This window comes from Tianweitania aestuarii (assembly GCF_018457165.1).
Taxonomy (GTDB): domain Bacteria; phylum Pseudomonadota; class Alphaproteobacteria; order Rhizobiales; family Rhizobiaceae; genus Tianweitania; species Tianweitania aestuarii.
The window spans coordinates 398,404-510,518 of sequence record NZ_JAFMNX010000002.1 but is presented as its reverse complement, the minus strand read 5'-3'; the positions used below and the strand labels follow the sequence as shown (position 1 = coordinate 510,518).

General features: G+C 61.7%; 107 protein-coding genes and 1 pseudogene (2 of these 108 only partly in view). 44 read left to right on the top strand and 64 right to left on the bottom strand.

Annotated elements, in window-relative coordinates; genetic code table 11:
* The 4 genes from JYU29_RS10510 to JYU29_RS10495 all read right to left on the bottom strand — a co-directional run.
* Nucleotides 1-491, bottom strand: partial view of a Gfo/Idh/MocA family protein gene (locus tag JYU29_RS10510; protein WP_213984746.1) — the beginning only. Its footprint begins 727 nt before the window's first position; only the first 491 of its 1,218 coding nucleotides appear in the window; its start codon is at nucleotides 489-491; its stop codon lies off the left edge, out of view.
* Nucleotides 492-545: 54 nt separating this feature from the next.
* On the bottom strand, nucleotides 546-1,739 hold the full coding sequence (gene choV / locus JYU29_RS10505; protein ID WP_213984745.1) for a choline ABC transporter ATP-binding protein: 1,194 nt from the start codon (nucleotides 1,737-1,739) through the stop codon (nucleotides 546-548).
* On the bottom strand, nucleotides 1,736-2,587 hold the full coding sequence (gene choW / locus JYU29_RS10500) for a choline ABC transporter permease subunit (RefSeq protein ID WP_213985036.1): 852 nt from the start codon (nucleotides 2,585-2,587) through the stop codon (nucleotides 1,736-1,738). Before choW ends, choV begins: the two co-directional genes overlap by 4 nt.
* A 91-nt stretch (nucleotides 2,588-2,678) precedes the next feature.
* Nucleotides 2,679-3,626, bottom strand: coding sequence for a choline ABC transporter substrate-binding protein (locus JYU29_RS10495; RefSeq protein ID WP_213984744.1), 948 nt, complete (start codon nucleotides 3,624-3,626; stop codon nucleotides 2,679-2,681).
* A 211-nt stretch (nucleotides 3,627-3,837) separates the two neighbouring features.
* On the opposite strand from JYU29_RS10495, the gene JYU29_RS10490 reads away from it, so the two are divergent.
* Both JYU29_RS10490 and JYU29_RS10485 read left to right on the top strand, forming a co-directional pair.
* The gene (locus JYU29_RS10490; protein ID WP_213984743.1) at nucleotides 3,838-4,449 is read left to right on the top strand and encodes a thymidine kinase; all 612 of its coding nucleotides are present in this window, start codon (nucleotides 3,838-3,840) and stop codon (nucleotides 4,447-4,449) included.
* Between the two features lie 93 nt (nucleotides 4,450-4,542).
* A pseudogene (locus tag JYU29_RS10485) lies at nucleotides 4,543-5,764 on the top strand (DUF2333 family protein).
* Here JYU29_RS10485 and JYU29_RS10480 read toward each other — a convergent pair.
* A complete protein-coding gene (locus tag JYU29_RS10480) occupies nucleotides 5,761-6,003 on the bottom strand; it encodes a BrnA antitoxin family protein (protein WP_213984741.1) in 243 nt (80 codons plus the stop codon). The pseudogene JYU29_RS10485 and the gene JYU29_RS10480 overlap by 4 nt on opposite strands.
* Nucleotides 6,004-6,364: 361 nt before the next feature.
* On the bottom strand, nucleotides 6,365-8,542 hold the full coding sequence (locus tag JYU29_RS10475; protein ID WP_213984740.1) for a putative bifunctional diguanylate cyclase/phosphodiesterase: 2,178 nt from the start codon (nucleotides 8,540-8,542) through the stop codon (nucleotides 6,365-6,367).
* Between the two features lie 162 nt (nucleotides 8,543-8,704).
* On the opposite strand from JYU29_RS10475, the gene JYU29_RS10470 reads away from it, so the two are divergent.
* The 11 genes from JYU29_RS10470 (at nucleotide 8,705) to JYU29_RS10420 (ending at nucleotide 21,720) form a co-directional block, all read left to right on the top strand.
* Nucleotides 8,705-9,211, top strand: coding sequence for a MarR family winged helix-turn-helix transcriptional regulator (locus JYU29_RS10470; protein WP_213984739.1), 507 nt, complete (start codon nucleotides 8,705-8,707; stop codon nucleotides 9,209-9,211).
* Complete coding sequence (locus JYU29_RS10465) at nucleotides 9,208-10,431, top strand: HlyD family secretion protein (protein WP_213984738.1); 1,224 nt, start codon at nucleotides 9,208-9,210, stop codon at nucleotides 10,429-10,431. Before JYU29_RS10470 ends, JYU29_RS10465 begins: the two co-directional genes overlap by 4 nt.
* Before the next feature lie 30 nt (nucleotides 10,432-10,461).
* On the top strand, nucleotides 10,462-10,665 hold the full coding sequence (locus tag JYU29_RS10460) for a hypothetical protein (RefSeq protein ID WP_213984737.1): 204 nt from the start codon (nucleotides 10,462-10,464) through the stop codon (nucleotides 10,663-10,665).
* Between the two features lie 9 nt (nucleotides 10,666-10,674).
* Complete coding sequence (locus JYU29_RS10455; RefSeq protein ID WP_213984736.1) at nucleotides 10,675-12,207, top strand: DHA2 family efflux MFS transporter permease subunit; 1,533 nt, start codon at nucleotides 10,675-10,677, stop codon at nucleotides 12,205-12,207.
* 142 nt (nucleotides 12,208-12,349) lie between these two features.
* A complete protein-coding gene (locus JYU29_RS10450; protein WP_213984735.1) occupies nucleotides 12,350-13,525 on the top strand; it encodes an MFS transporter in 1,176 nt (391 codons plus the stop codon).
* 221 nt (nucleotides 13,526-13,746) lie between these two features.
* Nucleotides 13,747-15,936: an anthranilate synthase gene (locus JYU29_RS10445; RefSeq protein WP_213984734.1), complete on the top strand. Its 2,190-nt coding sequence runs from the start codon at nucleotides 13,747-13,749 to the stop codon at nucleotides 15,934-15,936.
* A 115-nt stretch (nucleotides 15,937-16,051) separates the two neighbouring features.
* Nucleotides 16,052-16,939, top strand: a complete 888-nt coding sequence (locus JYU29_RS10440; protein WP_213985035.1) for a cation diffusion facilitator family transporter — start codon at nucleotides 16,052-16,054, stop codon at nucleotides 16,937-16,939.
* Between the two features lie 55 nt (nucleotides 16,940-16,994).
* A complete protein-coding gene (locus JYU29_RS10435; RefSeq protein WP_213984733.1) occupies nucleotides 16,995-18,089 on the top strand; it encodes an AbrB family transcriptional regulator in 1,095 nt (364 codons plus the stop codon).
* A 362-nt stretch (nucleotides 18,090-18,451) separates the two neighbouring features.
* A complete protein-coding gene (gene leuA / locus JYU29_RS10430; protein WP_213985034.1) occupies nucleotides 18,452-20,134 on the top strand; it encodes a 2-isopropylmalate synthase in 1,683 nt (560 codons plus the stop codon).
* A gap of 86 nt (nucleotides 20,135-20,220) precedes the next feature.
* Nucleotides 20,221-20,994, top strand: coding sequence for an alpha/beta fold hydrolase (locus JYU29_RS10425; protein WP_213984732.1), 774 nt, complete (start codon nucleotides 20,221-20,223; stop codon nucleotides 20,992-20,994).
* A gap of 114 nt (nucleotides 20,995-21,108) precedes the next feature.
* Nucleotides 21,109-21,720, top strand: a complete 612-nt coding sequence (locus JYU29_RS10420) for a hypothetical protein (RefSeq protein ID WP_213984731.1) — start codon at nucleotides 21,109-21,111, stop codon at nucleotides 21,718-21,720.
* Here the strand turns inward: JYU29_RS10420 and JYU29_RS10415 are convergent.
* A complete protein-coding gene (locus JYU29_RS10415) occupies nucleotides 21,717-22,682 on the bottom strand; it encodes a metallophosphoesterase family protein (RefSeq protein WP_213984730.1) in 966 nt (321 codons plus the stop codon). The genes JYU29_RS10420 and JYU29_RS10415 overlap by 4 nt on opposite strands.
* A 137-nt stretch (nucleotides 22,683-22,819) precedes the next feature.
* On the opposite strand from JYU29_RS10415, the gene JYU29_RS10410 reads away from it, so the two are divergent.
* On the top strand, nucleotides 22,820-23,263 hold the full coding sequence (locus tag JYU29_RS10410) for an NUDIX domain-containing protein (RefSeq protein ID WP_250157333.1): 444 nt from the start codon (nucleotides 22,820-22,822) through the stop codon (nucleotides 23,261-23,263).
* A 12-nt stretch (nucleotides 23,264-23,275) separates the two neighbouring features.
* Here JYU29_RS10410 and JYU29_RS10405 read toward each other — a convergent pair whose 3' ends face one another.
* A complete protein-coding gene (locus JYU29_RS10405) occupies nucleotides 23,276-24,256 on the bottom strand; it encodes a glutathione S-transferase family protein (protein ID WP_213984728.1) in 981 nt (326 codons plus the stop codon).
* A 249-nt stretch (nucleotides 24,257-24,505) separates the two neighbouring features.
* Between JYU29_RS10405 and JYU29_RS10400 the strand changes: the two genes are divergently transcribed.
* Nucleotides 24,506-25,084, top strand: coding sequence for a GNAT family N-acetyltransferase (locus JYU29_RS10400; RefSeq protein WP_213984727.1), 579 nt, complete (start codon nucleotides 24,506-24,508; stop codon nucleotides 25,082-25,084).
* 6 nt (nucleotides 25,085-25,090) lie between these two features.
* Here JYU29_RS10400 and JYU29_RS10395 read toward each other — a convergent pair whose 3' ends face one another.
* The 7 genes from JYU29_RS10395 to JYU29_RS10365 form a co-directional block, all read right to left on the bottom strand.
* Nucleotides 25,091-25,636, bottom strand: coding sequence for an adenine phosphoribosyltransferase (locus tag JYU29_RS10395; protein ID WP_213984726.1), 546 nt, complete (start codon nucleotides 25,634-25,636; stop codon nucleotides 25,091-25,093).
* A gap of 81 nt (nucleotides 25,637-25,717) precedes the next feature.
* Entirely contained in the window at nucleotides 25,718-26,533 is an 816-nt protein-coding gene (locus JYU29_RS10390; protein ID WP_250157391.1) for a cytochrome c1, read from the bottom strand.
* A 73-nt stretch (nucleotides 26,534-26,606) separates the two neighbouring features.
* Nucleotides 26,607-27,911, bottom strand: a complete 1,305-nt coding sequence (locus JYU29_RS10385; protein WP_213984725.1) for a cytochrome b — start codon at nucleotides 27,909-27,911, stop codon at nucleotides 26,607-26,609.
* Nucleotides 27,912-27,928: 17 nt separating this feature from the next.
* A complete protein-coding gene (gene petA / locus JYU29_RS10380) occupies nucleotides 27,929-28,492 on the bottom strand; it encodes a ubiquinol-cytochrome c reductase iron-sulfur subunit (protein ID WP_213984724.1) in 564 nt (187 codons plus the stop codon).
* Between the two features lie 243 nt (nucleotides 28,493-28,735).
* On the bottom strand, nucleotides 28,736-29,050 hold the full coding sequence (locus tag JYU29_RS10375) for a DUF6665 family protein (protein WP_213984723.1): 315 nt from the start codon (nucleotides 29,048-29,050) through the stop codon (nucleotides 28,736-28,738).
* 6 nt (nucleotides 29,051-29,056) lie between these two features.
* Nucleotides 29,057-30,910: an ABC transporter ATP-binding protein gene (locus tag JYU29_RS10370; RefSeq protein ID WP_213985032.1), complete on the bottom strand. Its 1,854-nt coding sequence runs from the start codon at nucleotides 30,908-30,910 to the stop codon at nucleotides 29,057-29,059.
* Between the two features lie 86 nt (nucleotides 30,911-30,996).
* Nucleotides 30,997-32,880 carry an ABC transporter ATP-binding protein gene (locus tag JYU29_RS10365; protein WP_213984722.1) on the bottom strand — a complete coding sequence of 628 codons (1,884 nt, stop codon included), beginning with the start codon at nucleotides 32,878-32,880 and terminating at the stop codon, nucleotides 30,997-30,999.
* 441 nt (nucleotides 32,881-33,321) lie between these two features.
* On the opposite strand from JYU29_RS10365, the gene JYU29_RS10360 reads away from it, so the two are divergent.
* Together JYU29_RS10360 and JYU29_RS10355 are read left to right on the top strand one after the other, a co-directional pair.
* The gene (locus JYU29_RS10360; RefSeq protein ID WP_213984721.1) at nucleotides 33,322-33,786 is read left to right on the top strand and encodes a tRNA (cytidine(34)-2'-O)-methyltransferase; all 465 of its coding nucleotides are present in this window, start codon (nucleotides 33,322-33,324) and stop codon (nucleotides 33,784-33,786) included.
* 14 nt (nucleotides 33,787-33,800) lie between these two features.
* Nucleotides 33,801-34,286 (top strand): GNAT family N-acetyltransferase, encoded by a 486-nt coding sequence (locus tag JYU29_RS10355; protein WP_213984720.1) that lies wholly within the window; start codon nucleotides 33,801-33,803, stop codon nucleotides 34,284-34,286.
* A 9-nt stretch (nucleotides 34,287-34,295) separates the two neighbouring features.
* On the opposite strand, the gene JYU29_RS10350 is transcribed toward JYU29_RS10355, so the two are convergent.
* From JYU29_RS10350 to JYU29_RS10335, 4 genes are read right to left on the bottom strand one after another with little or no spacing between them, the layout of a single operon-like run.
* Nucleotides 34,296-36,368: a hypothetical protein gene (locus JYU29_RS10350; RefSeq protein ID WP_213984719.1), complete on the bottom strand. Its 2,073-nt coding sequence runs from the start codon at nucleotides 36,366-36,368 to the stop codon at nucleotides 34,296-34,298.
* 13 nt (nucleotides 36,369-36,381) lie between these two features.
* Complete coding sequence (locus JYU29_RS10345) at nucleotides 36,382-39,198, bottom strand: DUF4159 domain-containing protein (RefSeq protein ID WP_213984718.1); 2,817 nt, start codon at nucleotides 39,196-39,198, stop codon at nucleotides 36,382-36,384.
* Nucleotides 39,195-40,106 (bottom strand): DUF58 domain-containing protein, encoded by a 912-nt coding sequence (locus tag JYU29_RS10340; RefSeq protein WP_213984717.1) that lies wholly within the window; start codon nucleotides 40,104-40,106, stop codon nucleotides 39,195-39,197. Before JYU29_RS10340 ends, JYU29_RS10345 begins: the two co-directional genes overlap by 4 nt.
* Nucleotides 40,106-41,125 carry an AAA family ATPase gene (locus JYU29_RS10335; RefSeq protein ID WP_213984716.1) on the bottom strand — a complete coding sequence of 340 codons (1,020 nt, stop codon included), beginning with the start codon at nucleotides 41,123-41,125 and terminating at the stop codon, nucleotides 40,106-40,108. The genes JYU29_RS10340 and JYU29_RS10335 overlap by 1 nt, the downstream gene beginning before the upstream one ends.
* Nucleotides 41,126-41,272: 147 nt before the next feature.
* Between JYU29_RS10335 and JYU29_RS10330 the strand changes: the two genes are divergently transcribed.
* From JYU29_RS10330 to JYU29_RS10320, 3 genes are read left to right on the top strand one after another with little or no spacing between them, the layout of a single operon-like run.
* Complete coding sequence (locus JYU29_RS10330) at nucleotides 41,273-41,908, top strand: DUF1285 domain-containing protein (RefSeq protein WP_213984715.1); 636 nt, start codon at nucleotides 41,273-41,275, stop codon at nucleotides 41,906-41,908.
* On the top strand, nucleotides 41,905-42,540 hold the full coding sequence (locus tag JYU29_RS10325; protein ID WP_213984714.1) for a CoA pyrophosphatase: 636 nt from the start codon (nucleotides 41,905-41,907) through the stop codon (nucleotides 42,538-42,540). The genes JYU29_RS10330 and JYU29_RS10325 overlap by 4 nt, the downstream gene beginning before the upstream one ends.
* Complete coding sequence (locus JYU29_RS10320) at nucleotides 42,537-43,781, top strand: CCA tRNA nucleotidyltransferase (RefSeq protein ID WP_250157332.1); 1,245 nt, start codon at nucleotides 42,537-42,539, stop codon at nucleotides 43,779-43,781. The genes JYU29_RS10325 and JYU29_RS10320 overlap by 4 nt, the downstream gene beginning before the upstream one ends.
* On the opposite strand, the gene JYU29_RS10315 is transcribed toward JYU29_RS10320, so the two are convergent.
* Nucleotides 43,778-43,963, bottom strand: coding sequence for a DUF1059 domain-containing protein (locus JYU29_RS10315; protein WP_213984713.1), 186 nt, complete (start codon nucleotides 43,961-43,963; stop codon nucleotides 43,778-43,780). The genes JYU29_RS10320 and JYU29_RS10315 overlap by 4 nt on opposite strands.
* A gap of 68 nt (nucleotides 43,964-44,031) precedes the next feature.
* Entirely contained in the window at nucleotides 44,032-44,946 is a 915-nt protein-coding gene (gene hemF / locus JYU29_RS10310; RefSeq protein ID WP_213984712.1) for an oxygen-dependent coproporphyrinogen oxidase, read from the bottom strand.
* 165 nt (nucleotides 44,947-45,111) lie between these two features.
* Here hemF and JYU29_RS10305 point away from each other — a divergent pair, with 165 nt between their 5' ends.
* From JYU29_RS10305 to JYU29_RS10295, 3 genes are all read left to right on the top strand, one after another.
* A complete protein-coding gene (locus JYU29_RS10305; RefSeq protein ID WP_213984711.1) occupies nucleotides 45,112-45,369 on the top strand; it encodes a hypothetical protein in 258 nt (85 codons plus the stop codon).
* Between the two features lie 74 nt (nucleotides 45,370-45,443).
* Nucleotides 45,444-45,713 (top strand): CopG family ribbon-helix-helix protein, encoded by a 270-nt coding sequence (locus tag JYU29_RS10300; protein WP_213984710.1) that lies wholly within the window; start codon nucleotides 45,444-45,446, stop codon nucleotides 45,711-45,713.
* Entirely contained in the window at nucleotides 45,710-46,015 is a 306-nt protein-coding gene (locus JYU29_RS10295) for a type II toxin-antitoxin system RelE/ParE family toxin (RefSeq protein WP_213984709.1), read from the top strand. The genes JYU29_RS10300 and JYU29_RS10295 overlap by 4 nt, the downstream gene beginning before the upstream one ends.
* Nucleotides 46,016-46,032: 17 nt before the next feature.
* On the opposite strand, the gene JYU29_RS10290 is transcribed toward JYU29_RS10295, so the two are convergent.
* The 13 genes from JYU29_RS10290 to lgt all read right to left on the bottom strand — a co-directional run bounded on the left by JYU29_RS10290 (nucleotide 46,033) and on the right by lgt (nucleotide 57,873).
* Nucleotides 46,033-46,494: a MaoC/PaaZ C-terminal domain-containing protein gene (locus JYU29_RS10290; RefSeq protein ID WP_213984708.1), complete on the bottom strand. Its 462-nt coding sequence runs from the start codon at nucleotides 46,492-46,494 to the stop codon at nucleotides 46,033-46,035.
* Nucleotides 46,491-46,958 (bottom strand): MaoC family dehydratase, encoded by a 468-nt coding sequence (locus JYU29_RS10285; protein ID WP_213984707.1) that lies wholly within the window; start codon nucleotides 46,956-46,958, stop codon nucleotides 46,491-46,493. Before JYU29_RS10285 ends, JYU29_RS10290 begins: the two co-directional genes overlap by 4 nt.
* 33 nt (nucleotides 46,959-46,991) lie before the next feature.
* Nucleotides 46,992-48,095 (bottom strand): redox-regulated ATPase YchF, encoded by a 1,104-nt coding sequence (ychF, locus tag JYU29_RS10280; RefSeq protein ID WP_213984706.1) that lies wholly within the window; start codon nucleotides 48,093-48,095, stop codon nucleotides 46,992-46,994.
* A 115-nt stretch (nucleotides 48,096-48,210) separates the two neighbouring features.
* Nucleotides 48,211-48,798 carry an exopolysaccharide biosynthesis protein gene (locus tag JYU29_RS10275; protein WP_213984705.1) on the bottom strand — a complete coding sequence of 196 codons (588 nt, stop codon included), beginning with the start codon at nucleotides 48,796-48,798 and terminating at the stop codon, nucleotides 48,211-48,213.
* Between the two features lie 59 nt (nucleotides 48,799-48,857).
* A complete protein-coding gene (gene pth, locus JYU29_RS10270; RefSeq protein WP_213984704.1) occupies nucleotides 48,858-49,595 on the bottom strand; it encodes an aminoacyl-tRNA hydrolase in 738 nt (245 codons plus the stop codon).
* Nucleotides 49,596-49,628: 33 nt separating this feature from the next.
* The gene (locus JYU29_RS10265) at nucleotides 49,629-50,321 is read right to left on the bottom strand and encodes a 50S ribosomal protein L25/general stress protein Ctc (protein WP_213984703.1); all 693 of its coding nucleotides are present in this window, start codon (nucleotides 50,319-50,321) and stop codon (nucleotides 49,629-49,631) included.
* Nucleotides 50,322-50,497: 176 nt separating this feature from the next.
* Nucleotides 50,498-51,712, bottom strand: coding sequence for an MFS transporter (locus tag JYU29_RS10260; protein WP_213984702.1), 1,215 nt, complete (start codon nucleotides 51,710-51,712; stop codon nucleotides 50,498-50,500).
* Nucleotides 51,713-51,823: 111 nt separating this feature from the next.
* Nucleotides 51,824-52,756, bottom strand: a complete 933-nt coding sequence (locus tag JYU29_RS10255) for a ribose-phosphate pyrophosphokinase (protein WP_213984701.1) — start codon at nucleotides 52,754-52,756, stop codon at nucleotides 51,824-51,826.
* A gap of 138 nt (nucleotides 52,757-52,894) precedes the next feature.
* Nucleotides 52,895-53,731: a hypothetical protein gene (locus JYU29_RS10250; protein ID WP_213984700.1), complete on the bottom strand. Its 837-nt coding sequence runs from the start codon at nucleotides 53,729-53,731 to the stop codon at nucleotides 52,895-52,897.
* 101 nt (nucleotides 53,732-53,832) lie between these two features.
* Nucleotides 53,833-54,987: a M24 family metallopeptidase gene (locus JYU29_RS10245; RefSeq protein WP_213984699.1), complete on the bottom strand. Its 1,155-nt coding sequence runs from the start codon at nucleotides 54,985-54,987 to the stop codon at nucleotides 53,833-53,835.
* Nucleotides 54,987-55,781 carry a peptidoglycan editing factor PgeF gene (pgeF, locus tag JYU29_RS10240; RefSeq protein WP_213985030.1) on the bottom strand — a complete coding sequence of 265 codons (795 nt, stop codon included), beginning with the start codon at nucleotides 55,779-55,781 and terminating at the stop codon, nucleotides 54,987-54,989. The genes JYU29_RS10245 and pgeF overlap by 1 nt, the downstream gene beginning before the upstream one ends.
* A gap of 140 nt (nucleotides 55,782-55,921) precedes the next feature.
* Nucleotides 55,922-57,022, bottom strand: coding sequence for a class I SAM-dependent methyltransferase (locus JYU29_RS10235; protein ID WP_213984698.1), 1,101 nt, complete (start codon nucleotides 57,020-57,022; stop codon nucleotides 55,922-55,924).
* The gene (gene lgt / locus JYU29_RS10230; protein ID WP_213984697.1) at nucleotides 57,019-57,873 is read right to left on the bottom strand and encodes a prolipoprotein diacylglyceryl transferase; all 855 of its coding nucleotides are present in this window, start codon (nucleotides 57,871-57,873) and stop codon (nucleotides 57,019-57,021) included. The genes JYU29_RS10235 and lgt overlap by 4 nt, the downstream gene beginning before the upstream one ends.
* Before the next feature lie 133 nt (nucleotides 57,874-58,006).
* Between lgt and JYU29_RS10225 the strand changes: the two genes are divergently transcribed.
* From JYU29_RS10225 to JYU29_RS10215, 3 genes are all read left to right on the top strand, one after another.
* Nucleotides 58,007-58,327, top strand: coding sequence for an accessory factor UbiK family protein (locus JYU29_RS10225; RefSeq protein ID WP_213984696.1), 321 nt, complete (start codon nucleotides 58,007-58,009; stop codon nucleotides 58,325-58,327).
* A gap of 383 nt (nucleotides 58,328-58,710) precedes the next feature.
* Nucleotides 58,711-59,211 (top strand): type III secretion system chaperone family protein, encoded by a 501-nt coding sequence (locus tag JYU29_RS10220; protein WP_213984695.1) that lies wholly within the window; start codon nucleotides 58,711-58,713, stop codon nucleotides 59,209-59,211.
* Entirely contained in the window at nucleotides 59,211-59,570 is a 360-nt protein-coding gene (locus JYU29_RS10215; protein WP_213984694.1) for a tRNA-binding protein, read from the top strand. The genes JYU29_RS10220 and JYU29_RS10215 overlap by 1 nt, the downstream gene beginning before the upstream one ends.
* A 10-nt stretch (nucleotides 59,571-59,580) precedes the next feature.
* On the opposite strand, the gene JYU29_RS10210 is transcribed toward JYU29_RS10215, so the two are convergent.
* The 4 genes from JYU29_RS10210 to JYU29_RS10195 all read right to left on the bottom strand — a co-directional run bounded on the left by JYU29_RS10210 (nucleotide 59,581) and on the right by JYU29_RS10195 (nucleotide 62,754).
* Nucleotides 59,581-59,955, bottom strand: coding sequence for a hypothetical protein (locus JYU29_RS10210; RefSeq protein ID WP_213984693.1), 375 nt, complete (start codon nucleotides 59,953-59,955; stop codon nucleotides 59,581-59,583).
* A 60-nt stretch (nucleotides 59,956-60,015) separates the two neighbouring features.
* Nucleotides 60,016-61,389 carry an ATP-binding protein gene (locus tag JYU29_RS10205; protein ID WP_213985029.1) on the bottom strand — a complete coding sequence of 458 codons (1,374 nt, stop codon included), beginning with the start codon at nucleotides 61,387-61,389 and terminating at the stop codon, nucleotides 60,016-60,018.
* A 124-nt stretch (nucleotides 61,390-61,513) separates the two neighbouring features.
* Nucleotides 61,514-62,218 (bottom strand): response regulator, encoded by a 705-nt coding sequence (locus JYU29_RS10200; RefSeq protein WP_213984692.1) that lies wholly within the window; start codon nucleotides 62,216-62,218, stop codon nucleotides 61,514-61,516.
* The gene (locus JYU29_RS10195; protein ID WP_213984691.1) at nucleotides 62,215-62,754 is read right to left on the bottom strand and encodes a MarR family winged helix-turn-helix transcriptional regulator; all 540 of its coding nucleotides are present in this window, start codon (nucleotides 62,752-62,754) and stop codon (nucleotides 62,215-62,217) included. Before JYU29_RS10195 ends, JYU29_RS10200 begins: the two co-directional genes overlap by 4 nt.
* A gap of 232 nt (nucleotides 62,755-62,986) precedes the next feature.
* On the opposite strand from JYU29_RS10195, the gene JYU29_RS10190 reads away from it, so the two are divergent.
* The gene (locus JYU29_RS10190) at nucleotides 62,987-63,877 is read left to right on the top strand and encodes a branched-chain amino acid aminotransferase (RefSeq protein ID WP_213984690.1); all 891 of its coding nucleotides are present in this window, start codon (nucleotides 62,987-62,989) and stop codon (nucleotides 63,875-63,877) included.
* Nucleotides 63,878-63,959: 82 nt separating this feature from the next.
* Here the strand turns inward: JYU29_RS10190 and JYU29_RS10185 are convergent, their stop codons facing one another.
* Nucleotides 63,960-64,655 carry a ZinT family metal-binding protein gene (locus JYU29_RS10185; protein WP_213984689.1) on the bottom strand — a complete coding sequence of 232 codons (696 nt, stop codon included), beginning with the start codon at nucleotides 64,653-64,655 and terminating at the stop codon, nucleotides 63,960-63,962.
* A gap of 173 nt (nucleotides 64,656-64,828) precedes the next feature.
* On the opposite strand from JYU29_RS10185, the gene JYU29_RS10180 reads away from it, so the two are divergent.
* Nucleotides 64,829-65,479 carry an MBL fold metallo-hydrolase gene (locus JYU29_RS10180; protein WP_213984688.1) on the top strand — a complete coding sequence of 217 codons (651 nt, stop codon included), beginning with the start codon at nucleotides 64,829-64,831 and terminating at the stop codon, nucleotides 65,477-65,479.
* A gap of 72 nt (nucleotides 65,480-65,551) precedes the next feature.
* Here the strand turns inward: JYU29_RS10180 and JYU29_RS10175 are convergent, their stop codons facing one another.
* The 3 genes from JYU29_RS10175 to JYU29_RS10165 all read right to left on the bottom strand — a co-directional run bounded on the left by JYU29_RS10175 (nucleotide 65,552) and on the right by JYU29_RS10165 (nucleotide 66,814).
* Nucleotides 65,552-66,007, bottom strand: a complete 456-nt coding sequence (locus JYU29_RS10175; protein ID WP_213984687.1) for a BA14K family protein — start codon at nucleotides 66,005-66,007, stop codon at nucleotides 65,552-65,554.
* Between the two features lie 128 nt (nucleotides 66,008-66,135).
* The gene (locus JYU29_RS10170) at nucleotides 66,136-66,348 is read right to left on the bottom strand and encodes a cold-shock protein (RefSeq protein WP_213985028.1); all 213 of its coding nucleotides are present in this window, start codon (nucleotides 66,346-66,348) and stop codon (nucleotides 66,136-66,138) included.
* A gap of 253 nt (nucleotides 66,349-66,601) precedes the next feature.
* Nucleotides 66,602-66,814: a cold-shock protein gene (locus JYU29_RS10165; protein WP_213984686.1), complete on the bottom strand. Its 213-nt coding sequence runs from the start codon at nucleotides 66,812-66,814 to the stop codon at nucleotides 66,602-66,604.
* Between the two features lie 544 nt (nucleotides 66,815-67,358).
* Here JYU29_RS10165 and clpS point away from each other — a divergent pair.
* Nucleotides 67,359-67,664, top strand: a complete 306-nt coding sequence (gene clpS, locus JYU29_RS10160) for an ATP-dependent Clp protease adapter ClpS (protein ID WP_213984685.1) — start codon at nucleotides 67,359-67,361, stop codon at nucleotides 67,662-67,664.
* A 7-nt stretch (nucleotides 67,665-67,671) separates the two neighbouring features.
* Here clpS and JYU29_RS10155 read toward each other — a convergent pair whose 3' ends face one another.
* Entirely contained in the window at nucleotides 67,672-68,271 is a 600-nt protein-coding gene (locus JYU29_RS10155) for a DUF922 domain-containing Zn-dependent protease (RefSeq protein ID WP_213984684.1), read from the bottom strand.
* A 2-nt stretch (nucleotides 68,272-68,273) separates the two neighbouring features.
* Nucleotides 68,274-71,243: an excinuclease ABC subunit UvrB gene (gene uvrB, locus JYU29_RS10150; RefSeq protein WP_213984683.1), complete on the bottom strand. Its 2,970-nt coding sequence runs from the start codon at nucleotides 71,241-71,243 to the stop codon at nucleotides 68,274-68,276.
* Between the two features lie 214 nt (nucleotides 71,244-71,457).
* Between uvrB and JYU29_RS10145 the strand changes: the two genes are divergently transcribed.
* From JYU29_RS10145 to JYU29_RS10125, 5 genes are read left to right on the top strand one after another with little or no spacing between them, the layout of a single operon-like run.
* A complete protein-coding gene (locus JYU29_RS10145) occupies nucleotides 71,458-72,678 on the top strand; it encodes an NAD-dependent epimerase/dehydratase family protein (protein WP_213984682.1) in 1,221 nt (406 codons plus the stop codon).
* A 9-nt stretch (nucleotides 72,679-72,687) separates the two neighbouring features.
* Nucleotides 72,688-72,948 carry a DUF4258 domain-containing protein gene (locus JYU29_RS18505; RefSeq protein WP_213984681.1) on the top strand — a complete coding sequence of 87 codons (261 nt, stop codon included), beginning with the start codon at nucleotides 72,688-72,690 and terminating at the stop codon, nucleotides 72,946-72,948.
* Nucleotides 72,945-73,139 carry a DUF2283 domain-containing protein gene (locus JYU29_RS10135; protein WP_347879878.1) on the top strand — a complete coding sequence of 65 codons (195 nt, stop codon included), beginning with the start codon at nucleotides 72,945-72,947 and terminating at the stop codon, nucleotides 73,137-73,139. The genes JYU29_RS18505 and JYU29_RS10135 overlap by 4 nt, the downstream gene beginning before the upstream one ends.
* Before the next feature lie 10 nt (nucleotides 73,140-73,149).
* Complete coding sequence (locus tag JYU29_RS10130; protein ID WP_213984680.1) at nucleotides 73,150-73,971, top strand: glycosyltransferase; 822 nt, start codon at nucleotides 73,150-73,152, stop codon at nucleotides 73,969-73,971.
* The gene (locus tag JYU29_RS10125) at nucleotides 73,968-74,900 is read left to right on the top strand and encodes an NAD-dependent epimerase/dehydratase family protein (RefSeq protein ID WP_213984679.1); all 933 of its coding nucleotides are present in this window, start codon (nucleotides 73,968-73,970) and stop codon (nucleotides 74,898-74,900) included. The genes JYU29_RS10130 and JYU29_RS10125 overlap by 4 nt, the downstream gene beginning before the upstream one ends.
* A gap of 60 nt (nucleotides 74,901-74,960) precedes the next feature.
* On the opposite strand, the gene JYU29_RS10120 is transcribed toward JYU29_RS10125, so the two are convergent.
* Together JYU29_RS10120 and JYU29_RS10115 are read right to left on the bottom strand one after the other, a co-directional pair.
* Nucleotides 74,961-76,178 (bottom strand): mandelate racemase/muconate lactonizing enzyme family protein, encoded by a 1,218-nt coding sequence (locus JYU29_RS10120; RefSeq protein WP_213984678.1) that lies wholly within the window; start codon nucleotides 76,176-76,178, stop codon nucleotides 74,961-74,963.
* 9 nt (nucleotides 76,179-76,187) lie between these two features.
* Nucleotides 76,188-77,804 (bottom strand): GMC family oxidoreductase, encoded by a 1,617-nt coding sequence (locus tag JYU29_RS10115; protein WP_213984677.1) that lies wholly within the window; start codon nucleotides 77,802-77,804, stop codon nucleotides 76,188-76,190.
* Between the two features lie 160 nt (nucleotides 77,805-77,964).
* Between JYU29_RS10115 and JYU29_RS10110 the strand changes: the two genes are divergently transcribed.
* Nucleotides 77,965-78,348, top strand: a complete 384-nt coding sequence (locus JYU29_RS10110; protein ID WP_213984676.1) for an acyl-CoA thioesterase — start codon at nucleotides 77,965-77,967, stop codon at nucleotides 78,346-78,348.
* A 42-nt stretch (nucleotides 78,349-78,390) separates the two neighbouring features.
* Here the strand turns inward: JYU29_RS10110 and JYU29_RS10105 are convergent, their stop codons facing one another.
* The 4 genes from JYU29_RS10105 to JYU29_RS10090 form a co-directional block, all read right to left on the bottom strand.
* Nucleotides 78,391-79,695: a hemolysin family protein gene (locus JYU29_RS10105; protein ID WP_213984675.1), complete on the bottom strand. Its 1,305-nt coding sequence runs from the start codon at nucleotides 79,693-79,695 to the stop codon at nucleotides 78,391-78,393.
* Nucleotides 79,696-79,789: 94 nt separating this feature from the next.
* Nucleotides 79,790-80,566, bottom strand: a complete 777-nt coding sequence (locus JYU29_RS10100; RefSeq protein WP_213984674.1) for an extensin-like domain-containing protein — start codon at nucleotides 80,564-80,566, stop codon at nucleotides 79,790-79,792.
* Between the two features lie 170 nt (nucleotides 80,567-80,736).
* Nucleotides 80,737-81,777 carry an extensin-like domain-containing protein gene (locus tag JYU29_RS10095; protein ID WP_213984673.1) on the bottom strand — a complete coding sequence of 347 codons (1,041 nt, stop codon included), beginning with the start codon at nucleotides 81,775-81,777 and terminating at the stop codon, nucleotides 80,737-80,739.
* Nucleotides 81,778-81,830: 53 nt separating this feature from the next.
* Complete coding sequence (locus JYU29_RS10090) at nucleotides 81,831-82,727, bottom strand: DMT family transporter (protein ID WP_213984672.1); 897 nt, start codon at nucleotides 82,725-82,727, stop codon at nucleotides 81,831-81,833.
* Nucleotides 82,728-82,978: 251 nt separating this feature from the next.
* On the opposite strand from JYU29_RS10090, the gene greA reads away from it, so the two are divergent.
* The 3 genes from greA to JYU29_RS10075 are packed head-to-tail and all read left to right on the top strand — an operon-like array spanning nucleotide 82,979 to nucleotide 85,480.
* Nucleotides 82,979-83,452, top strand: coding sequence for a transcription elongation factor GreA (gene greA / locus JYU29_RS10085; protein ID WP_213984671.1), 474 nt, complete (start codon nucleotides 82,979-82,981; stop codon nucleotides 83,450-83,452).
* A complete protein-coding gene (locus JYU29_RS10080; RefSeq protein WP_431192847.1) occupies nucleotides 83,445-84,539 on the top strand; it encodes a glycosyltransferase family 4 protein in 1,095 nt (364 codons plus the stop codon). Before greA ends, JYU29_RS10080 begins: the two co-directional genes overlap by 8 nt.
* A complete protein-coding gene (locus JYU29_RS10075) occupies nucleotides 84,536-85,480 on the top strand; it encodes a glycosyltransferase (protein WP_347879877.1) in 945 nt (314 codons plus the stop codon). The genes JYU29_RS10080 and JYU29_RS10075 overlap by 4 nt, the downstream gene beginning before the upstream one ends.
* On the opposite strand, the gene JYU29_RS10070 is transcribed toward JYU29_RS10075, so the two are convergent.
* Nucleotides 85,477-85,968, bottom strand: a complete 492-nt coding sequence (locus JYU29_RS10070; RefSeq protein ID WP_213984669.1) for an Lrp/AsnC family transcriptional regulator — start codon at nucleotides 85,966-85,968, stop codon at nucleotides 85,477-85,479. The two genes, JYU29_RS10075 and JYU29_RS10070, sit on opposite strands and share 4 nt — an antisense overlap.
* A gap of 218 nt (nucleotides 85,969-86,186) precedes the next feature.
* Between JYU29_RS10070 and trxB the strand changes: the two genes are divergently transcribed.
* The 3 genes from trxB (at nucleotide 86,187) to JYU29_RS10055 (ending at nucleotide 89,370) form a co-directional block, all read left to right on the top strand.
* The gene (gene trxB / locus JYU29_RS10065; RefSeq protein ID WP_213984668.1) at nucleotides 86,187-87,161 is read left to right on the top strand and encodes a thioredoxin-disulfide reductase; all 975 of its coding nucleotides are present in this window, start codon (nucleotides 86,187-86,189) and stop codon (nucleotides 87,159-87,161) included.
* 38 nt (nucleotides 87,162-87,199) lie between these two features.
* Nucleotides 87,200-88,096: a LysR family transcriptional regulator gene (locus tag JYU29_RS10060; RefSeq protein ID WP_213984667.1), complete on the top strand. Its 897-nt coding sequence runs from the start codon at nucleotides 87,200-87,202 to the stop codon at nucleotides 88,094-88,096.
* A gap of 809 nt (nucleotides 88,097-88,905) precedes the next feature.
* Nucleotides 88,906-89,370, top strand: a complete 465-nt coding sequence (locus tag JYU29_RS10055) for an Hsp20 family protein (protein WP_213984666.1) — start codon at nucleotides 88,906-88,908, stop codon at nucleotides 89,368-89,370.
* 56 nt (nucleotides 89,371-89,426) lie between these two features.
* Here JYU29_RS10055 and JYU29_RS10050 read toward each other — a convergent pair whose 3' ends face one another.
* Complete coding sequence (locus JYU29_RS10050) at nucleotides 89,427-90,482, bottom strand: threonine aldolase family protein (protein ID WP_213984665.1); 1,056 nt, start codon at nucleotides 90,480-90,482, stop codon at nucleotides 89,427-89,429.
* Between the two features lie 358 nt (nucleotides 90,483-90,840).
* Between JYU29_RS10050 and gltB the strand changes: the two genes are divergently transcribed.
* On the top strand, nucleotides 90,841-95,550 hold the full coding sequence (gene gltB / locus JYU29_RS10045) for a glutamate synthase large subunit (RefSeq protein WP_213984664.1): 4,710 nt from the start codon (nucleotides 90,841-90,843) through the stop codon (nucleotides 95,548-95,550).
* A gap of 105 nt (nucleotides 95,551-95,655) precedes the next feature.
* Complete coding sequence (locus JYU29_RS10040; RefSeq protein WP_213984663.1) at nucleotides 95,656-97,113, top strand: glutamate synthase subunit beta; 1,458 nt, start codon at nucleotides 95,656-95,658, stop codon at nucleotides 97,111-97,113.
* A gap of 14 nt (nucleotides 97,114-97,127) precedes the next feature.
* Here the strand turns inward: JYU29_RS10040 and JYU29_RS10035 are convergent, their stop codons facing one another.
* The 3 genes from JYU29_RS10035 to JYU29_RS10025 all read right to left on the bottom strand — a co-directional run bounded on the left by JYU29_RS10035 (nucleotide 97,128) and on the right by JYU29_RS10025 (nucleotide 101,447).
* Complete coding sequence (locus JYU29_RS10035; protein WP_213984662.1) at nucleotides 97,128-98,300, bottom strand: DUF459 domain-containing protein; 1,173 nt, start codon at nucleotides 98,298-98,300, stop codon at nucleotides 97,128-97,130.
* A gap of 83 nt (nucleotides 98,301-98,383) precedes the next feature.
* On the bottom strand, nucleotides 98,384-99,613 hold the full coding sequence (locus JYU29_RS10030) for a lytic murein transglycosylase (protein WP_213984661.1): 1,230 nt from the start codon (nucleotides 99,611-99,613) through the stop codon (nucleotides 98,384-98,386).
* 121 nt (nucleotides 99,614-99,734) lie between these two features.
* Nucleotides 99,735-101,447, bottom strand: a complete 1,713-nt coding sequence (locus tag JYU29_RS10025) for an outer membrane beta-barrel protein (protein ID WP_213984660.1) — start codon at nucleotides 101,445-101,447, stop codon at nucleotides 99,735-99,737.
* Between the two features lie 150 nt (nucleotides 101,448-101,597).
* Between JYU29_RS10025 and JYU29_RS10020 the strand changes: the two genes are divergently transcribed.
* Nucleotides 101,598-102,572, top strand: coding sequence for a KpsF/GutQ family sugar-phosphate isomerase (locus tag JYU29_RS10020; RefSeq protein ID WP_250157331.1), 975 nt, complete (start codon nucleotides 101,598-101,600; stop codon nucleotides 102,570-102,572).
* Here JYU29_RS10020 and JYU29_RS10015 read toward each other — a convergent pair.
* From JYU29_RS10015 to JYU29_RS09975, 9 genes are all read right to left on the bottom strand, one after another.
* Nucleotides 102,569-103,027, bottom strand: coding sequence for an NfeD family protein (locus JYU29_RS10015; RefSeq protein WP_213984658.1), 459 nt, complete (start codon nucleotides 103,025-103,027; stop codon nucleotides 102,569-102,571). The genes JYU29_RS10020 and JYU29_RS10015 overlap by 4 nt on opposite strands.
* 9 nt (nucleotides 103,028-103,036) lie before the next feature.
* A complete protein-coding gene (locus JYU29_RS10010) occupies nucleotides 103,037-103,996 on the bottom strand; it encodes an SPFH domain-containing protein (RefSeq protein WP_213984657.1) in 960 nt (319 codons plus the stop codon).
* A 58-nt stretch (nucleotides 103,997-104,054) separates the two neighbouring features.
* Complete coding sequence (gene hemH, locus JYU29_RS10005) at nucleotides 104,055-105,119, bottom strand: ferrochelatase (RefSeq protein WP_347879876.1); 1,065 nt, start codon at nucleotides 105,117-105,119, stop codon at nucleotides 104,055-104,057.
* A 156-nt stretch (nucleotides 105,120-105,275) separates the two neighbouring features.
* On the bottom strand, nucleotides 105,276-107,465 hold the full coding sequence (locus JYU29_RS10000; protein ID WP_213984655.1) for a 5'-nucleotidase C-terminal domain-containing protein: 2,190 nt from the start codon (nucleotides 107,463-107,465) through the stop codon (nucleotides 105,276-105,278).
* Nucleotides 107,466-107,629: 164 nt separating this feature from the next.
* On the bottom strand, nucleotides 107,630-108,019 hold the full coding sequence (locus JYU29_RS09995; RefSeq protein WP_213984654.1) for an Omp10 family outer membrane lipoprotein: 390 nt from the start codon (nucleotides 108,017-108,019) through the stop codon (nucleotides 107,630-107,632).
* 96 nt (nucleotides 108,020-108,115) lie between these two features.
* Nucleotides 108,116-109,564, bottom strand: a complete 1,449-nt coding sequence (locus JYU29_RS09990) for a homospermidine synthase (RefSeq protein ID WP_213984653.1) — start codon at nucleotides 109,562-109,564, stop codon at nucleotides 108,116-108,118.
* Between the two features lie 101 nt (nucleotides 109,565-109,665).
* The gene (locus tag JYU29_RS09985; RefSeq protein WP_213984652.1) at nucleotides 109,666-110,325 is read right to left on the bottom strand and encodes an aminotransferase class IV family protein; all 660 of its coding nucleotides are present in this window, start codon (nucleotides 110,323-110,325) and stop codon (nucleotides 109,666-109,668) included.
* Complete coding sequence (locus JYU29_RS09980) at nucleotides 110,274-111,416, bottom strand: aminodeoxychorismate synthase component I (protein ID WP_213984651.1); 1,143 nt, start codon at nucleotides 111,414-111,416, stop codon at nucleotides 110,274-110,276. Before JYU29_RS09980 ends, JYU29_RS09985 begins: the two co-directional genes overlap by 52 nt.
* Nucleotides 111,417-111,467: 51 nt before the next feature.
* Nucleotides 111,468-112,115, bottom strand: the 3' portion of a protein-coding gene (locus JYU29_RS09975) for a M3 family oligoendopeptidase (RefSeq protein ID WP_213984650.1). It continues 1,188 nt past the right edge of the window; only the last 648 of its 1,836 coding nucleotides appear in the window; its start codon lies off the right edge, out of view; its stop codon occupies nucleotides 111,468-111,470.

The window sequence follows — 112,115 nt, the reverse complement described above, 5'->3', positions numbered from 1 at the left end:
TCTTCCATTTCGGCATAGATCAGTCGTGGCTGGCCGATCGCATCGTCGCTCAAGGCTTTTGCGACCGCCTTGTAGCTGGCGCTGAGCGCATTGGCGGGTGCGGATGCAAGGCACAGGCCGCGGTCTTCGGCCAGCTGAACGAGCGCGGCGGCGTCGTCGTAGTGCATGGCCATTGGCTTTTCGCTGTAGACATGCTTGCCGGCTATCAAGGCTTGGCGCGAAACGGCTGCGTGGCTTTCCGGGCTCGTCAGGTTGACGACGATCGAGACGTCCGGGTCGGCCAGAAGCGCGTCCAGATTGGGATAGGTCGGGGTGTTGTAATAGCTGGCGAAGCGCTTCTGCTGGGCCGGATCACGGTCATGCACGCCCACCAGGGTCAGCGCGGGATGATTGCGCAGGGTGGTGATGTAATAATCGGCCACGAAGCCGGTGCCGACAAAGGCGATCCCTGTCACGATTATTCCCCAACCGGTACGAACCGGCTTCTTCATGCAGGAGAGACCCTTTCGCCGGAATGAACGGGGCCGGCGAAATCGCGCAGAGTGTCAGGCGCGGCGAACCATGGCGTGCAGCACATCCTGAATGCCGATCGCGCCGACGAAGCGGGATTGTTCGTCGAACAGCGCAACGGGTGCGGTGTGCGAGCGCTGCATGGCGCGCATGACCGTTTTCAGCGATGTACCGGGCTTGGCCCAGTAAACGCGCGGCGCATCGGGCGGCAGGGTCTCGTTGTCGTCGCAGGAGGTCCAGAGGGCTGGATGACCGTTGCGCTCGGCGGCGGCCACCAGCCCGTCGGGATCGACCTTGAAGCGGGTGGTTTCGCGGCGATCAAGCCACAGCCAGCCATCGCCGCCGGCGTCCGCCAGATCGCGCTTGTCGCGCATGACGTTCCAGGCGGTGAGCACGGAAAGCGGGTTCACGTTGGCGATGAATTCGCGCACGTAGTCATCGGCGGGATTGAGCACGATCTCTTCCGGCGCGCCGGTCTGCACGATCCGGCCGCCTTCCATGATGGTAATCTTGTTGCCGATCTTGAGCGCTTCCTCGAGATCGTGGCTGACGAAGACGATCGTCTTTTTCAGCTTGGCCTGAAGCATCAGGAGCTCGTCCTGAAGCTTGGTGCGGATCAGCGGATCGAGGGCGGAAAACGGCTCGTCCATGAGCAGGATGGGCGCCTGGGTGGCGAAGGCGCGGGCGAGGCCGACGCGCTGCTGCATGCCGCCGGACAGTTCATGGGCATACTTGCCGGCCCATTGATCGAGGCCGACGAGTGCGAGCTGTTCATCGACGCGCTTCTTGCGATCGGCCTGGGGAACGCCCGCGAGTTCGAGGCCGAAGCCGACATTTTCTTCCACCGTGCGCCAGGGCAGAAGCGCGAACTGCTGGAACACCATCGCAACGCGGTTTTGCCGGATCTGGCGCAAGGTGCGGTTGTCGCAGGTGACGACATCCACCATGCGGTCTTCATGCTTGACGAAGACCTTGCCGCGCGTCGGTACGTTCAAGCGATTGACGGCGCGCAGAAGCGTCGATTTGCCGGAGCCAGACAGGCCCATGAGAACAGAGATCTCGCCTTCTTCCACGGCCAGATTGGCGCCGGCGCAGCCGAGAACCGCACCGGTGGCAGCCAGGATGTCTTCGCGGCTTTCACCCTTGTCCACCATGCCGATGGCGCGCTGCTGCTGGGTTTGATCGCCGAAGATGATATCGACGTTCTGGAAATCGACTGCGGTGCTCAACGGGTGGCTCCCGTACGAATGCGCGACATGCGGTCGAGGATGATGGCAAGCACGACGATGGCGAGGCCGGCTTCGAGGCCAAGCGGGATGTTGACCGAGTTCAAGGCGCGCACCACCGGCTTGCCGAGCCCGTTGGCACCGATGAGGGCTGCGATCACCACCATCGACAGGCACAGCATGATGCATTGGGTCAGGCCGGCCATGATGGTGGGCAGAGCTGCCGGCAGTTCTACCTTCCAAAGGAGCTGGCGCTTGGTGGCGCCGAAGGCTTCGCCGGCTTCCAGCATCGGCACCGGGACGGACTTGATGCCGAGATAAGTCAGCCGGATGGGAGCGGGGGAGGCGAAGATCACGGTGACGATCACGCCCGGCGCGACGCCGAGGCCAAACAGGATCAGCACGGGAATGAGATAAACGAAGGTCGGCAGCGTTTGCATCAGATCGAGGATCGGCTGCAGCCAGGTATAAGCGCGTTCGTGATGCGCGGCCCAGATGCCGATCGGCACGCCGATCAGCATCGACATGGCGGCAGCGGACACCACCAGCACGAGGGTTTCGACCGTTTCGGACCAAAGGCCCTGATTGAGAATGAACAGGAGGCCGAGTGCTGTGCCCAGCGCGAGCTGCCAAGAGCGTTGCAGGACATAGGAAAGCGCGACGATCAGGGCGATCAGCACGAGGGGCGGAAGCCACATGAGGGCGTCGGTGGCGCTGGACAGGATCGAGCTGATGCTGCTTGCCAGCGAATCGAAGAACCAGGCGAAGTTCGAGGTCAGATAGTCGAAGAAGAGCTTGCCCCAGCGTCCCACGGGGATCTTGGTGGTCAGCATCTCGCCGGCGGCATCCATCCAGCCTTGGTCGGTTCCCATCGGACCTCGTCAGTTCAAGTGCAAAAGGCGGCGGCCGGTGAAAGGCCGCCGCGATCAGATGGTCAGGTTTTTAGCCGCCGAGCGCGGTGTTCACGGCTTGCGTTGCATCGCCGCCGTCGAAGGTGGTGACGCCTTCCAGCCATGGGGTCACGACATCCGGGTTCTTCTTCAGCCAGGCGGTCGCGGCTTCCTTGGGATCGGAGCCGTCATTGAGGATCGCGCCCATGATCTCGTTTTCCATGTCGAGCGAGAACACCATGTTCTTCAGGAGCGTGCCCATGTTGGGGCATTCCGTGGTGTAGCCTGCGCGTACATTGGTGTGCACGGTAGCGCCGCCGTAGTTCGGGCCGAAGACTTCATCGCCGCCTGCCAGATATTCGATGTCGAAGCTCGAATTCATGGGATGCGGCGCCCATCCCAAGAAGACGATGTCCTTCTCGGAATTGGTGGCGCGGCGGACTTCCGACAGCATGCCGGCTTCCGAGCTTTCCACGAGTTCGAAGCCCTTGAGGTCGAACTTGTTTTCCGAGATCATGTCCAGGATCAGACGGTTGCCGTCGTTGCCGGGCTCGATGCCATAGATCTTGCTGTCGAGCTTGTCCTTGTTCTTGGCGATGTCGGCAAAGCTCTTGATGCCGGCGTCGAAGGTGTATTTCGGCACGGCCAGCGTGTATTTCGCGCCTTCCAGATTGGTGGTGATCGTTTCCACCGACTTGTCTTCGCGGTAGGGCGCGATGTCTGCTTCCATTGTCGGCATCCAGTTGCCGAGGAAGACGTCGATGTCCTTGTTTTTCAGGGATGCGTAGGTCACCGGAACGGACAGGATCTGCGTGGTCGGCTCGTAGCCGAGCGCGTCCGCGATCACCGAGGCTGTGGCCGTTGTTGCGGTGATGTCGGTCCAGCCGACATCGGAGAAGCGCACCGTCTTGCAGCTATCGGGCTCGGCGGCCTGTGCGGTTCCGGCGGTAAAGGCCGTGACGAGAAGGGCCGAAGATACAAGCTTTACGGTCAGCGACATTCAAAAACTCCCATTGGATGGCAGGACGGCGGATGGTTCTCCTCGAAGGGCGAACGGAGCGGTGCCGCATTCTTGCCGAGGTTCGATTTGGCCGAAACGAACCATCAAAACGGCTGTTATGCAACCCGTCAGGGCGAATACCGGCGTAAATGCCGCCGGATCGCAGCGCGCACTTCCACCTGGGCGGTGCTTGCGCTTAAAAGGCGCTCCCATGGCCAAGCTGTATTTCCACTACGCGACGATGAATGCCGGCAAGAGCACCTTGCTGCTGCAAGCTTCCTATAACTACGGGGAGCGCGGCATGCACACGCTGCTGCTCGTTGCCGGTCATTACCGGCGCGGCGATCGTGGCTATATCTCCTCGCGCATCGGGCTTGAGGCCGAGGCGGAGCTGTTCGGCGCGGGCGACGATCTCCTGGCCTTGGTCGGCGGGCATCACGCGCATCGCCCTTTGCATTGCGTGTTCGTGGATGAAGCACAGTTCCTGAGCGAGGATCAGGTCTGGCAGCTGGCCCGGGTGGCCGATCGTTTGGGCATTCCGGTGATGGCCTATGGGTTGCGCACCGACTTTCAGGGCAAGCTCTTTACCGGCTCGCAGGCCTTGCTGGCCTTGGCGGACGAGCTGCGGGAAGTGCGCACGATCTGCCGCTGCGGACGCAAGGCGACGATGGTGGTGCGGCTTGGCGCGGACGGCAAGGTGGCGCATCAAGGCGAGCAGGTGGCGATCGGCAAGGAAGCCTATGTTTCGCTGTGCCGCCGCCATTGGGAAGAAGAGATGAAACGCGTGGCGCCGGAAGATTTCGTCGGCTTTGCGCGGGGATAGAGCTGAAGCACATTGTTCTGAGCCCCATGAATCCATATCTGAGGCGTCAATGATGATGATGCTGCGCAGGCGTGGCTTGTTTGGAGGTTCTCCATGCTTTCTTCGATCCGCGCGGCTCTTGCGCGCGCAGCCGAACTGATCGGTCACCTGATCGGCCGCTTGCTGGCTTTGGTCGCATGGCCGTTCGTGGCGCTGGGCCGCTGGCTCGGCGGGCGCAGCTGGATCATCAAGGCGCCGTTTGCCCTCGTGGTGGTGCTGCTCGTCGGGCTTTACGGCTATTTCCTGTGGAACACGCAGGTTTGGAGCAATTTCGATCCTGATTATGCGGCGCGCTATGCTTCCGCGCAAACATCCGACCCAACAAGCACGACGTCACCAACGGGCACGACGGTTCCTGCATCCGATGCGGGGCAGGCGCCTGCTACAGCCCCCGAGGCCACAGAACGCCGCTGTCGTCAGCCAGCCGGTGTCGGGTGCTGATGGTGTGGAAGGCGAGGTGCGCACCTGCGTTCGCTCCGGCATCGTGGATGCCACGGCCGACCTGATCGACTTCAACGTCAACCAGAATGCCTGGGTGTCGTCGAACATTCTCTACAAGGTCGGCTTGTTCGGACTGGACTGGGACCGCAAGCCGTTTCTCGACAACAAGGCCGCGTTTCAGCGTGGCGTGAACCAGGCGATCCGGCGCACCACGGTCGAACTCGTCGATGCACTCGGCCGTGTTCGCGGCACATCGCAGATAGACAACGATCTGCAGGATGCGCGCGGCAATATGCAGTTCGATGAATATACCTGGTATTTCGGCTTGAGCCCGTTCGGGCCAAAAACGCCGACACCGTCTTATTACCGTGCCGCGATGCGCGATCTGCGCTCCTTCAACGACCGGATGCAATCTTGCGCGGTGCAGTTCGATGCGCGCGGCGACAACCTGCTGCAGTTCGTGGAACGGATCGCCAGCGATCTCGGCTCAACCTCGGCCATCCTGCGCGAGCGCTCGGAGACCTACAATAGCGGCTGGTTCGACACGCGGGCCGATGACCGTTTCTGGTTCGCTTACGGCCAGCTCTACGGCTATTACGGCATCCTGACCGCTGCCCGCCACGATTTCGCGGCCGTGGTGCAAAACAGGGGGCTGACGAGCCTTTGGCAGGAGCTGGAACAGCAGATCCAGTCCGCTTTGCGCATTCAGCCCGCCATCATCTCCAATGGCAGCGAAGATGGATGGATCATGCCGACCCATCTCGCGACCATGGGTTTCTATGTGCTGCGGGTGCGTTCGAACCTGGTTGAGATCCGCGCCGTGCTCGACCGTTAATCGTCGAGCTTGGCAGCCTTCAATACGTCATTCATACGCCGCTGCCAGCCGGCTCCCGTGGCGCGGAACTTTTCCAGCACTTCCGGCTCCAGGCGAAGCGACACGGCTTGTTTAGGGTTCGGAACGGGTGGACGACCGGGCTTTCGCTTCACCGGTGTCGATGACTGATCTGAAGATAAACGGCCAAGGTCTCGTTTGCCTTGGGCGAAGTGCTTCATGGGAATTTGCAAGTTCGGCATTTTCAAAGTCCCCGTATTTGGACTCCGTACCGCCAGGCAGGCCGGAGTTTTTCTTCGTTGCCTTCAGGATCAGGCTCAGAGCCAGAAATGACCTTGAAGACGATCGGTAACGGAAATCAGCGAGTGACTGACTTGTTTAACTAATTTGAGCTTTTTCCTCTCCTCTACCGTAGAACTAGAAAAGTTCTGGCCGGACACCAACCGCTTCTTCTCCGTCGACTAACATATGTTAGGGTGACCCTACGTCAAGCGAAGTCATTCAGCATCGATTAAGCGAAGCTGGGTCGGAAATGACTGAACACGGCCAACGGTTTCGCCGGTTTTTCTGCAAACTGACTGTTCTTGCCAGAAGAGATGCGGGTCAGGCGAAGCTGGTTGTCGTCAGCTTGTGCGCGGGTTCATCGAACATGCGGCGCAGATCGGCGGCGGGTACGGCTTCGCTGAACAGGAAGCCCTGGAGTTCGAGGCATCCGAGATCCACGACGCGGCGAAACTGTGTGCCGGTTTCGACGCCTTCCGCGGTGACCTTCAGCTTCAAGGACCGGGCAAGATCGATCACGGCCTTGACGATGGCGTCGTCTTCGGGCGCCCGGCCCAGTTCGCGGATGAAGGTGCGGTCGATCTTCAGCTTGTCGATCGTGTGACGCCTGAGATAGCCGAGCGACGAATAGCCGGTGCCGAAATCGTCCAGCGCGATCGTCACGCCCGCTTCATGGAGGGTTTGCAGAACTTTCGTGACGGTGCGCTTGCCTTCCAGAAGAACGCCTTCGGTGATCTCGACCTGCAATCGCCCCGGTTCGACGCCATGCTCGGCCAGAAGTGCGAGAAGATGATCGGCGAAGCTCGGATCGCGCAGTTCGCTCGGCGATACATTGATGGCGACCCAGGGCAGGTTGCTTGTCGCCAGAAAGGCGATGGCTGAGCGGGCGACCCAGCTTCCAAGTTCGGCGATCAATCCGCGCTGCTCGGCGATGGCGACGAACTGGGCCGTCGAGATGGCGCCTTGAACGGGATGGTGCCAGCGCGTCAGGGCTTCCGCGCCGAGGATGGTTTGCCCATCGGCGGCCATGATCGGCTGGAACATCAGCGCCAGCCCTTCGCCGGTTCTCAAGGCGATCCGCAGCTCGCTTTCGATGCGCCCGCGGCGCGCAAGCAGTTCGTCCATGCCTTTGGTGAACATCTGGAAGCGGTTGCGGCCGTTGTTCTTGGCTTCATAAAGCGCGATGTCGGCCTTGCGGCGAAGGTCTTCTGCATCGGTGCCGGCATCGGGCGCGATCACGACGCCGACCGATGCGCCGATATGAACGATCTCGCCCTGAAGATCGAAAGGCCGCGCCAGGGCTGCGACCACGCGCTCGGCGGCCCGGTGGACGGTGCAAACATCTTGCACGGATTCCAGCACGATGCCGAATTCGTCGCCGCCCAGTCGGGCCACTGTGTCGCTGCGGCGAACCACGGTTTCGAGCCGGCGTGCGACCTGGCGCACGAGATTGTCTCCAGCGGGATGCCCGAGCGTGTCGTTGATGTGCTTGAAGTGATCGAGATCGAGATAAAGCAGGGCGGTCTTGGTGGTCTTGCCTTGCTGCTTTTGCAGCGCAAGGCGCAGCCTTTCCTCGAACAAGGAGCGGTTCGGCAGATCCGTCAGCGCATCGTGAAAGGCGAGATGCTGCGCGTGCGCTTCGCTTGTTTGAAGCTGCAAGGTGGCGCGGCGGAAGCGATAAAGCAGAAAGGCGAGAACCAGCGCGATGAGGACCGACACCGCCGTCAAAGCGGGCATCAGATCGCCGAGCAGCCGGCTGGCCGGTCGCACCGGATCCCAGGCGATATAACCGAGCAGGGTGTTGTCCGCCGACATCACGGGAATGCGGCTTTGGTCCTCCTGAGGCTCCGAGACCTGCTCGAAGTGGCTGTTGGACAGGCGAAACTGTTCGCCCATGCGGCCAATCAGTTCGGCATCGAGAAACTTGACGGAGACATGAAGAAAGCGCGCGGTGATGCTTGGGTGAAACGGTGTCGAGCTTGGAAGCAGGGACACGATGCTGATCATCGCCGGCATCTTGCCGATCAAGATCGTGTCGGCGGTGGTTTGGCGCGGGTCGACTGCCGGATCCAAGACGCTGCTTTGCGCACGGTCGATGCTGGATCGTATCGCGTCGGCCAAGTGGATCTGGTTCGGCTCGAGACGGATGCCGTTTTCCATGCCGTAGATGATCTCATCCGAGCCATCCACGATGTAAACGCGGTCGTGGCCGAAGTCGGTGCTCAGGCGTGTTCCGAGATTGCGGTCGAGCCAGGCCTGGTTGTTCGAGCGCGAAAAGATCCAGGCTTCGGGCGTTGCGGTTGCAACCTGCTGTTGTCGCTGGAAGTCGGCGCGTTCCGCGGCCAGGGCGTTGAAGGCGAGATAGTTCTGCCGATCGATCGCGTCCTGGTCGACCCGCGCGCCGGCATAGAAGCCGAATGCCGCCAGAGCCGCAACAGATGCCACAACCGCGACAATGATTGTCCGGATCTGTAACGCGACTCGTTTCCGAGCTGGCATCTAGATTCCAAGTCTCCCGCAGTTCGGCCCCTATCAAGGCCGAGCGTAGATTAAGTACGCGTGAACCCACAAACCGAATCTGCATGCAGGCCTGTTAAAAAGCAGGGCAAGCATGCAAAAGTGTGCTTGCTGATCATAAGCACGCTCATTATATCGTCGCTCATGAACACGGAAACCGTCAAGCCATTCGGCTTTCTTCTCCATGAGGTCGCGCGTCTCGTTCGCAGCAAGATCGAGGCGCGTGCGGGCATGCATGGGCTTTCGGAAGCGCAACTGCGCTTGTTGTTTCGCTTGTGGAAGGAAGAAGGTGCGACGCAGGCGCGGCTCGCCCAGGTTCTGGAAGTCGAGCCGATCAGCATTTCGCGCCTGCTCGACCGCATGGAGCAGGGCGGGTGGATCGAGCGGCGGCAGGATCCCAGTGATCGCCGCGTGCGCATGATCTTCACCACGGCAAAAACCAAGCAGATCCGTGGCGCGGTCAAGGACGTGGCCTCGCAGGTCTACGAGGAAGCGCTCACCGGCGTGCCGCAGGAAACGCGCGACGCCTTGTTCGAGGGGCTGCAGGCAATGGCCAGAAATCTTTCATCAGGCGCGGAGCAGTCCGTGTCTTGTTTCAACGATCAGGAGCCGGTTGAACAGGCTCGCGCTCCCAGGGTTGCAGTATCATGAGTGCCGTTCAAGAGATCGACGACAAGGTCGAAACAGTGGGCCGCGAAACGCCCAAGCCAGTTCCAACGCCAGTCGAGCAGCCGGCAACGACCGCTGCACCGCCAGCGGCGGCCAGCGAGCCGACGCCGGTTCAGCCAAAGAAGAAGAGCAGCAAGAAGCGCTATGCGATCATGGCGCTCGTTCCGCTGCTTCTCGTTGGCGGCGGGCTTTATTTCTGGGTCACGGGCGGCCGGTTCCAGGAAACCGAGAATGCCAATCTGCGCCAGGCCCGCGTGACGATCGCGTCCGAAATCGCGGGGCGCATCACCCAGGTGAACCTGCACGAAAACGAGGCCGTGAAGGCCGGCGACGTGTTGTTTGCGGTTGATCCCGAGCCTTATCGCATCGCGCTTGCGCAGGCCGACGCTGCACTTGCCGGTGCGCGTCTCAATGTCGAGCAGCTGCGGGCGTCGCTTGGCCAGGCCGAAGCGCAGCAGCGCTCGGCGCAGGGCGAGGTCGCTTATCTTCAGCAGGAGCTCGAGCGCCAGACCGCCCTGTCGGACAAGGGCGTGACAACGCAATCGTCGCTCGACACGGCACGTCGCAACCTGGACAAGGCGCGTGACGCCGAGTTGTCGGCAGCACAGGCCGTGATCGGCGCGAAGGCAGCGCTCGGCGGCAATCCCGACATCAAGACGGATGAACATCCGAGCGTGCTTTCAGCGCTGGCCGCACGTGATCGCGCGGCCTATCAGCTGGAGCAAACAACGGTGACGGCTCCGGCCGACGGCATAGTTTCGCAGGCATCGTCCTTCAAGGAAGGGCAGTTCGTTTCGCCGGGCTCGGCGCTGTTCACGCTTGTGGAAACCCATGATGCGTGGGTGGAGGCGAACTTCAAGGAAACGCAGCTCACCCATATGCGGCGCGGCCAAAAGGCCGAGATCGAGCTCGATACGTTCCCCGGCCAGCCGATCGAGGCCACGGTGGACAGCATCGGTGCCGGTACGGGTGCCGAATTCTCCCTCCTGCCGGCGCAGAACGCCACCGGCAACTGGGTGAAGGTCACGCAACGCATTCCCGTGCGCTTGAAGATCGACTCCGCCGATGCCGACCTTCTCCTGCGCACCGGCATGAGCGCCACGGTGAACGTGGATACGGGCGTGGCGCGCGGATGGGGCAGCCTGTTCGGCCATGCCTATGCCGGAACACCCGCCGCTCCTGAAACCCACGCGGCCAATTAATCCAATCTCTTCAGCCGAAAGGCGATTGCCATGACGATCGAACTCGAATTTCCTGCTTCTCCCGCAACGGGGGAGGCATGCCCCTTCACGATCTGGGTTCCGCGCGAGGAAGCCTCGACGCCAGAATATCAGCAGGCGATCGCCGCCGCCGAAAGCCGGATGACGGACCTGCCTCCGTTCGTCTGCGACAGCGACGTCTCGGCTGCCGACACGTTTCTCGGCCAGTGGCTGTAAGCTCATCCCATGAGCGCCGCCGTTGATCCTCATGAGGTGCCGCATCGTGGCCTGATCACCGTTTCGATCATGCTGGCCACGATCATGCAGGTGCTCGACACCACGATCGCCAATGTCGCTTTGCCGAACATGGTGGGCGATCTGGGTGCCTCACAGGACACGATCAACTGGGTTCTCACTTCCTATATCGTCGCCGCCGCCATCATGACGCCGGTGACGGGCTGGCTGTCCGACCGGTTCGGACGCCGCGAACTGTTTCTGACCTCCGTTGTCGGCTTCACCATTTCGTCCATGCTTTGCGGCATCGCCTGGAGCCTGGAAACGATGGTGTTGTTTCGCGTGGCGCAGGGCCTGTTCGGCGCGGCCATCGTGCCGCTGTCGCAGACCTTCCTGTTGGACATCAACCCGAAGGAACGGCATGGCCAGGCCATGGCGATGTGGGGCGCCGGTATCATGGTCGGACCGATCATCGGGCCGACGCTGGGCGGCTGGCTCACCGAAACGCTGAACTGGCGCTATGTGTTCTTCGTGAACCTGCCGGTCGGCATCATCGCCTTTCTGGGCTGTGCCGCTTATCTCCCCAAGATCGCCAAGCGCCTGCGCGGCTTCGACTTCTTCGGCTTCGCCATGCTGTCGCTCGGCGTGGGCGCGTTGCAGCTGATGCTCGACCGCGGCGCGGAAGTGGACTGGTTTTCCGCCGTCGAAATCTGGCTTGAGCTTGGTTTGTCGATCACCGGCTTCTGGGTGTTCATCGTACATCTGGCGACGAAAGACGACGCCTTTATCGATCCGGCGATCTTCAAGGATCGCAACTTCGTCACGGGCCTCGTGTTCATCTTCGTGATCGGCGTGATCCTGCTGGCGAGCCTGGCGCTTCTGCCGCCGATGTTGTCGCGTTTGTTCAACCATTCCACGATCACAACCGGTCTCGTGATGGCACCGCGCGGTGTCGGCACGATGATCTCGATGATCCTGGTGGGTCGCCTCGTTCGGATCGTGGATGCGCGCATTCTCGTGGTGACGGGGCTGTCGCTGACGGCCTGGTCCTTGCACGACATGACCGGGTTTTCGCCGCAAATGGACGACTGGCTGATCATCCAGTCGGGCGTCATCCAGGGCCTGGGCCTCGGTCTCGTCTTCGTGCCGCTGTCCACGATCGCGTTCGCTACGCTCGAACCGCGCTTCCGCACCGATGCGGCCAGCCTGTTCAGTCTGGTGCGTAACCTCGGTTCGTCGATCGGCATTTCGGTCGTGACTGTGGTTCTGACCCGCAACACGCAGATCAACCACAGCGAATTGTCCACGGCGATCAGTCCGTTCAACCCGAACCTGCAGGCTTTGTCGCCGGGTGCGGCGGCGGGCAATCCGACGCTGCTGTCGCAGATGGATCTGCTCGTGAACCAGCAGGCGCTGATGATCTCCTATGTAGACGACTTCAAGCTGATGATGATCGTCACGCTATGCGCCATTCCGCTGGCTTTGCTGTTGCGCAAGCCGAAGGCGGCTGCGGGCGGTGGCGCGCCGGCCGTGCATATGGACTGAGGCTGGAGGGCCGGCTGTTTTCTTCTGGGGGGTCGGTCCTGCTCATCCTCAACTGCATTGCTGCAGTGCAGAACATGCGGCTTGATGCGGTGGTGAAACTGGCGCATTGATCGCAAACAGCTCACAACGCGCGTTTCCGTTCATGCCCCTTCCGATCTATGCCCTGGCGGTCACGGCCTTCGTGATCGGCACCACCGAATTCGTCATCATGGGGCTTCTTCCGGAGGTCGCCGCCGATCTGCGTGTGACGATCCCCGCAGCCGGCCTGCTCGTGACCGGTTATGCTCTGGGCGTGGTGATCGGTGCGCCGATCCTCGCGATCCTGACGGCAAAACTGCCGCGCAAGGCGGTGCTGATCGGGCTTGCCACCATGTTCGTGATCGGCAACCTGTTCTGCGCCATTGCACCGAACTACTGGACCCTGATGCTGGCGCGCGTCATCACCGCCTTCGGCCATGGCGCTTATTTCGGCATCGGCTCGGTTGTGGCGGCGAGCCTCGTGCCGCGCAACCAGCGCGCCAGTGCGATGGCGCTGATGTTTGCCGGTTTGACGCTCGCCAACATTCTCGGCGTGCCGGCGGGCACCGCGCTCGGCGAGATCTATGGCTGGCGCTCGACCTTCTGGGCGGTGGTGTTTATCGGCCTGTTTGCGGTTGCAGCCATTGCCTGGTTCGTGCCCTCCGGTGTCGCCAAGCCGACGGGCGAGGGCATCACCAGCGAGTTGAAGGTGCTTGGCCGGTTGCAGGTCTGGCTTGCCATGATCATCTCGGCGCTGGCATCGGTCAGCCTGTTTTGCGTATTCACCTATATCAAGCCGCTGTTGACCGACGTGACGGGGATCAGCGTGTCGTCGGTGACCTGGATCCTGCTTCTGTTCGGGGCGGGCATGACGGTGGGCAACATTCTCGGCGGCAAGCTGGCGGACTGGAAGCTGATGCCGACGGCGATCGGGACGCTGGTGCTGATTGCGGTGACGCATCTGGCGCTGGCCGAGTTCAGCCGCAGCCCGACGATGATGATCTCGCTCGTTTTCATCTGGGGCGTGCTGACCTTCGTGATCGTGCCGCCGATGCAGATGCGCGTGGTGGAAGCAGCGGCCGAGGGTCCCAATCTGGCCGCGACCCTCAACCAGGGTGCGTTCAATGCCGGCAATGCGGCGGGTGCGTGGATCGGCGGTGCGGCGATTTCGATGGGCGTGGCCTATGACGGCTTGCCGTTCGTGTCGGCGGCAACGGCGATTATCGCTATGCTCATCGCCGTCTGGTCGCAGTCGCTCGATCGTCGCGGCGTCAATCCTGTGGCGGTGCCGGCGGAGTGACGGTGTTCGTCGATCCGCGCTTGCTGGATGCAGGCTTCCGCGATATGGAAAGCGTCATGACGAAGATCGTGTTTTCGAAGCTCTGGTGGTGGCCCGCATAAGCGGCCGACCCAGACGCGTGCGCGCGAAATTTGGATGGCCGCAGGAGAAGTCCGGGCGGCCATTTTGTTTTTCAGGACCTCCCGGGCGCTTTGCGGCAAAACCCTCAGCCGGAGTGTAGAATGACCATCGAACAGCTTGAAAACGGATCCGAACGCTACGCAACAGCGGGTGGCGTGTCCGTTGTGCGCCAGCGCCATGAGACGGCCTATGCCGGCGCGATCGAGGCCTATATCGATGGTCTCGACAGCCGACGCGGTGCAGTTTTCTCTTCGAACTACGAATATCCGGGCCGCTATACGCGCTGGGATACGGCGATCATCGATCCGCCGCTGGTGGTGAGTTCGCGCGGCCGCGCCATGAAAGTCGAAGCGCTGAACAAGCGCGGCGAAGCGCTGCTGGCGATCGTTGCGCCTCATCTGCAGGGTCTCGACGGCGTTGCGGTGACCGACAGCACGGATCGCCTCGTGCAGCTGATTATCGCCGAACCGGACCGGGTGGTGATTGAGGAAGAGCGCTCGCGCGTTCCATCGGTGTTCACCGTTTTGCGGACGATCACGACGCTGTTCAAGTCGCCCGACGACGCTCATCTCGGCCTTTACGGCGCGTTCGGCTATGATCTCGCGTTTCAGTTCGATCCCGTTGATCTCAAGCTCGAGCGTGCGACGAGCCAGCGCGATCTGGTGCTTTATCTGCCCGACGAAATCCTGGTGGTCGATCATTACACGGCGCAGGCCTGGCATGTTCGTTATGACTTTGCGCTTGATGGCGTGAGCACGGAAGGCGTTGCGCGCGAAACGCAGGACGAGCCGTTTCGCCCCGCCGACCGCATTCCGCCGCGCGGCGATCATGAGCCGGGCGAATATGCCAAGCTGGTGGAACGCGCCAAGGACAGTTTCCGGCGCGGCGATCTGTTCGAGGTCGTGCCCGGTCAGACCTTCTACGAGCGCTGCGAAACCAGGCCTTCGGCCATTTCGCGCAAGCTGAAGTCGATCAATCCGTCGCCCTATTCCTTCTTCATCAATCTGGGTGAAGGGGAATATCTGGTTGGCGCGTCGCCCGAAATGTTCGTGCGCGTGGCCGGTCGCCGGGTGGAAACCTGCCCGATCTCCGGCACGATCAAGCGCGGCGAGGATGCGATTGCCGATGCCGAGCAGATCATCCAGCTGCTCAATTCCAAGAAGGACGAATCCGAGCTGACCATGTGTTCGGATGTGGATCGCAACGACAAGAGCCGGGTGTGCGAGCCGGGTTCGGTGCGCGTGATCGGGCGGCGTCAGATTGAGATGTATTCGCGCCTGATCCATACGGTTGATCACATCGAAGGCCGGCTGCGCGAGGGGATGGACGCATTCGACGCCTTCCTGTCGCATGCCTGGGCCGTGACGGTGACCGGCGCGCCGAAGCTGTGGGCAATGCGCTTTCTTGAACAGAACGAGAAGAGCCCGCGCGCCTGGTATGGCGGGGCGATCGGCATGGTGCATTTCAACGGCGACCTGAATACGGGCCTGACCTTGCGCACCATTCGCATCAAGGACGGCATCGCGGAAGTGCGCGCTGGTGCGACGCTGCTTTACGATTCCGACCCGCAGGAAGAAGAAGCCGAAACGGAACTGAAGGCGTCGGCCATGCTGGCGGCCATTCGCGAAGCGCAGACCGGCAACGCCGCGGTGGCCGAGCGCGAAACGTCGAAGGTGGGCGAGGGCGTGTCGATCCTCCTTGTCGACCATGAAGACAGCTTCGTTCACACGCTTGCCAACTATTTCCGTCAAACGGGGGCCGATGTGACCACCGTGCGCTCGCCAGTGCCGGAAGCGGTGTTCGAGCGGGTGAAGCCGGATCTCGTTGTTCTGTCGCCCGGACCGGGCACGCCGAGCGATTTCGACTGCAAGGGAACGATCAAGACGGCGCGCTCGCGCGATCTGCCGATCTTCGGCGTTTGTCTTGGTTTGCAGGCGCTGGCGGAAGCCTATGGCGGAGAGCTCAGGCAGTTGCATGTGCCGATGCACGGCAAGCCCTCGCGCATCAGCGTGTCGAAGCAGGGCGTGATCTTTTCCGGTCTGCCGAAGGAGGTCACGGTCGGGCGCTATCATTCGATCTTTGCCGATCCGGTGCGGCTGCCCGAGGGCTTCGTCGTGACGGCGGAAACCGAAGATGGTGTGATCATGGCTTTCGAACATGCGAGCGAGCCGATTGCCGCCGTGCAATTCCATCCCGAATCGATCATGACGCTGGGCGGGAATGCCGGCATGCGGATGATCGAAAACATCGTCGCGCATCTGCCCGCCAAGGCCAAAGTGAAGGCGGCCTGATCAAACGGGATCTGGTTAGGGATCAGAGCGGCGCCGTCGGCTTCGATGGCGCCCTCGCAAGGGGTTTTGGAACGTGACTGCAACCGAGACGAACGAAACGACGAAGCGCGCGATCATGCAACTTGCTGCAGGGTCGATCGTGATCGGCTTCTTCGTCATGGCGCTGAAGTTCGTGGCCTGGTTCCTCACCGGCTCCGTTGCGCTGTATTCGGACGCGCTGGAATCGATCGTCAATGTGGTGGCGGCCTCGGCGGCCTTGTGGGCGATCTCGGTCAGCCACAAGCCGGCCGATCTCGATCACCAGCACGGGCACCACAAGGCCGAGTATTTCTCGGCCGTGCTCGAAGGCGTGCTGATCGTGATCGCCGCGCTGCTGATCCTGGTGGAAGTCTGGCGCAAATGGGAAGCGCCGGCGCCGATCGAACAACCCTGGATCGGTCTCGCCATCAATGCCGGTGCCGCGGCCATCAACGGCGTCTGGGCCTCCGTGCTGATCCGCCGCGGCACGAAAGCGCGTTCGCCGGCACTCGTTGCCGACGGCCACCATATCATGACGGATGTCGTGACCTCGATCGGCGTCATCGCCGGCCTGATCGCGGCCGTGCTGACCGGGCTCAAGTTCCTCGATCCGCTTTTGGCGGCGCTGGTTGCAATCAACATCCTTTATCAGGGCTGGAAGGTCATCACCGGCTCGCTGAGCGGCTTGATGGATGTCGCCGTGGATGTGCATGAAAACCTGCGCATTCGCGACATCATCTCGCATCATTCGGCCGGCGCGCTGGAAGTGCATGACCTCAAGACGCGTATCGCGGGTCGTGCCACCTTCATCGAGTTCCACATGGTGGTGGATGCCGACATGACCGTCGGTCAGGCGCATGTGATCTGCGACCGGATCGAGGATGCGCTGCGCGCCGAAATCCCCAGCGTGCGCGTGATCATCCATGTCGAGCCGGAAGAAGAAGCAAAGCTGCCGCGTGGCACAACAGCTATCCCATTTGCCTAGGGCGTAAGGCGTAACAAGCGCTTCAACACCGGCGTGAAAGGGTCTAGATCGGGGTATGGATGCCAGTACCCCACAGCCTGTGACGACGACCCCTTTGTGGCTTTCGGTGTTGCAGTGGGCGTGTTTGATCCTTGGCTCCGGGGTCCTTGCTGTCATCTTCGAGACGATCGGCATGCCGGCAACCTTTCTGCTGGCGCCGATGATGGCCGGTATCGTGGCAGGCGCCTTCGGTGCGACGATCGCGCTGCCGCGCCTTGCCTTTAATGCGGGGCAATCGATCCTCGGCATTCTGGTTGCTTCCTCGCTTTCGCCCGATCTGATCGGCTCGTTCCTCTCGCACTGGATGCTGTTTCTGTTCGTGGTGCTGTCGACGCTGTGCGCGAGCAGCCTGTCCGGTTATCTCATCAGCCGCTGGGGCATCATGCCGGGAACATCGGGCGTTTGGGGCTCGGCGCCGGGAGCCTCCACCGCCATGGTGCTGATGGCCGAGGCCTTTGGCGCCGATACGCGACTTGTCGCGTTCATGCAGTATTTTCGGGTGGTGATTGTTACCGTCATCGCGGCGCTCGTTGCGCGCTTCTTTGTCGATACGAGCGCTGTGGTGGCTGCACCGATCCCGTGGTTTCCGCAGCTCGATCCACAAGCCTTCGCGTCCACCATTCTTGTTGCCGCGATTGGGGCGACCGTTGGCAAGCTGCTGCGCCTGCCGTCGCCGTTTTTCCTCGGTGCGATGGTTCTCGGAGTGACCCTGGAGTTTTCCGGATTGACCACGTTCCAGCTGCCGCAATGGCTGCTGGCGGTGAGTTATCCGATGATCGGCTGGACGATCGGGCTGAAGTTCACGCGGCCGATCCTGCGGCATGTGTTTCGCATCCTGCCGCAGATCGCGGGCTTCATCCTCGTTCTGGTGCTGTTTTGCGGAGGACTGGCGGCGCTGCTGGTGGTTTTTACCGATATCGATCCGCTGACGGCTTATCTCGCGACCAGCCCCGGCGGCATGGACTCGGTTGCGATCATTGCCGCGGCCTCGAAGAACGTGAACCTGTCTTTCGTGATGAGCGTGCAGATGCTGCGCTTCCTGATCGTGCTTCTGTTCGGCCCGGCTTTGTCGCAGCTGGTGGCGAAACTGGTGGCGCGCTCGGCAGCTTGAGCGAAGGCTGTGCGCAGCTTTGATGCGTGGAAAACCTTCGTCTTGTTTCTTTCATGCGCCTGCGTTATCTAACCGCTCATGTCGACGCGCATTGCACCTTCTGCATCAAACGCAGCTGCTCCCGCAGCCGCCGTTTCGCGCGCGCTTTTCTCCTCGCTTCTCCTTCTTAGCTGCGATCGCCGGGCTTCCTGAGGAGCACCCGGCGGTCGTTGTGCCGCCAGGCAAGCAGCTCCTTCATCCGCACCCGATCTTAGCCCCCGATCCTAGTCTAGGACTACGCGCCCCGATGCGGCGCTGGAGACGACACCATGAACGCCAATCCGCCTTTCAACAGCACTGACGCTTCGCCCGCACGCCGTGGCATGCCGGACGCTTCCCGCAAATATCAGCCTTATCCGGCGATCGACCTGTCCGACCGCACATGGCCGACCAAGCGCATCGAAAAGGCGCCGATCTGGTGCTCGGTCGATCTGCGCGACGGCAACCAGGCGCTGGTTGATCCGATGGGGCATGAGCGCAAGGCGCGCATGTTCAAGCTGTTGCTCGACATGGGCTTCAAGGAAATCGAGATCGGCTTCCCGTCCGCTTCACAGACCGACTTCGACTTCTGCCGCTGGGCGATCGAAGAAGGCGGCGTGCCGCAGGATGTTTCGTTGCAGGTGCTGGTGCAGTGCCGCCCCGAACTGATCACGCGTACCTTCGAGGCCTTGCAGGGCGCGCATAGGCCGATCGTGCATTTCTACAATTCCACCAGTGAATTGCAGCGCCGCGTGGTGTTTGCAAAGGATGTCGCGGGTATTAAGCATATCGCAACCGATGCGGCGAAGATGATCATGGACATGGCCGCGAAGGCCGGTTCCAAGGATGCGTTCCGCTTTCAGTATTCGCCCGAAAGCTTCACCGGCACTGAGCTGGAAGTGGCGTTGGAGATCTGCAACGCCGTCAGCGAGATCATCGCTCCCACGCCGGAAAACAAGCTGATCCTGAATTTGCCGGCGACCGTCGAGATGTCGACGCCGAACATTCATGCCGATCAGATCGAGTGGATGAGCCGCAATCTCGAACGCCGCGATTCCGTGATCTTGTCTTTGCACCCACATAACGATCGCGGCACAGGCATTGCCGCGACCGAACTGGGCTTGATGGCGGGCGCGGACCGTGTCGAGGGGACCTTGTTCGGCAATGGCGAGCGCACCGGCAATGTCGATCTCGTGACCTTGGCCTTGAACATGTACACGCAAGGGGTCGATCCCGAACTGGACTGCTCCGACATCAACCGGATGAAGGACGTCTATGAATATTCCAACGAGATGAAGATCCCGGAACGCCATCCCTATGTCGGCGAGCTGGTTTATACGGCCTTCTCGGGCTCGCATCAGGACGCGATTAACAAGGGCATGAAGGCGATCAAGACCGCCAACAAGCCGCAATGGGAAGTGCCGTATCTGCCGATCGATCCGGCGGATGTGGGCCGAACCTATGAAGCGATCATCCGCATCAACTCGCAATCGGGCAAGGGCGGCATCGCCTATGTGCTGCAGGCCGATTACGGCCTCAACCTGCCGCGCGCGTTGCAGGTCGAGTTCAGCAAGGTGATCCAAAACATCACGGATGTCGAAGGCAAGGAATTGCCGGTCAAACGCATCCATGCCGAGTTCATGCGCGAATATGTCGAGCAGCCGGAAGGCCGCGTGAAGTTCGTGGATCACACCACGCATACCGATCCTGCCAACCGGCAGCGCCGGACGCTGGAAGCCGTGATCACGGATGGCGGCAAGGAGGTGACGATCACCGGCAGCGGCAGCGGCCCGATCGAGGGCTTCATGGATGCGCTGTCGCGTCATCTCGGCGTCGAAATGAGCGTGGCGGATTATTCCGAACATTCGATGCAGCGCGGCTCGAACGCGGCAGCGATCAGCTATGTCGAAGTCGAGCATGAAGGCGGCAAGCTGTTTGGCGCGGGCATCAACACCAACATCGTGGCCGCCTCGCTCGAAGCGATCTGCTCGGCGGCCAACCGGATCCTTGCCAAGCAGCAGGGTTGATTGATCGGGTCGGAGGCAGGCATCCGTGTTTGCCCCCGACCGCGCCCTCGGCTAGAGCGGAAACGTTCAACCGGGAGGAGCCGATCTTGAGCGAACCGTTAGATACGTCACGCCTGTATGCCTCGGTCGAAGGCACGGGGCCGAAAGTGATCGTGCTTCTGCACGGCTTCGGCGGCTTTCACGGAGTGTGGTCGCAGATTCAGCCGGAACTGGCTGATGACGCGACCGTGCTGGCCTATGATCTGCCGGGCCATCACCATTCGCTGCATTATCCCAATGCGGGCTCGGCTGGCGTCGCGGCCAAGGCGATCCTTGCCGATCTGGAGGAAAGGGGCGTGGAGCGCGCCCATTTCGTCGGCCATTCCATGGGCGGAGCGATCGCGGCCCTGATTGGTTTGCGGGCCCCTCAAGCCGCCGAAACACTGACATTGCTGGCGCCGGGCGGGTTCGGTCCCCAGATCAACGCCGATCTTTTGCGCCGCTATGGCGCGGCGATGCGGGTCGATGAGCTGCAGGCTTGTCTCAACGAGATGTCCGCGCCGGATTTCACCATGCCGACGGAGCCTGCGGTCCGCTTGGCGGAAGCGCGGGCAACGCCGGGGCAGCAGGACAAGTTGGTAGAGATCGCGGCCGCGATTACGAAGGGCGACCAGCAGGGCGAGATCCCGCGCGAGATGCTGGCGACGCTCGCAATGCCGGTGACGGTTGCATTGGGCACCGGGGATCCGGTTCTGCCGTTCAGCCAGACTGGGAATCTTCCCGTTAACTTCAAGCTCGACGTGTTGCCGGGCAGGGGGCACATGCTGATGGAAGAAGCGCCCGACGACGTGGTGCGCATCATCCGGCAGATGGCGCGTTAACCCCATCCGATGATCTCAGGTCCTTCCAGCCTGTGCAGGGTGGAAGATCCGTCTGGACGACCTTATTTCTCGTGTTAACGTAGCAGTAACCATACGGGCCGGAGTACGCGTGCAATGAGCGAGCCCCAACGCAGCGACGAGTTGAAGGGGTCCGGTCTCAGCCTCCTGAACATCATGCGCGAAGTGCGCAGCGCCGAAGCCGATCGCGCCGATGTGGTGGTGGAGCTGCGCGATGCCGAGCGCATGCGGCTGGATATGCTGGTGCAGGAACTCGAGCCTGTGCTGAAAGACGTCGATGCGAGCGATCCGCGCTTCGACTTCGTGGTGTCCTCCGGTTTGCAGCCCCGGTTCTGGATCGACGCTGTCAGCCATGTCGCAATGGGACGCGATCGCCGGACCTACCGTTTTCTCAGGGATACACGGCTTGGCCGCGTGGTTCTGGCCGAAACCAGCGACATCAAGGCCGTTGCCGAACAGGTCGCGCGCTACATTGCCGAACGGATGATCGAGCGTCAGCGGTTGCTGGAAGGGGAGATGGTGGGCGTCCACCACAAAGCGGACAACCAGATCGCGCCTGCGTCCGAGCCTGCCGCCACGAAGCCGATGCCGCGCGAGTGGTCGATGCTTCTGGGTGGTCTGGCGCTCATCGGCGCCGGTGCCGTTGTTGGCCTCGCGGTCGCGGTGGCCTATGCTTGGCTGCGCGGCATTCCGCTCGTTGCCGGCTAGACGGAGCTCGGGCTGATCGGCTGAACGTTGACGGGGCTCTCTGCCGGATGGGTGGCCGAACCGGTCAGCTGGAAGCTGGAATGCTCGTAGATCTGGCGCGTGGTGCGCGACAGGCCGCGCCGCATCATGTGGATCGACCAGTTGTCCGGTTCGCCATCGATCGTGAAGAGATTGTATTGCGACAGCGGCTTGCCTTCGCCGATCGACTCGCCGGCCGCCGCCACGCCCACCACCGGTACGCGCGAGGACTTCGGACCCTCGATCCAGTGCACCGTCGACAGATGGGTATGACCGTGCAGCACGAGTTCTGCGCCATGTTCCCTGATGACGCGCTGGAAGCGCGCGATGCCGAACAGCCGCTTGTGCGGCGCGGTCGCGCCATGAACCGGCGGATGGTGGATCATCACCACCCGAAACAGGCCGCGGCGCTTGGCTTCGTCGAGTAGCGCATCCATGCGCTCGGCCTGATCGTCGCGGAAATAGCCGCTGGCCATGAAGGGCGCGCTGGCTCGGGCCGAGGTCGCGCCGATAAAGGCGATGTTGCCGCGCACGCGCAGATAGGGGAAGGACTTGCGGCTGATCGGGCCCTCTTCGCCGTCGCCAGCCATATACTTGCCCCAGGCGGCGCAGATCTTGTCGAAGGCGCCCGGCACATAGGCGTCGTGATTGCCAGGAACCAACGACACGGCTTCCGAGCCGCCGAACTCCTGCAGCCACAGCCGCGCGACTTCGATCTCGGCATCCAGCGCCAGGTTCACGAGATCGCCGGTGAGCGCGATATGATCGGGATGGATCGTCTTGAGGTCCGTTGTCAGTGCATCGAGCACCGCATCGTCCAGAACCCCCTTGCGGTTGCGCTGCCAATTCACGTAGCCGGTAATGCGCTTGGACGCGAGTTGTCGGACGGTCACGTCCGGAAGGGGGCCGAGATGGATGTCTGAAAGATGCGCGAGACGGAACATGTTTCCCTTTTAGAATGCGATACGCCCCGATGGAAGGGAAATACCTTGCTGATCAACCGCGCTTTATTGCCCGGACCGAACAGGTGAACGCGCGAAACTGGCTTTTGGCTGCGGGACCGCGCTTTCGGCGTGTGCGAATGCGGTTGTTTCACCTGTTCTTCGTGTTGACGCGGCCGATGACTTTCGGCGCACGCGCCATGATCTGGGATAAGCGCGCAGGCACGGTTTTCCTGATCCGCCATACTTACGTACCGGGCTGGCAGCTGCCGGGTGGGGGCGTTGAAGCCGGTGAAACGGCCCTCGAAGCGCTTGGCCGCGAGATCGTGGAAGAATGCAATATCGCGATCAAGGGTCGGCCGCAGCTGAAGTCGATCCACTTCAATCGCCAGGCCAGCCGCCGCGATCATATCGCGATCTATCTCGTGACGGATTTTACCGTGCTGGGCCCGCGGCCCGGCGATCATGAAATCGCCGAAGCGCGGTTCTTTCCGGTGACCGACCTGCCGGAAGACACAACGCCGGCAACGCGCCGGCGTATAGTCGAGATCATCAGCGGGATTGCCCCTCATGAGGACTGGTAGAACGCTGTTCGTTCAGCCGAACCGCGCGCGGTCGTGCGGGGCGTCGTAGTCCAGAGCCGGTCCCTTCGGCACGATGCCGGTTGGATTGATGGTGGGATGGCTGCCGTAATAATGGTGCTTGATGTGGAAGAGATCGACGGTCTCAGCCACGCCTTCCACCTGGTAGAGATCGCGCAGATAGTTCGACAGGTTCGGATAATCCGCGATGCGCCGCTCGTTGCACTTGAAGTGGCCAACATAAACCGGATCGAAGCGCACCAGCGTCGTGAACAAACGCCAGTCGGCTTCCGTCATCTGGTTGCCGAGGAGGTAGCGCCGCTGACCAAGCCGCTCTTCGAGCTGGTCGAGCGTGCGGAACACATCGCCAAAGGCGGTCTCGTAGGCGTCCTGCTTGGTGGCGAAGCCGGCGCGGTAAACGCCGTTGTTCACGTTGGGGTAGACCAGCGCGTTGACCTCGTCGATCTCCTTGCGCAGGGCTTCCGGGTAGAGATCAAGCGAGGCATCGCCCCATTCGTCGAAGGCCGAGTTCAGCATGCGGATGATCTCGGCGGACTCGTTGGAGACGATCGTGTTCTGCTGTTTGTCCCACAGAACCGGCACGGTTACGCGGCCTGAATAGGTCGGCTCTGCGCGGGTGTAGATCTGGTGCAGGAACTCGGATCCGAACAGGCTGTCGCCGGTGGCGCCGTCTTCCTGGAGGAAGGTCCAGCCATTGTCGCCCATATACCAATGCACGACATCAACCGAAATGACCTCTTCGAGCTTCTTCAGCTTGCGAAGGATCAGCGTGCGATGGGCCCAGGGGCAGGCGAGCGAGACATAAAGATGGTAACGGCCGGGCTCGGCCTTGAAGCTGCGCGTACGACCTTCGGCGGGCTTGCCGTCCTTCGTGACCCAGTCACGGAAGCGCGACGCATCACGCTCAAACTTGCCGCCGCTTTTTTCCGTGTCGTACCAGCTGTTGTCCCATTTTCCTTCGATCAGCTGTCCCATGGCGGTCTCCTTGTCTGCTTGACCAGGAATCTAGGGTCTCGCTTGCGCTTTCCAAAGGACTTGCTGATGAACACTGCGTCGCTGCAAGGGCATGGACGACGCTGCGGAACAATGCTAGCGAGCATGAAGGAGACGTTGCGCATGATCTGCATCAACCGACGACGAACGGGTTCGCGCGCTTAAAAGAAGCGCAGATGGACAGTCGCGCCCTTGCGCGGCACGCAAGACCCTTCTCTCGGACGTATCCTCATGTTTCCTGGTGCCATCGCCTACCTGGCCGAACTGCCTGCACACGACGCTGAAATCGACGCCATCAATGACGAGGCTTTCGGGCCCGGTCGTTTCGCGCGCGCGGCCTACAAGATCCGCGAAGGCGGATCGCATGATCGCAAGCTGTCGTTTGTCGCGATGGCTGGGGATCAGGTGGTGGGCTCCGTTCGGTTGACGCCGATCGCCGCCGGCGAGGGCAGGGGGCATATGCTGGGACCGCTTGCGGTACGGCCCGCCTTCAAGAGCGCGGGGATCGGCCGGACGCTGGTGGCCTTGTCGCTCGATGCTGCAAGGCTTGCCCGTTCACCGGTTGTGATGCTGGTGGGTGACGGACCTTATTATGGGCCGCTTGGTTTTCAGCGCGTTCCGTTCAACCAGATCGAGATGCCGCGTCCGGTTGATCCGTATCGGCTGCTTGCCTGCGAGTTCGTGCCGGGATCGGTTGCGCGGCTGCGCGGGCCGCTCGATCATGCCGATCGGATCATCCGGCCCGAGATCGAAAGGCCCGAGCCATCCACGGATGCGCTGCCTGCCGAACCGTTGCGCGCGGCAAGCTGACCGGGTTCAGTGGCCGTCGAAGGCGATCAGCGTGTTGACCTCGACGCCGAGCGCTTCCAGCTTCTTGCGGCCGCCGAGTTCCGGCAGATCGATCACGAAGCAGGCTGAAACGATCTCCGCGCCCATCTGCGTCAACAGCTTGACCGCGCCTTCGGCCGTGCCGCCGGTGGCGATGAGGTCGTCCACCAGGATCACACGCTCGCCGGGCTTCACGGCGTCGCGATGCATCTCCATCTCGTCGACGCCGTATTCCAGGCTGTAGGCCACGCGCACGGTTTCATGCGGCAGCTTGCCCTTCTTGCGGATCGGCACGAAGCCTGATGACAGCTGATGCGCCATCGCGCCGCCGAGAATGAAGCCGCGCGCCTCGATACCGGCGACCTTATCGACCTTGAGACCGGCATAAGGATGCACCAGCTCGTCGATCGCACGGCGAAAGGCACGGGCATTGCCGAGCAGGGTGGTGATATCGCGGAACTGCACGCCGGGCTTGGGATAATCCGGGATCGTGCGGATCGCCTGATCGAGAAACTCTTCGAGGGAGTGCTTCATGGCTGGCACCTTGTGCGCTCGGGAAACAAAAGAAAAGGCGCCGGAAGGCGCCTTCTCACAGTTCATTTGATTATGCGAGGCTCAGTGCGCCACGCCTGCCCAAACCTTGCGCTTGGTCATCCAAACAAGGCCGATGAAGAGCAGCAGGAAGATGATGACGCGGAAGCCGATCATCTTGCGCTCGTCGAGATGCGGCTCGGCAGCCCACATCAGGAAGGCCGAAACGTCGCGCGAATATTGGTCGACCGTTTGCGGCATACCATCGTCATAGGTCACCTGATCGTCCGAGATCGGCTGCGGCATGGCGAGCGACTTGGCCGCAATGAAGTAGGGGTTGTAGTGCGTGCCTTCAGGGATATCCATGCCTTCCGGCGGCGTCTGGCCGTAACCGGTCAGCAGCGCGTGGACATAGTCCGGGCCGCCTTCCTGGTACTGCGTGAAGACGTCGAACACGAAACGCGGGAAGCCGCGTTCCACGGTGCGGGCCTTGGCCATCAGCGACAGGTCCGGCGGGGCCGCACCGTTGTTGGAAGCGGCAGCGGCTTCATCGTTCGGATAAGGCGACGGGAAGTGGTCCGACGGCAGTGCGGCGCGGGTGAACATCTCGCCGTCCGCGTTCGGGCCGTCCGTGACTTCATATTCGGCCGCAAGCGCCCGAACCTGTTCGTCGGAATAGCCGAGGTCTTCCAGCGTGCGGAAGGAGACGAGGCGCAGCGAATGGCAGGCCGAGCAGACTTCCTTGTAGACCTTGAGACCGCGCTGCAGCTGGCCCTTGTCGTAGCGGCCAAACGGACCCGCGAAGCTCCAGTCCATTTCCGCGGGGCGGTGGATGGGGAAATGCGTCGGGTTCGCTTCGTCGTGGTGCGCTTCTTCCTGCGAGAGTGCAGCGGTGGCCATCGTTGCGCCAAGGCAAAGCGCGGCCAGTCCCGAGAGGATCTTCTTCATCATGTGGTCCTTTCGAGTCCTGGGCTCAAGCCTTGGTCTCAGGCGCAGCAGCTGCGCCCGCCGGATGTGCCGCAGCACTTCCGTGGTTCTTCGCGAGCACCGCTTCGGTGATCGAGTTCGGCAGGCGACGCGGCGTCTCGATCAGGCCGAGAACCGGCATGATGACGAGGAAGAAGCCGAAGTAATAGAGCGTCGCGATCTGAGCCATGACCACGTAGATCGGTTCTGCCGGACGCGAGCCGAGCCAGCCGAGCAGGATGGCATCCACCACGAAGAGCCAGAAGAACAGCTTGTACCAGGGGCGATATACGGCCGAGCGCACCTTCGACGTGTCGAGCCACGGCACGAAGAACAGCACCGCGATGGAACCGAACATCGCCAGCACGCCGCCGAGCTTGGAATCGATCGGGCCGATGTTGAAGGTGATGGCACGCAGGATCGCGTAGAACGGCAGGAAGTACCATTCCGGAACGATATGAGCCGGCGTCTTCAACGGATTGGCGACGATGTAGTTGTCGGGATGGCCGAGATAGTTCGGCAGGTAGAACACGAAGTAAGCAAAGAGCAGCAGGAACACCACCATGCCCAACGCGTCCTTGATGGTCGCATATGGCGTGAAGGGAAGGCTGTCGGTCTTCGACTTGATCTCGATGCCCGTCGGGTTGGTCTGGCCGGTGACATGCAGCGCCCAGATATGCAGCACAACCACGCCGGCAATCATGAAGGGGATGAGGTAGTGGAGCGAGAAGAAGCGGTTCAGAGTCGGATTGTCGACTGCAAAGCCACCTAGCAACAGCTGCTGAACCCACTCGCCGACCAACGGAATGGCCGTAAAGAAGCCGGTGATGACCGTTGCACCCCAGAAGCTCATCTGACCCCAAGGCAGAACATAACCCATGAAGCCTGCAGCCATCATCAGAAGGAAGATGATGCAGCCGAGGATCCAAAGCAGTTCGCGCGGCGCCTTGTAGGAGCCGTAATACAGGCCACGGAAGATGTGGATGAACACGGCGAAGAAGAACATGGATGCGCCGTTGGAATGCAGGTAGCGCAGGAGCCAACCCGAGTTCACGTCGCGCATGATCTTTTCGACGGAGTCGAAGGCAAGAAGCGTAGAAGCGGTGTAGTGCATCGCCAGCACGACGCCGGTGAGGATCTGAACCACCAGCATGATGCTCAGAATGCCGCCGAACGTGTAGGCGTAGTTCAGGTTACGCGGAATAGGGAACGACACAAAGCTGTCATGCACCAGCCGCGGAAGCGGCATGCGTGCATCTACCCAGCGTCCCAACCCGCTCGTCGGCGTATAGGTCGAATGTCCAGCGCTCATGGTCTACTGTCTCTCACTCAGCCGATACGGATCGTTGTGTCCGAGATGAACTCGAACGTCGGAACAGCCAGGTTCTCCGGGGCAGGGCCTTTGCGAATGCGTCCGGCCGTATCGTAGTGCGAGCCGTGGCATGGGCAGAACCAGCCGCCGAAATCGCCGGACTGGCCGAGCGGCACGCAGCCGAGATGGGTGCAGGAGCCGACCATAACGATCCAGTTTTCCTTGCCTTCACCGGCGGACCGATCGATGTCGGTCGCCTGGGCATCGGCTGGAATATTGGCGTTGCGGGCGATCGGGTCCTTGAGCTCGGTCAGCGGGACTTCCTTGGCCTCTTCGATCTCTGCAGCCGTGCGGTTGCGGATGAAGATCGGCTTGCCGCGCCATTTTGCGGTGATCGACATGCCCTCTTCGACGCTGGACACGTCGACATCCACCGTGGCGAGCGCCAGCGTGGATGCGTCCGGACGCATCTGGTCGATAAAGGGCCAGGCCACGCTTGCAGCGGCCACGACACCTGCCATGCCTGTCGCGATATACAGGAAATCGCGCCGGGTCGGTTCGGCGGTTTCGTTTGCGCTCACGGAATATTCCTCCTGACCGTCGAGCCAATGGCTCCGTTGTCTGATCACCTTGTCGGCGCGGTGCGCCGGCTGGGACTATCAGTTCATGCACGCGCGCCGTGAAGCCGCCACGGAATCCCTGGTAGTTTGCGGCATTTTCTAGGCGTCTAGGAGGGGGTTGTCCATACGCGCGCGGAAAGGGTGGGCAGTTTGTCGCAACATTGTTGCAAGTAATTGCCAGGCCTCACAAATTCGGCGCCTGCTTTATTTTGCGCCCATCCTGACGAGAACGGCCTGGGGTATGGCGAGATCGCGAATGACGCCATCATGGCGGCGCATGCCACAAAGTTCGCGCTGGATGAAGAAGCCGTGCACGGCATCGGCTGCAGCCTTCAGCAAGGCGGGGCGGTCGGGGTGATCCGGGCCGGCTTCGGCAAGTGCTGCAAGGGCTTTGGCGGCTTTGGTGCCGGCGCGGCCGAGTGCAGTAGCCTTTTCTCCGGCGATCTCGGTGTTCAGCGCATCGAAAAGCACGTCGCCGGGATGCATGTTGCCGAACTGGGACGGTGGGCGAAGGCTCATGGCGCGCTATTCCGCGGCGAGCCGATCGGCCAGGAAGCCGCCTGACTGGCGCTTCCAAAGCTGTGAATACAGACCGTCGCTGGCAATAAGCTTCTCATGCGTGCCTTCTTCCACGATTCGGCCGCCGTCCAGAACCACGATGCGGTCGAGGGCTGCGATCGTCGACAGGCGGTGGGCAATGGCGATCACCGTCTTGCCGTGCATGAGCTCGCCCAGGCTTTCCTGGATCGCCGCTTCGACCTCGGAATCCAGCGCGGATGTCGCTTCGTCCAGCACGAGGATCGGGGCGTTCTTCAGCATCATGCGGGCGATCGCGATGCGCTGACGCTGGCCACCGGACAATTTCACGCCGCGCTCGCCGACATGGGCGTCATAGCCGGTGCGGCCCTTCGGATCGCGAACGCCGAGGATGAAATCATGCGCTTTGGCCTGTGTGGCAGCGGCGATGATTTCGGCTTCCGTGGCATCGGGGCGGCCATAAGCGATGTTGTCGCGGATCGAACGGTGCATCAGCATCGGATCCTGGCTGACGACGCCGAACTGCTGGCGCAGTGATGACTGGGTTAGGCTGCGGATGTCGTTGTTGTCGAGCAGGATGCGGCCGTGTTCGATGTCAAACAGGCGCAATGCCAGGTTCACCAGCGTGGTCTTGCCGGCGCCCGACGGGCCAACCAGCGCTACGCGCTCGCCCGGCTTGATGTGCAGGTTGAGGTGGTCGATGATCCCGCCGGCCTTGCCGTAATGAAATGACACATCGTCGAAGCGCAGATCGCCGGAAGCACGGGGGGCGATGGTTGCATCCGGCGCGTCCTGAATGCCGGGCTTCACTGAAATCGTGCCGGTGGCGTCCTGCACGGTGGCAAAGGAGCGGATCAGGCCGTTGATGTTGAACATCATGTAGCCCGACATCTGGTTCAGCCGGAACACGAGACCGATGGCGGTGGCGACCTGACCGGTCGAGGCTTCGCCCACCTGCCACGAATAGATCGCAAGCAGGGCAACGCCCGCCATCATGAAGCCGTTGAGGATGGCAACCGCGCCGCGCACACGGGTGATGCCGCGCGTCATCTGCTTCACGGCGGTCAGATACTGCGCCATGCCTTCGCGCACGAAGCCATGTTCGCGCCCACCGCTGTCGAACAGCTTCACGGCCATGATGTTGGTGAAGGCATCCACCAGACGACCGTTGACGAGGGAGCGCTCGTCCGCGGTCTTGCGGCCGGCCGCGCGCAGCGGTGGCAGGAGATACCAGGCGGCGGCGAGGTAACTCGCGAGCCAGATCGCCAGAACGACCGCCATGAGCGGATCGAGGGTCGACAGGATCGTGGCGGCCAGGATCAGGAAGGTGATGAAGCTCCACATGGTCTGGAGCGACGAGGTGATGAAATCGCCCGTGGCTTCGCCGCCCTGCAGGATCTTGGTAGCGATGCGGCCGGCGAAATCGTTCTGGTAGAACTCGTAGGGTTGGTCGATCACGCGTCGGAACGCCTGCCAGCGCACCAGCTGGTAGAAGTTCGGCACCACGACCTGCTGCTCGACCACGGCATTGCCGATCATGATCACGGCGCGCACGAACAGGACGAGCACGAGAAACACCATGAGCTGCGGCCAGTAATCGGACACCAGGGTCGTGGGATTGGCAGTGTCGAGAATGTCGATGAGCCAGCCGACCGACCAATAGAGCGCGGCATCCACGGCGCCCGACAAACCGCCGGCGATCAGAAGCAGGATGAAGGGCGCCTTCGCCTGTTTGGCGAAGAACAGAATGAACGCCCAGGCGTCGCGCGGCAGCACTTCGCGCGGCGTATCGCCGAACGGATCGATGACGTTCTCGGCACGCTGCCAGGCGCGTTCGCTCAGGGATGCGCGATCAGCGGAAGGGGTGGGGGTGTTTTGCACAGGCTCAAGATAGTGTTCGCCAGGCACAACGGACACCCCGCACCCTCTTATTCTGCTGCCATATCGCGAGGACGCTCGGCCTGCGCCGCAATCGTCTCGGCTTCTTCCTGCAGGAGGAAGCCGCCGGACTGGCGCTGCCAAAGCTGGGCATAGAGCCCGCCCTGCGCCACCAGCGCATCATGCGTGCCTTCCTCGATCACCCGGCCGCGATCCATGACGATCAGGCGATCCATGGCCGCGATGGTGGACAGGCGGTGCGCGATGGCGATCACCGTCTTGCCTTCCATCAGGCGATAAAGGTTCTCCTGGATGGCCGCCTCGACCTCCGAGTCCAACGCTGAGGTGGCTTCATCAAGGATCAGGATCGGCGCATCCTTGAGCATGACACGGGCAATGGCGATGCGCTGGCGTTGGCCGCCGGACAGTTTGACACCGCGATCGCCGACATGAGCGTCATAGCCGGTACGCCCGACGTGATCGCGCAGGGAAGCAATGAAGGTCTCGGCGGAGGCGCGTTCGGCAGCCTTTGCCACCATCGCATCATCGGCATCGGGGCGGCCATAGAGGATGTTGTCGCGCACCGAGCGATGCAGAAGCGAGGTGTCCTGCGTGACCATGCCGATCATGGCGCGCAGACTGTCCTGCTGAACATCGGCGATGTCCTGACCGTCGATCAGGATGCGGCCGCTTTCCACGTCGTAGAAGCGCAGAAGCAGGTTCACCAGCGTCGACTTACCGGCGCCCGAGCGGCCGACCACGCCGACCTTTTCGCCCGGACGGATCGTCAGCGACAGGTCACCGATGATGCCTGCGCCCTTGCCGTAATGGAAGCCGACGCGATCGAAGCTGATCTCGCCTTTGGTGACGGCAAGAGGCTTGGCGCCGGGCTTGTCTTCCACCAGACGCGGCATGGAAATGGATTTGATGCCGTCCTGCACCGTGCCGATGTTCTCGAACAGCGCGGAGACTTCCCACATGATCCATTGCGACATGCCCCAAAGGCGCAGCACGAGGCCGAGCGCCACGGCAACGGCGCCGATCGACACGAGATCGCCCAGCCACAGCCACAGCGCGATGCCGGCGACGGAGGCCAGAAGCAGCGCGTTGATGATGTAGAGCGAGCCGTAAAGGCCGGTCACCAGCCGCATCGAGCGGTACACGGTTCCAAGGAAATCGCTCATGCCTTCGCGGGCATAAGACGACTCGCGCTTGGCGTGGCTGAACAGCTTGACGGTCTGGATATTGGTGTAGCTGTCGACCACGCGCCCGGTCATCAGCGAGCGCGCATCGGCCTGTTCGGCCGCGACCTTGCCCAGGCGCGGAACGAAGAAGAACAGGAGGCCGACATAGGCCGCGAGCCAGACGGCCAGCGGAGCTGCCAGGCGCAGATCGGCAGAGCCGACGATGAACAACACGCCCAGGAAATAGACAATGACGTAGTTCAACACGTCGATCAGCTTGATGACGCATTCACGCACGGCGAGTGCGGTCTGCATCAGCTTGGTGGCGATGCGGCCGGCGAACTCGTCCTGATAGAAGCTCATCGACTGCTTCAGGAGATAGCGATGGACCTGCCAGCGGATGCGCATGGGATAGTTGCCCATCAACGTCTGCTGGCTGATCAGCGAATTGAGCACCACGGTCGCGGGCAAGGCGATCAGCACGATCGCGCCCATGCCGATCAGCTTCCAGCCTTCGGTCTGCAGGAAGGTTTCGCGGTTTTGCGCCGACAGCCAGTCCACGATGTTGCCGAGGAAGGCGAACATCCAGACTTCGGCCAGCGCGATCGCGGCCATCAGGATTGCGGCGAGAATGATGAAGGGCCAGGAGCCCTTGGTGTAATGGAGGCAAAAGCCGACAAGCGTCTTCGGAGGCTCGACGGGCTCTTCGGCGGGAAAGGGGTTCAGGCGGGATTCGAACCAGCGGAACATGGGGGCATCTCGTATCAAAAAGGATCGCAGGCTTCCGTGGAAGCCGAATGGTCATGATGGAATGAAAAGGGCCGGGCATGCGTCGTCCCGACCGGAACGTCAGGAGAAAGGCGGGCAAAGACCGGAAAAGACGGAGAACAAGAAGAAAGACATCGCGAAAACCTACGGAACGAAGAGAACGGTCCGGCGGGAGTTCGAGACGTTGCTTGAAGAAGATCTTGAAGAGGTCGCGAAGCCGCCGTCAGGCGCCCGATGGTCGAGGAAGGGCGCGTGGAATGTTGACAGTGATCATGTTTTCCATCCTGGTCCCCTCTGGTTCGCGTTGATGTCAGCCGCTTCATAGCCTAGTTGCGCGCGAACGGCCAGTCACGGGAACCGCTTTTTGCCAGGGAGGCAAGAGCACCGTCCTTATCGGCGGCGCAGCTTTAACGGACATGCATCATGAGTGATCTGCGCATCGCGCTTTATCAGCCTGAGATCCCCGGCAATACCGGTGCCGTGCTGCGGCTCGGCGCCTGTCTCGGCGTTGCCGTCGATATCATCGAGCCGACCGGCTTCGACATATCGGACAAGAACCTGAAGCGCGCCGGCATGGATTATCTGGAAATGGCCGCACTGCGCCGGCATACGGATTTCGAAGCCTTCGATGCGTGGCGCAGGCAAGAAGGGCGGCGGCTGCTTTTGCTCACGACGAAGGGCGCTGTGGCCTACACACAGTTCGCCTTTCAACCCAGTGACATCATTTTGTTCGGGCGCGAATCCGCTGGCGTGCCGGATAGCGTGCATGCGCTGGCCGATGCGCGGCTGACCATTCCGATGATGCCTGGCGCACGCAGCCTCAACCTGTCGGTGTCAGCCGCGATCACGTCCAGCGAGGCGCTGCGTCAGTTTTCCGTTGCGGGTTGAAGGTGTTGCGCTCCATGTCGAATGATCTGATTCAAGGCGTTGACGAAGAGAGTCACGCAACCATCCTCGCGCTCAACAACGATCATGCGCAGGAGTTGTCGCTTCTTTCGGCCGATGAGCTGGCGGCGATGATCGCCGGCGCGTTCCATGCCGTGCGTGTTGGGACGGGCGACGCTTTCCTGCTCGCCTTCGATCAGGACGCGGCCTACACCAGCCCGAACTTCCTGTGGTTCAAGGCGCGCTATCCGCGCTTCATCTATGTGGACCGCATTGTTGTCTCGCCGAAGGCCCGGGGACGCGGGTTGGCGCGGCTGCTTTACGAGGACCTGTTTTCGCGCGCCAGGGCGGCTGGACATGACCGGATCTGCTGCGAGGTGAACGCCGAGCCGCCGAACCCGGCGTCGGACGCGTTCCATGCAGCGCTCGACTTCCAGGAAGTCGGCGAGGCGGCGATCCATGGCGGCGAGAAGACCGTGCGCTACTACTTGCGCGCCTTATAGGCGAAGGGTTCAGCGCCCTTCGCGATACCACATCGCGCCGATCGCCATCAGCAGCAAAGCAAGGCCGAAGAAGCCGCCGAACAAGGGCGTGCGGCTGACGGATTGCAGCACGCTGTCGTCGGTGACGCGCAGGCCCATCCAGTCGCGGCCGCTGGTTTCGCCATTGGCGCGCACCGGCACGATGTTGGGCAGGCTCAATCCCGTGACGCCGCCTTCCAAGCGCCGCACGCTACCGCCGGTTTCATCCGCAACCGGCTGAAGCCGCTCGGTGGTGGACACGACATCGGCAAATTCCGGCGCATTCAGCGGTCCGACATGGGCGAGTGCTGTCAGGTCGCCGTTGGCGATCTGGTACAGACCGACCTCATCGGTTTCCAGGCTGCCGGTGAACAGGCCGGGCTGGTTGGAGGTCAGCGGGATCTGTAGCCGCTGGCCGGTCGGAGAAATGACGCTTGCCGGGCCAGGATCGTCGCTCATGGTCTGGCGGGTGACGTTGAGCACCATGCCGCGCCCAACGGCGATCAGACGTTCTTCCTCGAGCTCCGGCTCTTTCATCAGCCAATGGGCGATGCGGCGATACAGCGAAACATGCGGGCCGCCGCCCTCATAGCCACGCGCCCACAGCCAACCCTGATCGGACAGGAACATGCCGACGCGACCTTCGCCCTTTCGTTCGAGAACGAGCAGAGGACGGTCGCCTGCGCCCTTCATCACCACTTCGCCTTGCGCGCTGTCGACGCCGATCTGGCGGAACCAGCGGCTCCAGCGCGGCGGTTCCTGCGCCGAACCTTCCAGACCGCGCGTCACGGGATGGCGCTGGCCGAGATCGGTGAGGCGCGGATAGAAGCCTTCCTCGATCACTTCGCCGGAGGGCAGAGCGGGCAGGGTCGACATCAGCGGCGTGTTGGCGATCGACTGATAGCCGGCATATTCCGGACCCGCCGCGATCAGCAGCGCGCCGCCGTTTTCCACATATTCCGCGATGTAGTCGTAATACAGGATCGGCAGCACATCACGGTGCTGGTAGCGGTCGAAGATGATCAAATCGAAGTCGTTGATCTTGTCGACAAACAGTTCGCGTGTAGGAAAGGCGATCAGTGACAGCTCGTTGATCGGCGTGCCGTCCTGCTTCTCGGGCGGACGCAGGATCGTGAAATGCACGAGATCGACGGAGGCATCGGACTTCAGGAGGTTGCGCCATGTGCGTTCGCCGGCATGGGGTTCGCCCGACACCAGAAGCACGCGCAGGTTTTCGCGGATGCCGTCAACCAGCGCGACTGCGCGATTGTTCGTGGTGGTGAGTTCGCCTTGAACGCCTTCCACGGAGAATTCAACGATGTTGCGCCCCGCAGTCGGGATGGTGACTTGGACGGTGGCGGGTTGGCCGACGATGGCGCGTTCGGTTGCCACCGGATTGCCGTTGATCGACACGCGCACATTGACCGCGTCACCCTGGCCCGCAGTGTCGAGCACGCGGTAGGTCATGGGAAGCGGCTTGTCGACCAGACCGAAGCGCGGCGCGTTTTCCAGCCGGATGCGGCGATCGCGCTCGCCCTCCTCGCCGGTGATCAGCGCGTGAACGGGTGCGTCGAAGCCCGGATTGTTGTTGGCCGGCACATCGTGGACCTGACCGTCGGTCACCATGATCGCGCCGGCAATGCGTGACGGCGGGACGTCTCGGAAGGCGCTGTCGAGGGCGCCGAACAGCTTGGTGTCCGTGCGTTCTTCCGCTGAAGCCGCCTGACCGGCATCGATCTCGCGCACCTCGAACTGGTCGAAGCGGGCGAGGCGGGTTTTCAGCTCGGCGAGCGCTGCATCGGTCTGGGCGGTGCGATCGCGAATATCCTGGCTCTGGCTGCGATCCACCACGAGCGCGACGACGCTTTTCAGGGGTTGGCGCAGTTCGTCGAGCAGAACCGGGTTCACCAGGGCAAGGGCAAGGGCTGCCAGAGCTGCCAGGCGAAACAGGGCGCCGCGCTGCCGACGCCACAAAGCGAGCACGGCCAGCAGCGCCATGGGGATAGCGAGCAGGCCGAGCGTGGTCCAGGACAGGAGCGGCTCGAAGGAGAGCGACCAGGTCATAGCAGGATGATCCTCATTGCCCCAGACGCTCCAGCAGCACCGGTACGTGGACCTGGTCCGACTTGTAGTTGCCGGTCAGCATATACATCATGATGTTGGCGCCGCCGCGCAGGGCATATTCGCGCTGCATCGGATCGCCGGGAACGGTGGGCAGCATCGGCTCGCCATTGGCGTCGATCGCCCACGCACCGGCCAGATCGTTGCCGGTGATCATGATCGGTGTCACGCCATCGCCCGTGCGCACCGGACGGTCGTCCGGATTGGCGGCAGCGGCGGAGGCTTCCACCCAGAGCGGGCTGCCGGTGTAGCGGCCGGGGAATTGGGGGACGATGAAGAAGGACTTCGTCAGAACGTGGTCTTCCGGCACCGGCTCCAGCGCCGGCACGTTGAGGTCGGCCAAGATGTCGCGCAGCCGCTGCGTGGCCGGCGTGGTGGTTGAGGCGTCGAAACCTGCCGAATACTGGTCGCGCGTATCGAACAGCACCGTGCCGCCCTGCTTCATGTAGGCGTCTACACGGGCAATGGCATCTTCGCTCGGCATCGCGCTGTCGGGATCAACAGGCCAGTAGATCAGCGGATAAAAGGAGAGTTCATCCGTCGCGATGTCGACGCCTGCGGGTTCGCCGGGTTCGAGAGCGGTCTTGTCGGTGAGAAAACGGGATAGGCCCAGAAGGCCGGCGCGGCTGATGGCATCCACGGACGAATCGCCGGTAATGACATAAGCGATGCGGGTGGTGGAAATCGCCTCGATCGCCGCCTGATCATTCGGCTGCGTGTCCTGCGCATAAGCGGGCATCGGCTGCCAAAGGAGGCCGAGCGCGATCAAGGCCATCGCAGCGGAAACGGCGGGCGCGCTGCGGCGGCGTTTGCGGGCGAAGGCTCCGCCCATCCAGAGCACGGCCAGTGTGTCGAGCACCATCAGGAGCAGCGCCAGGGCAAAGAGTGCGCCGCGCAGATCGCGGGATTGATCGAAGGCATAGGAAGCTTCCGTCACCGGCAGATTGGTTTGCGGCCTGACGATCGGCGCGAGCGTCGCATCTGCCTTCAGGAGATTATGCGCCACGACACCTTCCTCGCCGCCATAAAGACCAGGCGGATTTTCGATCGTCACGCGTGCGTCGGCGGTTGCCGGCAACGGTCGCGCATCCGGCGTCGGCGGCACCAGCGTGCCGTCGGCCGCGATCATGCGATAAGGCGGCAGGCCGGCGGCGTTGGCTTCCGCGCCGCCATCCACACGGCCCTGATTGCGCGACAGCTGCACAACGCGGCGCAGCATTTCCACGAATGTGCCTGAGATCGGCAGGTTCGACCAGGTTGCTTCCGGCGTGACATGAAACAGCGCGACCGTTCCTTGTCCGCGCCGCGCGCCCGTGACCAGCGGCGTGCCATCGGCCAGCGTCGCCCAGGTGTGATCGACGATATCGGCCGAGGGTTCGGCGAGCACCTGGCGCGTGACGGTGACTTCGGCGGGTGGTGCGAGATCGGCGAAGGGGCCATCGGCGGGGAATTCGGTCACGGCCTGCGGTTCGGTCCACGACATGGTGCCGCCCAGCGCGCGTTCGCCGGTGCGCAGCCGCACGGGCAGAAGGTCTTCATCCGGTCCAGCAGCGGCCAGACGCGAGCCTGCAAAGCGCACCAGCGTGCCGCCTTTTTGCACCCAGTCCACGAGGGCGGTGCGGGCTGCATCGGGAATGACGCCGACATCGGCCATCACGATCATCGCGGGCTTCTGTTCAAGAAGCTGGGGGATTGCCTGCGCGAGATCGGCACTTTGCGGCTCCACCAGATCGGCAAAGGGCTCCATCGCCTTGCGGATATAAAACAGCGGCGACAGAAGTGGCTGTGCCCGGTCGGCTTCGGACTGCGACAGAAGCGCGACGCGGCGGCGCTTGGCGTTCTCGTCGAGCACGCGCACGGCACCAGCCTGCGGCTCGCCGTCGATCGACACGGAAGCGAAATCGTTGCGCAGTTCGAACGGCACGGCCAGTTCGCCGCTGGCGGCGGTTTCGCCGGCACCGAAGGTGATGGTGGTATCGCCGATGCGCCGGCCGCGATCGTCGAAGGCACCGGCGGTGACGCTGCGCGGCGCGGGATCGCCGGGGCTGCGGATGGCGGTGACGCGGAAGGCATCGACCTGGTTGTCGGCGGCGGTCAGTGCAAGCGAAGCGACGCGCTCCGGCGTCACCCAAACGAGGCCGCTGCGATTGTCGCCGAGCAGGTCGGCAAAGGCTTGTTCGTCGCCGTCAGCTGCAAGCCCATCCGACAGAACGGCGATGCTCGGCGCGGAAAACTGCGCCACGGCTTGCGCCACGCGGCCGAAGGTGGCGGCACGGTCGACCGGCACGGGGCGGGGCGCGGCGGCGCGCAGATGATCGCGCGCGACTTCCGCTTCGAAGGGGCCGATTTCGGTGCTTGGCGGCTCGGCGGTGAGCGCCAGAACGACCGGCTTTCCGGCCGCGCCCGCATCGGTGATCAGGCGTTCGGCGGTGGCCACGCGGCGGTCCCAGTCGGGCGCGGTGGACCAGCCATTGTCCATCACGATCGCCACGGCATCACCGGACGCCGTCATTCGCTCGCGCGGGTTGAACACGGGATCGGCCAGCGCGAAAATGATGAGGGCTGCCATCAAAAGCCGCAGAAGGGTCAGCCACCAGGGGCTGGAGCGCGGCGTCTCTTCCTTGCGCAAAACCTTGGCCAGGATCCTCAGCGGCGGAAAGGTCTCGGTCTGCGGCTTGGGTGGCGTGAGGCGCAACAGCCACCAGATTACGGGCAGAGCAAGCAGCCCGGCCAGAACCATCGGCGCACCAAAGGATAGCGGCAGCCAGCTCATGCGCGCGCGCCTCCGAATGCGGGTTCGGTCGACAGCGCCATGTGAATTGTGACCAGCGCTTCGGATGCCAGCCGATCGGTGTGGTTGACCGTATAGCTCCAGCCTTGCCGTTTGGCCCAGGCGCTCAGGTCTTCGCGTCGGGCGCGATACTGGTTGCGGTAATCATCGGCGAGCGTTTCGGCACGGCCGGCCGTCAGGCGTTCGCCCGTTTCGGGATCCTGGAATTCGGTGCGGCCGGCAAAAGGAAAGCTTTCTTCGGCGGGGTCCGCGACTTCGATCAGATGCGCGCGCACGCCACGCTTGGTCAGCGGATCAAGCCAGGCCTTGATGTCCTGCGGCTCATCAAGAAAGTCGGACACGAGGATGACATCCGAAAAGCGCCGGATCTGGGTGAAGTCTGGTTGCGCGGCGGGTGTGCCATGGGCGAGGCGCGCCGCCAGTCGTTCCGCGCCATTGCGGGTGGACAGCGGATCGGTGAGACCCGGCCAGCCGATGCGCTCGCCACTGCGCGACAGGAGTTCGGCCAGCGCAAGCGTCAGCACCAGCGCTCGTGACTCCTTGGAAACGCTGGCAACGGTGGACTTGTAGAGCATGGAAGGCGAGGGATCGGCCCACAGCCAGACGGTGTGCGCGGCCTCCCATTCGCGGTCGCGGACATAGGTATGATCGTCACGCGCCGAGCGCCGCCAATCGATGCGGGCAACGGCATCGCCTTCAACGAAAGGGCGGAACTGCCAAAAGTTTTCGCCGACACCGCGCCGGCGGCGGCCGTGCCAGCCCGAGATCACGGTGTTCACCACGCGCCGCGCTTCAACCAGAAGATCGGGCACGAGGGATGCGCGCGAGCGGGCGCGGGCCAGCGCTTCGCGTGTTGCAACGGGAGGAGTAACCTCGCCGATACGCGCCATCAGATCGCCTTTGTCAGCCTCGCGACCACGTCGCGAACGGTCATGCCTTCGGCACGGGCGGCGAAAGAAAGCGCCATGCGGTGCTGCAGCACGGGTTCAGCCAAGGCGCGCACATCGTCAATCGAGGGGGCCAGACGGCCATCGTAAAGCGCGCGGGCGCGGGCGCAAAGCGTCAGCGCCTGGGATGCGCGGGGGCCGGGACCCCATGCGACATGTTTGTCGGTTTCGGCATTGCCCTGACCCGGACGCGCCGAGCGCACCAGCGTCAGAATGGCATCCACCACGCTTTCGGGAACCGGCATGCGGCGCACCAGATGTTGGATCGCAGCCAAACGCTGGGGATCGAGCACGGCAGCGACGTCGGCCTCGCTGCCGCTGGTCGTTTCGGTAAGGATGCGCCGTTCGGCCTCGAGTTCGGGATAAAGAATGTCGATCTGCATCAGAAAGCGGTCGAGCTGCGCTTCCGGCAGGGGATAGGTGCCTTCCTGTTCCAGCGGGTTCTGCGTCGCAAGCACATGGAAGGGCGCTGGCAGGTCATGGCGATGGCCGGCAACGGTCACGTGATATTCCTGCATCGACTGCAGAAGGGCGGACTGCGTGCGCGGGCTGGCGCGGTTGATCTCGTCGGCCATCAGCAGCTGCGCGAAGATCGGGCCCGGAATGAAGCGGAAGGCGCGGCGACCGGTTTCGTCCTGCTCCATCACTTCGGAGCCGAGAATGTCGGACGGCATGAGATCGGGCGTGAACTGGATGCGGTTCGACTGGAGGCCGAGCACCTGGCCGAGCGTCACGACAAGCTTGGTTTTCGCCAGACCGGGAACGCCGACGAGCAGGGCGTGACCGCCCGCCAGTACGGCGACGATGGTCTTTTCGATCACGCTTTCCTGGCCGAAGATAACCTTGCTCAGCGCTTCACGAACGGCGGCGATTTCCTTCAGCGCCGCTTCGGCCTGAGCCACCATATCCGCATCGCTGGGCTTGGCTTCGCTCGCTGCCAGATCGCTGGTGATTACGCTCATACCGAGACGTCCTTCATGTTTGGCGGCGGGCAGTCCGATCGTCCGCTTCTTGCGCAACGTTGGCGAACGGGCTGGAAGCGCGTCCGTTCAACCTTAAATGGGTCACAGGACCTGACAAGCAAAACAACAGTGACTATTTCGTGACTCATGACAGACCCATCGAATAACGCTGCGGCAAGCCTTGCTCAAGCCGGTGATCCTGCCGGATTGGAGGCGCTTATCAGCCGCGCCGCCCGAGCAAACAAGGGGCTTCCACCCGTCGACAAGTGGAACCCGGACTTTTGCGGCGATCTCGACATGGAGATCAAGCGCGATGGCACCTGGTTCTATCTCGGCACGCCGATCGGCCGCATGCCGCTGGTGCAGCTGTTTTCCAGTGTTTTACGCAAGGACGAGGACGGAAAGACTTATCTCGTCACGCCGGTGGAAAAGGTCGGCATCCGTGTCGAGGATGCGCCCTTCATTGCCGTGGAAGTGAACGCCAGCGGCGCGGGCAACGACCGCGTGCTGACCTTCCGCACCAATGTCGGCGACGTGGTCGAGGCGGGCCCTGAGCATCCACTGCGCTTCGTCGATGAGCCGGAAACCGGTGGCTTGAAGCCTTATCTGCTCGTGCGCGGCCGTCTTGAAGCGCTGGTGGCGCGGCCGGTGATGTATGAGCTGGCTGAGCTTGGCGAAGAGATCGACGTGGATGGCGTGCCGATGTTTGCTCTGCGCTCCAAGGGCGAGATCTTCCCGGTCATGCCCATGGCCCAGCTCGACCGGCTGGTTGCCGAAGCATGAGCGTTGTGGACGCGCCGGTGGTGTTCAGCGCGCAGGATTTCCGCCGCCGCGCCTTCATCGAGCGTGAGCCGCCGGAAGACGATTTTTACGGCGACCACCAGCTCAATCCGGATTTCCGCAGCCTGATCGTGAAACCGGAGTTGCGCGCTGCCGCCGTGATGATTGCGGCGGTGGATTATCCCGACGGTGCTTCGCTGATCCTGACCAAGCGAACCGAGCGTTTGCGCAATCATGCCGGACAGATCGCGTTTCCAGGCGGTCGTATCGATCCCGAAGATGCCTCGCCCGAAGACGCGGCATTGCGCGAAACGGAAGAAGAAATCGGACTGGATCGCCGTCGCATCGAAGTGCTCGGCCGTTTGCCCGATTATTCCACCGGCAGCGGTTTTCGCATCGCGCCTGTGCTCGGCATCATCAAGCCGGGCTTTCAGCTTGTTCTCAATCCCGACGAGGTGGATGCGGCCTTTGAAGTGCCGCTCGCCTTTCTCATGGACCCTGCCAACCACGCCCGCGGCAGCCGCATCTGGCAGGAGCGCGAGCGCTTCTTCTACGAGATGCCTTTTGGCGACCGTTATATCTGGGGCGTGACCGCAGGCGTCATCCGAACGCTTTACGAAAGGCTCTACGCTTGACCTCCATTCTTCCCGGCCGCGCGCCCTTTCTCGAAGAAACGGGCCTGCAGCGCCTGATGAGTGCCTTGAAGGCAGATGGCGAGGAAGCCCGGATCGCCGGCGGTGCGGTGCGCGACGCGCTGATCGGCCGGACAACCGGCGATGTCGACATCGCCACGACGGTTCTGCCCAACGAGACGATCGCCCGCGTCGAGGCGGCAGGTCTACGCGCGATTCCCACTGGCATCGAACATGGCACGATTACGGTGATCGCCGATGGCGTGCCTTATGAAGTCACAACCTTGCGCAGCGACATCGAGACCGACGGGCGTCATGCCAAGGTCGCGTTCGGTCGTGACTGGCAAAAGGACGCCGAGCGACGCGATTTCACGATCAACGGGCTTTATGCCGAAGCCGACGGCACGGTGATCGATCTCGTTGGCGGTTTGGCCGATCTCGACAAGCGGCTGCTGCGCTTCATCGGCGAGCCCGAACAGCGCATCCGCGAAGATTATCTGCGCATTCTTCGCTTCTTCCGCTTTTTTGCCTGGTTCGGCCATGGCCGGCCGGATGCCGATGGCTTGAAATCCTGCGCGCGCCTGAAGGATGGCGTCACGGGATTATCGGCCGAACGGGTCTGGACCGAGATGCGCAAGTTGCTGGCTGCACCCGATCCAAGCCGTGCGCTTTTGTGGATGCGCACAACCGGCGTGCTGACGCTCGTTCTGCCCGAAAGCGAGAAGTGGGGCATCGACGCCATCCACGGGCTCGTTGCCGCCGAACAGGCGAGGGGCTGGGACGCCGATCCGCTGCTCAGGCTGGCAAGCATCATTCCGCCGACGAGCGAGCGCATCGACAGCCTGTCCAAGCGCCTGCGGCTGTCCAAGGCCGAAACGAAGCGGCTGGAGGAATGGGCCGGTTCGAGCCCTGCGGGGGAAGAGGAAACGGTGGAAGCGCTCGCCCGTCGCATTCATGGCGGAAGTGGTGAGGGCATCAGGGATCGGCTGAAGCTTCAGATCGCCAGCCAGTCATCTGCCGGCAGCGATGTGGCGCATCTGGACGCGCTGCTGCGTCACGCGGAAGACTGGAAAAGCCCGACCTTCCCGATCTCGGGCGCGGATCTGATGGCGCAAGGTGTGCCGGCTGGCCCCGAACTCGGCCGGCTTCTTAAGCAGCTGGAGGCGGAATGGTCCGCCTCCGATTTCATCCTTGATCGCGACGCGCTGCTTGCGCGCGCCGCTGTGTTGAACGAGGCGCCTTAAGCGGCGTCTCGCACGCGTTCGATCCGGGAGCGGATCGCGTCGACCATCGATTCCCGTATGGTCGTTTCGCCGTGCGTTTCGCGCATGTGCTCGACCGCACGCCGCGTTACCTCGGCTTCTTCCTCATGCCTGGTGTGCCAGGAACAGCCCGGCACCAGCGAACCGCAATGGAATTCCTTCATCGCCTTGTCCTCCTTTGCAATGACGGTCTTTCTTACATGAGGGCAGGGCTGGTGACTTCAAGACCGATTCAGGGCCACTTCACTTCCGGCGGCATGCTGGACAGGATCGCGTCGATGTTGCCGCCGGTCTTCAGTCCGAAGATCGTGCCGCGATCGTAGAGCAGGTTGAACTCGACGTAGCGGCCGCGGCGGATGAGCTGTTCTTCGCGGTCGGCTTCGGTCCAGTTCTCGTTGAAGTTCTTGCGCACGATGTGCTGGTAGACGATCAGGAAGGAGCGGCCGACATCCTGCGCGAAGCGGAAATCGGCATCCCATCCGCCGGTCTCGCCTTCGGAATGCAGGTAGTCGAAGAAGATGCCGCCGATGCCGCGATGTTCCTTGCGGTGCGGCAGGTAGAAATAGTCGTCGCACCATTCCTTCAGGCGGGGATAGTCGGCCACGGCTTCATGCTTGTCGCAGGCGAACTGCATGGCGCGGTGGAAGGCCTGGCTGTCCGGGTCTTCCTGCGTGCGGCGGCGTTCCAGCACCGGCGTCAGGTCCGCACCGCCGCCGAACCACTGGCGCGAGGTCACCACCATGCGCGTGTTCATGTGCACGGCCGGGACGTTGGGGTTCCAGGGATGGCAGATCAGCGAAATGCCGCTGGCCCAGAAGCGCGGATCTTCGTCGGCGCCGGGCATCTGCTTGCGGAACTCCGGCGAGAACTCGCCATGCACGGTGGATGTGTGGACGCCGACCTTTTCGAACACGCGGCCGTTCATCATCGACATGACGCCGCCGCCGCCGGCACCCTCGTCACGCTGCCACGGCTTCTTTTCAAATCGGCCTGGCGCCCAGGAGGCGTGCTGACCGGTGACTTCGTCTTCCAGGGTCTCAAGGCCGGCGCAGATCCGGTCGCGCAGCTGCTCGAACCACGCGCGCGCGGTGGCTTTCTTGTCTTCGATATCGTCCGGCAAACCGGCGGGAATGCTGTCGCGGTTCATGGGGTCCTGCGAATGGTGGGGGTGGCATGACCTACCCCGGCTGTTCCCACCCGGCAAGCGTTGCGTTTCGTCGGTTCGACAAATGACTCGTCAAGCCGGGGTGAGGTCCTTAATCTATTGAAGCTAACATCGTTGGCTCGTTCTCGTGGAATGACGGAGTTCCGCATGCGCCCGCCGGTACGCCCGCCGCTCGACGGCCTGAAGCATCGTCTCGCTCAAGAGCGTGAGACGAACGCCACGCGTGCCCGCGATGGTTTCCTGCGCGAAACCTTCCGCCTGCCACGCACCGACGCGCGCGCAAAGGCACGCGAATGGTTCGACCGCTGGCCCAAGCAGGCTTACTGGACGGAAATCGAAAGCTGGTTCGAGCGTCCCGACGATGTGATCGAGTTCACGATCCGGCGGCTTCCGACGTCTGATTGAGGCAAAGGGTTCCGCTTCCGCCTTCTTGCGGCTTGTGCTAGGTTGTGTACATCCGAGCACAAGGATTGTGAGTTATGGCGTCTAGCGAAACGATGACGATCCGAGTTCCGAGTGAGACAAAGGAAAAGCTCGATCGTATCGCCGCACATACGAGGCGCAGTAAGTCCTTTCTCGCCGGTGAGGCCATTGCGGCCTATGTCGAGCGTGAGCTTCAAGTCATCGACGGTGTTGCGTATGCTTTGGACGATGCCAAGGCTGGTCGCGTTGTTTCTCACGAACAGGCGATCGCCGAGATGCGCCAGCTTCTCGGTAAAGCCAAGCAAGGGCACGATGCCGGAGAATGAGACCGGTTGTCTGGTCGCGCACGGCTCTCGATAACACGCTCGAGATCCTTCGCTATGTCGCAGCAGATGATCCGCACGCTGCCGAAAGACTAATCGAGGCGATCGAAGCCGCGGGTAATCGTCTCGGCACGGTTGCGACGGGGCGTCCGGGGCGGGTCGTCGGCACCTATGAAAAGTCGGTAGCGCGGCTGCCCTATGTCATCGCCTACGCAGTGGATGCGGTTGAGGGGGAAGAGAGGATCGTCATCCTTCGTGTCATACACACGGCGCGCCATTGGCCTTCAGGTGGCTGGCCGCAGTAATGGCGCTTCCGCTGATCTCAGGCGACCTTCACCAGCACTGCCGTATCCATGCTCATGATCTTTTCGCCTGCGCCGTTGAAGGCTTCGCCTTGACCTGATAGCAGGCGCCAGCCTGGGCGGGATGCAAGGGCGCGGTGGCCGGTGGTGGTGCGGGAAAAGCGGATCGTGTCGCCGGCGTAAGCGGGTTTCAGCCAGCGCAGGTTCTGGAAGCCGGGCGAGGGGCCGAACTCTGGCTTCGGGCCAGTGCCCGTCCATTCCACCGGCGTGAGATGAAGGAGGTTGTGGCGCATCCACAGGGAGGTGGTGTGCCAGCCGGACGCGCAAAGGGCGCCGAAAACGGTGCCCTTGGCGCCTTCTTCGCTGATGTGGAACGGCTGCGGGTCGAATTTCCTGGCGAAGGCGATGATTTCGTTCGCCGTGAGGAGATGGCTGCCGATGTCTTGCGTGACACCGATCGAGAAGTAATCGTCGAGGGTCATGCCGCGAGCTCCGGATTGCGCAGCAGGAACATGCCGGTGTTCGAGAACTCCAGCACGAGATCGTTTCGCTGGTTGTAGAGGCTGTTTCGGAACGTCACGAAGCCGAGCTGTGGGCGTGATCCCGAGCGGCGCACGGCCATGACGGTGGCTTCGCCGCGGATCGTGTCGCCGGCCAGAACCGGTTTCTTCCATTTCAGATATTCGACGCCCGGCGCGCCCTGCGAAGTCGAATCCAGCAGGAAATGATCGCAGATCAGCCGCATGAACATGGACACGGTGTGCCAGCCGGACGCCGACAAACCGCCGAGGATGCTGTTTTTGCCGGCTTCCTCGTCCAAATGCATCGGCTGCATGTCGAACTCTCTTGCGAATTCTACGATCTCAGCGGCTTCGACATGCTTTTCGCCGAGGGGGATGGTGGCGCCTTCGATGAAGTCCTCGAAGGCCCAGCGCTTGTTTGTCATGCCATCCACCATGCCATTCCCCGTATGCGCGGCTCAGGTGTTGAAGCGGAACAGCAGAACGTCGCCGTCCTGCACGACATATTCCTTGCCTTCGTCCCGCGCCTTGCCGGCTTCCTTGGCGGGAACTTCGCCGCCCAGCGTCACGAAGTCATTATAGGCGATGGTCTGGGCGCGGATGAAGCCACGCTCGAAATCCGTATGGATCACGCCGGCGGCCTGCGGCGCCTTCGAGCCCTTGTGAACGGTCCAGGCGCGGGTTTCCTTCGGGCCGACCGTGAAATAGGTGATCAGGCTGAGGAGTTCGTAGCCGGCGCGGATCAGACGATCGAGGCCCGGCTCTTCCAGGCCCATCGCGTCGAGATATTCCTTGGCTTCGTCGTCGGGCAGCTGGGAGACTTCCGCTTCGATGGCCGCCGAGATCACGACGGTGCCGGCGCCCTGGGCTTCGGCCATGGTTTCCACGGCTTTGGTATGGGCATTGCCGCTGCCGGCATCGCCTTCTGCGACGTTGCAGACATACAGCACGGGCTTGGAGGTCAGGAGGTTGAGCGCTTCCAGGATCTTCAGATCCTCGATCGCAATGCCTTTCAGCATCATGCGCACGGGCTTGCCGTCGGTCAGAAGCTTGAGCGCTTCCTCCATCACAGGAAGAACGGTGAGCGCTTCCTTGTCCTTGCTTGAAGCGCGCTTGCGGAACTGTACGATGCGGCGCTCGAGGCTTTCGAGATCCGACAGCATCAGCTCGGTTTCAACCGTGTCGGCATCCGCCACGGGGTCGATGCGATCTTCGACATGGGTGATGTCGTCGTCTTCGAAACAGCGCAGCACATGCACGATCGCATCCACTTCGCGGATGTTGGCGAGGAACTGGTTGCCGAGGCCTTCGCCCTTCGACGCGCCGCGCACCAGGCCGGCGATGTCCACGAAGGAGATGCGGGTCGGGATGATTTCCTTCGACTTGCCGGCGGCAGCCAGCGCCTTCAGGCGCGGATCCGGCACGGCGACTTCACCGGTGTTCGGCTCGATCGTGCAGAAGGGATAGTTTGCAGCCTGCGCGGCGGCGGTGCGCGTCAGGGCGTTGAAAAGCGTCGACTTGCCGACATTGGGCAGGCCAACGATGCCGCATTTGAAACCCATGGGAGATGGTCCTGTGGAATAGAAAAGATTGAACGGGGTAATGGGCGACGAAGCCGCTTATCGTCAAGCCTTGAACGGTTCTGCCGGTTGGGGAGGCGTTCGCGCGCCATACCTGTCAGAACAGCCATCTCCAGACAAAATAGCCGGCGGTCATCACCAGGGCCGAGCCGAGGATCGCCAGAAGCCCGTCCTTGGTAACGAGTGACAGGGCAAACAGGGAAACCGCCCCGGCAGCAACGCTGCCTGAAAACGGGATGAACTCCAGAATGGGCATGACAAGCCCGATCATCAGGCAGATGAGTGCTGGAACAATGGAAAACGGATAGCGCACCAGAAACGCCAAACGCCTGGCTGTCAGCCTGTCGATGATGCCTGCGGGCTTGTTCAGCCAATCACGCGCCTGGTCGAGCTTCGTGCGCGACACTGTGCGGTTAAGGAGAAACTGGGGCAGCCACAGTCGCTTGCGCCGGATAACCAGCTGAAAGGCAATGATGGCGATCGTGATGCCGCAGACGGAGGATAGTCCGGGAATGCCGCTTGCCGGGGTCACGGCAATGAGGGCTGGCACCAGAAGAAGCGGCGCAAACGCACCGTCGCCGATTTCCCTTACGACGTCTTCAAGCGACACCTGATCGCCGCTGCCTGCATCCGAAACGACTTTGAGCACAGCCTTCATCGTGTGCAGATCGTGCTTGTCGTTCATGATGGTCCCTGATGTTGTCGGGGACACATAGGGCAGGCGCCGCGCCCGTGCAGGGCCGATCAGTCCTTGTTGAACAGCCTTTTCAGCATGGCGGCCATGGGGCCGCTTTCCGGCACCTTGATCTGCGGCTGCTGGGTTCGCGCCTGGCGGATGTGGCTCTGGTTCTTGGGCTGAGCCTTCGGCTCGGCTGGCTCGGGCTTGGCGTAGGGCTTGGCTTCGCGCGCGCCGCCGGGTGTCGCCAGCGCCACCTTGTTCATGAAGCCGTTGTCGTCGCCCTTTGCGAGCAGGTCGGCATTGTCGGCAATGGCGTCGAGCAGGGGCTCCAGCCATGTCTGGTCGGCCTTGGCGAAGTTGCCGAGCACCCAGTTATGCACCAGTTCCTTGGCGCCGGGATGGCCGATGCCGATGCGCACGCGGCGGTAATCCTTGCTCGGCAGATGCGCATCAGCCGAGCGGATGCCGTTGTGGCCGCCGTTGCCGCCGCCGATCTTAACGCGCAGCTTGGCTTGAACGAGGTCGAGTTCGTCGTAGAGGATGGTGATGTCGCCGGGCTCGAGCTTGTAGAAGCGAGCCGCTTCGCCGATGGCTTGGCCGGAATTGTTCATGAAGGTCTGCGGCTTCATCAGCAGCACCTTCTCCCCTCCGATCGTGCCTTCGCAGATCAGGGCGTGGAACTTCTTCGTCCAGGGCGAAAAGGAATGGCGGCGGGCAATTGCGTCCGCCGCCATGAAGCCGACATTGTGTCGGTTGTCCTGGTATTGCGCGCCGGGATTTCCGAGGCCTGCGAAAATGAGCATGGCTGGGTGTCCCGTCGCGCCGGAAACGATGGATTACTCCTTCGTTTCGCCTTGTGCTTCGCCATCCGCAGCGTCGGCAGCATCTGCCTCGACTTCGGTGGCTTCCACTGCAACGCTTTCTTCTTCCGTGATGCCGGCATCTTCAGCGGCAGTCAGAACGGCAGGAGCAGCGATGGTGGCGATGGTGAAGTCGCGGTCGGTGATCGTCAGTTCGACACTCTTCGGCAGCTTGACCGAGGAAATGTGGATGATGTCGCCGATCTTGAGACCCTTGAGGTCAACCTCGATCGCATCCGGGATCTGGTCTGCAGGAACCTGCAGCTCGATCTCGTGGCGAACGATGTTCAGCACGCCGCCGCGCTTGATGCCGGGCGACTGGGTCTCGTTCAGGAAGTGAACGGGAACGTTGACCGTCACGGTCGAATGTTCGCCGACGCGCAGGAAATCGACATGCATCGGGAAGTCTCGGACCGGATCCAGCTGGTAGTCCTTCGGCAGGACGCGGATCTTCTGGCCGTCGACATCGATGATCGCAACGGTGGTCTTAAAGCCGCCGCCGTGAATCTTGTAGAAGATGTCCTTGTAGGAGAGAGCGATCGCCAGGGGAGGCTGCTTCTCGCCATAAATGACTGCTGGTACTTTGCCGTTGCGGCGAATCTCGCGGGCGGACCCCTTACCGACCTTTTCGCGCGCCTCGGCCTTGAGCTCGTAAGTCTCGTGGCTCATGGCTTTTCCTTTGTGTTGTGGAGCGTTCCCGGAACCGTCAGGGTTCTGAAAACGTCGAAAGCGGCCGATGCGATCAGCCGCCTGCGCCCCGCGGTGCCTCCAAGGGTGTCTACGCGGGTGAGCGCCCTATAGCGGAAGGGTGTTTTCCTTGCAAGCGGGGCAGGAAACCAACCCGCTCAACTGGCGTGCGCGTGTGCGTCCTTCATGTCGGGCAGAAACACCGTCAAAAGGCCGAGCAGCGGCAGGTAGGAGCAGAGCTGGTAAACGAAGGTGATGCCCTTGGCGTCTGCGATCGTGCCGAGCACGGCTGCCGCGATGCCGCCCATGCCGAAGGCAAAGCCGAAGAAGATGCCGGCGATCATGCCGACGCGGCCGGGAACCAGTTCCTGCGCAAAGACCACGATGGCCGGAAAGGCCGACGACAGAATCAGGCCGATGAGTCCCGTCAGCACGATGGTCGCTTCCAGCCCGACATAGGGGAGCGTCAGCGTAAAAGGCAGGACGCCCAGGATGGAGAACCAGATCACGGTCTTGGAGCCATAGCGATCGCCGATCGGGCCGCCGATCACTGTGCCGACGGCTGCCGCGCCCAGAAACACGAACAGCATCAGCTGCGCATCCTGCACGGTCACCTGAAAGCGCTCGATGACATAGAAGGTGTAATAGCTGGCGAAGCTCGCATTGTAGATGTTCTTGGTGAAAACGAGCAGCGCCAGGACAATCAATGCGGATTGCGTGCGTCCGCGCGGGAAGGGCAGGGTGTAGACAGGCGCCCCGCGTCCGGCGGCGGCGCGATGCATGCTGCTATACCAGCTGCTCACCTGCCACAGCACGATCATGCCGATGAAAGCGGCTGCGGAAAACCAGGCGACGCTGCCTTGTCCGCGCGGCACGACGATAAAGGCCGCAAGCAGCGGACCGACAGCCGAGCCGAAATTGCCGCCGACCTGAAACACCGACTGCGCCAATCCATAGCGTCCGCCCGAGGCCATGCGCGCCACGCGCGAGGATTCGGGATGGAAGATAGCCGAGCCGAGGCCGATCATGGAAGCGCCGAGCAGAAGGAACAGGTAGCTGCCGGCATAAGCGAGGATGAACAGGCCGACCAGCGTCGAGGCCATGCCAACCGGCAGCGAATAAGGAAGCGGGCGCTTGTCGGTGTAAAGACCGATCAACGGCTGCAACAGCGACGCCGTGACCTGGAAGGCCATGGTCAGCAGGCCGATCTGCCAGAAGTCGAGGCCGTAATCGCGCTTCAACAGAGGGTAGATCGACGCCAGCAGCGTCTGCATCAGGTCGTTCAGGAAATGGCAGAAGCTGACCGCCAGAAGTATGCTGAAGGTCGTGGTTTGCGCGGTTTTCGCCAAGCTGATTGTTTGAGACTGGCTCATGCCGCACTGATCCCGACGATGCCGAAAAGCCAGCTTTATCCGTCTCGGTCGGATCGACCAAGCGCAGAGGGCCGGTTAATCATTGGTCCAGTCGGGAAGACGGGGAGGTGCTCAGTCGAACAGGCTCGACACGCTTTCCTCGGTTGCCGTGCGCGAAATCGCTTCGCCGATCAGGTCTGCGATGGTGAGCACGCGGATGTTGTGGGCGGCTTCGACGTTGGAGGTCGGCTGGATGGAATCGGTGATCACCAGTTCCTTCAGCTTGGATGCGGTGATGCGGCCCACCGCGCCACCGGAAAGAACGCCATGCGTGATATAGGCCGTGACGCTCTTGGCGCCGTTGGCGAGCAGCGCGTCGGCTGCGTTGCACAGTGTGCCGCCGGAATCCACAATGTCGTCGTAAAGCACGCAGTCGGCGCCTTCGACATCGCCGATGATGTTCATGACTTCCGATTCGCCTGCGCGCTCACGGCGCTTGTCGACGATGGCGAGCGAGGCATCGACGCGCTTGGCCAGCGCGCGGGCACGCACCACGCCGCCGACATCCGGCGACACGATGGTGAGCTTCGACGAAGCATAAGTCTGCTTCACGTCGCGCGACATGACCGGCACGGCAAACAGGTTGTCGGTCGGGATATCGAAGAAGCCCTGGATCTGACCGGCATGGAGATCCATGGTCAGAACGCGGTCGGCACCGGCCTGTGTGATCAGGTTGGCGACCAGCTTGGCGGAGATGGGTGTGCGGCCCGAAGCGCGGCGGTCCTGTCTTGCATAGCCGAAGTAAGGGATTACCGCCGTGATGCGCTTTGCCGAAGAACGACGGAACGCGTCGATCATGATCAGCAGTTCCATCAGGTGGTCATTGGTCGGATAGGACGTGGACTGAAGAACGAAGACGTCCTCGCCGCGCACGTTTTCCTGGATCTCGACGAAGATTTCCTGGTCCGCAAAGCGGCGAACGCTGGCCTTGCCCAGGGGAACGTTGAGATAGCGGGCGACCGCTTCGGCAAGGATCCTGTTGGAGTTGCCTGCAAAAAGCTTCATCGCCAAGTCCTTGATCTTACAACCGGGCCCCGCCGGAGTTGGATGACGGGGCTTTTACCGGTCAAGGCGCGCAATGCAAGATGGCGCGGGCCTGTTATCGAAGGTTAATCCCAAAAAAGCGTTTCCACGGGGAAACAATCAGCCATTTTGTGCGCCGACGAAGCGTGCGGTTTCTTCAATCGAGTGATCGGCGATGGCTTGCATGGCTTCCGGCGTCACGCCGTCCCAGCCCACACCCTCGCCACCACCGGGCTCGCTGCCCTGGATGCGGTGGAGGCGTTTGCCCGACCGATCGTTGATGTCCCAGACATAATTCACCACCGCGCGGCCGTTTTCTTCGCCAACGGTGAAGTAGCCCTTCATGACATGCGTGGCCGTGGTGTCTGAGGCCGCAGTAAAGGCGAGGCCATGCTCCCTGGCCTGCTTGCCGAAGCGCGTGGCGAGCGGCTGCGCAGCATTGACGCCGACGCCGCTGACTTCCGCCAGGGCAATACGGGCAGGACCGGATGGAACGGCTGCAATGTCGCGCGCGGGTTCGAGAGGTGCCGTTGCGCGCACGGGTGCCAAGGGTTCGCGAACCGGGGCGCTCGGCGGATCAAGCTGTGCTGCCTGCGCATCGAGCGTGCGGGCACCGCCACGGTTGCGCTCGTCATAGGACCGGTCGTTCGTGTCGGCATAAGCGACGTCGCGCCCATTATCCGCGCTGCGGAAGGAGCGGTTGCTTCCCCCGCTGCCCACGGGAGCAGGCGGAAGGCGCATGCGCGAGACGGGAAGATCTTCGCCGGGATAAGCGGCCTGCCGCTGCGGCGAGGTCTCGGCACGTGCGTAATCGGATCCGCCGTCCTGTTCGTTCAGGCTGGCGATCGACCCGCTTGAACCGACATCGAGCGGCGGGATCGGATGATCCGACATGCTGCAGCCGGCCATCGCGGTGAAGACCAGACCCAGTGCGGCTATGTTTCGGCTGTTGACCATGGGTCCCCTTCCGTCGCGAGAAGGATATGGGACGAGTCCTTACCTAAACACTTCCTGATGGAAGACCGCCTGGGTCCGTGTCCAAGATGGTTAAGCCGGTGTTAGCTCCTGACGATCAGCTCGAGCCCGTGCCGCGACAGCGAACGGGGTGCGGCGTCGGTGGTGAGGTAGGTGCGCCCCAGCGTCATGGCCGTGTTGGTGTCGGAATCCATGATGATCATGTGGGCAAACAGCGTCATATCCGGCACGATCAACTCAGGATTCGCCTGATAGAACATCGGCGTGTCCATCCAGGACGGGCTGAAGCGCGCGCCCACCGAATAGCCGCAGGCATTCAGGCGGTGGCGGGACAGTTCATGCGCCTCCATCACCTTGGCATGGGCGTCGAACACATCGCCGAAGGTGTTGCCGGGCAGCATGGCTTCCTCGACGGCCAGCAAGGCGTCTTCGGCGGCTTCAAACAGTTCCTGATGGCGCGGCGTCGCTTCGCCAACCAGAACCGTGCGCATCATCGGCGCATGGTAATGGTGGAACACGCCGGCCCATTCGAGCGTCAGCTGATCCTGGGGGCTGAGCGTGCGTCGGCCGGACTTGTAGCGGCACAAAAGCGCGTCGGCGCCAGAGCCGATGATGAACTCGTTGGCGGGATAATCGCCGCCACCGGTGAAGATCGCGCCTTGCATGGCGGCCAGGATCGCGCCTTCGTCGGCACCCGCCTTGATCAAGGGCAGGGCGGCATCAAGCGCATCGTCGCTGAGCGAAGCGGCGCGTTCGACCGCTTCGATCTCGGCCGGGCTTTTCACCTGCCGCAGGCGCGGAACGAGGGCGGACGCATCCTTGATCTTGCCGAAGGTCTGCAACTGCTCGTCCAGCCGACGACCGTTGAAGCCGGTCAGGCCGTGCGTGTCGTATTCCACGCCGATCTGCGCGCCAAGCAGGTCGAGATCGTTGAGAAGGTTGCGCAGATCGAGTGTCGGATCGGCGTCGGCGCGATCGGTCCAGAGCGTGATGTTGTCGATCGTGGACGTATGGCGCGCCTGCCGCAGATCGGCCGAGCGCGTCAGAAGTACCATCGAGCCATCGGCTTTCAGCACCAGGCACTGGAAGAAGCAGTAGCCGAACGTGTCGAAACCCGTCAGCCAGTACATGCTTTCCTGTGCGAAGATCAGCAGCGCATCGATCTTGGCAGTGGCCATTTCGGCAATGAGCCGGTCGCGCCGCGTATCATATTCGCTCTTTTCGAAATGAAGGGCCATCAACGTTCCTCCAGCATGATTGCGGAAATCTGGCGGCCGTAATCGGGCTCGCCGCGATGTGTGGTGCGCCTATACGAGAAGAACAAGTCTTCTTCCGCATAGGTGCAGCGATAAAGTGCCTGCGCTTGAACGCCTGCGCGGTGAAGGCGATCCACCGTATAGGTGTTCAGATCAAACAAGGCATGGCCCGGATTGGGTGAAGCGCCGAAATAGCGGACATTTTCCGGATCTGCATCCACGAAACGCGCAACGAATTCGGGGCCGACCTCGTAATTGGCGGCGCTGATGGAAGGGCCGAGCACGGCAGTGATCCGCTCGCGCTTGGCACCCAGACTTTCCATCTTGATGATCGTGTCTTCCAAAACTCCGGTGAGTGCGCCCTTCCAGCCGGCATGGGCCGCGCCGATCACGCCGGCTTGGCTGTCGGCATAAAGGATCGGTCCGCAGTCGGCCGTGGCGATCGCAATCAGCACGCCGGGCGTGGACGTGACCACGGCATCAGCTTTCGGGCGTGGCCCTTCGAAGGGGCGATCCACGATCACCGCTTCGGGCGAATGGATCTGGTGCGGGCTGACCAGCGCATCCCCTTCGCGATCAAACCAGGCGGACACACGGCAGCGATTCTCGCGCACGGCGGCCTGGTCGTCGTTTGAGCCAAGACCGATGTTCAGGCCCTCATAGATCCCGCCCGACACGCCGCCAACGCGCGTGAAGAAACCATGGCGGATCGCTGCGCCTGAGGCTGCGTCGAGCAGAACAGACCGGATCGGCTCCGGCTGGGTTTCAACTGGCATCATGAAAAATCGCTTGGATGATTGAAGGGGTGGCCGGCTTTTTCCGGGGCGAAGCAGGGCTATCGGGAATCGTGGGGCAGGGGACGCTTCAAGTCAATCCGACAAGTTGAGGTCGCCGACAAGCCAGATCAACAGCCGCCTCAAGTGGGACTCGGCCTTTCGCGCGCGAAACCGGCTGGCGACAGTCCGGGCGGTGTAACAGCCAGAACCTTGAAGAGGTCGCCCATCTGATCCGGTCCCGCTAGCCGCTCCACCGCGTCGCGGATAGCGTTTTGCCCGGCTTCATCCAGGGAGGCGCCGAGCTGACCGGCCCGCTGGAGCAGGCCGAGCGCCAGAAGGAAGTCGCCCTGCGTGGTCAGATGCGCTTCCAGTCCAGCGGATCGCGCGACGCCGGCGAGCGCGGCGAAATCCACATGGGCGGTGAGATCGGCTTCGCCGGGCTTGGCCAGCACATCGGCAAAGGCATGCTTGCGCAGCGCCTGCAGCGTGTCGCCGACAGCTGGAACGAGGTAGCCGTAATCGAGAAAGAGCCCCGCACCGCCATGCGTCGCGAGATGTTGGGCAATGGCGGCCATGATGGCGCTGCGGGCCGGGGCGAGTTCCACGATCGCGCCATCGGGGGCTTGCTCGGCATCGGCTGGCAGAAGGGCAGCGTCCGGCGTGCCCGGTCCGGCGATGAAGGTCAGCTGATCCTGTTCGTCCAGCCCAACCAGCCGCTCGTGCCAGCGGTTTTGAAGCTTCACATATTGGCGGATCGGCACCGCATCGAACAGCTCGTTGCCGATCAGGATCAGCGGCTGCTTCGGCAACTGGGCGACATCGTCATGCCAGCTGATTGGTGTGTTGAAGCTTGCAAGCGTCTCGCGCTGCACCGCACGCAGGCGTGGGCTGGTTTCCACCAGCGTGATTGTCGCTTGTTCGATGAAACCCGGCTGTAGGCGGTTGAGCGTGCGTAGGGCATCCTTCATCAGCGTGCCGCGTCCAGGGCCGATTTCGGCCAGCGTTACGGGCAAAGGCGCGCCGAGCGCCTGCCATGTCGCAAACGCCCAGGCGCCGATCAGCTCGCCGAACATCTGGCTGATCTCGGGCGCGGTGGTGAAGTCGCCCGTTTGGCCGAAGGGTTCGCGCGTCGTGTAATAGCCGTGCTCGGGATCGAACAAGCAGATCGCCATGTAGTCGGACACCGAGATCGGTCCATTGGTAGCGATCAGCGCCCGCAGACGCTCCGTCAGCGCACTCATTTCAGACGCGAAACTTCGGTCTGTCGGGAGGCGCGGCTTGCCCAGATCATCGCGACCACGCCAATCAGCACCATCGGCACCGACAGGATCATACCGCGCGTGATCCAGTCCGTTCCGAGCTGGTAGCCGAGCTGGGCGTCCGGCACGCGGTAGAATTCCACGATGATGCGGCTGATGCCGTAGCCCGTGATGAATGCGCCGCCGATGAAGCCGGGCGATTTCAACTTGCGGAACATATGGACCAGTACCCAAAGCACCAGGAACAGGACGAGGCCTTCCAGCGCGGCCTCGTAGAGCTGGCTGGGATGGCGCGGTTCGGGACCGGCTGCGGGGAAGATCACCGCCCATGGCACATCGGTCGGTTTGCCCCAGAGCTCTTGGTTGATGAAGTTCGCGACCCGCACAATGCCGATGCCGATCGGGGCTACGGCCGCCATTGTGTCGATCAAGCCGAACAGGGGAATGCCGCGCTTGCGCGTGAAGATGATCATGGCCATCACAACGCCGAGCAGGCCGCCATGGAACGACATGCCGCCGCGCCAGACAGCAATGATCTGCGAGGGGTCGGCCAGATAAACGGGCAGATCGTAGAACAGGATGTAACCAAGCCGTCCGCCGAGCACGATGCCGAGGGCGGCCCACATCAGGAAGTCGTCGAGATCCTCGCCCTTCATGGGCGGCGTGTCGTTGCGCCAAAGATTTGCCTGGCTCACCAGCCGCTTGGAAACCCACCAGCCCAACAGGATGCTGACGACATAGCCGATGCCATACCAGTGGATGGGCACCGGCCCGAGATGGACGGCGACCGGGTCGATATTGGGGAAGGCAAGCGCCGAAAGGCTGTAGAACATCAGGAGGGTTTTCCGCAGATTCGCGGGCGACCATGCAGAGGCCCCGCGATGCGGTCAAGCACGCTGCGCGCGCATTAGTCTTGCAATCAACGGAACCCGGTCCTACTTCGAACAACAGACTGGAGATCCTGTTATGACCACCACCGGACCGAACCGCATCTTCGACGATTTCGCCAAACTGATGACCGATGCGGCGGGTGCTGCACAGGGCGTTCGTCGCGAAGTGGAAACAGCCGTTCGCGCCCAGGCTGAGCGCGTGCTGAATTCCATGGACATCGTGAAGCGCGAGGAATTCGAGGCCATGCGCGACATGGCGATCAAGGCGCGCGCCGAGAATGAAGCCCTGTCGGCGCGACTCGACGCGCTCGAAGCTAAGCTTTCTTCGACGTCTGAGACCGACAAATCGGCCGACTCCGATCCCGTCACGCTCGGCACCGAGCCGAACGTCGGCTAATCGGGCTTGAAGGGCTGCGGGTTGTCCACAACCCCGCGGCTGCAGAAAGTTCTTTCGGCAGAGTCTCTTAAGAGGTCGCGGGCACGCGGCCTCTTTTTTGTTTCCACACCTGAGTTGAGCTGCAATCAAAAACAGACTGGTGGCACTGATCCCGATCAATACACTGAATCTGCTGCATGATTCGGAACGGGGTCAGCAGCAGTGAAGGTTAGGCGGCGGCGTGGGAGTGTTTCGACAGGCGCATCCAGCCTCGCTCAAGTGACCGGTCGGATAGTGGCAGTGTTGCAGCCTCTCTCGACCCATCCAGCGTACCGTTTTGCGTGTTGCGTAAGCCGATTGTGCGAGGTGCCCCGGCGCCTCGATCCCGAGAAACAGGACGTTCAATGAATCTGCAAACAGCGGACCTGGCGCGCGACTCCCATCCGGTCGACGTCATCGAAACGGTCGCGCACACCAATGATTGGGCTTTCGAGCGCACGGGCGATGACGAGATCGCGATCTCGGTTGCCGGCAGCTGGACCGATTATCACGTCTCCTTTTCCTGGATGGAGGACTTCGAAGCTCTTCATCTGGCCTGCGCCTTCGACCTGAAAGTGCCGGAAGCGCGCACGCTTGAAGTGCTGCGCCTCCTGTCGCTGATCAACGAACAGCTGCTGTTCGGCCATTTCGACCTGTGGGAGCAGGAAGGCGCGATCATGTTCCGCCAGTCGCTGCTTTTGTGCGGCGGTGCCGAGCCAAACATCCAGCAGGTCGAGGTGCTGCTCACCAGCGCGCTTGAAGCCTGCGAATGCTATTATCAGGCCTTCAGCTTCGTTGTGTGGTCGAACAGCTCGGCCAGGGATGCGCTGGCTGGCGTTCTTTTCGACACGGCGGGCAACGCCTGATGTCTGCGGGCAAAGAGCGCTTGCCGGAGATTGCCTTCGGCGATTTCGAGAAGGTCGATATCCGCGTCGGCACGATCGTGTCGGCCGAGCCCTATCCCGAAGCGCGCAAGCCCGCGATCAAGATCGCGGTCGACTTCGGCGATCCGATCGGGATCAAGAAGTCCTCGGCGCAGATCACCAAACACTACGAGCCCGAAGAACTGATCGGCCGCCAGGTTCTGGCCGTCGTCAACTTCCCGCCGCGCCAGATCGGCAAGTTCATGTCGGAAGTTCTCACGCTCGGCATGCCCGATGACGACGGTGAGGTCGTTCTCACCACGGTAGAACGCGCCGTGCCCAATGGCGGCAAGCTGTTCTAGACGCCTGATCTCAAATCGGGGCTGCGGTACCGGCCGTTGAGCCTGTGACGATCAGTTCGATCAGATCGATCACGATGGCCGACAAAACGCCGGCGGTGGTCGTGCCCACGCCGATCTTGAACGAGAAGCTGGCGCGGTCATAAACGGCTCGGCGCAGGCAATCATGGCGCAAAAGGATCATCAGCGCCCTGAACTGCAGCATGATCCCCCCGCCCAGAAGGATGAGCGTCGGCAGATCGTCCAGCTGCCAGGGGATCGGGTTATGCGCCCATTGCGTGACGAAGGTCAGCGAAAAGGACAGCAGAATACCGACAATGGTGAGTGTCCCGTTGCGGAACACCATTTCGACCAGCGGTTCGTTTTCGTCATTGCCCGTCAATCGCATGCGGTTCTCCTTGCCTGACGAGGCAAGTTAGTCACAGCGAGATTTAACAACCCGTGACCGTCAGGCCGGCACCCGGATTGTCGCGCGCAGACCGCCGAGCGGGCTGTCACCAAGCGTAACATCGCCACCATGCGAGCGGGCAATGTCGCGCGCGATCGACAGGCCGAGCCCGGTGCCGGACTTGTCGAGATTGCGCGCCTCGTCCAGCCGGAAGAAGGGCTTGAACACGTCGTCGCGGCGCTCTTCCGGCACGCCCGGACCGTCGTCGTCGACGGTGACGATCAGAGAGCCCTTGGTATGAACGGCCTGCACATCGACCTTGTTGGCATAGCGGAAGGCGTTGCCGATCAGGTTCGATAGAAGACGCTGGAAGTCGTTCGGCCGCACCTTCACCAGCGGGCTGCCGGACAGCTTGGTGGTCAGCGCACGATCGCGCAAACGCCCTTCTTCCCCGAGCTTGTCGAAATAGGTCTGAAGGTCGAGCACGCCGGCACTTTCCGCGCCATCGCCGCGCGCGAATGCCATGTAGCCTTCGATCATCGACTGCATGTCGTCGATGTCCTCGTCCATCGCTTCCTTTTCCTCCACCGGCGGCATCAAGGCCAATTGCAACCGAAAGCGGGTCAGGATGGTGCGCAGATCGTGGCTGACGCCTGTCAGCATCATCGTGCGCTGTTCGATCTGGCGCTCGATGCGTTCGCGCATCTGGATAAACGCCATGCCGGCGCGCCGCACTTCCTCGGCGCCGCGCGGCCGGTATTCGAGGTTCGGTCGTCCTTTGCCGAAGCTTTCGGCCGCTTCCGCCAGCGCCAGGATCGGCCGCATCTGGTTGCGCAGGAACAGAACGGCGATGGTGATCAACACCAGCGATGTGCCGACCATCCACAGCAGGAAGATGTGGGTGTTCGAGGCATAGGCCTGATTGCGGCGGGCAAACACGCGCAGCACGCCATCGGCGAGTTGGACCCGGATTTCCACGATGTTGGAGTTGCCGACCGTGTCGATCCAGAAGGGCCGGTTGATCTGCTTGTTGATCTCGCTCGACAGCGCTTCGTCGAGGATGGAGAAAAACGGTTTCGGACCGGGTGCGGGTAGGGGATCGGGCGGCAGGATATCCACGCGCAGGCCGAGCCGTTCCTGCGCGATCCGCACGATCTGGCTGTAATCGCCGTTCACCGTCATCGTGTCGGTCATGTCGATGATAGCGGCGATGTCGCGCACGACGGCTTCCGACAAGCGCACGGTCACCGTTTGCCAATGCCGCTCCATGAACACGAAGGCGACCACCGACTGCAGCAAGATCATCGGCGCGATCACGATGATGAGCGAGCGCGCATAGATGCGCTTCGGCATCATATGCGAAACCTGCCGCCAGAACCGCCGCCACCGGACCGACAAGGGATGCTCGGCCGGCAACAGACGTAGCTTGCGCATCTGCAGCTTGGGCAGTTTCAACCTGTCCTTGTTCAAAGGGAAGATGAAGGCCATCGCCGATCGTTTTCGGTTTCTCAGGCGCCGTTCTAGCCCATCAGCTGCGGTTGCACAAAGCCGCGTGCGCTCATTCCACGCTCAGTCTGTAACCAATACCGCGAACGGTTTGCAGCCAGACCGGGTTGGACGGGTCGCGTTCGATCTTGCGGCGCAGGCGGTTGATCTGAACGTCGATGGTGCGCTCGCCGACTTCGGTGTCATTGCCGACGAGCTCGTGGCGCGGGATCGTTTCACCGGCGCGCTGGGCGAACATGACGAGGATGTCCTGCTCGCGGTCGGTGAGCTTGAGCGGTTCGCCGGCGCGCTTGAGCTCGCGTCGGGCGATCTGGAACGTGTAGGGTCCGAACACGATCTGCTCGACCTTGGGCGTCGTCGGCTGTGCGCCGCGCCGCAGGATGTTGCTGATGCGAAGGAGCAGTTCGCGGGGATCGAAAGGCTTGGGCAGATAATCGTCGGCGCCGGCTTCCAGGCCTTCGATGCGGTTATCGGTTTCCGACAAAGCCGTCAGCATCAGGATCGGCACCTGCTTTTCTTCGCGAAGCGCGCGCGTGAGTTCGACGCCGGTTTCGCCGGGCATCATCACATCGAGGATGATCAGATCGAAGTCGAGGCCGGCGAGCAGTTTGCGTGCGTCGGTGGCGCTGGCGGCCATGGTGACGCGGAAGCCGTTTTGTCCCAGGAACTTCTTCAACAGCGTGCGGATACGCGTGTCGTCGTCCACCACGAGAATGTGGGGCGCATCATCATCGGGGATGAAGGCGGGTTCGGTCATCGTTTTTCCTCAGCCGACTCAGGCTCGTGTTGCCCAAGATTATCCACCTGCTGCCGGAATTCGCGATTCACCATTTCCTTCAGGAAGTGTTCAACCGTTGAACGGTCCTCCGGCTTGAGGTCAGCCAATGCGCGGCCGATACGGCGGGACTGTGGCGCAGCCAGCGCCAACGCCAATGCACGGCCCTTCGTCGTTAGATGCAGTTCGCGCTGCCGGCGATCGCGCGGACCCTGCACCTGCATGACATGGCCGGTGTCGATCAGCTGCTTCAGCACGCGGGCGAGGCTCTGCTTGGTGATCTGCAGGACGTCCAGCAGCTCGGCGACCGTTAGTCCCGGACGGCGGTTGATGAAGTGCATGACGCGGTGATGCGCGCGGCCGAAACCCAGCTCGTCCAGCATGTGATCGGGATCGGAGGTGAAGTCGCGATAGGCGAAAAAGAACAGTTCGATGAGATCCCAGTCGATCTCGGGCGCCTCTGGTGCTCGTGCAGGCTCCTCGTCGGGATTGATCCTGCGGGCGCTTGTGTCGGCCATTGTCTGTAACTTGCTCCTGAAATTTATGTCAGCCTTGTTGACATAAACCTGAACCGTGGTAATTTTCTGCCAGTAAATCGATGATGCGCGAACGAAAAACAGCTTTAGAACATTTTTCTCGCAACATCCTTGATTGCCTCATCGTTGCCCACCTTTACACAGACTGGACGCGATAAGATCCCGCTACAAACGGGATTCGTCAATTATAACAAGCGCTCCTAGGGAGATTACCATGGCATCGGTCCCATTCGACCAACTGGATGGCTTTATCTGGATGAACGGTGAGTTCGTGAAGTGGGCGGATGCCAAGGTTCACGTCCTGACGCATGGCCTGCATTATGCAAGCTCGGTTTTCGAAGGTGAACGCGCTTATGGCGGCGAGATCTTCAAGCTGGAAGAGCATACCAAGCGCTTGCACGATTCTGCCGAGATCCTCGGCTTCACCATTCCTTATTCGGAACAGGTGATCAACGAAGCCTGCCGCGAGCTTTTGCGCAAGCAGGGCTTCAGCGACGCTTATGTGCGCCCAGTCGCTTGGCGCGGCTCGGAGATGATGGGCGTTTCGGCGCAGAAGAACCGCATCAACTGCGCCATCGCCATCTGGCAGTGGCCGTCTTACTTCGACCCCGAGCAGAAGCTGAAGGGCATCCGTCTGGACATGGCAGAATATCGCCGTCCGGATCCGCGCACCGCTCCGTCGCGTGCCAAGGCTGCCGGCCTTTACATGATCTGCACGCTGTCGAAGCATGCCGCGGAAGCCAAGGGCTATGCCGATGCGCTGATGCTCGACTGGCGCGGCCAGGTTGCCGAAGCCACCGGTGCCAACGTGTTCTTCGTCAAGGACGGCCAGCTGCATACGCCCTTGGCGGATTGCTTCCTGAACGGCATCACGCGCCAGACCGTGATCGAGCTCGCCAAGCGTCGCGGCCTGACCGTCAACGAACGTGCCATTCAGCCGGAAGAGCTGTCGACCTTCAGCGAATGCTTCCTTACCGGCACGGCTGCGGAAGTGACCCCGGTTTCCGAGATCGGCGAATTCCGCTTCACGCCGGGCGAAATCAGCAAGCAGCTGATGAACGATTACACGGCTGAAGTGACGCCGAAGCAGATCGCCGCCGAGTAAGCGGCACTCTGCATTATCATCATTACCAATGCGGCCTCCGGCAGATGTCGGAGGCCGCATTGGTTTCAAGGCTCAGCGCTGCCTAGTGCGCCAGCATTTCCTCGACGATCTGATCCTTGTTCATCGCGAAGGGATAATAGGTCGGCCAGTTCGTGACCTCCTCCAGAAGCGCGGCACGATCATCTCCGAAATAAAGATGGAAGTGACCGGCCTTGCGTGGAGCGATCGTATGATCGCTGAACTGGAAGTAATCGGGCGCGGCATCGTCACCTGATGTCTTCTTGAAGATGTAGCGCACGCCGCGATTGCCCTTTTCATAGGTCAGGATCTCGAACCCATCGCTCTCATAGGTCGCCTTGGACGGCTGGCGCTGCTTGTAGAAGGTGACGTCGTTGCCTTCGATGCTGATCCAGTCGACATCGGTTTTGTAGCCGGTTTCGTAATAGGCCTTGTATTCCGCAGCCGTCTTGTCGCCGGTCTTGGCCTTCTTCTCCATCACCGGGTCGAGCGTGCCGTCGGTCATATAGGGATAAACCGACTGCCAGTGGCCTTCCCAATTGGATAATGGGCGCTCCTTGACCTGATCATCCTCGAAATAGCCGGAGGAAATCTTCTTTTCTTCCTCGGTTTGCGGATGATGGTGGTGGCCTTGGGCGTGCTCGTGGCCATGGTCATTCGAGGAGGCAGAGCCGCTGTCGGCTGCAAAGACTGCGCCGGTGAACAGAAGCGTTGATGATAGAGCGAGGGCGGCGGCGCGCCGGACGAGGGGGTGGTTCATGAAACTCTCGCAGTTGAGGGCAATTAGTTCGTTACGGTGTAACATAACGTAATGGTGTTACATTCTGCGTTTGCGGGATGCAAGGGGGCGGTTCACGCGAGTGGTGGAAGGCAAACTTGTTTGCGCGCGGCAAGCAGCTTATGCCCGGGTGCAAACATCTAGGGAGATCACGCATGGGCCAACTCAACGCGGCGATCGTGCCGGTCACGGCATTTCAGCAGAACTGCACCATCCTGTTCGATGCCGAAACGAAAAAGGGCGTCGTGGTCGATCCCGGTGGGGACGTACCGCGCATCAGGGAAGCGCTCGAGCAGTACGGCATCGAAGTCGAGGCGCTTTGGCTCACGCACGGCCATATCGACCATGCCGGCGGCGCGATGGAACTGAAAGAGCTGCTCGGCGTGCCGCTGATTGGCCCGCATGAAGCAGATCTGCCTTTGCTCCAGAACATCGAAATGCAGGCGCAGCGCTTCGGGGTTGCGGACAGCGTGCGCAACTGCACGCCGGATCGCTTCCTCACCGAAGGCGAAACGGTGGGGTTCGGCGAGCACGTGTTCGAGGTCCTGCATTGCCCGGGCCATGCGCCGGGGCACGTCGTGTTCTTTAATCGCGCCGCAGCTTTCGCGCATGTTGGCGATGTGCTGTTCAATGGCTCGATCGGGCGCACCGATCTGCCCGGCGGCGATCACGCTGCGCTGATTGCGTCGATCAAGACCAAGCTGCTGCCGTTGGGCGATGAGATCGGCTTCATCTGCGGCCATGGTCCGGGCGGGCGCTTTGGTGAAGAGCGCCGCACCAATCAGTTTCTGACGGATGCTGGCTGACACGCAACAGGTTCGAAAACGAAAAACGCCGCGGCTGGAACCGCGGCGTTTCTTGTTGGATGTCTCGTGAAATCAGTTGGCTTCGCAGAACCGGGTCACGCCGTCATAGCCGACAAAGGTGCCGGTCGACGGGTTGAAGCTGCGATAACGGTCCGAGCAGTAACGGTACCAGTCACGCGACCACGGCTCGATGTTGTAGCCGCCGCTGTAAACGACCTGTGGACGCGACTGCACGTAACGAGGCTGCTCATAGCGCGGCTGAACGTAAACGCGGCGCGGTGGCGGCGGAGCGTAATAGCCGTCATCGACGATGATGCGCTGGCGCGGCTGCGCCAGGGCGGCACCGGCCAGTGCACCCACTGCCAGACCGGCAATGCCTGCAACGGCTGCGTCACGACCGTCATGGCGGTGATGACGATAGCCATCGCGATAGCGCCAATTGTCATGCGCCTGGGCGAGCGGGATGGTGGAAAGGGTGGTTGCGGCGACCGCCGCGGACAAAACAAAGGACTTGAGGAAGCGCTTCATCTCATATCTCCTGCGCCGGTCTTGGAGGAACTCACCAGCTTGGTTCACACCCTAGCGCGCGTCACCTGAACGCGCGCTGAATGGGCCGGTTCCTCGAAAACAAGCGCAGCAGTCGCCGCGAAGATGGTTCAGCCGATCGTCAGATTGACGGCCTTGGGGCCTTTGCCGCGCTTGTCCGGCTCGGTGTCGAAATGAACCTTCTGGCCATCCTGCAGATCCGGCAGGCCAGACGATTGCACGGCCGAAATGTGGACGAAGACATCCTTGCCGCCGTCATCCGGCGTGATGAAGCCGAAGCCCTTTTCTGCGTTGAAGAATTTAACAGTTCCGCTTTGTGCCATCTGTTCTTCCCTCGTTCCGTGGATCAGCCGGAACGCATGCGCCCGGTCAGCGCCGGCGCGAGCAGGAATATCCGTCACAAGGCTCAAGGCGGCACCGCGCCTTAGTGTTGGCTGATTTCAGCCGCCTCGGCAAGAAAAAGCTTCCGCCCGGCGTGATCGTCAGCGACGATCGAACAAGCGCGGGGAAGGTCCCCCGCACCCGATGGTTTGGAACGCGCGCCTTTTTGCACGCGATTACGGCTTCAGCCGATCATCATGCAGGGCGCAGGTTAACCGCCTTCGGACCCTTGCCCATGCGATCAGGTTCGACTTCGAAGCTGATCTTCTGTCCGTCGGTCAGAGAGTGCATGCCTGAACGTTCAACGGCTGAAATGTGCACGAACACATCCTTGGCGCCATCGTCGGGTGTAATGAAGCCGAAGCCCTTCGTTGCGTTGAAGAACTTCACAGTACCAGTCTGCGCCATAGAGGGATAACTCCTTGTCCCAAGCTTTAACCGAACCGCCCGTGTTGCCTCCGGCCGGTCTTCCTCCCGCATTCCTGCGAGTTTCCAAATAGTCATCGCCGGCGAACGATGGTCTTCCCGGACCCCCAGCCGCAGATGCCTAAGCGTCAGCATTTATCGCATGGAAGAAAAAGCCCGGCAAGAGGTACAACCTAAAGTCTAAAGGCGGGCCCGCCTATAAGTACTTGGAAGGGTTCGACCTTTGATTGAAATCATACCGGGTTTCTTGACAGGATGTCAGATGAACTGGATGAGCCACGCTTTGTAGTTGCTTGATCCGCAAGGCTCTTGGCCGCCATCGCGTGCCGAGCTCGGCTTGCCCTAGTCAGCAACAAGACGAGCTTGCCCCGCCGCTGTTGGCGCAAAGACTGAGAGCCCCTATAATAAAGGCACGACGCGTTTTTGCGCGCCCTGTCAATCACCAAGGAAAGAGCGGCCGTTTGTTGTGGCACTTGTTTGCCGGCGCTGCCGTGTTTTCGTTCCAGATCGAAAAGGCTGATCGGCCATGAGCGAGATCGATACATCGCCCGTCACCAAGGTGCGGCCAAAAACCGAGCGGCCCAAGCTGCACAAGGTCATTCTGGTGAATGACGACTTCACCCCGCGCGAGTTCGTGACCGCCGTGCTGAAGGCCGAGTTTCGCGTCAATGCCGATACGGCCAACCAGATCATGATGACGGCGCATCGCAAGGGTGTTTGCGTGGTCGCGGTGTTTACCAAGGACGTCGCCGAAACGAAGGCGACACGCGCCACCGATGCTGGCCGCAACGCCGGCTATCCCTTGTTGTTCACCACCGAACCAGAGGAATAAGCGGTTCTCACCGTCCGCCGTTTACCAGGTTGAGGATCAGCTGATGGACATTGCCGCCATCGCTCATCTCCACCCGATCAAATTCGCTGGCTTGGCGGCGCTGGTCGTTTGAGGCTGCGCCGAGCAGGGGCTGGATCGATTCCCGGATCGCCTGGCATTCCGGATCATTAGGCTGAAAGAAGCCGACCGTTTCCTTGTAGATCCGGTTCGCCATCGCCTTGATCTGGTCGCCATGCACCTTTTCATGCGCGAGAATTCCGGCGCTGAAGGTCTTCCAGAGTTGCGCTGTGCCTGACGGCAGCGCGCCTTTGGCTTTCGGCACGGTATAGGTAATGGTCAGAAACGGAATGGCCGATACGAGCCGGCAGCCATTGCCTTCGCGCTGATAGTTGCGCCGCCATTTCAGGTCAAAGTTGGTATGGGCGATCGTGCCCGTCACCGCCATCCCACCGATGCGCGGGCCATTCTGGCCGATGGACTCGTAGAGTTCCGGACCGGTCGATCCGGACACAGCATAGGTCTTCACCTGCTCCGTCGCCTTGACCTGCGACAAAGCGGGAAAGGCGGCTCCGAAGATAGCGAGAGCGACCGCGAGCGGCAGGCGCATCCTCACCGGCCCGGACGCCCGGTCTTGGACTTGCGCCGCTTCTGCTTGGCGACATCCGCAGGGTCTTCATAGGAACCGACGCCGACACGACCGTGGATCAGCGGGCGCACATCGTCGGCAGCATTCGGTGCGGGCTTCTCAGGCTTGGCGCCTTCAACCGGCTTTTCCGTGCGGCGGACCGTCATTTCGTCGAGCGAGTTCTTGCGGAACAGTGAGCGCGACACGGCACCGGCCGGCGTCGCCGTGTCCGTGCCCGGACCCATATTGTCGAGGTCGGGCTTGGCGAACAGCGGCTTGCCCGTTTCCTCGTCCACGGTGCGATGCAGCGCGCGGCCCTTGTTGTGCTTGCCCTTCTCGCGGCCGGACGCGGGGCTTTCATACTCGACCTGCCGCGCCAGCGGATCATCCGAAATGGCGAGTTCGGCTTCGCGCAGCCTTTTGACCTCGTCGCGGATGCGCGCTGCCTTTTCAAAGTCGAGATCGGCGGCGGCGTTGCGCATTTCCTTTTCGAGATAATCGAGATGCGCCTTGAGATTGTTGCCGACGAGATTGTTGGCGCCGCCCTTTTCCTTGGCGCCGGGGATCTCGGCGCGCACATGGTCGCGCTCGTAAACGGAATCGAGAATGTCCGAAATGTTGGAGCGCACGCTTTCTGGCGTGATGCCGTGCTCGGCATTATAGGCCAGCTGCTTTTCGCGACGGCGGCTGGTTTCCTCCATCGCACGCTGCATCGAGCCGGTGATCTGGTCGGCATACAGAATGACTTTGCCGTCGACGTTACGCGCCGCGCGGCCGATCGTCTGGATCAGTGACGTCTCGGAGCGCAGGAAGCCTTCCTTGTCGGCATCCAGGATCGCCACAAAGCCGCATTCGGGAATATCGAGACCTTCGCGCAGCAGGTTGATGCCCACCAGCACGTCGAATGCGCCAAGACGCAGATCCCTGAGGATCTCGATGCGCTCCAGCGTGTCGATGTCGGAGTGCATATAGCGCACGCGCACGCCTTGCTCGTGCAGATATTCGGTGAGGTCTTCCGCCATGCGCTTGGTGAGAACGGTACACAGCGTACGATAGCCTGCCGCCGTGGTTTCGCGGATTTCGCCCAAGACATCGTCGACCTGCGCTTTTGCCGGACGCACTTCCACCGGCGGGTCAATCAGGCCGGTGGGGCGGATGACCTGCTCGGCGAAAACGCCGCCGGACTCGTCCATTTCCCAGCCGCCGGGCGTCGCGGAAACGGCCACCGAAAGCGGCCGCATCGCGTCCCATTCCTCGAAGCGCAGCGGACGGTTGTCCATGCAGGAAGGCAGGCGGAAGCCGTATTCCGCCAGCGTCGCCTTGCGTCGAAAGTCGCCGCGATACATGCCGCCGATCTGCGGCACGGTGACATGGCTTTCGTCGATAAAGACGAGCGCATTGTCGGGAATATATTCGAACAGCGTCGGCGGCGGATCGCCGGGGCGGCGGCCGGTAAGGTAGCGCGAATAGTTCTCAATGCCGGCGCAGGAGCCGGTTGCTTCGAGCATTTCGAGGTCGAAGCGTGTGCGCTGTTCCAGCCGCTGTGCCTCGAGCAAACGCCCGGCACGCTCCAGCTCGACAAGACGGCCCTGCAGTTCTTCCTTGATCGACTTAATAGCCTGGTTCAGCGTCGGGCGCGGCGTCACGTAGTGCGAGTTGGCGTAGATCTTCACCGACTTCAGGTCGCCGGTCTTTTTGCCGGTGAGCGGATCGAATTCGGTGATCTGCTCGATCTCGTCGCCGAAAAGGGAGATGCGCCAGGCCTGGTCTTCCAGGTGGGCGGGGAAGATTTCGATCGTGTCGCCGCGCACCCGGAACGAGCCGCGTACGAAGTTGATGTCCTGCCGTTTGTATTGCTGCGCCACGAGATCGGCGAGCAGCTGGCGCTGGTCCAGGCGATCGCCGATCGTCATCTGGAACGTCATCGCCGTATAGGTTTCGACCGAGCCGATACCGTAGATGCACGACACCGACGCGACGATCACCACATCGTCGCGTTCGAGCAGCGAGCGCGTCGCGGAGTGGCGCATGCGGTCGATCTGTTCGTTGATTGACGACTCCTTTTCGATAAAGGTGTCGGTGCGCGGCACATAGGCTTCCGGCTGGTAGTAGTCGTAATAGGAAACGAAATACTCGACCGCGTTTTCGGGGAAAAACTTCTTGAACTCGCCGTAGAGCTGTGCCGCCAGCGTCTTGTTTGGCGCCAGGATCAGCGCCGGACGCTGCGTTTCCTCGATCACCTTGGCCATGGTGAAGGTCTTGCCCGAACCAGTGACGCCGAGCAGTACCTGCGTGCGGTCGTGGTTCGACACGCCTTCCACCAGGTCCTTGATGGCCGTTGGCTGATCGCCCGACGGCTTGAACTCGGTCTGCATCTTGAGGGTGATGCCGCCTTCGGACTTTTCCGGTCGCGTCGGGCGGTGCGGGGTCCAGAGAACGCCGTTCTTGTGCAGCGGATTGCCACTCTCGATCAGCGCCGACAGGGCCGCAACCGTGGCGGTCACGCCCGAGCTGCTCAGCTTGTCGGCGTCTTCGAGGCTGACATCCATGCCGGCAACCGGGTTAAGGCCCGCCGCCGCGCGCTCCTTCGGCGTGGCCGCGCCGCCCATGGACGTTCCGCGCGATGACTTGGTGGCGCTGGCGGACCGTTCCGGCACCTTCTTCACCGCTTTCGGCTTCTTGGCCGCCGCGGCTTCCGCTTCCTTTTCGATCTGCTCCGCCCAGTCAGCGATCGAGCCCGACAACGGCGCGCCGGTCAGTTCCATCTGCGGCGCTTCGCCGAAGCCGTCGCGCGACGCATCATCGGCGGCATCCACCGGCCCTTCATCGGCATCGATCGTGTCTGTTGGCGCCCGGCCGCGATGCAGCGGCTCGGAGGCATCAAGATAATCGGTCAGCGGATTGCCGCGCTTCTTCGGACCCGAAGGCGCTTTGCGGGAAGGGGAATTGGCCATGCCGGTAATATGGGAGGAGTCTCTGCAGAGGAAAAGAGCTTCCGGCCGTTGGTTGCGTCATGGTCCGCAATGAAGGCGCCGCCTAACGCGCCAAGCTGCTGAAAAGCGCTGGGTATCCCAGAGTTGATTCGTAAAAGTGGTGCTTCAGGCGTGTTCCTGTCACAAAAACCGGCTAAGGGAACGCCGGTTTTGATGAGAGACAAGGATCGAATCGATGAAGATTGCCGTTCTGGGTGGTGATGGTTTCGTCGGCTGGCCTACTTCGCTGCACCTTTCCGATCAGGGGCACGACGTCCACATCGTCGATAATCTGTCCCGTCGCTGGATCGACACCGAACTCGGCGTCCAGTCGCTGACCCCGATGGATTCGATCCAGGAGCGCACGCGCATCTGGCATCAGGAAACCGGCCGTCGCATCCATTTCCATCTCATCGATCTCGCGCGCGATTATGAAGTGCTGAAGAGCTGGCTGGCCGCCGAACGGCCGGACGCCATCGTGCATTTCGCCGAACAGCGTGCCGCGCCTTATTCGATGAAGTCGGACCGGCACAAGAACTACACGGTCAACAACAACGTCAACGCCACGCATAATCTGCTGAACGCGATGGTGGAGATCGGCCTCGATGCGCATCTCGTGCATCTCGGCACGATGGGCGTGTACGGCTATTCCACGATCGGCGCGGCTATTCCGGAAGGTTATCTGCCGGTCGGCATCGAGACGATGACGGGCGAAACGGTGAAGCAGGATATCCTGTACCCCACCAATCCCGGCTCGATCTATCATATGACCAAGACGCTGGATCAGCTCCTGTTCCAGTTCTACGCCAAGAATGACAGCGTGCGGATCACCGATCTGCATCAGGGCATCGTTTGGGGTACCAACACCGACCAGACGCGCCGCCACGACCAGCTCGTCAACCGCTTCGATTATGACGGCGACTACGGCACGGTTTTGAACCGCTTCCTGATCCAGGCAGCGATCGGTTATCCGATCACCGTTCATGGCGTCGGCGGCCAGACCCGCGCCTTCATCCACATTCAGGATTCCGTGCGCTGTATTGAACTGGCTCTGAACAACCCGCCGGCGAAGGGCGACAAGGTCAAGATCTTCAACCAGATGACCGAAACGCACCGCGTGCGCGATCTGGCCGAGATGGTTGCCCGCATCGCCGGCGGTATGGTCGCCTACCTGCCTAACCCGCGCAAGGAAGCGGCCGAAAACGATCTGGTGGTCAAGAACGACCAGTTCCGCGCGCTCGGCCTCAACCCGATCACGCTGGAAGAAGGTCTACTGTCCGAAGTCATGGATGTCGCCAAGAAATACGCCTACCGCGTCGACCGCAGCCGCATCCCGGCCGTGTCGGCCTGGACCAAGGACATCGCGCCAACCCTGGAGCATGATCCGGAAGGCAAGCGGCTGAAGAGCGTGAGCTGAGAACAACCGGTGGCTGTGAAGCCACTGGTTTACACCAGACATGCCGCCGAAGCCCTAAGCGAGCGGGAAATCGATCGCTCATGGGTGGCGGAAACCATTGAACATCCTGACTGGACTGTTGCTGATCCGGCTGGCTCTGGTGTGGAGCGCAGGTACAAAGCGATCCGAGCGTTCGGAGATCGTATCTTGCGGGTTGTTTGCTTGGAAAGCGCTGGAGAGGTCCGTATACTCACCGCATTCTTCGATCGGAAGGCGAGGCGACCGCAATGAGCATGAAGGTGAGCTACGACGCTGATGCGAATGCGGCCTATATCCGGCTGTCCGGTTCCAAGGTCATGGAAAGCGAAGAGGTCAAGCCAGGCGTCGTTTTCGATTTCGACAAGGAAGGTCATATCGTCGGTATCGAATTGCTCGATGCCAAGAAGCAGTTGTCGCATGATCTGCTGACGGCGGCCGCCTGATCTCACTTTGATGCCCAAAGCCTTCGTCACCCTCGTCACCAACGCGGATTATGCCCTCGGTGCCACTGTCCTGCTGCGCTCCCTGAAGCGCACAGGCACATCAGCCGATCTCGTCGTGCTTCATACTGGCGGCGTTGCGAGCCATGATCTGGAAACTCTCGAGCGCGAAGGCGCGAAGCTGATTTCGGCTGAGCTGCTGCCGACCTCCGACGCGTTCAACGAGCGTCATGCGCGCGCAAGGTTGCATGGCAACGCGCCCTTCACCAAAGGGCGCAAGCCCGGCTTTCACACGCCGCTCGACAATTTCGCCAAGCTTCGGCTGTGGCAGCTTACGCAGTATGAGACGGTGGTTTTTCTTGATGCCGACACGCTTGTGCTGCGGTCGATCGACCGTTTGTTCGCTTATCCGGAATTTTCTGCAGCACCAAATGTCTATGAAGGGCTCGGAGACTTCCACCGCCTGAATTCTGGCGTGTTTGTCGCCAAACCATCCAGCATGACATTTGATGCCATGCTTTCACGTCTGGATGAGCCCGATGCCTTTTGGCGTCGCACGGATCAGACGTTTCTGGAAACCTACTTCCCGAACTGGCACGGACTGCCGGTATTCGACAACATGTTGCAATATGTCTGGTTCAACATGCCGGATCTGTGGAACTGGAAGTCCATTTCCGTGTTGCACTTTCAGTACGAGAAGCCCTGGGAGATCGACCATCCCAAGGCGGACCGGCTGAGACCTCTCATCGACCTCTGGCAGGCGTTCCGCACGGGCGCAGCCATTCCCGACATCGACACGCTTCCAAATCCGAGTTCGAACACGACTGCGCAATGACATTCCCGATCTCGGTTGTTTCCGGCGGCACCGGCTTTGTTGGCCGCTTTATCGTCAATGGTTTGATCGAGGCGGGCCATCATGTGCGCGTGATCGGTCGGCATGCGCCCAATCGCGGCGATTTCGTCGGGCCGGTCGCCTTCATGACCGCGAGCCTCGGTGACGAAGTCGACTGGTCGCCGGCCTTCAATGGCGCAAGCAATTTCATTCATGCAGCCTTCGATCATCTGCCCGGCCGTTTCCGTGGCGGGGAGGGGCTTGATCCCGAAGGCTTCAAGAACAGAAACATCAATGGATCGGAAGCGCTGTTCAAGGCTGCGAAGTCGGCGGGCGTTGCGCGCGCGATCTTCCTGTCGACACGCGCGGTTTACGGCACACAGCCGCCGGGCAAGATCCTCGACGAAGACACCCGTCCGCATGCCGATACACTGTATGGCGAGGTGAAGCTCGCCGGAGAGCGTCGTTTGCAGGCGCTAGCCGATGCGCGTTTTTGCACCACGTCGCTGCGCGTCACAGGCGTTTACGGTCCGGCTACCGCTGGTCGTGAAGACAAGTGGACGCCGATGATCCGCTCATGGCTCGCGGGAACGCCGATCGAGCCGCGCGCCGGCACCGAAGTGCATGGCCGTGATGTTTCGCGTGCCGTGGAGCTTCTGCTTGAAGCGCCGATCGACGACGTTTCAGGCAAAGTCTTCAACGTGTCTGACCTGATGGTGGACAACAGCGACATTCTCGCCATCGTGCAGGAAGCCACCGGCCTCGCCCATCCCCTGCCACCTGCGGCGGACACGACGGCTTTCAATCCGATGGCGACCGAGCGTTTGAAGGCACTTGGCTGGCATCCCGGCGGCAAACGCCTGTTGCAGGAAACGGTCAGGGATCTGCTGGTTGCGGTCGAGCAAGTGGATCGCCCGGCTCCCGCAGCTTGATCGCTACGCAGGAGCTGGTTTGAACGTCGCTCTTCAGCGTCTCGGCTCTGCACGGCAAGTCTAGCGCGACAGAGGCTCCTGCTTCATCTCGAGGTGCAGCCCCGTGCCCGTCCAAGGATTTGCCTCGCAAACCGCTTCATCCAGTTCAACGCCGAGCCCCGGTTCGCTGGAGGGAATGACGTGGCCCTCTTGCCAGTCGATCTTGCGCTTGAGCAGGCTGGCATGAAAGCCGTCCCACTGCTTCAGCGATTCCAGGATGAGGAAGTTTGGCAGTGTCACCGCCAGCTGGATGTTCGCCGCGCCGACGATCGGTCCGCAATAACAATGCGGTGCGATCTGGATGTGCCAGGCTTCCGCCATTGCCGAGATCTTCTTGGTTTCAAGAATGCCGCCTGAGCGCCCGAGATTGGGCTGCAGAATGCTGGCCGCTCGTTGCTCGATCACTCGTGCGAACTCGAAGCGCGTCGTCAGACGCTCACCCGCAGCAATCGGGATCGACGTGCCGCGTGCGATCTCTCGCATCACCTCCGGCATATCAGGCGGGCAGGGCTCCTCGAACCATAGCGGATCATATGGTTCGATTACCCGCGCCATGCGCAGTGCGCCGGATGCCGTGAACTGGCCATGCGTGCCGAACAGAATATCAGCCTTGTTGCCAACCGCTTCGCGGATCGCCTTCATCATGCGCGCCGAAAGATCGATGTCGATCAAGCGCGGCTGATGCCCGTCATGCACGGTATAAGGACCTGCCGGATCCAGTTTCACCGCGTCGAAGCCTTGCGCGACATAGTCAAGCGCGCATTCGGCGGCGAGATCTGGATCGTTGTAGACATTGCGACCGGAGCTCGACCCGCCTTCGGTATGGACCGAGCCTGTTTGCGGATAAAGATAAGTGTAGGATCGCAGCGTCTCATGAACTCTTCCGCCGAGCAACTTGTAGATCGGCTTGCCGGCCTCCTTGGCGATAATGTCCCAGCACGCAATCTCCAGCGCCGAAAAACAGGCCATCACGGTCGGGTCCGGCCGTTGCGAGAAGCCGACCGAGTATGAGCGGCGGAAGAACACTTCGATGTCGTGGGGATCGTGTCCGACAAAAATTCTGTCTGCCAGATCCTCGATCATCTTTGCCGTGAGATGCGGATCGAAGCTCGCCGAATAGGCCTCGCCATAACCATGCACCCCGCAATCGGTGGTCAGCCGAACGAAGATAAAATAGCGGCCGCCGATACCTGGCGGCGGATTGCCGACCACCCAGGTCTTCACATCGGTGATCTTCATGAGCGTCTCCTAGCAATGATCCTCAAGCACCATCTCGGCACCCTTCCAGCCCGTCAGGATGGCAGCCGCATTCGTGTTGCCGGTGATGTTGGAAGGAAAGATCGAGGCGTCTATGATGCGCAAATTGCCGAGATCATGGACAGCCAAACGGGAATCCACGACTGCAATAGCGCGGTTTGCTCCCATACGGCAGGTCGAAACCGGGTGATATACGGTGCCGGACCGGCGTCGGAAGTCGTCGATCAAGGCGTCATCATCCTGAACCGACGGTCCTGGCAGAACCTCCTCGGCAATCACATCCGCAAAGGCCGACGTCGCCGCCAGCTTCCTCAGAAACTTGACCGCTTCCAGCATCTCCGCCACGTCATTATCCGTGGAATAGGCGTTGGGAGAAATGCGTGGTTGTTCAAGGGGATCTGCTGATCGGATCATGATTTCGCCTCGGCTGGAAGGGCGACAATTCGACAGGCCGATAGAGAAACCCGGCCAGGGATCAGGCGACAGGATCGGCCGCTCGCCGGGCTTCGGCAGAACGGTCGAAAAAGCCTGGAAATACAGCTGCATATTCGGCCTGGCATGGGTAGGGTCGGTGCGGAAGAAACCGCCGCCTTGGTTCATGCTCATCGACAAGGGTCCGCGTCGCAAGAACAGGTATTGGCTCCCCACCAAAGCCTTGCCCCACCAAGGCCTAAGGATCTGGTTCAGCGTCTTCTGTTTGGCACGCCATGTGTAGTTGATCCCCAGATGATCCTGCAGGTTGGCGCCCACATTCGGGTTGTCGAGCAGAACCGGAATGCTCAGGCTCTGAAGCAGCTTAGCTGGTCCGAGTCCCGAAAGCTGCAGCAGCTGCGGCGTGTTGATCGAGCCGCCGGACAGGATCACCTCACGCCCCGCTCGCGCCGTCTTCATCTGCCCGTTCTGCCGGTACTCGATGCCGACCGCTTGGCTACCCTCGAACAGAACGCGCGTGGCATGCGCTCCGGTTTCCAGCCTGACATTGCGCCGCTTCAGTGCGGGCCACAGAAAAGCCCTTGCCGCCGACATGCGCCGGCCTTTGTAGGTGGTCAGCTGGTAGATGCCGACGCCGTCTTGGCTGATGCCGTTGAAGTCGGAATTGTGAGGCAAGCCAAGCTCTTGGCCAGCTTGGAGGAAGCGGCGGGTAAGGGGGTGTACGAAGCGAATGTTGTCGGTGACATGTACCGGGCCACCTTGCCCGCGCCATTCGTCCGCGCCTGCCTGATTGTCTTCGATCGCCTTGAAGGCCGGCAAAAGATCATCATAGCTCCAGCCTTGATTGCCGGCGGCCGCCCAGTCGTCATAATCCTCCCGCGCGCCGCGAATCCAGACCATCGCATTGATCGAACTCGACCCGCCCAACAGCTTGCCGCGCGGCCAATGATCCACATTGCCGGCCAATCCTGGATCAGGTTCGGTGCGGTAGTTCCAGTTGACCGCTGGATCGTAGAAGGTCTTGCCGTAGCCCAGCGGCATCTGGACATAGAAGCGCTTGTCCGTGCCGCCCGCTTCCAGCACCAGTACGGAAAAGCGGCCGCTGGCCGACAGCTTTTCGGCGACAACGCAGCCAGCAGAGCCGGCACCGACAATGATGAAATCGTAGGTTTGCATGACGGGCTGGCCTTTGCGGATAGGTCAGCCTAGCCAGCATTCGAGCCGCCGGTTACGCAATGCTCCGGCATCGCTTGTGAAAAATGCGACGGGAAAACGGGGATGCGTTGCCTCTGTCTTTAAGACTGGATAGCTCTGAACAAGAGCTCAGGAGATCGCCATGTCGGACCAGCCCCGCGGACAACTTACACTGCGCACCCTCGCCATGCCGGCCGATGCCAATGCCGCTGGCGACATCTTCGGCGGCTGGGTCATGGCGCAGATGGATCTGGCCTGCGGCATCCGCGCTGCCGAACGGGCGAAGGGCCGGGTTGTGACGGCTGCGGTGCGGGAAATGTCTTTCGCCAAGCCGATGAAGATCGGCGACACGCTGGAGATCATGACCGATATCGTGAAGATCGGCCGCACATCCATCACCTTGCATGTCGAGGCGTGGGCGAAGCGTTATCTTTCGGATCTGCGCGAGCGCGTAACGCATGCCGAAATGATCATGGTTGCGCTCGACAAGGACGGCAAGCCAACGCCGGTACCTGCAGAAGCGTAAGCGCCAACTAAAAAAGGCTGCCGAGGCAGCCTTTTCGTTTAGTCAGGCCACTGTTGCCCTGTGGGTTTCCAACGGCTTCGACGCGATGATCTTGTCGATACGGCGCCCGTCGAGATCGACCACCTCGAAGCGCCAGCCCATGGCTTCCAAGGTCTCGCCGGTTGCAGGCAAATGGGAGAGCTGCGCCAGGATGAAGCCGGCGACGGTTTCATAATCACGGTTTTCCGGCAGCAGAATGCCCAGCCTGTCGGCCATTTCGTCAGCCGGCATATAGCCCGCGATCAGCCAGGAGCCGTCTTCGCGCTGCAGAAGGCTAGGGCCTTCATCGGCGTCGGACTTGAACATGCCGGTAATGGCTTCGAGAATGTCGGCGGGGGTGACGATACCTTCGAAGTGGCCGTATTCGTCATGAACGAGGGCCATCGGCACATCGGCTTCACGCAGAACGGTGATGACATCCAGCGCATCGGCATTGTCATGCACGATCGGCGCCTGACGCACGAAGCTCTTGATGTCGAGCGACTTGCCCGTGAGGATCGCGGCCAGCAACTCGCGTGTCTGGATGACGCCGATCATGTCATCGACGCTGTTGTCGCCGGCTGGTAGGCGCGAATGCGAGGTTTCCACCAGAGCGTCGCGGATCGTCTGCTGGTCAGACTGGATGTTGATCCAGTCGACATCGGTGCGCGGGGTCATGATGCCGCGGACCGTACGATCAGCCAGGCGCATCACGCCTGCGATCATCGCGCGCTCGTCGGTTTCGATGACGCCGGCACCTTCGGCTTCGGCGATGATCGTCTTGATCTCTTCGTCCGTGACCTTTTCTTCCGCTTCTTCCTTTTGGCCAAGGAGACGCAGAACGGCCTTGCCGGAAATGTCGAGGAACCAGACGATCGGTGCGCCGATCAGCGCCAATATGGTCATTCCCGGCGCGACTCGCGCTGCAACGGCTTCCGGGTTGCGCAAGGCGATCTGCTTGGGGACCAGTTCGCCGATGATGAGCGAACCATAGGTGATGATTGCAACCACGACGCCGACGCCGACAGCGTCGGCAATGCCGTTCGGCATACCGGATTCAACCAGAACGGACGTCAGGCGCTGGCCAAGGGTCGCGCCCGAAAACGCGCCCGACAGAACGCCGACGAGGGTGATGCCAATCTGAACGCTGGACAGAAAGCGGCCGGGATCCGAAGCCAGCTTCAGGGCACGCGCCGCTCCGCTGGAGCCGCGTTCCGCCATGGACTTCAGTCGTGCAGGTCTGGAAGAAACGACGGCAAGCTCCGACATGGCGAGCAAACCGTTGACAACGATAAGAACGAGAACAATCAGAACTTCAATGTAGACCATGCAGGTTCCTTACCACCACACCTGCTGCGATGCGAAGTGGGAATCCTGCAAGAACTGTTTCGCAGTCCGATGGTTTCCAATCTTCCACAGGCCATTAGCGGCAAGCGCGATAGCCGTTCCTGCGCTTCTTGATGTCGAAGTGGAAATGGTCGGCATGATCGGCATTGTAGCCGGGTCCGAGGACGGTGGTGAAGTAGGAGCAGCCATCAGCACGCACCGTATTGAGGAGGCCGCGAGCACGGAAGGCGAACAGGCCCTGCTTCTGCACCTTGATGTCACGGCCGTTCTTCAGCTCGATACGCATCACATCGAGCGCGTTGCCCTTGGAATGTTCGGATGCAACCGTGGTGCCCGCGATACGGCGGCAGGAATAGCTCGATCCCTGGTGGATCGTCTTGACGCCCGACCAGTAGCGCGAGCGGGCGCTGGGTGCGAGCTCCTTCTTGGTCCAGGTGGCGAAGGCCAGAGCCATGTCGCACGACAGCGTTGCGGCTGGCTTCATGGCGATATTGCCGGAAAAGCCCATCAGCTTGATCGGGTAATCGATGCGGCAGGAGCCGCCATCATTGATCGGGGCAAGATCCTGATAGGTCGCGCCTATGCGCTTCAAGGCACGCCGGCACGCGACTTCATCGGACGGCATGCCAGCTGCGCCGGCGCTCGACATCGGCAAGCTCAGGCGGGGATAACCGACCATCATCGGGTTCGACGGAACGAGGCGCTGCAAGCCGGTCGCTTTGGTGCTGGCGCTGCTCGTGTCGCTGCGATTGCCGCAGGCGGAAAGCCCGAGCAGAGCAAAGGCTGCCGTGAGCAGTGTTGCATGGCGCATGACGGCCGAGGCGCGCGAGCGGTTCAGGGGGCGGGCAGGCATCGGATTTCCCTTGGCAAGAGGGTTCCGAGACTATGAGCGAAGGGTAAAGGAAGCCTCAGGATCGATCTTCAGGGCTGTGTCCGAAATGAGGCAATCGTATTCAGATCAAACACTTAGCAGTTGGATCGCAACCATTGATTCACTATGTTGAAAGTTTGAATCAATGTTGCTTATTGGCAGAAGGTCACGCCGGGTTTTCGATCGGCCAGATCAAGGTGGAAATGGTTGGCGTGATCGGCGTCCGATCCCGGTCCCAGAACGGTGGTGAACGGGCCGCAGGCTGCGGCGCGAACTTCGGCAAGGAAGTCGGCTTCGGCCTTGTCGGTGGTTTTCTCCACCACGACCGAGCGGCCGTCGGCGAAGGTAAAGCTCATGATGTCGATGGCGTTGCCGAGTGCATGTTCGGATAGTTTCTGCGTTCCATGCCGCGGCCGGCAAACATAGCCCGATCCGTTCGCCATCGCCGTGACGTCTGTCTTAAGGTGCTTCTTCGCGGCTTCCCTGACCTTTGTTTGCAGGAACTTGGCCATGGTCAGCGACACGGCACAGTTCGCCACCACAGCAGGCTCGACCTTGATTCCGCCACCGAAGTTGGAGACGGAAACGGGGTAGGGCATGGAGCAGCCATTTTCGTCGCTCTCAGGTCCGCGATCTTCGAACACGACGCCGAGAGTCTTCAGTTCTGCGCGGCAGGCGCGTTCACTTTCAGGTTCGGCGCCGACGAGGGATTTCGGCAAAGGCGGGCCTTGTTCCGGTCGTGGACCGTTGGCGCGCTTCTGGGCCGGGGCGTCTTCTTCCTTCTTTGCGGTATCGTCCGGCTTTTCGGTTTTCGGCGCATCTTCCGGCCGGGTCTCCGGCTCTGGTGGCGCAGCGGGCAGCGCTTGTGGTTGTTCCGGTTCGTCGCTGGAGCGCGGTTCGCCGGGCACATCCTTGTCTTCTGACGCGGCTGCCGGTTCTTCCGGATTGGCCTGCGGCTTGGGCGGGCTTGCGGGAAGTTCCTGGTCTTGTTCGGTCTTTGGGGAGGACGGCTGCTCGGCCGGTTCGGTTTGCGAAGGCGGTTCTTCTTCCGGATTGGCTTGCGGCGCCTGCATGGTACGCGGCAGCTCGGGCTGCTCATCCTGCGTCTGAGCAAAACCGAAGCTTGGCATGGCAGCCATAACCACGCCGAACAGGATGGCAGTGCGAAGGTTGTTCCGCAGAGATGATGTCATTGCACCTAGATGGTGCATCGTGAAGCTGCGGCAACGGGCATGCCGCACCGCCTTCACGGTGTCAGGCGCGCAGCCTTTCGCCTCCACACTGCCGGCACGATCTCCACAACCAGCATCGAAGCGAGGATCAAGGCGCATCCTCCAAGGGCTGCGGAGGGCAAGCGCTCATGCAGGAAGATCGCGCCGAACAAGGCTGCGAAGACGGCTTCGGACGACAGGAAAATGGCGGCCTGGGACGCCGTCGTATAGCGCTGACCGACGACCTGAAGGGTGAACGCAAGGCCGCCGGAGAAGATACCGGCATACAGGATCTCCTTGGCCGCGCCGTTGATTGCTTGAACTGAGATGGGTTCGAAGACAAGGGCAGCTGATGTGCCGATGATTCCGCACACGGCAAACTGCGTTGCAGCCAACGTGATCGGGCGGCCGGTTTGCGCAGCGCTGCGGGCAATGAAGATCACCTGAAGCGAGCAGAAGGCGGCGCCGATGATCGTCAGCCAGTCGCCGGTGGAAAGCCCGGTCAAGGTTCCACCCGACAGGAGGAATATGCCAGTCAAAGCGCAAAGCGCTGCCGGCCACACCACCACATGCGGGAATTGGCGAAACAGAACCACGCCGAGGATGGGTGTCAGCACGACGTAGAGCCCGGTCAGAAAGCCGGAGTTCGTCACGCTGGTGGTGAGCAGCCCGAACTGCTGCGCGGTAATGGCGCCAAACAGCATCAAGCCGACCCAAACAAAGGCAAGCCACTGCGTACGCTTCAGCGGCAAGGCGGCTTTCGAACTTTCGCGCAGGACGAAAGGCAAAACGCAAAGCGTGGCTACAAGGAAACGCAGACCCACGAAGAGCAGCGGGCCGATCGTGTCCATCGCCGTTGCCTGCGCAACGAAGCCCATGCCCCAGATGGCACCGGCGAGGAGAAGAAGGAGATTGGCTTGAACGCGGGTCATGGCCGCCGCGCTACCCTATTCCATCATGGCCGTGAAGGAGCCAGAGCAGAATCCTCGTATTGCCAGCACACGGATAGCCGGCTGTTTGTCGCGTCACACAAATAGACGTGGAAACCGGCCGGCAGATGGTTATATTAGGTTTAAGAACGCTATTCTGCGGGTCCGCTAGCCATGGTGCTATCGGGCCGTTTTCATTTTAGGCTTCGAGTACCGTGTTGGACACAAAACACGGAGTATGGAGGGTTTTGGAGATGAACAAGGTTCCGATGACCGGGGGCGGCTTCGAAGCGCTCAAGGAAGAGCTGCGCTGGCGGCAGCAGGACGAGCGGCCGCGTATCATCGAGGCGATCTCGGAAGCCCGTGCGCATGGCGATCTTTCGGAAAACGCCGAATATCATTCGGCCAAGGAAGCGCAGAGCCTGAACGAGGGCCGCGTGAACGAGCTGGAAGACCTGATCGCGCGCGCTGAGGTCATCGACGTGTCCAAGCTGACGGGCGACACGGTGAAGTTCGGCGCGACCGTGGAACTCGTTGACGAGGACACGGAAGAAAAGAAGACCTACCAGATCGTCGGCGACCAGGAAGCCGATGTAAAGCTCGGCCGCATCTCGATTTCTTCGCCTATCGCGCGTGCGCTGATCGGCAAGAAGCTCGGTGACACGATCGAGGTGAATGCTCCGGGCGGCGCACGGGGCTACGAGGTCACCGACGTTCGCTTTGGCTGACACCAGGCATATTCATCTTCAAAAGGCGCGTGACGTTGATGTCGCGCGCCTTCTTGTTGTGGCGCCCAACTTCAAGAAGCGGCTGTCGGGCGTCACCAGCACGATCATCCAGCTTCTGCCTTTGCAGGCGCAACGCTTCCCGATCGCAAGTCTGGGCGCCGGCCTGCCCGACTTCGTGCCATGCATGCGGCGGAGCCAGGTCTTCGGGCTCCTGAAGCGGCCGCAGGGGCGGCCTTTTCGCATCTGGCATGCCCGGCGCAACGTCGAGATGATCGGGGGCATCCTTCTGCGCGATGTTTTGCGCGCGCCGGTGAAGCTCGTTTTCACCTCGGCCGCCCAGCGCGACCACAAGCCCTTCACCAAATGGCTGATCCGCCGCATGGATGCGGTGATCGCAACCAGCGCCCGGTCCGGCAGCTTTCTTCATGTGCCGCATACGGTGATCCGGCACGGCGTCGACCTTGCCGCCTTTGTGCCGGCGGCCGATCGTGACGCTGCCGTTGCCGAGGCAGGCTTTGCCGGGCAGCGGCTGATCGGCTGCTTCGGACGGGTTCGCGAGCAGAAGGGCACCGACCTGTTCGTGGCCGCAATGATCGCGCTGCTGCCGAGCCGTCCCGGCTGGACGGCGGTGATCACCGGACGGGTGACGGACGACAATCGCGCTTTCGCCGAGGGGTTGAAGGCGCAGATTGCGGCTGCGGGCTTGAGCGAGCGCATCCGCTTTCTTGGCGAGGTGCCGGACATCAAGCTCTGGTATCAGCGCGTTTCCTTGTATGTCGCGCCCTCGCGCAATGAAGGCTTCGGTTTGACGCCGCTTGAAGCCATGGCTTCGGGTGCTGCCGTGGTGGCGAGCGATGCCGGTGCTTATGCCGAGATGATCGTTCCCGGCGAGACCGGTGCCGTGGCGCCGGCCGGCGATGGCGCCGCCTTGCAGCGCGCGATCCAGATCTATCTCGACGAGCCTGCACTGGCGGATGCTCACGGATCGAAGGCGCTGGCGCATGTGCGCGCGACATTCCCGCTCGACGGCGAGGCGGATGCGATCCAGGGCGTTTACGAGCGGCTGTGGCGGGGTGCGCCATCGTGAGTGAGAACCTGCCTTCCACGCTGATCCTCGGCAAATCGAACAGCTATGGTCTGACCCGCGACGCCGAAATCCTGCAGGACGCGATCAAGCAAGCCGGCGGGCAGGCTGAATACGCCACAATCAAGCAACGCAGCTGGTGGCAGCGTTTGCTGCGTACCAAGCGCGCCAAGCGGATCATCCATCTGGAACGCGCCTTTCCCGGCTGGTTCGGGGCTGCCTCGGAAGAAACCTTGCTGGTGCCCAATCAAGAGCGCTTCCCGCATCGCCAGGTTGGACGGCTGCGGCAGGTAAGCCGGGTGCTGGCGAAAACACGGCATGGCGAAGCGGTGTTCAGCGCGCAGGGCGTGGCGACCAGCTATCTCGGCTTTTCCTCACCGGATCGCCGGATGTCCGGTGTCGAAAAAGATTTCAGCCGCTTCTTTCACCTGGCCGGTGGCAGCACGCTGAAAGGCACGGAAGATGTGCTTGCGCTCTGGGCAAAACACCCGGAATGGCCTGAACTGTACCTCGTTCAGAAGCAGGCGAATGTAGCGGGTGGCGTGCCGAGGAACGTGACCCTCATCTCCGGCTATATGGACGACAAGGCCTTGCAGGTGCTGCAGAACGGATGTGGCGTTCATCTTTGCCCGTCGCGCGCCGAAGGCTGGGGGCATCATCTCATCGAGGGGCTTTCGGTGGGGGCTGTGGTGGTTACCACGGATGCGCCGCCGATGAACGAGCATGTCGATGCCAGCTGCGGCGTGCTCGTGCCCTATCAACGCAGTGAACCGCGTCATCTCGGCACGAATTTCTATGTCGATCCGACCGCGCTTGAAGCTGCGATCGAGCGCATCATCGCGATGCCTGATGCCGAAAAGCGCTCGTTGGGCGAGGCTGCTCGTCGGCGCTACGAGGCGATTGATGCCGGCTTTCGCCAGCGCGTCCGGGATCTGCTGGTCTAGAAGTCCTGCATGGCTTGGTCGATCGCGACGCGGCCCTCATCCTTGACCTGGCGAATGGTGAGCGCGGTTCGCACCGTATCGACATTCGGCGCGGAGGTCAGAACCTCGATCACGAAGCTCTGGAAGGTCGCGAGATCGGCCGCGACGCAATGCAGGAAGAAGTCCGATTCGCCCGACACCATCCAGGCCGAGCGCACGATCGGCCAGCCTTCAACCAGTTTGGAGAAGGCTTTGAGATCGGCATCAGACTGACGGTTAAGGCCGACGAGTGCGAAGGCAACCACCGTCATGCCAAGCGCGGCGTTGTCGAGCAGCGCACGGTACTGACGGATGATGCCTTGATCTTCCAGTCGCTTCACGCGCCGCAAGCAGGGCGGGGCGGAGATGCCGACGCGGCGCGACAGTTCGACATTGGTCATACGGCCATCATCCTGCAATTCACGCAGGATCTTCCAGTCGATGGCATCCAGATCGGCTTTCAAGGTCATGGCGGCTCGGATGGTGTTCTGACGGGGTGGAAGATCGCGGGATGCAGCTTACCTCGCATAAACCAAACTTCTGCCAACGCCTAGCTGGCAGCGCGTTTGCGCGCGAATGAGCTTGGGATACCGACGGGCTCGCCTTGCAAGCAGTAGCCGCAAAGTCCTATCTTCGCGACAAGATGTTGAGAAGGTCGCAGACTTGTGCGGCCACCAAGAGGCTTTTCATGAACACGCGCCACGCACCCGTTGCGATCATCGGTTCGGGCCCGGCCGGCTACACGGCCGCAATCTATGCCGCTCGCGCCATGCTGAAGCCGATGCTGATTGCCGGCATGCAGCAGGGCGGTCAGTTGATGATCACCACCGAGGTCGAGAACTATCCGGGCTTTGCCGATCCGGTTCAGGGTCCCTGGCTGATGGGCGAGATGATGAAGCAGGCGGAGCATGTCGGCACCGACATGGTCAACGACCTCATTACTTCCGTCGATCTCGATGTCCGTCCGTTTCGCATGATGGGCGATTCCGGCACGGTCTACACCTGTGATGCGCTGGTGATCGCCACCGGCGCGCAGGCCAAGTGGCTCGGCCTGCCCAGCGAAACGGCCTTCATGGGCTTCGGTGTTTCGGCTTGTGCGACCTGCGACGGCTTCTTTTATCGCAACAAGGACGTGGTTGTGATCGGCGGCGGCAATTCGGCGGTCGAGGAAGCGCTGTATCTTTCCAATCTGGCGCGCCACGTGACGGTCGTGCATCGTCGCAACGAGTTCCGCTCCGAGCGCATCCTGCGTGAACGCCTGATGGCGAAGGACAATGTGACGGTTCTCTGGAACACGGTGGTGGACGAGATCGTCGGCCAGCCGGCCAAGAAGCCGATGCCGCCTTCGGTCACCGGTATTCGATTGAAGGACGCGCATACCGGCGCTGTGAAGGAGATGCCGGTGGACGGCGTCTTTGTTGCCATCGGTCACGCTCCCGCCACGGAACTGTTCCAAGGCAAGCTGAAGATGAAGCAGAACGGCTATCTGTGGAGCGCGCCCGATTCGACTGCGACGTCGATCCCGGGTGTGTTTGCGGCCGGCGACGTGACGGACGACATCTATCGCCAGGCCGTAACGGCTGCGGGCATGGGCTGCATGGCCGCGCTGGAAGCCGAACGCTATCTGGCCGGCCTGGAAGTTCACCGCGAAGCGGCGGAGTAGGTTTGCAACGGCGTCCGGAGTGATGCCGAGGGGGAACGATGGCACTGGATTGGGACAAGCTGCGGGTTTTCCACGCGGCCGCTGAGGCTGGATCCTTTACCCACGCGGCGGAAAAGCTCCGCTTGTCGCAGTCGGCCATCTCCCGGCAGGTCAGCGCGCTCGAGCAGGATGTCGGCGTACCGCTTTTCCATCGGCATGCCCGCGGTCTCGTCATGACCGAGCAGGGCGAGCTCCTGTTTCGGACAGCGCATGACGTGCTGATGAAACTCGAAAACGTCCGCAGCCAGTTAACCGAAACAAAGGACAAGCCTTCCGGCATCCTGCGCGTGACAACGACCGTCGGTCTTGGCGCCGCCTGGCTCACGGAGCGCGTTCAGGAGTTTCTGGATCTTTATCCGGAAATTCAGCTGCAGATCATTCTGGCCAATGAAGAGCTGGATCTGACGCTTCGCCATGCCGATTGCGCCATTCGCCTGCGTCAGCCACAGCAGCCGGACCTGATCCAGCGCCGATTGTTCACCATGCACTTCCATCTTTATGCCGCGCCGAACTATCTGGCCAAGCACGGCATGCCGGAAAGCATCGACGATCTCGACAAGCATCGTATCGTGACCTTCGGCGAGCCGGTGCCGAGCCAGCTTGCGCATCTGAACTGGCTTGAGACTGCCGGCAAGCCCGAAGGCTTCCGTCGCCCGGCCACGCTCCAGATCAACGACATCCTTTCGGTCAAGCGCGCCGTGCAGCGTGGAGCGGGCATCGCAATGCTGCCGGACTACATGGTTGGCAAGGAAACCGGTCTCGTTCAGCTGATGACGGATACCGAGGTGCCGACCTACGACACCTTCTTTGCCTATCCGGATGCCATGAAGCAGCAGGTGAAGCTGCATGTCTTCCGCGACTTCCTTTTGTCGAAAGCACGCAGCTGGGCCTATTGAGGGCTCCCGCTGGGCCTACTGCTTTCTCCCTGTCGATCTAATCTCTCGTTTAGCAAGTCTGTGAATGGCTTCTTTCGCGTTGTGCGCTGCAGCATTGAGCAGGTGCCTGTTCGGGCGCCATACGTGCTGCCAAAGCTATCCGACCCTTCTACTGAGAACGGCTAAATGCCTGTTTGTTCAGCGGCTTCTGCTCATCGGCATGGCGGCGTGCTACGCTATTGTCTTTCTGCATGGGTGCATTGCAAAATGAGGTGCTTGAACATTAGGCAGCAATGGCTCATATGACAGTCATCTCTTGAGCGCGTTCTCCTCCCATTAGCGCTCATGAGTGTTCCCCTCTGGAGGTCAGCCTTTTTAGGCACTCCAATAACTCAGCCGGGTCGTTTCGATCCGGCTTTTTTTTGTCTTGCGTTTGCGTGATCCGCTCATCGGACAGGGGCTAAACGGCAAAAGGCCGAAAGCACCTTGCGATGCTTCCGGCCTGCTGAACCAGGAGGAAGGGACGTTGCAACCTGGTCCTGCCTCAAAGCGAACTTGTTGCTCGCTGTCTGGGGATGTTGGGTGCATCTTTAGCGATCGACGTCTGAACCGGGCCGGACAACAAGGTTCATTTTCGGTTCATTGGGCTGATGGCTCTGCCGATGAAAATCATCGCAAGCAGCGCGCAGAAATCACTTGAAAGGCCGAAACGGCCTCACCACCTATCTCCTGCGGTCGCCGAAATCGGGGCCGCTGACAGGATGGAACGCCAAATAGGGTTCCGCATCCGGTCACACGCACAACCATGTTGCTCACAGGAGAACAGACCCATGCGTCAGTTTGATTTTTCGCCGCTTTATCGTTCCACCGTTGGTTTTGACCGTTTGTTCGGCATGCTCGACCAGGTCAATCAGCCGGACGCGGGCACCAGCTATCCCCCTTACAACATCGAACGCACGGGCCAGGATGCTTACCGCATCTCCATGGCAGTGGCGGGCTTCTCGGATCAGGAGATTACGATCGAGGCTCATCGCAACGTGCTGACCGTAAAGGGTGAGCGCAACGAGGCCGACAAGGAAGAAGGCGTCGAGCTGCTGTATCGCGGCATCGCTTCGCGCACTTTCGAGCGTCGCTTCCAGCTGGCTGACCACGTCGAGGTCAACGGCGCCACGCTGAAGAACGGCTTGCTTCACATCGATCTGAAGCGCAATGTTCCGGAAGAGATGAAGCCTCGCAAGATCGAGATCACTTCGGCTGCCAACAGCTCGAAGCAGATCGAAGCCAAGGCTGCCTGATCTTTCGTTAGTCGTAGCGGACTAAAAGCGGCGCCCTCACGGGCGCCGCTTTTGTTTCAGGCATTGCTGAGAAGACGCTGGACCTGCTCGATGTCGGCTTCCTGCGTGGCGAAGCTGGTGACGAAACGATAGAGCTGTTCATCGTCATCGAGCACGGCATCGGTCACCCGCGGCAGCTTCCATTGGGCGAACACGGCCCCTGCGGAGCGCAGGCGCTCGGCGCTGGTGTCGCTGAGGATCGCGAAGATCTCATTGGCCTGCGGTGTCCAGCCGAGACGGGCACCCGGCGCGGTCTCAAAAACCTGCGCGAGATTTGCTGTCATGGTGTTGGCGTGGCGAGCCAGATCGAGCCAGAGATCGTTCTGCAGATAGGCTTCGAATTGCGCGGCGATGAAGCGCGTTTTGGAGAACAGCTGCGCGCCGCGTTTGCGGATGTAAGGCAGTTCGCCGGTGAAGCGATCACCGAAGATGATAATGGCTTCCGCGCACCAGCAGCCGTTCTTGGTGCCACCGAAGGACACCATGTCCACGCCGCGCTTCCAGGTCATTTCGGCCGGCGAGACATCCAGCGAGACGAGGGCGTTGGCGAAGCGCGCGCCATCCATGTGAAGCGGCAGGTCGTGCTCGCGGCACACGGCGCTGATCGCATCCAGTTCGTCGAGCGAATGAACGGTGCCGATTTCGGTGGCTTGCGTGATCGTCACGCCCATCGGGCGGCCGCTATGCACGAAGCCGGCGGGAAAGCGGGCGATCGCCCTTTGCAGGTTCTCCGGCGTGATCTTGCCGTCAGGACCATCGACGCCATGAAGACGCGAGCCGCCCAGAAAGAATTCGGGCGCACCGCATTCATCTTCGATCACATGCGCTTCGCGATGACAGAACGCCACGCCGCCGGCCTTGTTGAAGGCGGTCAGCGAAAGCGCGTTGGCTGCCGTGCCCGTTCCAACAAAGAAGACCTCGCATTCACGCTCGAAGATCTCGGCGAATCGCTGTTCGACGCGGCGATCGAGTTCGCTGGTGCCATAAGCCTGCGCAAAGCCGCCGGCATGGCGCACAAGGCTTTCCGCGATGGAGGGGTGGGCGCCTGCCCAGTTGTCTGAAGCGAAATGCATAGGTCCTGTCACGTCTGGAAAAGAGGGCTCTGAGGCGAGCGGCACGACCTTGATCTCTTTGAGGGGCATGACGCAAGCGCTAGTTTGGCGAGCGAAACACACTTTCAGCAGCACCTCCCGCGTAGTAATAATCTTTCAGCGAACCCTCTGCGCCTTTCGTCTTGTTGCGCTGCAGCGACGAATTTGTCGCGTTTCGGTCTTGTCGCTAAGAATGTAATCTGCCATACGAAGATAGGACAGTATTGCTGTCTTATCTGAAACTTGCATAACCTGCCGGTCGGAGGTCATTATGTCTTCCGTTCCGGTTTCTTGCGCGCTTGTGATCTAGAGCCGGATCACACAACTGGAGGCAGTACCCATGAAGGACGACACGCTTCGCGTCACGCAGACCCTCGCCGGGACTGCGGCCACGAAAACCGCCGCCCTGCCGGGAGGGCTGCCGAAAGCGCAAGGGCTCTATCATCCAGGCCGCGAGCATGATGCCTGCGGCGTCGGCTTCATTGCGCAGATGAAGAACGTCAAGTCGCACCAGATCGTGCTTGATGGTCTTCAGATGCTGGAAAACCTGACGCATCGCGGTGCGGTCGGTGCCGATCCGCTGATGGGCGATGGCGCTGGCGTGCTGGTGCAGATTCCTGATCGCTTTTTCCGTGAGGAGATGGCTGCGCAAGGCGTGGAGCTGCCGTCGGCCGGGCATTATGCCGTTGGCCACATCTTCATGCCGCGCGATGCCGAGACCCACGCTCATATCGAAGACATCATCCGCGACGTCGCGCAGTCGGAAGGCCTTCCGCTGCTGGGCTTCCGCGATGTTCCGGTTGATAATTCGTCCTTGTCGAAGGCGCCCAATATCGCGGCGTCCGAACCCTTCCATCGCCAGGTTTTTCTCGGCCGTCCCGACGGCATCGACGACGAAGTCTATGAGCGCCGGCTTTATATCCTGCGCAAGGTCATTTCCGGCCGCATCTATCAGGAGCACGGCAACCGGGATATCGGTTCATATATCGTGTCGCTGTCGGCGCGCACGATCGTCTACAAGGGCATGTTCCTGGCCTATCAGGTCGGCGCCTATTACAAGGACCTGCACGACCCGCGTTTCGAAAGCGCGCTGATCCTCGTTCACCAGCGCTTCTCGACCAACACCTTCCCGTCGTGGAAGCTGGCGCATCCTTATCGCATGGTCGCGCATAACGGCGAGATCAACACGTTGCGCGGCAACGTCAACTGGATGGCGGCGCGCCAGGCATCAGTGGATTCCGAGCTGTTCGGCAACGACATCTCCAAGCTTTGGCCGATCTCCTATGAAGGCCAGTCGGATACGGCCTGCTTCGACAATGCGCTCGAGTTCCTGACGCAGGGCGGCTACAGCCTCGCTCATTCCATGATGATGCTGATCCCGGAAGCCTGGGCCGGCAACAAGTTGATGAGCGCGGAGCGCAAGGCGTTCTACGAGTATCATGCAGCCCTCATGGAGCCGTGGGATGGCCCAGCCGCCGTCTGCTTCACCGACGGCCGGCAGATCGGTGCGACGCTCGACCGTAACGGTCTACGTCCGGCGCGCTATCTCGTCACCGACGATGACCGCGTGATCCTGGCCTCCGAGGCCGGCGTTCTGCCGGTTGCCGAAAAGCACGTCATCAAGAAGTGGCGCCTCCAGCCTGGCCGCATGCTCCTCATCGACCTGGAACAGGGGCGCATCGTTTCAGATGACGAGGTCAAGTCCGAGATCGCCACCGCCAATCCTTACAAGCAGTGGCTGTCGAACACGCAGCTCATCCTGGAAGACCTGAAGCCAGTCGAGCCACGTGCGCTGCGCAAGGACGTATCGCTGCTCGATCGCCAGCAGGCCTTCGGTTACACGCAGGAAGACACCAAGATCCTGATGGCACCGATGGCCACCACCGGTCAGGAAGCCATCGGCTCGATGGGCACCGACACGCCAATCTCGGCCATGTCGGACAAGTCGAAGCTGCTTTACACCTATTTCAAGCAGAACTTCGCGCAGGTCACCAATCCGCCGATCGACCCAATCCGCGAAGAACTGGTGATGAGCCTCGTGTCCTTTATCGGACCGCGGCCGAACATCTTCGATCTCGAAGGCTCATCCCGCCGCAAGCGCCTGGAAGTTCGCCAGCCGATCCTGACCAATGGCGATCTCGAAAAGATCCGCTCCATCGGCCACACCGAAGACCGCTTCGACACCAAGACGATCGACTTCACCTATGCCGCGCAGGAAGGCGCTGCGGGCATGCGCGGTGCGGTGGATCGCTTGTGCGAACGTGCCGAAGCTGCGGTGGCTGGCGGCTACAACATTATCGTTCTGTCCGATCGCCAGATCGGGGCGGACCGCATCGCCATTCCGGCGTTGCTGGCAACGGCTGCCGTGCATCATCACCTGATCCGCAAAGGTCTGCGCACCTCCGTCGGTATCGTTCTGGAAACCGGCGAGCCGCGCGAAGTGCATCACTTCGCCTGTCTTGCAGGCTACGGCGCGGAAGCGATCAACCCATACCTCGCTTTCGACACGCTGCTCGCCATGCATGCCAAGGGCGAGTTCCCGCCGCAGGTCGATGCCGGCGAGGTGGTCACCCGTTACATCAAGTCGGTGGGCAAGGGGCTCCTCAAGGTCATGTCCAAGATGGGCATCTCGACCTACCAGTCCTATTGCGGCGCGCAGATCTTCGACGCCATCGGGTTGAAGAGCGACTTCGTGCACCAGTTCTTTGCCGGCACTGCAACCACGATTGAAGGTGTCGGACTGGAAGAAGTGGCGGAAGAAACGCTGCGGCGCCATGCCGACGCGTTCGGTGCCGATCCGGTGCTGCGCAACACGCTCGAAGTGGGCGGCGAGTATATGTACCGCATGCGCGGCGAAGCCCATATCTGGTCGCCTGACGCGGTCGCTACGCTGCAACATGCCGTGCGCAAGAACTCCTGGGAGACCTACAAGGAGTATTCGGCGCAGGTCGATAGTCTGGCCTCGCGTGCGCAGACCATTCGCGGCTTGTTCAAGATCCGCACGGCCGGTGAAACAGGGCGTGCTCCGATTTCGATCGACGATGTCGAGCCGGCCGCCGATATTGTGAAGCGTTTCTCCACCGGCGCGATGAGCTTCGGCTCGATCAGCCGCGAAGCGCATTCGACACTGGCGCGCGCCATGAACGCGATCGGCGGCAAGTCGAATACGGGCGAGGGCGGCGAGGAGCCGGATCGCTATCTGCCGCTGCTCGATGGCTCAGCCAATCCGGAGCGTTCGGCCATCAAGCAGATCGCCTCGGGTCGTTTCGGCGTGACGGCGGAGTATCTCGTCAATTCCGACATGATGCAGATCAAGGTCGCGCAGGGCGCCAAGCCCGGCGAAGGTGGTCAGCTGCCCGGCCACAAGGTTGATGCCACCATCGCCAAGACCCGTCACTCGACGCCGGGCGTCGGTCTGATTTCGCCGCCGCCGCATCACGACATCTACTCGATCGAGGATCTGGCGCAGCTCATCTATGACCTGAAGAACGTCAATCCGGCGGCCGATGTGTCGGTGAAGCTGGTGTCGGAAGTGGGTGTCGGCACGGTTGCGGCCGGTGTCGCCAAGGCGCGCGCCGACCATATCACCGTGTCCGGTTTCGATGGCGGCACGGGCGCCTCGCCGCTGACCTCGATCAAACATGCCGGCTCGCCTTGGGAAATGGGCTTGGCCGAAACGCATCAGACGCTTGTGCTGAACGGCCTGCGCTCGCGTATTGCCCTGCAGGTAGACGGTGGTCTGCGCAGCGGTCGCGACGTAGTCATCGGTGCACTGCTTGGTGCCGACGAATTCGGCTTCTCAACCGCGCCGTTGATTGCGGCCGGCTGCATCATGATGCGCAAGTGCCACCTCAACACTTGTCCGGTGGGTGTTGCCACGCAGGACCCGGTTCTGCGCAAGCGCTTCAAGGGCACGCCGGAGCACGTCATCAACTTCTTCTTCTATGTGGCGGAAGAGGTTCGGCAGTTGCTCGCTGATATGGGCTACACCAAGATCGACGATATCATCGGCCAGTCCGAACTGCTCGCCAAGGAAGAGCTGATCGAGCACTGGAAGGCGAAGGGTCTCGACTTCACCAACATGTTCTTCAAGCCGGATGCGTCGAAGGAAGCGACCTACTGGACCGAGCGCCAGGTTCATCCGATCGACGATGTGCTGGACCGCCGCTTGATTGAAAAGGCCATGCCTGCTCTTGAAGACCGCGAGCCGGTGGTGATCGAGGAAGCGATCCACAATGTCGATCGTTCGGCCGGCGCCATGCTGTCGGGCGAGGTCGCCAAGCGCTTCCGTCATCGCGGTTTGAAGGAAGACACGATCCAGGTGAAGCTGACCGGAACCGCCGGCCAAAGCTTCGGCGCGTTTCTGACGCGCGGGGTGTCCTTCGATCTGATCGGTGACGGCAACGACTATGTCGGCAAGGGCCTATCGGGCGGCAAGATCGTGATCCGGCCACCGGAAGACACCAATATCGTGCCGGAAGAATCGATCATCGTCGGCAACACCGTGCTTTACGGTGCAACCGAAGGCGAGTGCTACTTCCGCGGCGTGGCGGGCGAGCGTTTCGCCGTGCGCAACTCGGGCGCCATTGCGGTTGTTGAAGGCGTAGGCGACCATGGCTGCGAGTATATGACCGGCGGTCTGGTGGTTGTGATCGGCCAGACCGGCCGCAACTTCGCGGCAGGCATGTCGGGTGGCGTGGCTTATGTTCTGGACGAAGCCGGCGATTTTGCCGAGCGTTGCAACATGGCGATGGTCGAGCTGGAGCCGGTTCCGGAAGAAGACGACATGCTCGAGAAGCTGCATCACCATGGCGGCGACCTCATGCACAAAGGTCGCGTGGATGTGTCCGGCGACATGACCCGCCATGACGAGGAACGGCTGGTGAAGCTGATCTCGAACCATGCACATTATACGGGTTCCACGCGCGCGAGGGCGATCCTCGACGATTGGGCGACTTACCGGCCGATGTTCCGGAAGGTCATGCCGGTGGAATATCGCCGCGCCTTGGTTGAAATGGAGCGCATGCGCATGGGGGTTGCGGCGGAGTAATCCGCCGCGCCCGGCCGCTTCCCCGGCTTTTCTGCACAATTTTCCCTTCAAGCCATCTGCTGGCGTTCTTCACGCCTCGGCGGATCGACTGACGAGAGTACGACGATGGGTAAGGTAACAGGTTTTCTTGAGATCGACCGGCAGGTGGCAAAGTACCAGCCTGCGGCCGATCGCGTTCGGCACTTCCGCGAATTTACGCTGCCGATGTCGGATAAGGAGATCGAAAAACAGGCGGCGCGCTGCATGGATTGCGGCGTTCCCTACTGCCACGGACCAACGGGCTGCCCCATTCACAACCAGATCCCGGATTGGAACGATCTGGTTTACGGTGGCGACTGGGAAGGGGCGATCCGCAACCTGCATTCCACCAACAATTTTCCGGAATGGACTGGCCGCATCTGCCCGGCGCCTTGTGAGGAAGCCTGCACGCTGAACCTCGAAGACGCGCCGGTTGCCATCAAGACGGTGGAACAGGCGATCGCCGACAAGGCTTACCTGATGGGCCTGATCCGGCCACAGCCGGCTGAGGTCAAAACAGGCAAGTCGGTCGCGGTGATCGGATCCGGTCCGGCCGGTCTCGCGGCAGCGCAGCAGTTGGCTCGTGCGGGTCACGATGTGCATGTCTTCGAGCGCGAGTCCAAGCCAGGCGGTTTGCTGCGCTTCGGCATTCCCGACTTTAAAATGGAGAAGACCACTATCGATCGTCGCGTCGAGCAGATGCAGGGGGAGGGCGTGACCTTCCATTGCAACGTCAATGTCGGCGTGGACAAGACGGTGGATGCGCTGATCGAAGAGCACGACGCGGTGCTTTACTGCGGTGGTTCCGAGAACCCACGGCCGGCCGGCATTCCCGGTACGGAACTCGCGGGCGTGCATGATGCGATGCCTTATCTCGTGCAGCAGAACAAGCGCGTCGGCGGTGAGGATATCCAGTCCACCGCATGGGCTGCGGAGCCAATCCTTGCTGGCGGCAAGCATGTCGTGGTGGTTGGCGGCGGCGACACGGCGTCGGACTGCGTCGGCACTGCATTCCGCCAGGGTGCCGTCCGCGTTAGCCAGTTGGACATCCGCCCGATGCCGCCCGAGCGCGAAGACAAGCTGGCGGTATGGCCTTATTGGGCAACCAAGATGCGTGTTTCGTCGTCGCAAGCCGAAGGCGCGCAGCGCGAGTTTCAGGTCGCGACCTTGGAGTTCGTGGGCGAGGATGGCCATCTGGTTGGCGTGAAGTGCTGCGAGGTCGACGAGAAGCGCAAGCCGATCGCTGGCACCGAATTCGTGATCCGCGCCGATCTCGCATTCGTCGCCATCGGCTTTGCCGGACCGATCACCACGCATGGCGTGATCAGCGATCTCGGCGATCGTTTGACCCTGTCGCAGGACAACCGCCGTTCGGTGAACGTGGTTGCCAATGATCGCAACTACCGTACCAACATCGACAAGCTTTATGCCGCCGGTGACGTGCGGCGTGGACAATCGCTTGTTGTGTGGGCAATCCGCGAGGGCCGTCAGGCCGCGCATTCCATCGATACCGACTTGATGGGCGCATCGGTGCTGCCGCGCTAGGCGCGCAGACAGACTTATTGCCGTGACGCTGCCGCTGCTGGCGGCGTGATAGATGCCGTGCCTTCAGGAACGTCTTGCTTGGTGCCGGCTTTGCGGCTGAAGTCATCGGCCCGTCCCGTTTGCGTGCCGGCTTCGCGCTGTTCGCGCATCTGAATGTCGGCCGCAGTCCCGATGGAGGGTGCGGCCTCACCGCCGAGCAGCGTCGTGCCGCCATCCAGTTCGGGGTCGGTCAAGGAGATCGGCACGGTGCGCACGATGCGAATCTTGTCTTCAGCGCCGGGGCGAAGGTCGGCACCGGGCGTATAGGCCGGACCGATCAACCCGATCGCATCGCCGTCACCACTTCCAAGCGCGCGCCGCAGCGGCTTTTCGGCATAAAAGGCAATCTTACGCTTGCCGGCGGCTGTGAGGTTGATGCCGTCGCTGCCGCGCAGTCGCGCCTGCTGGCCGTTCATGTCCGGACCGGTCGTGATGAAGGCGCCGTTTTCATCGACGAAGCCGTCCCATATGTCGACATAATCAGCCTCTGCCGTGACAGATACGGCCTTGAAGACATCGTTATAGGCCAGCATGTCGGAGGTCAGGGATGTCTGCCGGAAGGGCGGCATGCCGACCCAGACCACGGGAATGCCGCGGCTTTCGACGGCGGTCGCCAGCGATGTTGCCCGCCTTGTATATTCTTTCATCCAGCCATCGCTGCGCGGCTCCAGACGCTCACCATCAGCCTTCATCTGCTGACGGTCGTTGGAGCCGAGCATCACGACCACTGCAGCTGGCTTTTCCTGATCCAGGATGCCGCCGATCTCACCCGGCCAATCGAAGAAGTCATCGCGCACGATGCCGGACGAACCGTTTGCGTGGTTCACCACTCGGATGTCAGCGTCCTGCGCGAACATATCGCTCAAGCCTTCCGCGACCCCACCTGCCATGAAGTCCCCGATCACGAGAACAACTTTGGCATCGGATGCCTTTTCGAGGGCAGCAGGAGCGGCCGGGGTCGGAGTCTGGACGCGGCGCGGCGTGGCGCGCTGCTTCTTCGGCGCCGGCGGGCGGGCAGCCTGAACCGGCGCTGTCTGCACCGGTTGTTCTTGCTGCCTGCGCTCACGCTGGTTGCGACGATAAAGCTCGCGGATCGCCGCACCGTCGAAGGCCTGTGCGTTCGCCTTGTGCGGCTCCATAGGCGGCATGACGAGCAGAACACCGGCAGAAAGAGCGCCGGTGAGGCAACGGAGACCAGTCTTGATAATACCCGTTGCCTGCACGTTCAGCCTCAGCGACCCCGAAGGGTGGTCAGAACTTCCTTGCTCGGATGGCCATCCGCATCCAGTCCGCGACGCTCCTGGAAGGCACGGATCGCGGCGCGCGAACCTTGGCCGATCTTGCCGTCGATCTTGCCATCATAATAGCCGTGCATCGTCAGGCGCTTCTGCAGTTCCTGCGTTTCTTCGAAGCTCAGCCGCGTGAATGGACGGTTCCAATCCCGTACGAGCGGTCCATAACCGGCGATCTGGTCGGCAAGAAGGCCGACGGCGAGCGCATATTTGTCGGCATTGTTGTAGCGCTTGATGACGAAGAAGTTCTTGGTCATCAGGAAAGCCGGGCCGCTGCGGCCGTCGAGAACCTTGAGTTCGGCATTCTGATTACCGCGCGGAAAGGCTTTACCGCTGGCGCGCGTGACGCCAAGCGACTCCCATTTGGAAAGCGACACGGAGCCGCCGGGGAATTTGCCAGCCGGCAAAGTGACTTCGTAGCCCCAGGTCTGGCCGCTCTGCCAGCCGTTGCGACGCAGGAGGTTCGCGGCGGTTGCCAGCGCATCCGGCACGGAGTTCCAGATGTCGCGCTTGCCGTTGCCGTCGGCATCCTGCGCATAAGCGAGATAGCTCGTGGGAATGAACTGGGTGTGGCCCATGGCGCCGGCCCAGGAGCCGCTCAGATGGCTTTCATCGATGTCGCCGCTTTGCAGGATCTTGAGCGCAGCAAGAAGCTGGTCACGGCCGAATTTGGAGCGGCGCTTGTCGGCGTAAGCGAGGGTTGCCAGCGAGCGCACCACGTTGCGCATCACCTGGTCGTTCTTGAGGATCTCGCCGTAGTTCGATTCCATCGACCAGATGGCGAGCAGAATGTTGCGATCGACGCCATAGGCTTTCTCGATGCGATCGAGCCACGGCTTCCATTGACGCGCCATCTGGCGGCCAATGCTGATCGAATGTTCGTTGATGCGGTTGTCGAAGTAATCCCAGACCGGTGCCGTGAACTCAGGCTGATAGGCGGCCTTCTGCAGCACTTCCGGATCGATGTCGCGGACATTGCGGAAGGCGCGGTCGAAGGTGCGGCCGGAAATGCCGTTCTTCGCGGCAGTCGACTTGAAGCTTTGAACCCAGCGCTGAAAGCCTGCATCGGCATGTGCGGGCTGTTGCGAAGCGAGCGTCATCGGCATGGCCAGGCTGGCGGCCAAAGCGAGGCTCAGAAAGCGTGTGGCGGTGCGGCGAATGGCGTGCATCGGCTATTCCTTCAATCAGATCGTAACACCACCTTGGCTCATCGGAGTTATCAGAGGGTTTACCATGAATAAGTCTGAGGTGGGATAGCGGCAATTTTCCGGCTTGCTCGCGTCAACGTGATCAGCGTTGAAGCTTGATCCCGAGGAAGACGCTCGTGGCATCCATGTCGCGGAAGGCAAGATCGCTGTCGATCTGCTCGTAGCGCACTCGACCTGTCAAACCGGCATAGCGGTTGAACCAGTAGGTCAGGCTGGCTTCCGTGTTCCAGATCAGCTCGCGGCTGTCGAGATCCTTGAAGTCGCGGATGCCGAGGCCGATCGATGCATTGCCGGTCAGGTTGGCGCGCAGCTCGCGCGTGGCAGACAAGGCGGCCGAATACAGGATCGAGCCGGAATCGCCGGGCGAGGTCGTCGCTTCAACGGTGGTGTTGCCGTTGAGCACAACCGTCGTTCCACGCATCGGCGACCATGTCAGGTCGGCGTCGAAGGTGGCACCGGACAGGGTACGCAGGCGATCGTCGTCGAAGCTTTCGGCAATCCAGCCGGCCGAAAGCTCACCCGCCCACTTTTCCGCAATGTCAATTTCCAACCCACCGCGAATGCCGCTGCGAACGCCGGAGCGCCGGTAACCGGCAGAATCGAGCTTGTTGTCGTAGAAGCGCTTGCCGATCTCGGCTTCAACGAACGGCGTAAGGGCCGGTGACAATTCCCAGCCGGTGCGCAGCACGAAGGCGGCCAGCGTGGAATTTCGGTCCTTCTGCGAAATGGTTCCGCCGGTGGAAAGATCGGCATCGCCATAGATGTCACGCTCGATGCGGCCGGTGCCGGTAAGCTGCAGCGGGCCGAAGTTCTTGCTGAGGCCGAGGCTGCCGTCGATCGATTGGCGGATCGGTTCATCCAGCGTGCCTTCGATCTGCACCGGCGAGGTCGCGGATTCCGGTGTGACCAGGTAGTTGGCAGTGGCGTTGAGCGTATAAGCGTTCGCGAGATCGAGCTGCAGCCCGGAGTTCAGCCCGCCATAAACGGTTTCCACCTCGTCGCCGCTGATCGTCTTGCGATACGTGCCGAAGCCGCTGAGGTAAGCGGAGTGCCGTGCCCAATCCGAATTGGCATTCAGCCGAAGCGTGGTTTCCGACAAAACGGCCGAGTCGCCGTTGGTGCTGGAATCCGCATTGTTCGTGGCGGTTATGCCCTGTTCCAAAGTCGGGAACAGCAGGAATGTGCCGGCGCGCAGACCCACCGCCGCGAAGGGCGTTTCCTCGAAGGTTCGGCGGCGCGCTTCGATCGCTGCCGCGCGTTCGCTGCGCCCGAGTGTATCCAGCGTATCAAGCGCATCGGTGTTGAACCGGCCCTGTCGCTCGGCGGGAAGGGCAGTAATCGCTTCTCCGCTGGTCCCTTCGGGTGTTTGCGCCGTTACAGCCGTTGCCGCGCGTCCCGTGAGGCTGCCGCTTGGAAGAGCCGGATCAGCAGCGCCAGCCGGTGAGGCAGGTGTGGTGCGCAGATCCGGTGCGGTGTTCGCGAAGGGATCGCTCGGGCCGGTGTCATCGAAAATGGACGTGGAGTTGGCGCTGTTATCGGACGAAGACTGCGAATCATCGGGCAAAGCGCCTTCGCTCGTCGGCTGGTAAACAGGCGCCTGTGCGATCTCTTCAAGCGCAGTTCGCGTGGCCGTCGAGGTGCCGGCGGTATTCGCGGGCGTGCCTGTGCGCAGACCCGTGCTTTGCGCAAACGCGGGCGCAGCAAGGCTCATCGTGCTGATCGCGGTGAACGATGCCAGCACTAAAGCGCGCCTGCGCCTTGCCTTGATGTGCTTGAGAGTAAGTGCCTGCGACATTCCCGGATCTGCCTTATCCGCGCGCTTCGCGAGGATTACGGAACCGTAAACAGGCTTGGTTAAACAAACCTTTCTGCTTGCTGATTTGCTTGAATGGACAGGGTTTTGCGAAAACGCTAAGCCGCAGCCATGAACGACATGAGCAGTGAAATGAACACGCAGGTTGACGGCATCCACTCGGCGCTGCGCACAGTTGCAACCGAAATGGCGGGTGTGGCCGCGCTGCAGGCTGCGCTTCAAAATGGCTTGGCCGAGCCTTTCGAAAAAGCGCTGGCGCTGATCCGCGGCATCTCGGGACGCTTGATCGTGACCGGCATCGGCAAGAGCGGTCACATCGGCACCAAACTGGCGGCGACCTTTGCCTCCACCGGCACGCCGGCCTTTTTCGTGCATCCGGTGGAAGCCAATCATGGCGACCTCGGCATGATCGGTCCAAACGACATCATCCTCGCCATGTCCTGGTCGGGTGAAAGCGCGGAACTGAAGGGCATCGTGAACTATGCCCGCCGCTTCGACATTCCGCTCATTGCGATGACTGCCGGGACCCAGTCCGCTCTGGCGCGTGAGGCGACCGTGGTTCTCGCTTTGCCGAAGGTGGCCGAAGCCTGTCCCCACGGTCTGGCGCCCACCACATCAACCTTGATGCAGCTGGTGATCGGCGACGCGCTGGCCATTGCGCTTCTGGAAGCGCGGGGCTTTACGGCCGATCACTTCCGCACCTTTCATCCCGGCGGCAAGCTCGGGGCGAACCTCACGCAGGTGCGCGATCTTATGCATCGTGGCGACGCGATCCCGGCTGCAAAGCTCGGCACGCCGCTGCGCGACGCAGTGATGACCTTGTCGCAGCACCGGTTCGGCTGCGTGTGCGTGCTGGAAGACGATGGCCGTCTGGCGGGCATCGTGACGGATGGCGATATCGCCCGTCACATCGACCGCGATATGTCGGCACTCACGGTGGACGACATCATGACACGCGAACCGAAGAGCGTTCGCCCCGACACTCTGGCCGGTGCAGCGATCGGTCTTCTGGAAGATCTCAAGATCAGCGCGCTTGTGGTGGTGGAAGATGAACGGCCGGTCGGCATCGTTCATTTCCACGATCTGTTGCGCGTCGGCGTCGCTTAAGCCGGTTCCACGATCAGCTCGGACCCGCTCACGCCGGTGACCCTGACGCGGCCGCCGGCTGGAAGATCCGGCCCTTGAACGAGCCACATCGTATCGCCGAGCTGAATGCGGCCGCGTCCTTCGGTGATCGGGTCGCGCAAGATGGCAGTGCGACCGATCAGCTGAATGCCGGGCCGGTTGAGCAGAGGCTCGTCGCTTTGCGTGTCATAGATGCCGACATAGCGGGTGCCGATGAAGGCTGCGAGAAGCGACAAGACCAGAAAAAGAACGACCTGCACATGCCAGGTCCAGAGAGCCGTATCCCATAAAGGAAAAGAAACGGCGCCGATGATCAAGGCGGCGATGCCGCTCCACAGCAGGTAAACGCCGGGCACGGCGATCTCCAGCCCCAGCAGGATCATGCCGAGCAGGATCCAGCTCCATGGCCCGAGATCGGCGAGGGCGCTCAGGATCATTGGCTGTCCTCAGTCCTTTTCCGGCGGAATGACCACGCGCGGTGGGCGCGACGTGTTTCCGCGGCGCGGTGCCGGTTGATCGGAACTGTCGCCGAACACTTCCTTGGCTATGGAGCCGATGCCGCCCAGCGAACCGATCAGGGATGAGGCTTCGAACGGCATCAGCACGATCTTGGAATTCGGCGATGTTCCGATCTTGGCCATGGCTTCGGTATAGCGCTGCGCAACGAAGTAGTTGATCGCCTGAACGTCGCCCTTGGCGATCGCTTCCGACACGACCTGCGTGGCGCGCGCTTCCGCTTCGGCCGACCGTTCACGGGCTTCGGCGTCACGGAAAGCGGCTTCCTTGCGGCCTTCCGCTTCCAGAACCTGCGCCTGCTTCAAGCCTTCTGCTTCCAGGATCTGGGCGCGCTTCGTGCGCTCCGCCATCATCTGGCGCGCCATGGAGTCCACGAGGTTGGCGGGCGGATTGATGTCCTTGATCTCGACGCGTGTGATCTTGATGCCCCAGGGGTGCGCAGCCTGATCCACGACGCGCAGCAGGCGCTCGTTGATGGCGTCACGGTTGGACAGAAGCTCGTCGAGATCCATCGAGCCCATGACCGTACGGATGTTGGTCATGGTGAGATTGAGGATCGCGTTCTCCAGGCCAGCCACCTGATAGGCGGCCTGCGCGGCGTTCAGGACCTGGTAAAAGGCGACGCCGTCAACGGCGACAATGGCGTTGTCACGGGTGATGACTTCCTGGGTCGGCACATCCAGCACCTGTTCCATCATGTTCAACCGCGCACCGACGCGGTCGATGAAGGGAATGATGAGGTTCAGGCCGGGCGTCAGGGTGCGGGTGTAACGGCCGAAGCGCTCGACCGTGTAGTTGTTGCCCTGCGGAACTGTCTTGATGCCTGCAAAGATCAGCAGGAGCACCAGGATCGCAAGCACGATAATGACGATGTCAAATCCGCCGAACATTCAGACCTCCGAGCATGTTACCCGAAGGTCTAGTCTATACGGTGCGTCAGGCCAAGGCTTAGAGCCAGCCTTCGAGCTCGCGGCGGACGAGTTCCTCGACGACCCGCATGCCATCGGCGGAGTCGTTCAGGCAAGGGATGTGCGAGAAGTTCTCGCCGCCCGCATGAACGAACTCTTCGCACACTTCGCGGCCGATTTCGTCAAGCGTTTCAATGCAGTCAACGGAAAAGCCTGGGTTGAGGATGGCGATGGACTTCACGCCTTCCTTGGCCAGTCGTTCCACCGTTTTGTCGGTGTAGGGCTGCAGCCATTCTTGCGCGCCGAAGCGGGACTGGAAGGTCGTCATGAGCTTCTTCTCGTCCCAGCCAAGCCGTTCGCGCAGCAGACGCGAGGTCTTCTGGCAGTGGCAGTGATAGGGGTCGCCCTTCTCGAAATAGGCTTTCGGAATGCCATGATAGGAGGCGATCACCACTTCCGGCTCGAAAGGCAGGGTGGCGAGATGCGTTTCCACCGAGCGGACAAGCGCGTCGATATAGACGGGCTCGTCATGGTAGGCCGGGAGAGTGCGGGTTGCCGGCATGTCGCGCAGCTTCATCAGAGCGCGGAAAAGCTGGTCGTTGGCGGTGCCGGTAGTTGTGGCGGAATATTGCGGGTAAAGCGGCACGGACAGGATGCGGCGGCAGCCGGCGGTGCGCAGGCGCTCGACGGCGGAGGCGATGGAGGGGCTGCCGTAGCGCATGCCGTATTCAACCACGACAGGCTCGTCCTTGAAGCTTTCCGCCAGCTTTTCGGCCTGGGAACGCGTGAAGGTGCGCAGGGGCGATTCATCCTTCTCGCGGTTCCAGATGCGGGCGTAGTTCTCGCCGGACTTCTTCGGACGCGTGGTGAGAACTGCGCCGTAAAGGATTGGATACCATACGGCTTTGTTCAGTTCGATCACGCGGGGATCGGACAGGAACTCGCGCAGATAACGCCGCAGCGACGTCTTGTCGGTGCCGTCCGGGGTGCCGAGATTGACCAAGAGAACGCCGATCCGATCCGGCGCAAGGGCTGGATGGTTGGCGGGCAGAGGGCCGGTCGCCTTGGAAGCCGCACGATCCAGGCCCGTCGCAGTTGATACCACCGCTTGATGCTCCTTCAAATTCTTACGAGCAGACATACGGTTTCAACGCCGTCAATCAATGCTGCAAAAGGAAGCGGGCGTCAGAAAACACCGAAAAGGCGGTGTCCATCCACCGCCTTTTCGCGATTTGGCAACGCGGTTTTCCGTGTTTTCGCGTCAGTTCATACCAGGAATCTGCAGTTCGGTGCCAACAATTAGACGCTGCGTACGCAGTCCTGGATTTGCACGCTGGATCCGACGCCATTGCGACCCGTCACCATAGGCAGCTTCGGCGATGTCCCACAGCGTGTCGCCTTTGACCACGGTGTGGCGACCGCCAGCGTTGGTTGAAGGCGAGGCGGGTTCGGTGGTGGCGCTGCTTTGAGTTGGGGCAGCTGGCTCGGAGGTTGGTTCCGCCGGTTGCGGTGTTGCGGACGTTTCTGCCGCGGGCGGGGTCAGGTCAGCCGGCGGGGTGGTGGGGGCTGGCGTTGTTGGCTCGGGCACCACTGTTTCAGCCGGAGTTGTTGCTGGTTCGGTTGTTTGGGGCTCGGCAGCGGGAACGGGTCCGCTGTCGGCGTTTGCGGAGGGCGGTTCGCTGGCGGTGGGTTCGGTTGTGGACTGTTGGCTGTTGGGCGCTGGTTCGGTTGTTTGCGGCTCGGCAGCGGGGACGGGTCCGCTGTCGGTGTTTGCGGAGGGTGGTTCGCTGGCGGTGGGTTCCGGAGCTGATTGTTCGCTGTTGGATACAGGCTGTGTTTCGGCCTGCGCCATGGTGATGCGGTTGTCGAGTTCGGGTGTGTAGGGGCTGTTGGCCAAGATGTAGTCGGCGAGCACCTGTTCGAGGCTCGGTCCGTAGTCATAAGCGTTTTCGGCCTTGTCGGCGAAGAGCTTGTAGCCGTCGCCGCCGGTGCGCACGAAGTTGTTGGTGGCGATCGTGTAGGTCTTGGCGGGATCGAGCGCCGTCCAGTTGTCGCCGTCCTTGATCTCGACGGACTTCAGGCGGCCTTCGTTCGGGGCGACGGATTTGTCGAACGTGTATTTGAGACCGGCGACCTGCGGGAACTTGCCCTTGCCTTCCTCGATCTCGGACAGGCCGGCTTCAAGCGAGGCCATGAGATCCTCGCCGGACAGCTGAAAGGTGGCGACCGTGTTCTGGAAGGGCAGCACGGTCAGGACTTCGCCCATGGTGACCGGACCGGCGTCGATCGAAGCGCGGATGCCGCCGCCGTTCTGGATGGCGACCGTCACGCCCTGATCCTTGGTGCGGTCGAGGATGGCATCGGCGATCAGGTCGCCCATGGCGCATTCCTGTGCACGGCAGGTCTCGCGGCTTCCATCCACGGCTGCGGTGAACTCGCCGACCGTCTTGGCCTTGAGTTTTTCGATCGGACCGCCGAGTTCGGCAACGCGCTTCAGAACCGCTTCGTCTTCGGGGATGGACTGATCGAGGTAGATCGGGTCGCCGCTTGCCTCCTTGACGACACCCTCGTCGTCGAACACGACGGTGAGCTTGCCGAGATATTTGGAATATGAGGCAGCCGAGACAACCGGCACTTCGTGGCCGTCGGCACCGTCGACCATCGTCGGGTAGGGACCTTCGGCCTTGTCGTCGGTGTTCGACAGGAAGGTGTGGGAATGGCCGCCGACAACCACGTCGACGCCCGGGATCTTGGCGATCACGTCGCGGTCACGGACATAGCCGACATGGGTGAGGGCCACGATCTTGTTGACGCCTTCGTCCGTCAGCGCCTTGACCTCGCGCTTGATGGCTTCGACATCGTCTTCGAATGCGAGCGTCGGGCCAGGGGTGGCGACATCTGGCGTATCGGTGGTGACGACGCCGATGATACCGACCTTCTGACCGCCGAGCTCGACGACCGTGCTGGGCTTCAGCTTGTCGCCGACCTTGGACTGATCGTTCGGCTTGACGTTGGCGCCGAGCACCGGAAACTCGGCCTTGTCGAGAAGGCGCATCAGGCCTTCTTCGCCATCATCGAATTCGTGATTGCCCACTGTCATGGCGTCGAACTTGATCAAGTTCGAGAATTCGGTTTCGACATCGCCATGGTAGGTCTGGAAGAACAGCGAGCCCTGATAATTGTCGCCGGCATCCAGCACGAGCACGTTCTGGCCCTTGAGGGCTTCGCGCTCCTGGCGGATGGCTGTGACAAGGCGGGCTGCGCCGCCGATGCATTCGCCCTTGTCCTTTTCTTCCTGCGAGCAGGTGGACTCGTATTTGTTGTTGCCTTCGATCCGGCTGTGCCAGTCGTTGATATGCAGGATGTTCAGCGTGTAATCGGCCAATGATGCGCCGGCCGACAGGCCGAGGATCGAGGTCGAAAGCGCGGCAAGCAGTGTGAGTTTCTTCATCGGCGTGTCTCCGCTGGTTTCCTGCATGTAGCCGCAGTTCATGTCGGCGGTGCTACAGCGTCGGCGAAAGGCCATGTTTCCATCGGGGTAGAAGGCTTTCAAGCCCCAACACGAAAAAGCCGGCCCAAAGATGAGCCGGCTTCATGATCGACGAAGAAAAACGTTTAGCTGCGGCGCGTCAGAACGAAGCGATTGCCTTCGGCGCTGGTGCAGTTCAGCTGATTGCTGGATGCGATGTTGCAGTTAAAGGCGATCGGCTGCTGGCGGATGAGCGAGGTGCCGGTGATCGCCACGACGCTTGCGCCATTGTAGCGATAATTGCCTTCCGACAGGCGGCTGCCATTGTCCATCGCGGTGGTCGTGAAGACGCCGTTGGAGAAGGTGGAGACGCCAACGCCGCTTTCGTCGACCCAGGCACCATCCACGCTCACCTGCTTGAGCATGGGGCCGGAACCGAGGCGCGCGCCAGAACCGCCATCGCCGCCGACGCAGCCCGCAACAGCGGCAGTTAAGGTGAGTGCGGACAACAGGCGAAGTGAAGAAGCGAGGCGCATCAGTTCATCCTCTAAAAAAGAGACGTTCGGGATTGACGCTCGTCTCGCATGATTCGGATGGCCGCGCGACTCCCGCGCGGCCTCCGCGATCAATGATTAGCGAACCAGAATGTTCCGGAACTGCCAGGGATCCTTCGTATCGAGATCTTCCTCGAACAGGCCGGGACGTCGATCGAGCGGCGTCCAGTCGGTGTAATGACCTTCCACCGGGCCGAGATAAGGCAGCTGAACTTCGAGGCAGCGCTTGAAGTCCATCTCGTCCGTATCGACGATGCCGGCTTCCGGATTTTCCAGAGCCCAGACCATGCCGGCGAGAACCGCCGAGCTGACCTGCAGGCCGGTCGCGTTCTGGTAGGGCGCGAGCTTACGCGCTTCTTCCAGGGTGAGACGCGAGCCGTACCAGTAGGCATTCTTGTCGTGGCCATAAAGCAGAACGCCGAGTTCGTCGGCGCCATCCACCAGCTCGTTCTCGTTGAGAACGTGGAACTCGTTCTGCGGCTTGCCGGCTGCGCCGAACATTTCATGCAGCGACAAAACCGCGTCATTGGCCGGATGATAGGCGTAGTGGCAGGTTGGACGATAGGTGATCTCGCCCTTCTTGTTCGTGGAGGTGAAGAAGTCGGCGATCGAGATGGCTTCGTTGTGGGTGACGAGGAAGCCGTATTGCGCGCCGGGCGTCGGGCACCAGGTGCGCACGCGTGTGTTGGCGCCGGGCTGCTCGAGATAGATGCCGAGCGGCTGGTCCTTGTCGCCGAGCGTGCCGGCGTTCTTGGGCATCCACTTCTCATGCGTGCCCCAGCCGAGTTCGGCCGGCTGCAGGCCTTCCGACACGAAGCCTTCAACCGACCAGGTGTTCCAGAACACGTTGAAGGGCTTCGGATCCTTGGCGCGCTGCGTGTCGCGTTCGGCGATATGGATGCCCTTGACGCCCGCCTTCTTCATCAGCTTGGCCCAGCCGGCGCGATCGTCGGTCGTTGGCACCGCGAAATCCATGCCGAGATCGGTCGCGAGATCAACCAGCGCCTGCTTCACGAACCAGGACACCATGCCGGGGTTGGCGCCGCAGCAGGAGATTGCCGTGGTGCCGCCGGGGTTGGCGGCTTGCTCGGCCTTCATCGTTTCGCGCAGCGCGAAGTTGGTGCGCTTGGCGTTGTCGATCGTTTCATCGAAATAGAAGCCGAGCCATGGCTCGACCACCGTGTCGATATAAAGCGCGCCGAGCTTGCGGCAGAGGCGCATCAGATCCACCGAGCCGGTATCGACCGAAAGGTTGACGCAGAAGCCCTGGCCGCCGCCTTCGGTCAGAAGCGGCTTCAGAACCTTCTTGTAGTTGTCGGCCGTGACGGCTTCCTGGATGTAACGGATGCCGCGCTCGTCGAGCAAAGCACGATCGGTATCCTGCGGGTCGATCACGACCATGCGGGACTTGTCGTATTTGAAGTGTCGCTCAATGAGCGGAAGCGTGCCCCTCCCGATGGACCCGAAACCGATCATCACGATCGGACCGGTGATTTCGCCGTGGATGGGCCAATTCGCTTCTGCCATTTTGTGCACACTCCTGTGTTTGTTGGGATGGGCTCATCCTACACCATAGAAGCCCGTCACAATAAACCCCGGGGCGGCAAAAGGGTTCTTTTGCCCGGCACTTAGGCCGAAAAGCGTGCTGCGATGAGGCCCCGCAAGCTGTTTCCGACATAGATCCTGTTGTTTTGGAGATCGTGCGGAAACAGCACCCGTTCCACCGCGCGCCCACTCTGGAGCAGCTCGGCGCGCAACACGCCGCCGAGTAATCCGCAGTCGAGCGGCGGCGTGGCAAGGCGGCCATCGCCCTCATCCACGAAGAGGTTGGTGATCGTGCCTTCGCACAATTCGCCACGCTCGTTGCACAGAAGAACTTCCTGCGCCTCGTGGGCGGCGAACTCGGCGCGGGCGGTCTCGTAGAGCGTGCGGCGGCTGGTTTTATGGGCGAGCAGCGGATCGTGGCTCGGCAGCTTCGTTGCGGCGAGGTGCAGGGTCCAGATCGTGTCTTTGGCCAGAGGGAAGAAGCGCTGGGTGGTGGTTTCCAGGTTGCCTTCGCGGTCGAGCGTCAGGCGCACGCGCAAGGGATCGCGATCATGGAGAAGCTCGGACAAAACGAGGTTGATGGCCGCATCGTCATAACGGAAGCCGAGCATGTCGGCCGAGCGCTTGAGGCGTTCGAGATGACGATCTAGCCGCAGGAAGCCTTCATCGGGCTCATAGCGAAATGTCTCGATCAGGTAGTCCGTGGGATTGAGCCGGTGGCGAAGCGCGCCTTCAACAGACATTCGTCATACTCCGCTTGGGCGCTGGAATCGAACACGATCCCGCCGCCGACATTGTAAACGGCCTCGCCGGTCGGATGCAGCGTGATCGTGCGGATCGCAACGTTGAACCGCATCGTGTCATCGGGAGCCATCCAGCCGATCGCGCCGCAGTAGACATCACGCGGACCGGCTTCCAGCGCGTGGATGACCTCCATGGCACGAATTTTGGGCGCCCCTGTGATCGAACCGCAGGGAAAAAGTGCTGCAAAGATGTCGCGCACGGAGCGCGCGGGCAGGAGTTTTGCCCGCACGCGGCTGACCATCGTGTGCAGGGTGGGATAGGTTTCGACGGTGAAGAGGTCCGGAACATGGAGGGTGCCGACCTCGCTGATCAACGAAATGTCGTTGCGCAGAAGATCGACGATCATGCGGTTTTCCGCCTGGTTCTTCGGATCGCCGGCAAGGAATTGCCGCTGTTGCTCGTCGTGTTCCGGTGTTTGCCCGCGCGGCACAGTGCCCTTCATGGGCCGCGTTTCGATCCAGCCATCGCGGTCGATCTCGAAGAATAGTTCAGGCGAGCGCGACAGGATCACCGCGCCGCCGAGATCGATGAGGGCGCCGTATTTGACGGGCTGACGCGCGATCAGGGCTGCGAAGGCGGCGGTGGAATCGCCGGTCCATTGCGCCTGGATGTGGAAGGTGAGGTTGACCTGATAACAATCGCCTTCGCGCAGATGCTGGTGCACGCGCTCGAAGTGCTTGCGGTAATCGCCGGCTTTCCAGGATGCGCGGGCATCGAAGATCGGGCCGTTGGTGGGCTGTGCCGTGTCGAGCCGCAGATCGCGGTCGGATGGGTGATCGAACACGCCGAACAGGCAGAGCGGGACGCGGCGGTTTTCAGGCAAAAGGGGGCGCAGCTTCGGTTCGAGGAGGTATCCGGCCTCGTAGGAAAAGAAGCCGGCCAGCCATTTGCGATTGCGCCGGGCTTCCTGCATCTGGTCCAGCGCCCGGTCGAACTCGGCTGGCGTATCGGCGCGGATGATCGCGCTCGGCTGTTCAAACAGAACCGAGCGGTCGGCGCGATCGTCGCGAAAGAAGGCGAATGGCGGCACGCGGGGCGGATCCGGTCGAAAGCGCCGGACCCATTCCGGCGCTTGTCGTCTTTATTCCATCGCTTCCAGCTCGTTGATCAACCCTTCTATCACCGACAGGCCCTTGTTCCAGAACGCCGGATCGGAAGCATCGAGGCCGAACGGGGCCAGAAGCTCGGAGTGATGCTTGGTGCCGCCGGCGCGCAGCATGTCGAAATACTTCTCCTGGAAGCCGCTCTCGGCGTTCTGGTAAACGGCATAAAGCGAGTTCACCAGGCAATCGCCGAAGGCATAGGCATAGACATAGAAGGGCGAGTGGATGAAGTGGGGGACATAGGCCCAGAAGGTCTCGTAACCCTCGCGCAGCCGGATCGCGGGTCCGAGGCTCTCGGCCTGCGCTTCCAGCCAGAACTGGCCGATCTGGTCGGCGGTCAGCTCGCCGTTCTTTCGCTCGGTGTGAACCTTTCGCTCAAAGGAATAGAAAGCGATCTGGCGCACAACCGTGTTGATCATGTCCTCGACCTTTTGCGCCAGCATGGCCTTGCGCTGGCGTTTGTCGGTGGTCTGGTCGAGCAGCGAGCGGAAGGTCAGCATCTCGCCGAACACGGATGCCGTTTCGGCGAGCGTGAGCGGCGTGGAGGCCATCAGTGCGCCCTGGCCGCCGGCCAGAACCTGATGCACGCCGTGGCCGAGTTCATGCGCCAGCGTCATCACATCGCG

Coding starts and splice junctions, on each gene's coding strand:
- lgt (WP_213984697.1), bottom strand. CDS start 57,873: ATGTTCTACAGCCTTTCGGCGCTTGCCTTCCCCAATATCGACCCGGTC.
- JYU29_RS10245 (WP_213984699.1), bottom strand. CDS start 54,987: ATGGCCCTTCATTTCGAAAAGAGCGAATATGATACGCGGCGCGACCGG.
- JYU29_RS10015 (WP_213984658.1), bottom strand. CDS start 103,027: ATGATCCTGAGCGCCCTCGCCGATCTCGGGCCATGGAGCTGGATCCTG.
- JYU29_RS10205 (WP_213985029.1), bottom strand. CDS start 61,389: ATGCGCAAGCTACGTCTGTTGCCGGCCGAGCATCCCTTGTCGGTCCGG.
- JYU29_RS10335 (WP_213984716.1), bottom strand. CDS start 41,125: ATGAGCGTAATCACCAGCGATCTGGCAGCGAGCGAAGCCAAGCCCAGC.
- trxB (WP_213984668.1), top strand. CDS start 86,187: ATGAACACGCGCCACGCACCCGTTGCGATCATCGGTTCGGGCCCGGCC.
- JYU29_RS10145 (WP_213984682.1), top strand. CDS start 71,458: ATGAAGATTGCCGTTCTGGGTGGTGATGGTTTCGTCGGCTGGCCTACT.
- pth (WP_213984704.1), bottom strand. CDS start 49,595: ATGCTCATTTTCGCAGGCCTCGGAAATCCCGGCGCGCAATACCAGGAC.
- JYU29_RS10300 (WP_213984710.1), top strand. CDS start 45,444: ATGGCGTCTAGCGAAACGATGACGATCCGAGTTCCGAGTGAGACAAAG.
- JYU29_RS10465 (WP_213984738.1), top strand. CDS start 9,208: ATGAGTGCCGTTCAAGAGATCGACGACAAGGTCGAAACAGTGGGCCGC.
- JYU29_RS10340 (WP_213984717.1), bottom strand. CDS start 40,106: ATGGCGCGTATCGGCGAGGTTACTCCTCCCGTTGCAACACGCGAAGCG.
- JYU29_RS10305 (WP_213984711.1), top strand. CDS start 45,112: ATGCGCCCGCCGGTACGCCCGCCGCTCGACGGCCTGAAGCATCGTCTC.
- JYU29_RS10025 (WP_213984660.1), bottom strand. CDS start 101,447: ATGTCGCAGGCACTTACTCTCAAGCACATCAAGGCAAGGCGCAGGCGC.
- JYU29_RS10420 (WP_213984731.1), top strand. CDS start 21,109: ATGAGCGAGCCCCAACGCAGCGACGAGTTGAAGGGGTCCGGTCTCAGC.
- JYU29_RS10210 (WP_213984693.1), bottom strand. CDS start 59,955: ATGCGATTGACGGGCAATGACGAAAACGAACCGCTGGTCGAAATGGTG.
- JYU29_RS10390 (WP_250157391.1), bottom strand. CDS start 26,533: ATGGCCACCGCTGCACTCTCGCAGGAAGAAGCGCACCACGACGAAGCG.
- JYU29_RS10265 (WP_213984703.1), bottom strand. CDS start 50,321: ATGAGCCACGAGACTTACGAGCTCAAGGCCGAGGCGCGCGAAAAGGTC.
- JYU29_RS10000 (WP_213984655.1), bottom strand. CDS start 107,465: ATGAAGAAACTCACACTGCTTGCCGCGCTTTCGACCTCGATCCTCGGC.
- JYU29_RS10325 (WP_213984714.1), top strand. CDS start 41,905: ATGAGCGTTGTGGACGCGCCGGTGGTGTTCAGCGCGCAGGATTTCCGC.
- JYU29_RS10055 (WP_213984666.1), top strand. CDS start 88,906: ATGCGTCAGTTTGATTTTTCGCCGCTTTATCGTTCCACCGTTGGTTTT.
- JYU29_RS10435 (WP_213984733.1), top strand. CDS start 16,995: ATGGATGCCAGTACCCCACAGCCTGTGACGACGACCCCTTTGTGGCTT.
- JYU29_RS10060 (WP_213984667.1), top strand. CDS start 87,200: ATGGCACTGGATTGGGACAAGCTGCGGGTTTTCCACGCGGCCGCTGAG.
- JYU29_RS10295 (WP_213984709.1), top strand. CDS start 45,710: ATGAGACCGGTTGTCTGGTCGCGCACGGCTCTCGATAACACGCTCGAG.
- JYU29_RS10275 (WP_213984705.1), bottom strand. CDS start 48,798: ATGAACGACAAGCACGATCTGCACACGATGAAGGCTGTGCTCAAAGTC.
- JYU29_RS10495 (WP_213984744.1), bottom strand. CDS start 3,626: ATGTCGCTGACCGTAAAGCTTGTATCTTCGGCCCTTCTCGTCACGGCC.
- JYU29_RS10375 (WP_213984723.1), bottom strand. CDS start 29,050: ATGAGCCTTCGCCCACCGTCCCAGTTCGGCAACATGCATCCCGGCGAC.
- JYU29_RS10175 (WP_213984687.1), bottom strand. CDS start 66,007: ATGAAGCGCTTCCTCAAGTCCTTTGTTTTGTCCGCGGCGGTCGCCGCA.
- JYU29_RS10490 (WP_213984743.1), top strand. CDS start 3,838: ATGGCCAAGCTGTATTTCCACTACGCGACGATGAATGCCGGCAAGAGC.
- JYU29_RS10090 (WP_213984672.1), bottom strand. CDS start 82,727: ATGACCCGCGTTCAAGCCAATCTCCTTCTTCTCCTCGCCGGTGCCATC.
- pgeF (WP_213985030.1), bottom strand. CDS start 55,781: ATGCCAGTTGAAACCCAGCCGGAGCCGATCCGGTCTGTTCTGCTCGAC.
- JYU29_RS10360 (WP_213984721.1), top strand. CDS start 33,322: ATGAGTGATCTGCGCATCGCGCTTTATCAGCCTGAGATCCCCGGCAAT.
- JYU29_RS10445 (WP_213984734.1), top strand. CDS start 13,747: ATGACCATCGAACAGCTTGAAAACGGATCCGAACGCTACGCAACAGCG.
- JYU29_RS10405 (WP_213984728.1), bottom strand. CDS start 24,256: ATGGGACAGCTGATCGAAGGAAAATGGGACAACAGCTGGTACGACACG.
- JYU29_RS10385 (WP_213984725.1), bottom strand. CDS start 27,911: ATGAGCGCTGGACATTCGACCTATACGCCGACGAGCGGGTTGGGACGC.
- JYU29_RS10395 (WP_213984726.1), bottom strand. CDS start 25,636: ATGAAGCACTCCCTCGAAGAGTTTCTCGATCAGGCGATCCGCACGATC.
- JYU29_RS10120 (WP_213984678.1), bottom strand. CDS start 76,178: ATGAAGATCACCGATGTGAAGACCTGGGTGGTCGGCAATCCGCCGCCA.
- JYU29_RS10330 (WP_213984715.1), top strand. CDS start 41,273: ATGACAGACCCATCGAATAACGCTGCGGCAAGCCTTGCTCAAGCCGGT.
- JYU29_RS10030 (WP_213984661.1), bottom strand. CDS start 99,613: ATGCACGCCATTCGCCGCACCGCCACACGCTTTCTGAGCCTCGCTTTG.
- JYU29_RS10215 (WP_213984694.1), top strand. CDS start 59,211: ATGTCTGCGGGCAAAGAGCGCTTGCCGGAGATTGCCTTCGGCGATTTC.
- JYU29_RS10355 (WP_213984720.1), top strand. CDS start 33,801: ATGTCGAATGATCTGATTCAAGGCGTTGACGAAGAGAGTCACGCAACC.
- JYU29_RS10185 (WP_213984689.1), bottom strand. CDS start 64,655: ATGAACCACCCCCTCGTCCGGCGCGCCGCCGCCCTCGCTCTATCATCA.
- hemF (WP_213984712.1), bottom strand. CDS start 44,946: ATGAACCGCGACAGCATTCCCGCCGGTTTGCCGGACGATATCGAAGAC.
- JYU29_RS09990 (WP_213984653.1), bottom strand. CDS start 109,564: ATGGCAGAAGCGAATTGGCCCATCCACGGCGAAATCACCGGTCCGATC.
- JYU29_RS10020 (WP_250157331.1), top strand. CDS start 101,598: ATGAACACGCAGGTTGACGGCATCCACTCGGCGCTGCGCACAGTTGCA.
- JYU29_RS10455 (WP_213984736.1), top strand. CDS start 10,675: ATGAGCGCCGCCGTTGATCCTCATGAGGTGCCGCATCGTGGCCTGATC.
- JYU29_RS10290 (WP_213984708.1), bottom strand. CDS start 46,494: ATGACCCTCGACGATTACTTCTCGATCGGTGTCACGCAAGACATCGGC.
- JYU29_RS10200 (WP_213984692.1), bottom strand. CDS start 62,218: ATGACCGAACCCGCCTTCATCCCCGATGATGATGCGCCCCACATTCTC.
- JYU29_RS10470 (WP_213984739.1), top strand. CDS start 8,705: ATGAACACGGAAACCGTCAAGCCATTCGGCTTTCTTCTCCATGAGGTC.
- JYU29_RS10225 (WP_213984696.1), top strand. CDS start 58,007: ATGACCACCACCGGACCGAACCGCATCTTCGACGATTTCGCCAAACTG.
- JYU29_RS10195 (WP_213984691.1), bottom strand. CDS start 62,754: ATGGCCGACACAAGCGCCCGCAGGATCAATCCCGACGAGGAGCCTGCA.
- JYU29_RS10180 (WP_213984688.1), top strand. CDS start 64,829: ATGGGCCAACTCAACGCGGCGATCGTGCCGGTCACGGCATTTCAGCAG.
- gltB (WP_213984664.1), top strand. CDS start 90,841: ATGAAGGACGACACGCTTCGCGTCACGCAGACCCTCGCCGGGACTGCG.
- JYU29_RS10345 (WP_213984718.1), bottom strand. CDS start 39,198: ATGAGCTGGCTGCCGCTATCCTTTGGTGCGCCGATGGTTCTGGCCGGG.
- JYU29_RS10095 (WP_213984673.1), bottom strand. CDS start 81,777: ATGACATCATCTCTGCGGAACAACCTTCGCACTGCCATCCTGTTCGGC.
- leuA (WP_213985034.1), top strand. CDS start 18,452: ATGCCGGACGCTTCCCGCAAATATCAGCCTTATCCGGCGATCGACCTG.
- JYU29_RS10220 (WP_213984695.1), top strand. CDS start 58,711: ATGAATCTGCAAACAGCGGACCTGGCGCGCGACTCCCATCCGGTCGAC.
- JYU29_RS10070 (WP_213984669.1), bottom strand. CDS start 85,968: ATGACCTTGAAAGCCGATCTGGATGCCATCGACTGGAAGATCCTGCGT.
- JYU29_RS10400 (WP_213984727.1), top strand. CDS start 24,506: ATGTTTCCTGGTGCCATCGCCTACCTGGCCGAACTGCCTGCACACGAC.
- JYU29_RS10190 (WP_213984690.1), top strand. CDS start 62,987: ATGGCATCGGTCCCATTCGACCAACTGGATGGCTTTATCTGGATGAAC.
- greA (WP_213984671.1), top strand. CDS start 82,979: ATGAACAAGGTTCCGATGACCGGGGGCGGCTTCGAAGCGCTCAAGGAA.
- JYU29_RS10035 (WP_213984662.1), bottom strand. CDS start 98,300: ATGCCGCCTATGGAGCCGCACAAGGCGAACGCACAGGCCTTCGACGGT.
- JYU29_RS09995 (WP_213984654.1), bottom strand. CDS start 108,019: ATGCGCCTCGCTTCTTCACTTCGCCTGTTGTCCGCACTCACCTTAACT.
- uvrB (WP_213984683.1), bottom strand. CDS start 71,243: ATGGCCAATTCCCCTTCCCGCAAAGCGCCTTCGGGTCCGAAGAAGCGC.
- JYU29_RS10440 (WP_213985035.1), top strand. CDS start 16,052: ATGCAACTTGCTGCAGGGTCGATCGTGATCGGCTTCTTCGTCATGGCG.
- choW (WP_213985036.1), bottom strand. CDS start 2,587: ATGGATGCCGCCGGCGAGATGCTGACCACCAAGATCCCCGTGGGACGC.
- clpS (WP_213984685.1), top strand. CDS start 67,359: ATGAGCGAGATCGATACATCGCCCGTCACCAAGGTGCGGCCAAAAACC.
- JYU29_RS10105 (WP_213984675.1), bottom strand. CDS start 79,695: ATGGTCTACATTGAAGTTCTGATTGTTCTCGTTCTTATCGTTGTCAAC.
- JYU29_RS10155 (WP_213984684.1), bottom strand. CDS start 68,271: ATGCGCCTGCCGCTCGCGGTCGCTCTCGCTATCTTCGGAGCCGCCTTT.
- JYU29_RS10450 (WP_213984735.1), top strand. CDS start 12,350: ATGCCCCTTCCGATCTATGCCCTGGCGGTCACGGCCTTCGTGATCGGC.
- JYU29_RS10115 (WP_213984677.1), bottom strand. CDS start 77,804: ATGCAAACCTACGATTTCATCATTGTCGGTGCCGGCTCTGCTGGCTGC.
- JYU29_RS10315 (WP_213984713.1), bottom strand. CDS start 43,963: ATGAAGGAATTCCATTGCGGTTCGCTGGTGCCGGGCTGTTCCTGGCAC.
- JYU29_RS10460 (WP_213984737.1), top strand. CDS start 10,462: ATGACGATCGAACTCGAATTTCCTGCTTCTCCCGCAACGGGGGAGGCA.
- JYU29_RS10040 (WP_213984663.1), top strand. CDS start 95,656: ATGGGTAAGGTAACAGGTTTTCTTGAGATCGACCGGCAGGTGGCAAAG.
- JYU29_RS09985 (WP_213984652.1), bottom strand. CDS start 110,325: ATGTCTGTTGAAGGCGCGCTTCGCCACCGGCTCAATCCCACGGACTAC.
- JYU29_RS10480 (WP_213984741.1), bottom strand. CDS start 6,003: ATGCCGAACTTGCAAATTCCCATGAAGCACTTCGCCCAAGGCAAACGA.
- JYU29_RS10285 (WP_213984707.1), bottom strand. CDS start 46,958: ATGACAAACAAGCGCTGGGCCTTCGAGGACTTCATCGAAGGCGCCACC.
- JYU29_RS10125 (WP_213984679.1), top strand. CDS start 73,968: ATGACATTCCCGATCTCGGTTGTTTCCGGCGGCACCGGCTTTGTTGGC.
- JYU29_RS10130 (WP_213984680.1), top strand. CDS start 73,150: ATGCCCAAAGCCTTCGTCACCCTCGTCACCAACGCGGATTATGCCCTC.
- JYU29_RS10110 (WP_213984676.1), top strand. CDS start 77,965: ATGTCGGACCAGCCCCGCGGACAACTTACACTGCGCACCCTCGCCATG.
- JYU29_RS10050 (WP_213984665.1), bottom strand. CDS start 90,482: ATGCATTTCGCTTCAGACAACTGGGCAGGCGCCCACCCCTCCATCGCG.
- JYU29_RS10255 (WP_213984701.1), bottom strand. CDS start 52,756: ATGAAGCTTTTTGCAGGCAACTCCAACAGGATCCTTGCCGAAGCGGTC.
- ychF (WP_213984706.1), bottom strand. CDS start 48,095: ATGGGTTTCAAATGCGGCATCGTTGGCCTGCCCAATGTCGGCAAGTCG.
- JYU29_RS10365 (WP_213984722.1), bottom strand. CDS start 32,880: ATGTTCCGCTGGTTCGAATCCCGCCTGAACCCCTTTCCCGCCGAAGAG.
- JYU29_RS10235 (WP_213984698.1), bottom strand. CDS start 57,022: ATGAGTGCGCTGACGGAGCGTCTGCGGGCGCTGATCGCTACCAATGGA.
- JYU29_RS10415 (WP_213984730.1), bottom strand. CDS start 22,682: ATGTTCCGTCTCGCGCATCTTTCAGACATCCATCTCGGCCCCCTTCCG.
- JYU29_RS10010 (WP_213984657.1), bottom strand. CDS start 103,996: ATGTTCGGCGGATTTGACATCGTCATTATCGTGCTTGCGATCCTGGTG.
- JYU29_RS10350 (WP_213984719.1), bottom strand. CDS start 36,368: ATGACCTGGTCGCTCTCCTTCGAGCCGCTCCTGTCCTGGACCACGCTC.
- JYU29_RS10250 (WP_213984700.1), bottom strand. CDS start 53,731: ATGGTCAACAGCCGAAACATAGCCGCACTGGGTCTGGTCTTCACCGCG.
- JYU29_RS10410 (WP_250157333.1), top strand. CDS start 22,820: ATGCGGTTGTTTCACCTGTTCTTCGTGTTGACGCGGCCGATGACTTTC.
- JYU29_RS10170 (WP_213985028.1), bottom strand. CDS start 66,348: ATGGCACAAAGCGGAACTGTTAAATTCTTCAACGCAGAAAAGGGCTTC.
- JYU29_RS10260 (WP_213984702.1), bottom strand. CDS start 51,712: ATGAGCCAGTCTCAAACAATCAGCTTGGCGAAAACCGCGCAAACCACG.
- JYU29_RS10475 (WP_213984740.1), bottom strand. CDS start 8,542: ATGCCAGCTCGGAAACGAGTCGCGTTACAGATCCGGACAATCATTGTC.
- JYU29_RS10135 (WP_347879878.1), top strand. CDS start 72,945: ATGAGCATGAAGGTGAGCTACGACGCTGATGCGAATGCGGCCTATATC.
- JYU29_RS10100 (WP_213984674.1), bottom strand. CDS start 80,566: ATGCCTGCCCGCCCCCTGAACCGCTCGCGCGCCTCGGCCGTCATGCGC.
- JYU29_RS10165 (WP_213984686.1), bottom strand. CDS start 66,814: ATGGCGCAGACTGGTACTGTGAAGTTCTTCAACGCAACGAAGGGCTTC.